At 47.5% G+C, this 115,343-nt stretch carries 105 protein-coding genes and 1 pseudogene (2 of these 106 running past the window's edge); 55 read left to right on the top strand and 51 right to left on the bottom strand.

The annotated features are described in order from the left end of the window. On the top strand, positions 1-2,212 hold the 3' portion of the coding sequence (gene hrpA, locus K9N75_RS11455) for an ATP-dependent RNA helicase HrpA (protein WP_224451620.1). It extends 1,676 nt beyond the left edge of the window; 2,212 of the gene's 3,888 nt are visible here — the last part of the coding sequence; the start codon falls outside the window, past its left edge; the stop codon is at positions 2,210-2,212. Here hrpA and K9N75_RS11460 read toward each other — a convergent pair. Both K9N75_RS11460 and ydgU read right to left on the bottom strand, forming a co-directional pair. Then, positions 2,190-3,062, bottom strand: coding sequence for a trypsin-like serine peptidase (locus K9N75_RS11460; RefSeq protein WP_020303750.1), 873 nt, complete (start codon positions 3,060-3,062; stop codon positions 2,190-2,192). The genes hrpA and K9N75_RS11460 overlap by 23 nt on opposite strands. A gap of 105 nt (positions 3,063-3,167) precedes the next feature. Beyond that, positions 3,168-3,248, bottom strand: a complete 81-nt coding sequence (gene ydgU, locus K9N75_RS22915; protein ID WP_455749055.1) for a small membrane protein YdgU — start codon at positions 3,246-3,248, stop codon at positions 3,168-3,170. 270 nt (positions 3,249-3,518) lie between these two features. Here ydgU and K9N75_RS11465 point away from each other — a divergent pair, with 270 nt between their 5' ends. Next, a complete protein-coding gene (locus tag K9N75_RS11465; protein WP_039186729.1) occupies positions 3,519-4,289 on the top strand; it encodes a class I SAM-dependent methyltransferase in 771 nt (256 codons plus the stop codon). A 432-nt stretch (positions 4,290-4,721) separates the two neighbouring features. Then, positions 4,722-5,357: a hypothetical protein gene (locus tag K9N75_RS11470; RefSeq protein ID WP_224451621.1), complete on the top strand. Its 636-nt coding sequence runs from the start codon at positions 4,722-4,724 to the stop codon at positions 5,355-5,357. Positions 5,358-5,506: 149 nt separating this feature from the next. Here the strand turns inward: K9N75_RS11470 and K9N75_RS11475 are convergent, their stop codons facing one another. The 5 genes from K9N75_RS11475 to folM all read right to left on the bottom strand — a co-directional run bounded on the left by K9N75_RS11475 (position 5,507) and on the right by folM (position 11,170). After that, complete coding sequence (locus K9N75_RS11475) at positions 5,507-6,673, bottom strand: tetratricopeptide repeat protein (RefSeq protein ID WP_224451622.1); 1,167 nt, start codon at positions 6,671-6,673, stop codon at positions 5,507-5,509. A 97-nt stretch (positions 6,674-6,770) separates the two neighbouring features. Further along, positions 6,771-8,258 (bottom strand): carboxypeptidase M32, encoded by a 1,488-nt coding sequence (locus K9N75_RS11480; RefSeq protein WP_224451623.1) that lies wholly within the window; start codon positions 8,256-8,258, stop codon positions 6,771-6,773. A gap of 50 nt (positions 8,259-8,308) precedes the next feature. After that, the gene (rstB, locus tag K9N75_RS11485) at positions 8,309-9,637 is read right to left on the bottom strand and encodes a two-component system sensor histidine kinase RstB (protein ID WP_130961535.1); all 1,329 of its coding nucleotides are present in this window, start codon (positions 9,635-9,637) and stop codon (positions 8,309-8,311) included. A 6-nt stretch (positions 9,638-9,643) separates the two neighbouring features. After that, positions 9,644-10,357, bottom strand: coding sequence for a two-component system response regulator RstA (rstA, locus tag K9N75_RS11490; RefSeq protein WP_008813478.1), 714 nt, complete (start codon positions 10,355-10,357; stop codon positions 9,644-9,646). A 90-nt stretch (positions 10,358-10,447) separates the two neighbouring features. Beyond that, the gene (gene folM / locus K9N75_RS11495) at positions 10,448-11,170 is read right to left on the bottom strand and encodes a dihydromonapterin reductase (protein WP_008813479.1); all 723 of its coding nucleotides are present in this window, start codon (positions 11,168-11,170) and stop codon (positions 10,448-10,450) included. A gap of 679 nt (positions 11,171-11,849) precedes the next feature. Here folM and K9N75_RS11500 point away from each other — a divergent pair. After that, complete coding sequence (locus tag K9N75_RS11500) at positions 11,850-12,269, top strand: hypothetical protein (RefSeq protein ID WP_020303748.1); 420 nt, start codon at positions 11,850-11,852, stop codon at positions 12,267-12,269. Positions 12,270-12,357: 88 nt separating this feature from the next. On the opposite strand, the gene K9N75_RS11505 is transcribed toward K9N75_RS11500, so the two are convergent. Both K9N75_RS11505 and ydgH read right to left on the bottom strand, forming a co-directional pair. Next, on the bottom strand, positions 12,358-13,749 hold the full coding sequence (locus K9N75_RS11505) for an amino acid permease (RefSeq protein WP_008813481.1): 1,392 nt from the start codon (positions 13,747-13,749) through the stop codon (positions 12,358-12,360). 278 nt (positions 13,750-14,027) lie between these two features. Then, positions 14,028-14,978, bottom strand: a complete 951-nt coding sequence (ydgH, locus tag K9N75_RS11510; RefSeq protein WP_008813482.1) for a DUF1471 family protein YdgH — start codon at positions 14,976-14,978, stop codon at positions 14,028-14,030. Between the two features lie 626 nt (positions 14,979-15,604). On the opposite strand from ydgH, the gene pntA reads away from it, so the two are divergent. Both pntA and pntB read left to right on the top strand, forming a co-directional pair. After that, positions 15,605-17,134 carry a Re/Si-specific NAD(P)(+) transhydrogenase subunit alpha gene (gene pntA / locus K9N75_RS11515; protein WP_061060053.1) on the top strand — a complete coding sequence of 510 codons (1,530 nt, stop codon included), beginning with the start codon at positions 15,605-15,607 and terminating at the stop codon, positions 17,132-17,134. A gap of 10 nt (positions 17,135-17,144) precedes the next feature. Beyond that, the gene (gene pntB / locus K9N75_RS11520) at positions 17,145-18,536 is read left to right on the top strand and encodes a Re/Si-specific NAD(P)(+) transhydrogenase subunit beta (protein WP_008813484.1); all 1,392 of its coding nucleotides are present in this window, start codon (positions 17,145-17,147) and stop codon (positions 18,534-18,536) included. Positions 18,537-18,585: 49 nt separating this feature from the next. On the opposite strand, the gene K9N75_RS11525 is transcribed toward pntB, so the two are convergent. Further along, positions 18,586-19,845, bottom strand: coding sequence for an MFS transporter (locus tag K9N75_RS11525; protein ID WP_371419420.1), 1,260 nt, complete (start codon positions 19,843-19,845; stop codon positions 18,586-18,588). A 193-nt stretch (positions 19,846-20,038) separates the two neighbouring features. Between K9N75_RS11525 and K9N75_RS11530 the strand changes: the two genes are divergently transcribed. The 3 genes from K9N75_RS11530 (at position 20,039) to bioD (ending at position 23,199) form a co-directional block, all read left to right on the top strand. After that, the gene (locus tag K9N75_RS11530; protein ID WP_008813486.1) at positions 20,039-20,944 is read left to right on the top strand and encodes a LysR family transcriptional regulator; all 906 of its coding nucleotides are present in this window, start codon (positions 20,039-20,041) and stop codon (positions 20,942-20,944) included. Between the two features lie 140 nt (positions 20,945-21,084). Then, positions 21,085-22,305 (top strand): sugar metabolism global transcriptional regulator Mlc, encoded by a 1,221-nt coding sequence (gene mlc / locus K9N75_RS11535; RefSeq protein ID WP_008813487.1) that lies wholly within the window; start codon positions 21,085-21,087, stop codon positions 22,303-22,305. 228 nt (positions 22,306-22,533) lie between these two features. Next, positions 22,534-23,199, top strand: a complete 666-nt coding sequence (gene bioD / locus K9N75_RS11540; protein ID WP_004089733.1) for a dethiobiotin synthase — start codon at positions 22,534-22,536, stop codon at positions 23,197-23,199. Between the two features lie 10 nt (positions 23,200-23,209). Here the strand turns inward: bioD and clcB are convergent, their stop codons facing one another. Then, positions 23,210-24,487, bottom strand: coding sequence for a voltage-gated ClC-type chloride channel ClcB (gene clcB / locus K9N75_RS11545; RefSeq protein WP_130974640.1), 1,278 nt, complete (start codon positions 24,485-24,487; stop codon positions 23,210-23,212). A gap of 147 nt (positions 24,488-24,634) precedes the next feature. After that, a complete protein-coding gene (locus tag K9N75_RS11550) occupies positions 24,635-26,023 on the bottom strand; it encodes a cytochrome-c peroxidase (RefSeq protein WP_008813498.1) in 1,389 nt (462 codons plus the stop codon). 341 nt (positions 26,024-26,364) lie between these two features. Here K9N75_RS11550 and K9N75_RS11555 point away from each other — a divergent pair, with 341 nt between their 5' ends. Further along, positions 26,365-27,855, top strand: coding sequence for an MDR family MFS transporter (locus K9N75_RS11555; protein ID WP_008813499.1), 1,491 nt, complete (start codon positions 26,365-26,367; stop codon positions 27,853-27,855). Between the two features lie 53 nt (positions 27,856-27,908). Here K9N75_RS11555 and K9N75_RS11560 read toward each other — a convergent pair whose 3' ends face one another. The 3 genes from K9N75_RS11560 to ydfG all read right to left on the bottom strand — a co-directional run bounded on the left by K9N75_RS11560 (position 27,909) and on the right by ydfG (position 29,544). Next, positions 27,909-28,181, bottom strand: a complete 273-nt coding sequence (locus K9N75_RS11560) for a DUF1161 domain-containing protein (RefSeq protein ID WP_008813500.1) — start codon at positions 28,179-28,181, stop codon at positions 27,909-27,911. Between the two features lie 43 nt (positions 28,182-28,224). Continuing rightward, the gene (locus K9N75_RS11565; RefSeq protein ID WP_048797676.1) at positions 28,225-28,557 is read right to left on the bottom strand and encodes a DUF1283 family protein; all 333 of its coding nucleotides are present in this window, start codon (positions 28,555-28,557) and stop codon (positions 28,225-28,227) included. A 240-nt stretch (positions 28,558-28,797) separates the two neighbouring features. Next, positions 28,798-29,544, bottom strand: a complete 747-nt coding sequence (ydfG, locus tag K9N75_RS11570) for a bifunctional NADP-dependent 3-hydroxy acid dehydrogenase/3-hydroxypropionate dehydrogenase YdfG (RefSeq protein ID WP_008813502.1) — start codon at positions 29,542-29,544, stop codon at positions 28,798-28,800. 90 nt (positions 29,545-29,634) lie between these two features. On the opposite strand from ydfG, the gene K9N75_RS11575 reads away from it, so the two are divergent. The 3 genes from K9N75_RS11575 (at position 29,635) to K9N75_RS11585 (ending at position 31,582) form a co-directional block, all read left to right on the top strand. Continuing rightward, positions 29,635-29,859, top strand: coding sequence for a hypothetical protein (locus tag K9N75_RS11575; RefSeq protein WP_008813503.1), 225 nt, complete (start codon positions 29,635-29,637; stop codon positions 29,857-29,859). Further along, entirely contained in the window at positions 29,849-30,811 is a 963-nt protein-coding gene (gene wzzB / locus K9N75_RS11580) for an LPS O-antigen chain length determinant protein WzzB (protein WP_130974577.1), read from the top strand. Before K9N75_RS11575 ends, wzzB begins: the two co-directional genes overlap by 11 nt. Positions 30,812-31,054: 243 nt before the next feature. Then, entirely contained in the window at positions 31,055-31,582 is a 528-nt protein-coding gene (locus K9N75_RS11585) for a GNAT family N-acetyltransferase (protein WP_130974576.1), read from the top strand. Positions 31,583-31,738: 156 nt separating this feature from the next. Here K9N75_RS11585 and K9N75_RS11590 read toward each other — a convergent pair whose 3' ends face one another. The 14 genes and pseudogenes from K9N75_RS11590 to K9N75_RS11655 form a co-directional block, all read right to left on the bottom strand. Continuing rightward, entirely contained in the window at positions 31,739-32,155 is a 417-nt protein-coding gene (locus tag K9N75_RS11590) for an RbsD/FucU domain-containing protein (RefSeq protein ID WP_130974575.1), read from the bottom strand. 55 nt (positions 32,156-32,210) lie between these two features. After that, positions 32,211-32,975 carry an SDR family NAD(P)-dependent oxidoreductase gene (locus K9N75_RS11595; RefSeq protein ID WP_008813507.1) on the bottom strand — a complete coding sequence of 255 codons (765 nt, stop codon included), beginning with the start codon at positions 32,973-32,975 and terminating at the stop codon, positions 32,211-32,213. A 17-nt stretch (positions 32,976-32,992) separates the two neighbouring features. After that, positions 32,993-34,322: pseudogene (locus K9N75_RS11600) on the bottom strand (MFS transporter). Positions 34,323-34,386: 64 nt separating this feature from the next. Next, the gene (locus K9N75_RS11605) at positions 34,387-34,956 is read right to left on the bottom strand and encodes a gluconokinase (RefSeq protein WP_130974574.1); all 570 of its coding nucleotides are present in this window, start codon (positions 34,954-34,956) and stop codon (positions 34,387-34,389) included. 98 nt (positions 34,957-35,054) lie between these two features. Continuing rightward, a complete protein-coding gene (locus K9N75_RS11610; protein ID WP_130974573.1) occupies positions 35,055-36,101 on the bottom strand; it encodes a LacI family DNA-binding transcriptional regulator in 1,047 nt (348 codons plus the stop codon). Positions 36,102-36,729: 628 nt separating this feature from the next. Further along, on the bottom strand, positions 36,730-37,680 hold the full coding sequence (locus tag K9N75_RS11615) for a hypothetical protein (protein WP_224451624.1): 951 nt from the start codon (positions 37,678-37,680) through the stop codon (positions 36,730-36,732). An 800-nt stretch (positions 37,681-38,480) separates the two neighbouring features. Further along, positions 38,481-39,131 carry a cell envelope integrity TolA family protein gene (locus K9N75_RS11620; protein WP_115348343.1) on the bottom strand — a complete coding sequence of 217 codons (651 nt, stop codon included), beginning with the start codon at positions 39,129-39,131 and terminating at the stop codon, positions 38,481-38,483. Continuing rightward, the gene (locus tag K9N75_RS11625) at positions 39,128-39,532 is read right to left on the bottom strand and encodes a hypothetical protein (RefSeq protein ID WP_115348342.1); all 405 of its coding nucleotides are present in this window, start codon (positions 39,530-39,532) and stop codon (positions 39,128-39,130) included. Before K9N75_RS11625 ends, K9N75_RS11620 begins: the two co-directional genes overlap by 4 nt. Positions 39,533-39,778: 246 nt before the next feature. Continuing rightward, positions 39,779-40,729 carry a hypothetical protein gene (locus tag K9N75_RS11630; protein ID WP_224451624.1) on the bottom strand — a complete coding sequence of 317 codons (951 nt, stop codon included), beginning with the start codon at positions 40,727-40,729 and terminating at the stop codon, positions 39,779-39,781. A gap of 800 nt (positions 40,730-41,529) precedes the next feature. Then, positions 41,530-42,180, bottom strand: a complete 651-nt coding sequence (locus tag K9N75_RS11635; protein WP_115348343.1) for a cell envelope integrity TolA family protein — start codon at positions 42,178-42,180, stop codon at positions 41,530-41,532. Next, positions 42,177-42,581: a hypothetical protein gene (locus tag K9N75_RS11640; RefSeq protein WP_115348342.1), complete on the bottom strand. Its 405-nt coding sequence runs from the start codon at positions 42,579-42,581 to the stop codon at positions 42,177-42,179. Before K9N75_RS11640 ends, K9N75_RS11635 begins: the two co-directional genes overlap by 4 nt. A gap of 445 nt (positions 42,582-43,026) precedes the next feature. Then, on the bottom strand, positions 43,027-43,659 hold the full coding sequence (locus K9N75_RS11645) for a CatB-related O-acetyltransferase (protein ID WP_064573848.1): 633 nt from the start codon (positions 43,657-43,659) through the stop codon (positions 43,027-43,029). Positions 43,660-43,962: 303 nt separating this feature from the next. Beyond that, positions 43,963-45,423, bottom strand: a complete 1,461-nt coding sequence (locus K9N75_RS11650; protein ID WP_071603099.1) for an AMP nucleosidase — start codon at positions 45,421-45,423, stop codon at positions 43,963-43,965. Positions 45,424-45,497: 74 nt separating this feature from the next. Continuing rightward, a complete protein-coding gene (locus K9N75_RS11655) occupies positions 45,498-45,989 on the bottom strand; it encodes a MarR family winged helix-turn-helix transcriptional regulator (protein WP_096080821.1) in 492 nt (163 codons plus the stop codon). A 98-nt stretch (positions 45,990-46,087) separates the two neighbouring features. On the opposite strand from K9N75_RS11655, the gene K9N75_RS11660 reads away from it, so the two are divergent. Together K9N75_RS11660 and K9N75_RS11665 are read left to right on the top strand one after the other, a co-directional pair. Beyond that, positions 46,088-46,927 carry a DMT family transporter gene (locus K9N75_RS11660; RefSeq protein WP_039186696.1) on the top strand — a complete coding sequence of 280 codons (840 nt, stop codon included), beginning with the start codon at positions 46,088-46,090 and terminating at the stop codon, positions 46,925-46,927. A 119-nt stretch (positions 46,928-47,046) separates the two neighbouring features. Next, complete coding sequence (locus tag K9N75_RS11665) at positions 47,047-47,319, top strand: hypothetical protein (RefSeq protein WP_008813525.1); 273 nt, start codon at positions 47,047-47,049, stop codon at positions 47,317-47,319. A gap of 59 nt (positions 47,320-47,378) precedes the next feature. On the opposite strand, the gene tehB is transcribed toward K9N75_RS11665, so the two are convergent. Both tehB and K9N75_RS11675 read right to left on the bottom strand, forming a co-directional pair. Beyond that, a complete protein-coding gene (gene tehB / locus K9N75_RS11670) occupies positions 47,379-47,993 on the bottom strand; it encodes a tellurite resistance methyltransferase TehB (RefSeq protein WP_008813526.1) in 615 nt (204 codons plus the stop codon). A 209-nt stretch (positions 47,994-48,202) separates the two neighbouring features. Continuing rightward, the gene (locus K9N75_RS11675) at positions 48,203-49,990 is read right to left on the bottom strand and encodes a methyl-accepting chemotaxis protein (RefSeq protein WP_008813527.1); all 1,788 of its coding nucleotides are present in this window, start codon (positions 49,988-49,990) and stop codon (positions 48,203-48,205) included. A 256-nt stretch (positions 49,991-50,246) separates the two neighbouring features. On the opposite strand from K9N75_RS11675, the gene K9N75_RS11680 reads away from it, so the two are divergent. The 3 genes from K9N75_RS11680 to K9N75_RS11690 are packed head-to-tail and all read left to right on the top strand — an operon-like array spanning position 50,247 to position 52,110. After that, positions 50,247-51,434, top strand: coding sequence for a sugar transporter (locus K9N75_RS11680; RefSeq protein WP_224451625.1), 1,188 nt, complete (start codon positions 50,247-50,249; stop codon positions 51,432-51,434). Between the two features lie 21 nt (positions 51,435-51,455). Beyond that, the gene (locus K9N75_RS11685; protein ID WP_224451626.1) at positions 51,456-51,923 is read left to right on the top strand and encodes a tetratricopeptide repeat protein; all 468 of its coding nucleotides are present in this window, start codon (positions 51,456-51,458) and stop codon (positions 51,921-51,923) included. Then, a complete protein-coding gene (locus tag K9N75_RS11690; RefSeq protein ID WP_224451628.1) occupies positions 51,916-52,110 on the top strand; it encodes a hypothetical protein in 195 nt (64 codons plus the stop codon). The genes K9N75_RS11685 and K9N75_RS11690 overlap by 8 nt, the downstream gene beginning before the upstream one ends. Positions 52,111-52,549: 439 nt before the next feature. Here K9N75_RS11690 and K9N75_RS11695 read toward each other — a convergent pair whose 3' ends face one another. Then, positions 52,550-54,553, bottom strand: a complete 2,004-nt coding sequence (locus K9N75_RS11695; protein WP_224451629.1) for a peptidase U32 family protein — start codon at positions 54,551-54,553, stop codon at positions 52,550-52,552. A gap of 621 nt (positions 54,554-55,174) precedes the next feature. Between K9N75_RS11695 and fnr the strand changes: the two genes are divergently transcribed. From fnr to tus, 3 genes are all read left to right on the top strand, one after another. Continuing rightward, positions 55,175-55,930: a fumarate/nitrate reduction transcriptional regulator Fnr gene (gene fnr, locus K9N75_RS11700; protein ID WP_224452608.1), complete on the top strand. Its 756-nt coding sequence runs from the start codon at positions 55,175-55,177 to the stop codon at positions 55,928-55,930. Positions 55,931-56,137: 207 nt separating this feature from the next. Further along, positions 56,138-57,097, top strand: coding sequence for a universal stress protein UspE (gene uspE / locus K9N75_RS11705; protein WP_130974569.1), 960 nt, complete (start codon positions 56,138-56,140; stop codon positions 57,095-57,097). Positions 57,098-57,302: 205 nt separating this feature from the next. Continuing rightward, a complete protein-coding gene (tus, locus tag K9N75_RS11710; protein WP_008813533.1) occupies positions 57,303-58,235 on the top strand; it encodes a DNA replication terminus site-binding protein in 933 nt (310 codons plus the stop codon). Positions 58,236-58,256: 21 nt separating this feature from the next. On the opposite strand, the gene fumC is transcribed toward tus, so the two are convergent. Next, positions 58,257-59,657 carry a class II fumarate hydratase gene (gene fumC, locus K9N75_RS11715; protein ID WP_130974568.1) on the bottom strand — a complete coding sequence of 467 codons (1,401 nt, stop codon included), beginning with the start codon at positions 59,655-59,657 and terminating at the stop codon, positions 58,257-58,259. 196 nt (positions 59,658-59,853) lie between these two features. Between fumC and manA the strand changes: the two genes are divergently transcribed. Together manA and K9N75_RS11725 are read left to right on the top strand one after the other, a co-directional pair. After that, positions 59,854-61,029, top strand: a complete 1,176-nt coding sequence (manA, locus tag K9N75_RS11720; protein WP_008813535.1) for a mannose-6-phosphate isomerase — start codon at positions 59,854-59,856, stop codon at positions 61,027-61,029. Between the two features lie 213 nt (positions 61,030-61,242). After that, the gene (locus K9N75_RS11725) at positions 61,243-62,739 is read left to right on the top strand and encodes a YdgA family protein (protein ID WP_008813536.1); all 1,497 of its coding nucleotides are present in this window, start codon (positions 61,243-61,245) and stop codon (positions 62,737-62,739) included. Positions 62,740-62,943: 204 nt separating this feature from the next. Here the strand turns inward: K9N75_RS11725 and malI are convergent, their stop codons facing one another. After that, entirely contained in the window at positions 62,944-63,975 is a 1,032-nt protein-coding gene (gene malI, locus K9N75_RS11730) for a Mal regulon transcriptional regulator MalI (RefSeq protein WP_020303739.1), read from the bottom strand. 281 nt (positions 63,976-64,256) lie between these two features. Between malI and malX the strand changes: the two genes are divergently transcribed. The 5 genes from malX to add all read left to right on the top strand — a co-directional run bounded on the left by malX (position 64,257) and on the right by add (position 69,328). Beyond that, positions 64,257-65,852: a maltose/glucose-specific PTS transporter subunit IIBC gene (gene malX, locus K9N75_RS11735; protein WP_096080818.1), complete on the top strand. Its 1,596-nt coding sequence runs from the start codon at positions 64,257-64,259 to the stop codon at positions 65,850-65,852. Between the two features lie 87 nt (positions 65,853-65,939). Continuing rightward, on the top strand, positions 65,940-67,115 hold the full coding sequence (locus tag K9N75_RS11740) for a MalY/PatB family protein (RefSeq protein WP_008813539.1): 1,176 nt from the start codon (positions 65,940-65,942) through the stop codon (positions 67,113-67,115). 235 nt (positions 67,116-67,350) lie between these two features. Continuing rightward, positions 67,351-67,620: a type II toxin-antitoxin system TacA family antitoxin gene (locus K9N75_RS11745; protein ID WP_061060037.1), complete on the top strand. Its 270-nt coding sequence runs from the start codon at positions 67,351-67,353 to the stop codon at positions 67,618-67,620. A gap of 3 nt (positions 67,621-67,623) precedes the next feature. Continuing rightward, a complete protein-coding gene (locus tag K9N75_RS11750) occupies positions 67,624-68,148 on the top strand; it encodes a GNAT family N-acetyltransferase (RefSeq protein WP_224451631.1) in 525 nt (174 codons plus the stop codon). Positions 68,149-68,329: 181 nt separating this feature from the next. Continuing rightward, positions 68,330-69,328 (top strand): adenosine deaminase, encoded by a 999-nt coding sequence (add, locus tag K9N75_RS11755; RefSeq protein ID WP_224451632.1) that lies wholly within the window; start codon positions 68,330-68,332, stop codon positions 69,326-69,328. A gap of 589 nt (positions 69,329-69,917) precedes the next feature. Here add and K9N75_RS11760 read toward each other — a convergent pair. From K9N75_RS11760 to K9N75_RS11790, 7 genes are all read right to left on the bottom strand, one after another. After that, positions 69,918-70,916: a bile acid:sodium symporter family protein gene (locus K9N75_RS11760; RefSeq protein ID WP_008813543.1), complete on the bottom strand. Its 999-nt coding sequence runs from the start codon at positions 70,914-70,916 to the stop codon at positions 69,918-69,920. A gap of 144 nt (positions 70,917-71,060) precedes the next feature. Next, positions 71,061-72,104 (bottom strand): oxidoreductase, encoded by a 1,044-nt coding sequence (locus tag K9N75_RS11765; protein ID WP_008813544.1) that lies wholly within the window; start codon positions 72,102-72,104, stop codon positions 71,061-71,063. 248 nt (positions 72,105-72,352) lie between these two features. Then, a complete protein-coding gene (dctP, locus tag K9N75_RS11770; RefSeq protein WP_224451634.1) occupies positions 72,353-73,393 on the bottom strand; it encodes a TRAP transporter substrate-binding protein DctP in 1,041 nt (346 codons plus the stop codon). A 35-nt stretch (positions 73,394-73,428) separates the two neighbouring features. Beyond that, positions 73,429-74,370, bottom strand: a complete 942-nt coding sequence (araC, locus tag K9N75_RS11775) for an arabinose operon transcriptional regulator AraC (RefSeq protein ID WP_008813546.1) — start codon at positions 74,368-74,370, stop codon at positions 73,429-73,431. 176 nt (positions 74,371-74,546) lie between these two features. Further along, positions 74,547-75,542 (bottom strand): L-arabinose ABC transporter permease AraH, encoded by a 996-nt coding sequence (gene araH / locus K9N75_RS11780; RefSeq protein WP_008813547.1) that lies wholly within the window; start codon positions 75,540-75,542, stop codon positions 74,547-74,549. Positions 75,543-75,564: 22 nt separating this feature from the next. Beyond that, the gene (araG, locus tag K9N75_RS11785; RefSeq protein ID WP_130974564.1) at positions 75,565-77,085 is read right to left on the bottom strand and encodes an L-arabinose ABC transporter ATP-binding protein AraG; all 1,521 of its coding nucleotides are present in this window, start codon (positions 77,083-77,085) and stop codon (positions 75,565-75,567) included. A gap of 97 nt (positions 77,086-77,182) precedes the next feature. Further along, positions 77,183-78,163: an arabinose ABC transporter substrate-binding protein gene (locus K9N75_RS11790; protein ID WP_008813549.1), complete on the bottom strand. Its 981-nt coding sequence runs from the start codon at positions 78,161-78,163 to the stop codon at positions 77,183-77,185. Between the two features lie 406 nt (positions 78,164-78,569). Between K9N75_RS11790 and K9N75_RS11795 the strand changes: the two genes are divergently transcribed. The 15 genes from K9N75_RS11795 (at position 78,570) to gstA (ending at position 95,530) form a co-directional block, all read left to right on the top strand. After that, positions 78,570-80,246, top strand: a complete 1,677-nt coding sequence (locus tag K9N75_RS11795; RefSeq protein ID WP_224451636.1) for a ribulokinase — start codon at positions 78,570-78,572, stop codon at positions 80,244-80,246. 25 nt (positions 80,247-80,271) lie between these two features. Continuing rightward, positions 80,272-81,774 (top strand): L-arabinose isomerase, encoded by a 1,503-nt coding sequence (araA, locus tag K9N75_RS11800; protein WP_185922187.1) that lies wholly within the window; start codon positions 80,272-80,274, stop codon positions 81,772-81,774. Positions 81,775-82,126: 352 nt separating this feature from the next. Beyond that, on the top strand, positions 82,127-82,342 hold the full coding sequence (gene ydgT, locus K9N75_RS11805) for a transcription modulator YdgT (RefSeq protein ID WP_008813552.1): 216 nt from the start codon (positions 82,127-82,129) through the stop codon (positions 82,340-82,342). A gap of 244 nt (positions 82,343-82,586) precedes the next feature. Next, entirely contained in the window at positions 82,587-83,474 is an 888-nt protein-coding gene (yedA, locus tag K9N75_RS11810) for a drug/metabolite exporter YedA (protein ID WP_039186658.1), read from the top strand. Between the two features lie 153 nt (positions 83,475-83,627). Next, on the top strand, positions 83,628-85,364 hold the full coding sequence (locus K9N75_RS11815; RefSeq protein WP_224451638.1) for a formate--tetrahydrofolate ligase: 1,737 nt from the start codon (positions 83,628-83,630) through the stop codon (positions 85,362-85,364). A gap of 186 nt (positions 85,365-85,550) precedes the next feature. Next, positions 85,551-85,982 carry a DUF2569 domain-containing protein gene (locus K9N75_RS11820; RefSeq protein WP_172635546.1) on the top strand — a complete coding sequence of 144 codons (432 nt, stop codon included), beginning with the start codon at positions 85,551-85,553 and terminating at the stop codon, positions 85,980-85,982. Between the two features lie 210 nt (positions 85,983-86,192). Beyond that, positions 86,193-86,774: an electron transport complex subunit RsxA gene (gene rsxA / locus K9N75_RS11825; RefSeq protein ID WP_224451643.1), complete on the top strand. Its 582-nt coding sequence runs from the start codon at positions 86,193-86,195 to the stop codon at positions 86,772-86,774. Next, on the top strand, positions 86,774-87,382 hold the full coding sequence (rsxB, locus tag K9N75_RS11830; RefSeq protein ID WP_039186654.1) for an electron transport complex subunit RsxB: 609 nt from the start codon (positions 86,774-86,776) through the stop codon (positions 87,380-87,382). Before rsxA ends, rsxB begins: the two co-directional genes overlap by 1 nt. Beyond that, on the top strand, positions 87,375-89,513 hold the full coding sequence (gene rsxC, locus K9N75_RS11835; protein ID WP_224451645.1) for an electron transport complex subunit RsxC: 2,139 nt from the start codon (positions 87,375-87,377) through the stop codon (positions 89,511-89,513). Before rsxB ends, rsxC begins: the two co-directional genes overlap by 8 nt. After that, positions 89,514-90,566: an electron transport complex subunit RsxD gene (rsxD, locus tag K9N75_RS11840; RefSeq protein ID WP_061060029.1), complete on the top strand. Its 1,053-nt coding sequence runs from the start codon at positions 89,514-89,516 to the stop codon at positions 90,564-90,566. Positions 90,567-90,575: 9 nt separating this feature from the next. Continuing rightward, the gene (rsxG, locus tag K9N75_RS11845; RefSeq protein ID WP_008813558.1) at positions 90,576-91,211 is read left to right on the top strand and encodes an electron transport complex subunit RsxG; all 636 of its coding nucleotides are present in this window, start codon (positions 90,576-90,578) and stop codon (positions 91,209-91,211) included. A 2-nt stretch (positions 91,212-91,213) separates the two neighbouring features. Then, positions 91,214-91,924: an electron transport complex subunit E gene (locus tag K9N75_RS11850; RefSeq protein WP_039186650.1), complete on the top strand. Its 711-nt coding sequence runs from the start codon at positions 91,214-91,216 to the stop codon at positions 91,922-91,924. After that, positions 91,921-92,562: an endonuclease III gene (gene nth, locus K9N75_RS11855; RefSeq protein ID WP_008813560.1), complete on the top strand. Its 642-nt coding sequence runs from the start codon at positions 91,921-91,923 to the stop codon at positions 92,560-92,562. The genes K9N75_RS11850 and nth overlap by 4 nt, the downstream gene beginning before the upstream one ends. Before the next feature lie 626 nt (positions 92,563-93,188). Beyond that, complete coding sequence (gene dtpA / locus K9N75_RS11860) at positions 93,189-94,700, top strand: dipeptide/tripeptide permease DtpA (protein WP_008813561.1); 1,512 nt, start codon at positions 93,189-93,191, stop codon at positions 94,698-94,700. Between the two features lie 224 nt (positions 94,701-94,924). After that, positions 94,925-95,530, top strand: a complete 606-nt coding sequence (gstA, locus tag K9N75_RS11865; RefSeq protein ID WP_008813562.1) for a glutathione transferase GstA — start codon at positions 94,925-94,927, stop codon at positions 95,528-95,530. 35 nt (positions 95,531-95,565) lie between these two features. Here gstA and cynR read toward each other — a convergent pair whose 3' ends face one another. Then, a complete protein-coding gene (gene cynR, locus K9N75_RS11870) occupies positions 95,566-96,462 on the bottom strand; it encodes a transcriptional regulator CynR (RefSeq protein WP_224451647.1) in 897 nt (298 codons plus the stop codon). 107 nt (positions 96,463-96,569) lie between these two features. Here cynR and K9N75_RS11875 point away from each other — a divergent pair, with 107 nt between their 5' ends. After that, positions 96,570-97,232 (top strand): carbonic anhydrase, encoded by a 663-nt coding sequence (locus tag K9N75_RS11875; RefSeq protein ID WP_224451649.1) that lies wholly within the window; start codon positions 96,570-96,572, stop codon positions 97,230-97,232. 25 nt (positions 97,233-97,257) lie between these two features. Then, entirely contained in the window at positions 97,258-97,728 is a 471-nt protein-coding gene (gene cynS, locus K9N75_RS11880) for a cyanase (RefSeq protein ID WP_224451651.1), read from the top strand. Positions 97,729-97,785: 57 nt separating this feature from the next. Here the strand turns inward: cynS and pdxY are convergent, their stop codons facing one another. The 5 genes from pdxY to anmK all read right to left on the bottom strand — a co-directional run bounded on the left by pdxY (position 97,786) and on the right by anmK (position 102,690). Further along, positions 97,786-98,646: a pyridoxal kinase PdxY gene (pdxY, locus tag K9N75_RS11885; protein WP_061060027.1), complete on the bottom strand. Its 861-nt coding sequence runs from the start codon at positions 98,644-98,646 to the stop codon at positions 97,786-97,788. A 233-nt stretch (positions 98,647-98,879) separates the two neighbouring features. Next, positions 98,880-100,154 carry a tyrosine--tRNA ligase gene (gene tyrS / locus K9N75_RS11890; protein WP_008813567.1) on the bottom strand — a complete coding sequence of 425 codons (1,275 nt, stop codon included), beginning with the start codon at positions 100,152-100,154 and terminating at the stop codon, positions 98,880-98,882. A gap of 129 nt (positions 100,155-100,283) precedes the next feature. Beyond that, positions 100,284-100,937 carry a pyridoxamine 5'-phosphate oxidase gene (gene pdxH / locus K9N75_RS11895; protein ID WP_061060026.1) on the bottom strand — a complete coding sequence of 218 codons (654 nt, stop codon included), beginning with the start codon at positions 100,935-100,937 and terminating at the stop codon, positions 100,284-100,286. Between the two features lie 298 nt (positions 100,938-101,235). Then, positions 101,236-101,547 (bottom strand): MliC family protein, encoded by a 312-nt coding sequence (locus tag K9N75_RS11900; protein WP_004095115.1) that lies wholly within the window; start codon positions 101,545-101,547, stop codon positions 101,236-101,238. A 27-nt stretch (positions 101,548-101,574) separates the two neighbouring features. Beyond that, entirely contained in the window at positions 101,575-102,690 is a 1,116-nt protein-coding gene (gene anmK / locus K9N75_RS11905; RefSeq protein ID WP_008813568.1) for an anhydro-N-acetylmuramic acid kinase, read from the bottom strand. Between the two features lie 355 nt (positions 102,691-103,045). Here anmK and K9N75_RS11910 point away from each other — a divergent pair, with 355 nt between their 5' ends. Then, complete coding sequence (locus K9N75_RS11910; protein WP_004095110.1) at positions 103,046-103,516, top strand: outer membrane lipoprotein; 471 nt, start codon at positions 103,046-103,048, stop codon at positions 103,514-103,516. Between the two features lie 88 nt (positions 103,517-103,604). On the opposite strand, the gene slyA is transcribed toward K9N75_RS11910, so the two are convergent. Then, positions 103,605-104,036: a transcriptional regulator SlyA gene (gene slyA, locus K9N75_RS11915; protein ID WP_008813569.1), complete on the bottom strand. Its 432-nt coding sequence runs from the start codon at positions 104,034-104,036 to the stop codon at positions 103,605-103,607. Positions 104,037-104,211: 175 nt separating this feature from the next. On the opposite strand from slyA, the gene K9N75_RS11920 reads away from it, so the two are divergent. From K9N75_RS11920 to K9N75_RS11930, 3 genes are read left to right on the top strand one after another with little or no spacing between them, the layout of a single operon-like run. After that, on the top strand, positions 104,212-104,448 hold the full coding sequence (locus K9N75_RS11920; RefSeq protein WP_004095095.1) for a DUF1656 domain-containing protein: 237 nt from the start codon (positions 104,212-104,214) through the stop codon (positions 104,446-104,448). Positions 104,449-104,454: 6 nt separating this feature from the next. Next, a complete protein-coding gene (locus K9N75_RS11925; protein WP_061060024.1) occupies positions 104,455-105,315 on the top strand; it encodes an efflux RND transporter periplasmic adaptor subunit in 861 nt (286 codons plus the stop codon). Between the two features lie 12 nt (positions 105,316-105,327). Continuing rightward, complete coding sequence (locus K9N75_RS11930; protein WP_008813572.1) at positions 105,328-107,355, top strand: FUSC family protein; 2,028 nt, start codon at positions 105,328-105,330, stop codon at positions 107,353-107,355. On the opposite strand, the gene K9N75_RS11935 is transcribed toward K9N75_RS11930, so the two are convergent. Continuing rightward, positions 107,352-107,591 carry a DUF1289 domain-containing protein gene (locus tag K9N75_RS11935; protein ID WP_020303736.1) on the bottom strand — a complete coding sequence of 80 codons (240 nt, stop codon included), beginning with the start codon at positions 107,589-107,591 and terminating at the stop codon, positions 107,352-107,354. The genes K9N75_RS11930 and K9N75_RS11935 overlap by 4 nt on opposite strands. Before the next feature lie 73 nt (positions 107,592-107,664). Then, positions 107,665-108,567, bottom strand: a complete 903-nt coding sequence (locus tag K9N75_RS11940; RefSeq protein ID WP_039186637.1) for a LysR substrate-binding domain-containing protein — start codon at positions 108,565-108,567, stop codon at positions 107,665-107,667. A 119-nt stretch (positions 108,568-108,686) separates the two neighbouring features. Here K9N75_RS11940 and K9N75_RS11945 point away from each other — a divergent pair, with 119 nt between their 5' ends. The 5 genes from K9N75_RS11945 (at position 108,687) to K9N75_RS11965 (ending at position 113,601) form a co-directional block, all read left to right on the top strand. Further along, entirely contained in the window at positions 108,687-109,328 is a 642-nt protein-coding gene (locus tag K9N75_RS11945; RefSeq protein ID WP_224451658.1) for an NAD(P)-dependent oxidoreductase, read from the top strand. A gap of 251 nt (positions 109,329-109,579) precedes the next feature. Continuing rightward, entirely contained in the window at positions 109,580-110,677 is a 1,098-nt protein-coding gene (locus K9N75_RS11950; RefSeq protein ID WP_130961190.1) for an alkene reductase, read from the top strand. Positions 110,678-110,871: 194 nt separating this feature from the next. Next, positions 110,872-111,279 carry a lactoylglutathione lyase gene (gene gloA, locus K9N75_RS11955; RefSeq protein WP_008813577.1) on the top strand — a complete coding sequence of 136 codons (408 nt, stop codon included), beginning with the start codon at positions 110,872-110,874 and terminating at the stop codon, positions 111,277-111,279. 174 nt (positions 111,280-111,453) lie between these two features. Continuing rightward, positions 111,454-112,110, top strand: coding sequence for a ribonuclease T (rnt, locus tag K9N75_RS11960; protein ID WP_008813578.1), 657 nt, complete (start codon positions 111,454-111,456; stop codon positions 112,108-112,110). A 168-nt stretch (positions 112,111-112,278) separates the two neighbouring features. Beyond that, positions 112,279-113,601 (top strand): Na+/H+ antiporter family protein, encoded by a 1,323-nt coding sequence (locus K9N75_RS11965; RefSeq protein ID WP_061060020.1) that lies wholly within the window; start codon positions 112,279-112,281, stop codon positions 113,599-113,601. Between the two features lie 61 nt (positions 113,602-113,662). Here the strand turns inward: K9N75_RS11965 and K9N75_RS11970 are convergent, their stop codons facing one another. Then, a complete protein-coding gene (locus K9N75_RS11970; RefSeq protein ID WP_375374061.1) occupies positions 113,663-114,004 on the bottom strand; it encodes a Grx4 family monothiol glutaredoxin in 342 nt (113 codons plus the stop codon). Positions 114,005-114,374: 370 nt separating this feature from the next. Between K9N75_RS11970 and K9N75_RS11975 the strand changes: the two genes are divergently transcribed. Next, a protein-coding gene (locus tag K9N75_RS11975; RefSeq protein ID WP_008813580.1) for a C40 family peptidase crosses the window boundary here: on the top strand, positions 114,375-115,343 show its 5' portion. The gene runs 3 nt beyond the window's last position; only the first 969 of its 972 coding nucleotides appear in the window; the start codon lies at positions 114,375-114,377; its stop codon lies off the right edge, out of view.

The raw sequence follows: 115,343 nt of genomic DNA on the forward strand, positions 1-115,343 counted from the left end.
CCTCAAAGAGCAGCAAAAAGAGCTTTCGTCGAATCAATTCCGTCGTCAATGCAAAACTGATTATCTCAACTACTTACGCGTACGTGAATGGCAGGATATCTACACTCAACTGCGTCAGGTGGTTAAAGAGTTACGTATTCCTATTAACTCTGTGCCAGGTGATTTCCGTGGGATTCACTGTTCTTTGCTGAGTGGTCTGCTATCGCACGTTGGCCAGAAGGACACTGAAAAGCAGGAGTATACCGGTGCTCGAAATGCGCGATTTGCCATTTTCCCTGGTTCCGCGCTATTTAAAAAGCCACCTAAATGGACGATGGTTGCCGAGCTGGTGGAGACGTCTCGACTGTGGGGGCGCATCGCGGCTCGCATCGATCCTGAATGGATCGAACCTTTAGCGCAGCATCTGATTAAGAAAAGCTACAGCGAACCGCATTGGGAAAAGGCGCAGGGCGCAGTGATGGCGACGGAAAAAGTCACGCTGTATGGCCTACCCATTGTGGCTGCTCGTAAAGTTAACTACGGCAGTATCGATCCACAGGTGAGCCGCGAACTGTTTATCCGTCATGCGCTGGTGGAGGGCGACTGGCAGACGCGTCATGCGTTCTTCCGTGCCAATCAGCGCTTGCGTTCCGAAGTGGAAGAGCTGGAGCACAAATCTCGTCGTCGAGATATTTTAGTTGATGATGAGGCGTTGTTCAGTTTCTACGATCAGCGCATCGGTCATGACGTGGTTTCCGCTCGCCATTTTGATAGTTGGTGGAAAAAAGCCAGCCGCAACGATCCCGAACTGCTCAATTTCGAAAAATCGATGCTGATTAAAGATGGAGCACAGGGGGTGAGCGCTCTTGATTATCCTAATTTTTGGCATCAAGGGGCGTTTAAACTTCGTCTGTCCTATCAGTTCGAACCAGGTACCGACGCTGACGGTGTCACCGTACATATCCCGCTGGCGATACTCAACCAGATTGAAGAATCAGGTTTTGACTGGCAGATCCCGGGGATTCGCCGAGAATTGGTGATTGCGCTGATTAAATCGCTGCCAAAACCTATTCGACGCAATTTTGTTCCTGCACCTAACTATGCTGAAGCCTTTTTAGGCCGAGCAACGCCGCTGGAAATGCCGTTGTTAGAGTCGATGGAACGCGAACTACGCCGCATGACTGGTGTGACAGTGTCACGCGAAGAGTGGCAGCTAGATCAGGTTGCCGATCATCTGCGCATGACGTTCCGCGTCATTGACGACAAAAAGAAAACGCTGGCTGAAGGTAAGTCGCTTGAAGCGCTGAAAACTCAGCTAAAAGGTCAGGTGCAGCAAACGCTGTCAGAAGTGGCCGACGATGGCATAGAACAGCAGGGCTTACACGTATGGAGCTTTGGCTCTCTCCCGCAGAGCTACGAGCAGAAGCGCGGCGGTTATTCGATGAAGGCATTTCCTGCTTTGGTGGATGAAAAAGATAGCGTCGCGATTCGGCTGTTTGAAACCGAGCAGGAACAGCAGCAGGCAATGTGGCAGGGTTCGCGTCGCTTATTGCTGCTCAACATTCCTTCGCCGATAAAATATTTGCACGAAAAGTTGCCGAATAAAGCCAAGCTAGGCTTGTACTTCAATCCTTATGGCAAAGTGTTGGATTTGATTGATGATTGTATCGCCTGCGGTATCGACTCATTGATTGCCAAACACGGTGGCCCCGCCTGGAGTGAAGAAGGTTTTACTCAACTTCATGAACAGGTGCGTGCAGAACTTAACGACGAAGTCGTGTCGATTGCGCGTCAGGTGGAACAAATACTCACAACGGCCAATGGCATTAATAAACGGCTCAAAGGCCGTGTTGATATGTCATTAGCGCTGGCGCTGTCAGATATCAAAAATCAGGTAGGTAATCTTATCTACCGTGGTTTTGTCACCGCTACCGGTGCATCGCGTTTGCCTGATGTGGAGCGTTATCTGCACGCCATCGAACGGCGGTTGGAGAAGGTGGCGACCGATCCTCATCGTGATCGTGCGCAAATGCTAAAGGTCGAACAGGTACAGCAGGCATGGAAGCAAATGCTCAATAAGCTACCGGCACAGCGTGCCGGAGAGCCCGAAATCAAAGAAATTCGTTGGATGATCGAAGAGCTGCGCGTGAGTTATTTCGCTCAGCAACTGGGTACACCGTACCCAATTTCAGAAAAACGTATCATGCAGGCTATTGATCAGATTTTGGCTTAGCATTTTGTTGAACTAGGCGTTTTAGGCCGTCACTGAATGCGGTGACGGCCACCGCTCTATTATCCGCTAGCGCGCGGTTTTCGGCGGCGGGTGCAGAGCTTTGAATAGCAATAAGCCGCCAGCCGTTATCCGTTGTCATCAGCAGCGGCGAACCACTGTCTCCGGGCAACGTATCGCACTGATGACTCAGAACTCCCGTTTGTGCCCATCCCATTACCAGACAATTTTCATGGCTGTATAAATCATCCAGATGGTCTTGCGGATAACCCGCCTGTGTGACTAAACGCTTGTTGGCTTTTAACTCTGCGGTAAGCTGTTTACTGTTGCCTTGCCATAACGGCAGTGGTTCGATGGGCGGCAGCCGATCGCTCTCTATTTCCACTAAGCCATAATCTTGGGGGGCGGCGGAAGAGGGCACGATCCATCCATCTCCGTCGGCTTTAAGGCGTTTGCCGAGCTTAGGATCAACCAAAGTACGCAACTGAGTTATTTCATAGCGCCATTTTTGATTATGCGAAGAGAAACGTAGGGCAATCGCAGGGTCAATCTTGCCGGGAGGCGTCAGTAAACAGTGACCTGCGGTTAGTACTAAACGCGAGGTAATCAGCGTTGCAGTGCACAAATTTCCGCTTTCTGTTTCTATTTGGCCAATCGCATTCCACGGCGATTGCGTGACGTTGGTTATTTTTATGCGATCGTCTTTGCCATAGAACAGCTGTAACTGTTGCGTCGGAGTGAGTATTTCATCATCGGCCTTGGCAGGAAGTGTGTTGATGGCACAATAAAAAACTGGAACGCACAACGTAATAGAACGCAGTAATTGCATAGAGCGGAACCCAATTGCAGTCATCCATTTACTCAGTAGTTTAACCAAATGATTGATTACTGCGAGGAATATTTGCGTTGAATAGGTGCGTTTCAGCGATGTTTTCTCGTTTGCTGCTTTCACATCCAACTACAGATAAAAGCACGCAGTAATGATCCCGCACACAATCAGCGATATAAGAAGCAGTTCAAACCCATAGCGTCGAAACATATGCCATCCTCGAACCCTTCGCAGTCACTGATTTCCATGGCTAACCGATCTTTATCGTTAACACTGGCGCGCACGGCTGAATTATTCTCAACTTCAGGAGATGATTAATCTTAGATTATCGCCACTTCAACGACTGTGAGTGATTGGTTTCGGCATGTAACGCTTTGTACTTCGTATGAAAATAATTCAATAGTGTGCTATTGAACCCCGCTAGACGCCTGACTATAGTGAGAAAATCGCTTTTTAAGTAAGCAGACATCAGGAGTATGCATGACCAATAAGCAGAGTCACCATCGCGCGGTCGATCGTCAGTTTGCCGATCAGGCAAACGCCTATCTTGGTAGCGCCGTGCACGCACAGGGCAACGATTTACAACGTTTAGCACGATTACTTGAAGGTGACGACTTTGACAGCGTTCTCGATCTCGGCTGTGGTGCTGGGCATGCTAGTTTTGCCGTCGCGGCTCAGGTTCGCGAGGTTGTTGCTTATGATCTCTCTGATAAAATGCTTGATGTGGTGCAACATGCCGCGCGCGACAGAGATATAGACAATCTTGTCGTCCAGCAGGGCGTTGCAGAATCTCTGCCATTTGATGACGAATCATTTGATGTCGTGATTAGCCGTTATTCCGCTCATCATTGGTATGATGTTGGAAAGGCACTACGCGAGGTAAAGCGGGTGTTAAAGCAGGGAGGAAGGGCTATTTTTATGGATGTTGTTTCTCCGGGGCATCCTGTTTTAGATGTCCATCTGCAAACGATTGAAATTTTGCGAGATACATCGCATGTCCGTGATTATACGCCAGGCGAGTGGCTGTCATTTTTTACAGAGGCCGGATTACGTGTCCAAACGGTAACCTCAGACCGTCTCCATTTAGAATTTAGTAGCTGGATTGCACGCATGCGCACGCCAGAGTCGCTAGTTACCGCCATCCGCGTCGTTCAAGAGAGTGCATCCGAAGAAGTGAAGCTGCACTTTGAACTTCAGCCTGATGGTTCGTTTACCAGTGATATCATGATGTTTGAGGTTGTTAAGAGTTAAAACGATCGCCGGAGCAGGTTTCCGGTGGTTTTATCTCTCTTTTTAGTTACAACATACATTGTAAGTTAAGCCATAACAGCAATCTGAAAATCCTGCATTTCTTGTAAGTAACAGGAATATGTCATGCTGCTAAAAAAGCTTATTAGGCAACAGAAGGGCGACAAACACCGTATTTATAACACCTGCGAAATAGCCATCTTTCTCAGAATAATATATTGCTAGATATCACCAGCGTACAATTTACTTTTACTGTTGCTTCAATTTAAAATTGTTATCGCTGTGAATTTCATCATAATCAATCAGTTACTTTAACTTCTGATAGGTTAATTTTGGACAAGACTGCCTGCTGTTATTCGTAATATATTCGTCACTATCGCTTCAAGTTTTGGCCTGATAAGATCACTTAGAGTAACAACTAAGGATAAACACTCCATGTCAGCCTTGCTAAAACAGCTTCACGCTATGTCAATAAATAAGGTACAGCCTCCAGATGAATTATTGGCATTATATAACTGGATAGAAGAAAATGGATTTATAGAAGAATATAATGATGGCTTTCTATATGGCAGAATTAGCCATGATTGGGAATATACGCCAGATATTACCTTTACTGCATCCTATCAAGAGAGTATTCATCATTGGTTTGATTTGCCAACAGTCACAGAGGAAATCGCATCCAGACTCGTGATTTTTGCAAGCAGCGGCATGGATGGCTCCATGCTGGGACTGTGGCTTGATGATGACAAACAGGTAAGGTTTGTGCATCTTGGGTCCGGATCTGGATCCATGCTTTGCTGTATCATCGCCGATAACGCACGCGATTTTCTTTCTTTACTCGCGATAGGCTATGCTGAAGTAGGCGATGTGTATGATTTTTCTTTACCACCGGAAGAATTAGGTGACAAACCTAAACTAAATACTTTATTTCTAGATTGGTTAAAACGGGAATTTTACATTACTCGGCCTCGTAATGCCTCGTTGATAGTGAAGAGACCAGCTGAAATAGGCAGCAAAATAGCTAAGGATCCATTTTGTCAGTGGTGCAATAAGCAGTTTAATAACACTTGATTTATGCTAGGGGGACTCTTTGATTTATTCATTCAAGAGTCCACTGTTCGAGCATTAATTGGAGGTGAAGCATTTTTTATATTACATATTTTCGATCTATTGCTAGTGACCTCAGGTGTGGCAATAGATCGGTATACGTCCTTCAGTCGTTAATTCCCGTTTACTGCAATATAAAACGCTTTTTCTTTGGCATATATTTCTTTGGCTTTTTGTAAGTCAGAAGCCGACAGTTCTTTTTCAATAGCATCTCTTTCATCTCGCGAGTCGGGAGTCGCGTCTATACCGAGCGAGCACCAAGACCAAGCGGTGATATTATCTTTGGCAACGGTGATCCCATTATGAAGATAGTAACCGGTACGATATGCCGCATAGGTATCCCCTTGTGCTGCGGCTTTTTGGTACCAAAATAAAGCGCGTTTCTGATTCAGAGGTTCCATTTCCTCATAAATTTGCCCGAGTGCCGTCTGGGCGGACATATTGCCATTTGAAGCGGCTAGCTCGAGCCATTTAACCGCTTGCTGAATGTCATGCTTATGAATCAGCGAAAGACCAACAGCCAATTGTCCTCGGGCGTAACCTTTATTGGCAGACTTCATATACCAGCTAAGCGCAGCGTCATCATTGCCTTCGTTGTCGCGAATAAAATATCCAAGCTCAAGCATGGCCTCAGCGGAACCATTGTTAGCGGCCAACGTTAGCCACTCTTTTCTTAACTCAAGCTGATTCTTCATTAACATGAAAGGGTATTCTTTGAGAATGTCGGCAACTTCTAGCTGGCTGCTAGCATCGCCAGATTTCGCCCATATAGAGAACCAGTACAGCGATTTTTCTAAGTTTTTCAGTGGCATCTGCGCATAAATACTCGCGAGGCTTCTCTGTGCGGGGCGGTATCCTTGCTCAGCAGCGCGTTCAAACCAATCTTTGGCTTTTGGCTCGCTGCGTCGTGGATAATAATTTTCATAGTCTGGATCGGCGCTAAGGATCGTGCCGAAATCGTGTTCTGATTTAGGGTCACCGCTTTTTGCTTTTTTTTCTATTTCATCGTATCGATGACGGAGTGCGGTAAGGCGTTGGCCTCCTTCTTCTGAATGACCGAGTAGCACGGCTCTGCGATAGTAAGTTAACGCTTCACCCAAATTTTGCTCAACGCCTTCAGCGTTCTCAAAATGTTTGCCAAGCTCAAGGCTGGCCTGGATATCACCTTGGCCAGCCTTAATTTGTAGCGCTTTAATATCTTGAGAGGCTGCATTTACTGAGGATGAGGCCAGTATTGCAATCAGCAGTAGGTTGTTTAGTGAAACTTTAGCTATTGCCATGATCGTTTTTCTTCCTTGAAAAATTAGATAAACAAATACGCGCCATTTTATCGAGATATCCATTACTCATCTATCAGCGCTGGCTTCAACCTTCTTTCTACCTGTCTAAATAACGCTGTTCCAAATGACGGCGGAAGAAGCTTGGATTGAGTGTTTCGCCGCTGGCATTTTTTATCAATGTATCAGTGTCGAAACGAGAACCCTGTTGCCAGATATTCTGACGCAACCAATCAGAGAGCGGTGACAAGTCTCCGCGCAAAATCTGGCTGTTCAAATCTGGCAACGCCACTTTAGCAGAGGCAAATAGCTGAGCGGCATACATCGCACCTAGCGTATAAGTCGGGAAATAGCCAAATGCACCATCGGTCCAGTGAATATCTTGCATGCAGCCATCGCGGAAATTATCTTTGGTGCTGAGTCCGAGGTAAGCCTGCATTTTCTCATCCCAAAGCTCTGGAATGTGCTGCACATCAATATCCCCCTCAATTAACGCTCGCTCGATTTCATAACGCAGAATGACATGAGCAGGGTAGCTCACTTCGTCGGCATCAATACGGATATAGCCAGCTTCCACGCGCTGATTGATGCGTTTGAAATTAGCTGGATCAAAAGCAGGCTGATCGCCAAATGCTTTTTGTACGTAAGGACGCAAAAACGTGAGGAAAGGCTCGCTACGAGCGAGCTGCATTTCAAATAGCAAACTTTGAGATTCATGAATTGCCGTCGAACGCGCCTCGCCAATCGGCTGTCCAGCCCATTGTTTTGGCAAGTTCTGTTCATATCGTGCATGTCCGGTTTCATGCACAATGCCCAGCAATGCGCTGAGAAAATCATTTTCAGTATAGCGGGTCGTAATGCGGACATCTTCAGGAACACCGCCACAGAAAGGATGTGCGCTTACATCCAGTCGGCCATGATTAAAATCAAAGCCAAGCACTTGCATAATGTCTAGACCCAGAGCGCGCTGTTTCTCAATGGCGAATGGCCCCTGCGCTGAAAGTGTTTTTTCTGCGCTTTGCTTCTCAATAATGTTTTTCAGTAATTCTGGCAGCCAGCTTTTTACATCCGCAAAGATGGCGTCTAAGCGCGCGCTGGTCATTCCTGGCTCATATAAATCAAGAAGGGCGTCATAGCGGCTAACGTTGGTTGCCTCAGCGCGGATTTGCGCTTCTTCACGGCTTAACTCAACCACCGGAGCGAAATTTTTCACAAACCCAGACCAGTCATTCTCGGGGCGCTGAGTTCGCCATGCATGCTCACATTTCATTCCCGCTAATGACTTGGCGGAAACAAACTGGTCAGGCAAGATCACTGCCTGCTGATATCGGCGTGCAATCTCGTGCAAGTTAGCTTGCTGATCGGTATCAAGAGACTCATTTTTTGCCTGTTCAATCCAATCCGCTATCTGTGGAGCAGTTAACGTTTGGTGCATGAGAACACTGAGTTCAGATAAGGCTTCGGCGCGAGCCTGACTCCCGCCGGAAGGCATTTGAGTCTGCATATCCCAGCCCGTTATAGCGGAAAGGTGTGACAAGCGAGACAGGCGTGTAAACGTATCGCGTAGCTGATCGTAGGCTGTTGTCATCGTAGACTCCCTATGCCTTGCGGCAATTAAACAAATTAAAAATGAGAAGATCAGTGGGTATGCGATTGTTCGGTTTGTGCACCGTTCGTCGTTGGCGTATTGGTCTGACGGCGTGGCCAACTGAATAGCAACGATGCTCCCCCCAACGAACTGCCGCTAGCCGAGATGGTGCCTTGATAAGCTTGCGCAATGCTGCAGACAATGGCTAAACCGAGTCCACATCCACCGGTTGCCCGATCGCGGCTTGGGTCAAGTCGGACAAAAGGCTCAAATATTCGCTCGCGTTCCTCAGGAGGAATACCAGGGCCGTCATCCTCCACCTGTAAACATGCGTTATTACCGTCAAACCATAACCCAACGCGCAGTTTTTTCTCGCTGTAGCGCAGGGCATTATTGACTAAATTATCTAGCACACGCTCCATCAAGCGCAGATCGACGGCACCAAAATCGCCTTCATGGGGAACATCCAGCGTGATTTCATGTTCTGGATGAATCATCTGAATATCCGCAATCCGTTCGGCCAGCCATTTGGGCAAATCGATGGCTTCAAGATGGGTTTCTACCTGTGGGCGGTCGAGTCGCGCATAGGTTAAGAGTTCATCAATGAGGCCTTCGAGCTGTCCAATATCTCGATTTAACGCCGTTTGTTCTGACTCAGACAGATTGTCACTCATTGCAAGGCGATAGCGTAGGCGCACCAGCGGCGTACGCAGCTCGTGAGCAATACCGTCAATCAACTGCTTTTTACTGACGATCAGCGTATTGATATTGTCGGCCATTTGATTGAAGGCCACACCTAAACGATGCAGGCTAGAGGTAGCGTCGAAATGCGTTCTTTCCTCCAGATGACCTTCACCCAAACGCTGAGCGGCGTTCTCAAGCTGCAATAAATCCTGCCAATGTGGTCGCATCCAAAGAAACACGGGCAGCGCAAGTGATAAACCGATAAACAATAGTAGCGCTAAATCTAGCAGGCGCATTTCGTGCAGATAGAAAAGATAGGGAATAGGGCCAACCGCTAATACATAGTGGCTACGCGGTATGCGCTGAATAAAGGAATATTCACTGTCTAACGCCACAATTTCGCCGTTACGCAGCTTCTTTTCAAGCTCAGGTGCTAACTGCCGCTTGCCTAGCGGTTCGATATGAAATTTGAAGGACAAATTCCAATCAAGTTTGTTGATGGTCTTATTCCAATCTCGCGGAGGGATTTCGCGCAGTTCGCTGCGGATCAGATAGAGCGAGCTCTTCATCAGGTCATCCATCGACTGGCGCCCAGCGCGCTCGGCGGTCACTTTATAAACGAGCCCTACCAGCATCGCCATAACCAAGAAGCAGACGAACAACAGAAGATAAAATTGGACAAAAAGCTTTCTCATCGAGAGTTATTCCCACGCGTTCGGTGCAAACAGATAGCCCTTATTGCGTACAGTTTTGATCCGGAACGGCTCAGTTGCGCTATCGTCTAATTTACGCCGTAGGCGTGAGATCGCCACATCGATACTGCGGTCCATACCGTCGTAGCTGACACCACGTAGCGTGAGTAACAGAGCATCGCGATCCATGATGGTGCCTGCGTGTGTCGCCAGCTCCCACAACAGATCAAAATCTGACGTTGATAGGCTGATATTTTTATCTTTCAACGTAACTTGACGGTTAACGGGGTCGATACGTAACTGGCCAAAATGGATGCCATTGCGAGTGTTAGTTGGCAACGTTTCCGTCTCAGAGGTCAAAGTCTGATGTTGACGAAGGTGCAAGCGTAGGCGCGCCAATAGCACCGCTGGCGGTGTAGTTTTCAAAATGTAATCGTTGGCGCCCATTTCCAAAGACAGAATATGGTTCATATCACTATCTAAGGAGGTCAGTAGTACGATTGGACCTTTATAAACTGGCCGTAAATCGCGGCACAGTGTCATCCCGTCTTTGCCTGGCAACATGATGTCGAGCAAAACTAAATCAGGATTAAGGCGAACAATCGTCTCCATCGCGGTATCACCGCGTGGTTCGATGGTGACATCAAGATCGTGCTTGCCGAGATAAGCGGCTATTAGCTGGCCAACCTCTGGATCATCTTCAACGAAAACAATGTTGTTCATAACGATTCTTAAGCCTTAGCGTGAAGAAAACTCATAAGAACGGTGCAATCTAAGCGAGTGACCATTCGAAATAAATATTGATGTAGCGATTTACCGTAATGGTCGGCCACCATCAACGCTAATAGTACGTCCTGTAACAAAGCGACTGTTCAACAGAAACTCAATGGTGTTCACAATTTCTTGTTCACCGGGAGCAATTTTCATCAGTGATTTGTCCAAAGCCTTCTGACGATAGTCCTCACCATCTAGGCTATTAAACATAATGAGGGCGGGCGCAATGGCGTTAACTTTCACTTCTGGCGCCAATTTAGCGGCAAAGGAGCGAGTCATATTATCTAGTGCCGCTTTGCTGGCTGCGTAGGCAATATGCTTGGCACTACCGCGTTCCACGACGTAATCCGTAATATGAATAATATCTGAGCCAGCCTCACCTTGACCAACCAGTAACGGTTCAAGTAACTGATTGAGCAAATAGGGGGTGTAGACGTGAATCTGCAACATTTTCGCCAACGTATCTTCGGGCGCGATTTCTGCAGTCTCAGCAAGCCATGCGCTAGCGTTATGGATGACCGCTCGCAGCTTCGGTGTACAGGATTTGATCTGCTCAGCAAACTGATAGATCTCTTGGGTTTGAGTAAAGTCTCCCTGAATACATATTGCCCCCGCTTGACGTAGTCCATCTAATGCGGGGTATTCGCTACGATAGGCGACAATGACAGGTGTTCCTTGTGCTAGCAATGCATGAGCTAACGCCAGCCCAATTCTGCGGGCACCTCCGGTAATCAGGATGGGGGCGTTATAGGCGTTTGTCATCTGTCGGTTTCCTATGATCGTTAGCATTGCGCTCAAGTCGAATGTTGCCGCTGATTATGCCATCTGTCGCTAGGGTTAACATAGAGAAACGTTTCAGGTTCTCAGACACGAGATTGAGGCCATAATCACTGTTTTTATAGTGTTACGTGCGATTGAAATACATTAGTAGTAGTAATATCTACGCTAAAATAAAGGCTCTACCGCAGAGTATAAAGTTTTATAAATATGAGTTTAATTAATTAAAAAATTAATTTTATCTGCTTTTATAAATCCCTTGGTTTAAAAATGATTTTATGCCCGAACGTATGATTTTTACTTTGAGTCGCTAACATGCTGCTCTGGTTACAGCACGAGGTATGTCAGGTCAGGCGGGCCGATGCGAAAGAGATAAGTGAATATTGCTGGTATTATTAAGGTAATATATTTGATGTTAATTTTGTAAAATCTAATTAACGATTAAGTTAATTTTTTAATGGGAAGATAAAATAATGCTACGTCTATGATGATATTTATATTTCTTATATTAAGTTTCATTTTCTGTGTGGTTTTCTATTTAAGAAAGTGCCATTATGAATTGGCTGAATAATTAAAAAATATCTGCAACACCTGCGCAAAACATCATTTTGATACAATTTTACCTGTGCGCTATGTCGCAATCCAAGTGAGGGAGGCTAAGGAAATGTCCGGTAATCATTCAACCGTAGAGGATAGAAAAGCACTCTGTTTTGATTACACTCGGTTTCTATCGGCTTCCTGTAACAAGCACTGGGGTTTTATTGATGCTATATATGGCGTTATGCCGCTGTTCGGCATGGTGACTCGCTCTCAATCAAAATCGATTGAGAATCTCAACGCGCAGATTCGCCAATTGGCAATGCAGGTTTTATCGACACAGGTCAGCGATGAGACCAACATCGTACGGTTGATAGAACTGGTCAAAAATCAGGGGCTCCAAGAGTTAGATATTCAGCTTCCCTATGCATTGGAAGATGAACAACTGATGACCATACAAGCTGAGTGCCGGAATGCTGTCAGCATGACCCAATACGACGAGCGTTTGCATGTCGTCATTACGGTGAAAGAACCTAAGCGTAAATAAGTCATGTGCGTTGTGTTTACAGAGACAAAATAGACAAATAAAAAAGGTGGCTGATTAAGCCACCTTTTTTGCATTTCATTCTCGGTAGTTACCCAAACATAAACCAAGCGGCGGGGAAGGTTGCAAGCAACAGTAAGAAGATCCCCATACGTTCCATGCCGCACAGATCCTTTTTCCCCTCTAGGCCTCGGCGAGCAAACATGAAGACCAACAGCCCTGGCGCGTACAGCATGACAGACATCAAAAGATGAGTGATACCGGAGGCATAAATCAGCCATAACCCGTACGCACAGGCGCCATAGGCGGCGAAGATAATGCGTTTATCCTGCTTCTGGCGAGCCACTTTCAGCAGAAATGCGCCCACTAAAAAGTAAGGTACTAGAATCATCTCGGATGCGATGGTTAGCAGATTATTGTAATTAGCGCCGGTCAGCCAAATAATAATCAGCGTGATTTGCACCGCGCCGTTGGTTAACCATAGTGATGATGCTGGCGCCTCTTTACTGTTTTGCTTACCGAAAATTTTAGGAAAAGCGCCGTGCTGAGAGGCAAGAAACGGCACTTCGGCTGCCATGATAGTCCAGCTCAAGTAGGCACCACAAACAGAGACAATCAGACCGGCAGCAATGATGATCTCACCCATTGGCCCCATCATGTTAACCATCAAACCAGCCATAGATGGGTTGCGGATTTCAGCAAGTTCAGCACGTGGCATCACCCCTAGTGACAGCAGGGTAATCAACAGATAAACCACGAGAGCAGAGATGACTGCCAACATGGTCGCTAAGCCAACGTCTTTTTTATGTTTAGCTCGAGCAGAAACCACCACTGCGCCTTCGACCCCAATAAATACCCACAGAGTGAATAGCATTGTGTCTTTAACCTGTTCCCAAACCGGAACACCGAGCTTAACGCCGGTGAAATCTAGCTTAAAGGTATCGATCTTAAATGCCAGCGCGGCCAAAATGACGAATAAACCCAGCGGCAATAACTTCGCTAAGGTCGCCGCCAAATTAATCCCAGCAGCGGTTTTTACCCCTCGCAGAATCAGGAAGTGAACCACCCATAATAAAATGGATTCGCCGACGATGGCCTGCCAAGTGTTACCATCGCCAAACACGGTGTGTCCGGCTGAATCAGTGAAGAAACTCAGCGCTGCAAAAACGATCACCAAATAGGAGACGTTGGCAATGACGGCACACAGCCAGTATCCCCAAGCAGAGCAAAAACCAATCAGCTCCCCAAAGCCTTCTTTCGCATAAGTGAATATGCCACCGTCTAAGTCTGGACGAAGGCGTGTAAGTAGCAACATGGCAAAAGCAAGGAATAAAATACCAACACCGGTGATCGTCCAACCGATCAGTAGCGCAGCTGGACTGGCTACGGCAGCCATATTTTGTGGCAGACTAAAAACCCCAGCCCCCAACATAGAGCTGAGGACAAGAGCTGTTAAAGCGGTGAGTCCGAGTTTTTTTTCCAATGCAAAATCCTGAAAGCAGCTTAATTAACTGTTTGATAACATCTGATTGGTTTAAATAGGGTTGTAGCCGTAAATAAACAAAACAATAAACCGTAAAAAGTGGCGCCGATTGTACGAGTTGAGGGATAGGGGTGCAATGGATGCCTATGCGTTTTTTGCAAAAAAATATGCAAAAAGCATGAAGATCAATCCAAGCAGGCTAATGACGAGGGAGTTCTTTGCAAAGTTGAATAAAAAAGGGCAGCCATTGGCTGCCCTTGTGACGTAATAATTTAAATTTACTTGAACAGATCAGCGCTAACCGTAAGGTTGCCACCGCTCTTGTTCTGCCACTGGCGCGTAATATGGTAATACTTAGCGCCTTTTTTAGCGGCTCGTTTAGCAACTTCGGTTGAAACGTCGGTCATGCTATTGAAGTGGCCAGTAAAGGTCACTGAGTCAAACGGAACCATCTGCGCAGCGGTTGTGTTATTCACTTCCTGAATTTCTGTTCCATCAGGTAGCGTTACGGTGTAACGCTTGCCGGTGGATGACTGGGTTTCGAAGAAGCGGCCAATACCTGCGCTTGGCGTTCCCGAAGACGCCACACCTGGAATTTCTACGTTTGCGGCTGCCGCACCGCCGGCTGCAAGTGCCGCTTTACCTGCTTCAGAATCCGCTGGAATGGCGTCGGGGCTTTGCACCTGACGCTTAGGCGCGTCAGCTTTATAGATGTAAGCGGTGATGTACTGGTTACCACCACTGTTGGCATCGATTTGACGAATGATGAAATAAGAGTCGGCGCCTTTTTTCTTCGCAGCACGGCTGATTGCGTCGGTTGCATCAGGTTGGCTACGGAAGAAACCACTCACGGTAACGGTATCGTAAGGCTGCAGTGCGTAAGCCTCTGCCTTAGGCAGCTCCTTAACGCCATTGAACACGCGATATTGGGTGGTGTCCTTAACCGTTTCGGCATCTTTCTTATAAACGTCTGCCGTTACGCGCCAGTTACCGCCGTTATTGCTGTTGTTGATATCTTGGATATAGAAGTAATCCGCACCCATGCTATCAGCGCGACGAGAGATTGCGCTCGCTGCATCATTAATCGCGTTAAAACGTCCGCTGATGGTGACTCGGTCAAATGGCTTTAGTTCGGAGGCTTTCTCTGGCGTTAGTTCTTGTGCCGCTTGAGCAGACAGCGCAGTAAGAGACAATAACGCTGATGCAATAATGGTGGTTTTCAGCTTCATAAAAAATCCTTTACGCCTTTTTTGCATTGACGAGTGTTGCAGGGAGTACCGTTTAGTCTTTCACAGTTTTTGCTGCACAATCAATCAGGGTGACAGTGTTTGTAAAAATAATGGGGCAGATTATTACATGTAATAAGTTGTCATGCCTCAGTAATTTATGCGTAGTCAGTGATATGGTAACTAAATCGCATTTTTATGCCATACGGATATAAACCGAAGAAATGCATTGGACAATCAGATTACCGCACAGGTGTTAAGTTTATGTTAATTTAAAGCTTCAATCGTCTGATTTAACTAGATGAAAGTGCAAATGTGATGAATCTCTGCCCAGATTTTTTTCGGTAAAATCAATGTCATGAGCTCGGTTTTTACAATCGTTTTACTAATAACATACACAGAACGATAATTTTTATTAAATATATCCGTCAAGTGCATGGGAATAGTGGATCATCAACTCTATTTTCAGTAGGTTATAGGTAGCTATCAGTACCTCAAATGATAGGCGTTTTGTTATAGGCAATACGCCTTGTAAAAAAAGGTTTAGCAAACATTGAGCTGTAAAGCTCTAACGGTCATCGCTCCTATAGGATGACGCTCATCTTATTGACAGGTGAAAAGGGAAGATTATGCGTATTGGTATACCCAGAGAGCGGTTGGCCAATGAAGCCCGAGTAGCAGCTACGCCGAAAACGGTAGAGCAGCTACTCAAATTGGGTTTTAGCGTGGCCATCGAAAATGGTGCCGGCAAATTAGCCAGTTTCGACGATACGGCGTTCCAGCAAGCTGGCGCTGAAATTGTCGGCTATGAAGATGTTTGGCAGTCGGACGTCATTTTAAAAGTCAACGCGCCAGAAGATGAAGAAATTGCTCTGATGAATCCGGGCAGTACATTAATCAGCTTCATCTGGCCCGCGCAAAATCAAGAGCTGCTACAAAAACTGGCAGAACGTCAGGTTACCGTGATGGCCATGGACTCAGTGCCGCGCATTTCGCGTGCCCAGTCGCTGGATGCTTTGAGCTCAATGGCCAACATCGCTGGCTATCGCGCGATCGTCGAAGCTGCACATGAGTTTGGTCGTTTCTTTACTGGGCAAATCACTGCGGCGGGTAAAGTTCCACCGGCGAAGGTGATGGTTATCGGCGCAGGCGTTGCCGGTTTGGCTGCGATTGGTGCCGCCGGAAGCCTTGGTGCAATTGTTCGTGCATTCGATACCCGTCCAGAAGTGAAAGAGCAGGTTCAGAGTATGGGCGCAGAATTCCTCGAGTTAGATTTCGAGGAAGAAGCGGGCAGCGGCGATGGCTATGCCAAAGTGATGTCTCCTGCCTTTATCAAGGCTGAGATGGAGCTGTTTGCCGCACAGGCTAAAGATGTCGATATCATTGTGACGACGGCGCTTATCCCTGGGAAACCAGCACCACGGTTGATCACCAAAGAAATGGTTGAGTCAATGAAGCCGGGTAGCGTGATTGTCGATCTGGCAGCGCAAACCGGTGGCAACTGTGAACTGACCGTTGCGGATACCGTGACTGAAACGCCAAACGGCGTGAAAATTATCGGCTATACCGACCTGCCAAGCCGTTTACCCACGCAGTCCTCTCAGCTTTATGCGACGAACTTGGTGAATTTGCTCAAGCTTCTGTGTAAAGAAAAAGACGGCACGTTGAATGTTGATTTCGACGACACCGTGATTCGCGGTGTTACCGTGGTTAAAACCGGTGAAGTTACCTGGCCAGCGCCGCCGATTCAGGTTTCAGCACAGCCTAAAGCTAAAGCGGCCGAGCCGGTTGCAGCTAAAGAACCTGAGAAACCGGCCTCTCCATACAGAAAGTACGTCATATTAGCCGTTGCTATTATCCTGTTTGGTTGGCTGGCGAATGTAGCACCAAAAGAATTCCTTTCTCACTTTACTGTCTTTGCGCTCTCTTGCGTGGTCGGGTATTACGTGGTATGGAACGTCAGCCATGCGTTGCATACACCGTTGATGTCGGTGACCAATGCGATTTCAGGGATCATTGTCGTAGGGGCCGTACTGCAAATCGGTCATGGCGGCTGGATCACTTTCTTCGCGTTTATCGCCGTGCTGATTGCCAGCATTAACATTTTTGGTGGATTCACCGTGACTCAGCGCATGCTGAAAATGTTCCGGAAGAACTAAGGGGTAACACATGTCTGGAGGATTAGTTACTGCAGCATATATTGTTGCCGCAATCCTGTTTATTTTCAGTCTGGCGGGCTTGTCAAAGCACGAGACATCCAAGCAGGGTAATATCTTCGGCGTTGTCGGGATGGCAATCGCGCTGATCGCAACTATTTTCGGCCCTGACTCTAGCAACGTAGGCTGGATTATTGTCGCCATGGTTATCGGCGGTGCTATTGGTGTTTATCTGGCAAAGAAAGTCGAAATGACCGAAATGCCAGAGCTGGTTGCCGTGCTGCACAGCTTTGTCGGTTTAGCCGCGGTGCTTGTTGGGTTTAACAGCTTTATCGAACACCAGCCGGGCTCAATGGAACACGTGATGGAGAATATCCATCTGACTGAAGTGTTCCTTGGCATCTTCATCGGTGCGGTAACCTTTACTGGTTCAATCGTGGCGTTTGGTAAACTGCGCGGCACGATTTCATCAAAACCATTGATGTTACCAAATCGTCACAAGCTCAATCTGGCGGCTTTGGTTGTCTCTTTCCTACTCATGGTTTGGTTCGTGAATACCGGAAGCACCAGCGTGCAGGTCATGTGCGTACTGCTGATGACGATCATTGCGTTAGCCTTCGGCTGGCACCTTGTCGCGTCTATCGGCGGGGCGGATATGCCGGTTGTGGTTTCAATGCTGAACTCCTACTCCGGTTGGGCAGCCGCAGCAGCGGGCTTCATGCTGAGCAACGACCTGCTCATCGTAACGGGTGCTTTGGTCGGTTCTTCAGGTGCCATTCTGTCTTACATCATGTGTAAGGCAATGAACCGTTCATTCTTCAGCGTTATTGCCGGCGGTTTTGGTACTGATGGTTCTTCTACTGGTGAAGATCAGGAGATGGGCGAATACCGTGAAACGACGGCAGAAGAAGTTGCCGAACAACTGAAAGGCTCTTCATCGGTCATCATCACCCCAGGTTACGGCATGGCGGTGGCTCAGGCTCAGTATCCTGTAGCTGAAATTACCGCTAAGCTTCGCGCCATGGGGGTAAAAGTTCGCTTTGGTATTCACCCCGTTGCAGGGCGTTTACCGGGTCACATGAACGTATTATTAGCTGAAGCCAAAGTCCCGTATGATATCGTGCTAGAAATGGATGAAATCAATGATGACTTTGCAGACACCGATACCGTTTTAGTGATCGGCGCGAACGATACCGTTAACCCAGCGGCTATGGAAGATCCACGTAGTCCAATCGCGGGTATGCCGGTATTGGAAGTATGGAAAGCGCAGAATGTTATCGTATTCAAGCGCTCGATGAACACTGGCTACGCAGGCGTTCAAAATCCACTGTTCTTTAAAGAGAACACCCAAATGTTGTTCGGCGATGCCAAAGCGAGCGTTGAAGCTATTCTGCGCGCGCTGTAATCCCCGCTCATTGTAGATACCAAGGGCCGCAGATGCGGCCCTTTTTTACTTATATACGGCTTGCTTCGGGTAACCGTTTTAGAGAACGACTGATCCAAATGGCAAGTAATAACATCACGCCGAGAAATATCACAATGCCGTTCCAACCATACTGATTCCAGAATACTCCCCCCAGCGTTCCCGCTACGCTAGAGCCTGCGTAATAACAAAATAGATAGAGAGAGGATGCCTGACCTTTAGCACGGCGAGCACGGCGACCGATCCAGCTACTTGCTACGGAGTGCGCGGCAAAAAAACCGGCGGTAAATAACATCATTCCGATAAAAATAGCCACCAATGGCGCGAATAGGGTAATAAGCAACCCGATCAGCATAATGGATATCGACACAGTGAGAACCGGACCGCGGCCAAATTTACTGGTCAGTGCGCCCGCCTTGGGAGAACTATAGGAGCCGGTGAGGTACACGACCGATAAAAGTCCCACAAAGGCTTGGCTAAGAGAATATGGCGTGCCAAGCAGACGATAGCCAATATAATTAAATAGAGTCACAAAGCTTCCCATCAGTAGGAAACCTTCGGCGAAAAGAAGTGGCAGTCCACGGTCATGCCAGTGTAAACGGAAGTTGATAAGCAACGTCCTTGGGCGAAGTGAGGTTGCGCGGAAGTGCTTAGAGGCTGGCAGGATTTTCCAGAACATAAATGCAGCCGCGAGTGCGAAAAGCCCAATGATGGCGAGAGCGATTCGCCAAGAGAAGAAATCGGTTAGTACACCGCTAACTAATCGTCCACTCATTCCGCCAATTGAATTGCCACTGATATAAAGCCCCATAGAGAAAGCTACCACAGCGGGGTCAATTTCCTCACTCAAATAGGTCATCGCCACTGCGGCAACACCACTGAGCGAAAGCCCAACCATGGCACGCATAATCAAAATCCCGTGCCAACTAGTCATCATCGAACAAATCAGTGTACAAATCGCGGCTAGCAGCAGCGAGGTGACCATCACCTGTTTGCGTCCAATGGCGTCCGAAAGTGGGCCCGTAAACATAAGCCCAACGGCAAGGAGGCCCGTGGACACAGAAAGAGAAAGGCTACTGCTGGCGGGCGAAATGCCAAAATCGTGCGATAACACAGGCAGAATAGGCTGAACGCAATACAGCAGGGCAAAGGTAGCGAGTCCGGCCGAGAAAAGCGCAAGAGTGACGCGAATAAACTGCGGCTGTCCACGTTCTATAAAGGGGAGTTTATTTAATGTACGACGCGTTGGCGCAGCAGAAGGCGTTGAGGCCGAGCCTGATTGAGGCTGAATACTTTCAGCCGAAGGGGTATCCACTCTGTATCCTTACCGAAAATATCGGGTGTAACGGTTAACCAGCTCTACTGACCTCATTAATGTGCGGTAGCTCACAACGGCTGATGTAAATTCAGCATAGGTATCTGTCATTTTATTGTCTAATATATTAATAAATTCAAATGAGACTTTAAAAGTATCAATCAATAAAATGCGTATAGAAATCAGACACCTTAAATACTTTATTGCAGTGGCAGAAGAGTGCCATTTTGGCCGTGCCGCAGAGCGGTTGAATATCTCTCAACCCCCACTAAGCCAGCAGATTCAATACCTTGAACAAGAAGTCGGGGCGCGGTTATTAGCGCGCACCAATCGCAGCGTGAGTCTGACTCAGGCTGGGGAGCTGTTTCTCAAGGAGTGCTATGAAATCGTTAATCACCTTTCACAAGCGGCTGAAACGGCGGCGCGAGCGCACCGCGGTGAGTTGGGGAGCCTGAAAATTGGTTTTACCTCTTCGGCACCGTTTATTAGTCAGGTCGCCAGCAGTTTGTTTTCTTTCCGGCAACGTTATCCCTTAGTGCATATGCAAATGCGTGAGGTAAACACTAAGCAACAAATCGAACCGTTGCTGGAGGGGAAGTTAGATCTCGGCGTCATGCGTAACACTCGTCTCCCCGATATGCTGGCGCATCAACTATTGTTACGTGAGCCGTTGGTTGCCGTTTTGCATAAAAATCATCCACTTGCGGCGGGGGAGCATAAGCCGCTTAAATTTAGCGATTTAGCCCAGCAGCCTTTTGTCTTTTTCTCACGCGAAGTTGGGACGGCATTGTATGACGAGATTTTAACCTTACTGCTCAATGCGGGGATTACGCCCTACATCACGCAAGAAGTCGGAGAGGCGATGACGATTGTTGGTCTCGTGTCGGCAGGGTTAGGGGTTTCGATTCTGCCCGCATCTTTTACTCGCATCCAAGTGGATGGCGTCTGCTATCGGCCCTTGGATGAAGACAATGCTTTCACTGAAGTTTGGTTAGTTTACAACAAGAATAGGGCATTAACCGCACAGGCAACCGCCCTAATAGCATTAATGCTTTCTCAACAGCAGATAAAATAATCGAAAACAAAGTCTGTGTAGCTGAGCTTATTTGTGCGCTAAATCACATAACGAATCAAATAGTTGACGCGTTTCCACAAAACCGACACCATAGCATTAATATTTATTTAGAAGCGTGAAAAATAAGCAGGAGTAGGTGGGTGATAGCTGAAAGCCAACCGGGTCATATTGATCAAATAAAGCAGATAAATGCAGGGGCGGTATACCGCCTAATTGATCAACATGGCCAAATTTCACGCATTGAGTTATCAAAACGCGCCCAGCTAGCCCCTGCCAGTATCACTAAGATTGTGCGCGAACTGCTTGAAGCCCATCTGGTGCAGGAAACTGAATTTCAGGATCTCGGTAGCCGTGGGCGTCCCGCAGTGGGGTTAATTCTAGATACGGTCGCTTGGCACTATCTCTGTGTACGCGTTGGACATGGCGTCATGACGCTAGCGCTGCGTGACTTAAGCAGTAAATTAGTTGCGGAAGACGATATAGATCTCCCTGCTCAGGCCGAACAGCCGCTTCTTGAACGAATCATTAATGAAATCGATCAGTTTTTTATTCGCCATCAGAATAAATTAGAACGCTTGACCGCTATCGCAATAACGCTTCCGGGGTTAATTAATTCTGCCAAAGGCATGGTACATCGCATGCCATTTTATGCAGATGTCTGTGATATGCCTCTTGGCCCCGAACTTGAGCAACATACAGGACTACCGGTATTCCTGCAGCATGATATATGTGCATGGACAATGGCCGAATCCTTATTCGGTGCGGGGGAAGGTTGCGGCAATATGCTGCAGGTCGTCATCGACCATGATGTTGGCGCGGGGGTGATTACCGATGGGCGTTTGCTCAATGGAGGACGCCATAGCGTTGTCGAAATTGGCCATACGCAGGTCGATCCATACGGCAAACAATGTTACTGCGGGAATCATGGCTGCCTAGAAACCGTCGCAGGGCTTGATCATATTCTGGATCTCGCTCAGCAACGCTTACCTCTTTCTCCCTCGTCGCTGTTACATAATGGCCCCATTACCATTGACGCTATCTGTCAGGCCGCGATGCAGGGCGATCAGCTGTCTAAAGATATCATTAGCAGCGTCGGTAATAACGTTGGCCGAATCTTGGCTATCATGGTTAACCTGTTTAACCCAGACAAGATCTTAATTGGTTCACCGCTCAATCAGGCAAGCGCAATCCTTTTTCCTTCGATTAATGCGGCGATCCAACAGCAATCTCTACCGTACTATGCGCATGGCTTGAACGTCGAGGCGACCCATTTCCGTAATAATGGCACTATGCCCGCTGCGGCTTTGGTCAAAGAGGCGCTGTATAACGGTTCGTTGCTGGTTCAGTTACTTCAAGGTTGATGTTCCGCCCCTATTTCTTCAGCTAAACGCCTTTCTATTTCATACCCCCATAGGGGTATAAATCGCGATATTTCATGAATTTGTCCGCTCGATAAACAAAATATTGAGCTAACGCAAGCTGCCGCTTTGCTGCTTCGCCTAGACTTTTCTCTATTCTTGACGGTGGAGGAGAGTTATCACTTCACCATTTTTTTGTGTTTTTGTCGGAGTTTCTCCGGAGTAATATTCATGTTAAAGCGTGTTTTCGTCACAGGAACTGACACTGAAGTAGGTAAAACCGTCGTTTCTCGTGCTTTACTGCAATCCATCCATGCTTCTGGCGCTACTGCTTTAGGCTATAAACCTATTGCCGTTGGTAGTGAAGAAACCCCGCAAGGACTGCGTAATAAAGATGCGTTAACATTGCAGGCATCCTCTTCGATCCCATTGACCTACGACGAAGTGAACCCCATAACGCTGCAGGAAGAAATTGCTAACGCATATACAGGGGAGGCACTGGACTACAGCTTGATGAGCCGCGGTTTGCAGAACCTGAGCAGCAAAGCGGAGCATTTGGTCGTTGAAGGAACCGGCGGATGGCGTGTATTAATGCAAGATTTGCGTCCGCTGTCTGAATGGGTGGTGCAAGAGCAATTGCCTGTCATTTTAGTGGTGGGGATTAAGCTGGGTTGTATTAGTCATGCGATCCTCACTGCCCAAGCGATTATCAACGATGGTCTGCCGTTTGCCGGCTGGATTGCTAACCGAATCAACCCAGGCCTATCTCATTATGCGGAAACGCTGGAAGCGCTGCGTCAAAAGCTGCCAGGGCCACAGTTAGGAGAGATTCCCTATCTGTTCCGACCTGAAGAGAAAGATCTTTCTAAATATATCGATCTCTCACCGCTGAAATAACAAACGCTTTTTATTTTCGATATACCGACCCTGCCCGCAGCCAGCGAGATAGGGTCGTTGCTAGCACACACGACAGCAGCAATCCTGGAAGCAGGGTATACTCTCCCGTCATCTCAAACACCATCAATGCAGACATCACCGGCGCATGGGTGGTTGCTGCCAACAGCGTCGCCATGCCGGTTAACGCCATCAATAACGTAATATGCTGGCCCATCTCAGGCCAAATGGCACAAACCTGTCCCACCAACGCCCCAAGTGCGGCGCCAATAAACAGCGTGGGAGTGAATACACCACCGGGAGCCCCCGATCCGCTACTGGCTAAAATTGCCACCAGCTTACAGATCAATATGGCTGCAATAAGCAATACACCGGGTGGTGCGGTTAACAGTGATTGAACCACGCTGTAGCCATTCCCCCAGACCTCTGGAAATAGAATCGATAGTCCCCCTACGATTAACCCGCCAAGCGCCAGTTGCAACGGTGGCGGCAGGCGCAAGTGATGGAAGAAATTGCTGCTGTATTGCATCAGCATTAAAAAGAGTGGTCCTGTAAAACCTGCGATAATACCCAGCGTTGCCATAAGTACGTACTGAATAGGCCACGGCGCAGTGAGGATTTGTACCTGATAGAGCGTTTCTTGACCGCCATTAAGCAAATTGCTCATTAACAACGCGCTAACGGCAGAGATCACCACGGGTCCCAGCGACGCCAACATCAGAGAACCAAACAGGATCTCAGCGATGAATAGACTACCGGCTAACGGCGCATGATAAGCGCTAGCCATGCCCGCGGCGGCACCACAGGCTACCCACAATTTCCACTCTTTAAACGGTGTGAAATAGCGTGCGAATATCGAAGCAAACAGGGCGGCTAACAGGATCATCGCACCTTCACGACCAATAGCACTGCCGCTGGAAACCACGATAAGCGAAGCAAGGCTTTTAACCAGACTCGCGGATACATCTAAACGGCCGTCGCCAGCATCAAAAGCTTCCATATAGTCGGTGGGGGCTGAAGGGCGTTGGTGCTGATATTTCTGGAATAGCCACAAAATACAACCGGCGACTAATCCCCCGAGTGCTGGCGTTAGCAAGCGCCGCCATAATGGGAGATCGGCAGCAGCGGCCACTAAACTTCCGCGGCGACTGCCGAGAAACAGCCATTCGAGCTGAAGCATCGACTGATGAAATAACCAAACGACGGTGGCGGCAGCGATACCGAGGATCATTGAGATAACCAAACGGCGTAGCATGAGTTGATAATGTTGCATATGAATCAAACGTTTCATGCGTGGTGAAGTCATATTGGCCGTGGGTTTCCATCGCAGTATGCACAGGCGATTTCGGCTGTGCTATTCAGAAAAGTGTTGCCAGTTTAAGGGTTTTATCTACAGGAAGAAACTGTGCTGCAATCATGCAGCACAGTGAGTCAGAGGCTAGTGAATGGGATAGGGGGTATAAACCCCATTTAGCGATTCAAGGAAGGCAACGATATCATTCACATCTTGCTGTGGAAGCGTTGTACCTACCTGATATTTCAGCATCAGTTTTACAGCTTCATCAAGCGTTGGAACGTCACCGCGGTGGAAATATGGTGCTGTTAATGCAACGTTACGCAGCGTCGGCACTTTCTGACGGAAACGATCGCGCTCACCTTGGGTTACGTTCAGACGACCAATATCCGCACTGGTCACATGACCGAAAGCGAAATCCTGCTTCAAGCCAAGTGGCTCAAACGCCTGGCCTCCCAAAATTTTACCCGTATGGCAGGTAGCACATTTGTTATCTTTAAATAGCTGATAACCGTGTAGCTGTTGAGCCGTTAGCGCCTTATCGTCACCGCGAAGATAGCGGTCAAATGGGCTATCCGGTGTGATTAGCGTTTTCTCAAACTCAGCAATCGCATCGGTGATGGTATCGCCAGTAAAGCCTTCAGGATAAACCGCTGTAAACTGCTGTTTTAGCGCCGCATCTTGATTAAGTTTGCCCGTAATCTCATCCCAAGACTTAGATGCCATCTCGATTGGATTCAGTGGTGGGCCTCCCGCTTGTTTCTGTAAATCAGGTGCTCGACCGTCCCAGAACTGTTCAACGTTGAAGACTGCGTTAAACACTGTTGGTGCGTTGATGGGGCCCACTTCACCGCCGACGCCAATCGAGGTTTGGCGTCCATCAACACCGCCGGCGCCTAGTTGGTGACAATGCACGCAGGCGATAGAGTTATCACCAGACAAACGCGGATCATGATATAAGCGGAAACCTAAAGCCACTTTATCAGCTTGAACAGGGATCGTACGTGGCAGTGGCTGAACGGGTTCGTTCATTAACGCGGGAGACATGTCTTTGGCAGCGTAGTATTTAATACGCTGATCTTTGACCCAGTTTAGAATGCCTTTGCGTTCTTCTTCACTGAGAGAACCAGCCCAATGCAAAGCGGTATAGCGAGTGGGTGGCATCGTATTGTGTTGCATTACCCATTCCACTTTAGCGATATCCCCCTGTGGAGGAGGAGTATCATGGATCAAGCTGTTGCGGATTGGCGTGAGATCAAACGACTTGTAGCCCAGATTTATATCGTATTCCATTAATTGCTTCGCAATCGGGAACTGTGAATAAAACGGTAACTTCGCCGATGGCGTATGGCAGTAGTCGCAGCCTTTCTCACTCAACGTTTTCAATACCGCAGCATTCTGCGCTGAGAGCGATGCTTGCTCAGGCATGGTGATGCGCTGTTTGTCATGGTAATAAACGTATCCCGCCAGACCTAGGTATCCCACAACGCCCACCGTCGCAGCAATCCCTAAAACTTTGGTTATTTTTATCATGTTAAAACTCCATTTCAGAGCATGAAATAGGAGCGCGTCTGCGATGGACGCAATCCTCAGAGGGCCAAAATTGGCCTTCCCATAGTGCGGGTTGCTACCTGCCACTTTATTGACCACTATCAATGATATGGGCAGGGGCTGCCTATCGTTAGAATAGGATTTAGCAATCAATTGAATTTAGGTATCCGTAAAACAGATGTGTGACAGTGTCACAATGTGGAGTTAAACCCGACTTATTTTGCAATCTCATTCGCATCCTTGCACCGCTCATCATCCATCTTTCATTATTCATGCTACTGTAAAAGGCTAGTTATACGTATTATTTAAGATGAGGCAGCAGTATGGTGGAACAGGTTGAACAACAACATGGACAGCGCGGTATCGTGTTAACAGCCTGCATGCTTGCCACATTTATGGCTGCGGTTGAAGTGACGATTGTATCTACTGCCATGCCAACCATCATCGGTGATTTAGGCGGCTTTTCACTATTAGGCTGGGTGTTTGCGGCGTATCTGCTGACTCAGGCGATATCCATTCCGATCTATGGGCGTCTGGCCGATCTCTACGGTCGCAAAAGCATGTTTTACATTGGCGCATCGCTGTTTTTGCTGGGGTCGGTGCTATGTGGTTTTGCCAACAACATGCTGTGGATGATTGTTTTTCGCGCGATACAGGGCATGGGGGCAGGTGCAATCACGCCAATTGCATTTACCATCGTTGCTGATATTTATTCACCAGCAGAACGACCTAAAATTCAGGGGTATCTGTCCAGCGTGTGGGGGGTATCCGCGATTGTGGGTCCGCTGATGGGCGCCTTTATCGTACAGCATTTTAACTGGGCTTTGGTTTTTTGGGTTAACGTTCCCATTGGGCTTACGGCCATGTACCTGTTGTGGCGTTACTTTCCGGAAACACTCCAGCCGCGAGTCCATCCGTTGGATATCGCGGGTACGGCGTGGTTAACCATTGCTGTGGCATCGCTTTTAGTTGCGCTGCTTCAGGCAGATATTCTGGGATACTGGGTGGTGCCATTGTTGTTGATATCCTCTATTGCATCATTTTTTCTGTTACGCCAAGAGAGAAGAGCAATCGAACCACTGTTCCCACTCGAGTTATGGCGTAATAAAGTTATTGTGGCAGGCAATATCGGTGGTTTAGTTGTGGGAGCCTCGATGATGGGGGTTGCTGCGTTTTTACCTACTTTTGTGCAAGGTGTCATGGGCGGCACACCACTGCAAGCGGGAACGACTCTGGCCATGATGTCAATTGGATGGCCGATCGCCAGTGCGCTGAGCGGCCGCATGATGCTACGTACCTCTTATCGAGCAACGGCGTTATTTGGCAGCATATTATTAATTACCGGAAGCCTTGTGTTACTGATGCAGCAGCCTGATAGCGGTCTACTGTGGGGGCGTATTGCCGCCTTTATTATCGGCTGCGGTATGGGTATGACTAACACTACATTTTTGGTTTCGGTGCAAAATATTGCGCCGCCAACCATGCGGGGTATTGCTACAGCCTCAACGGTGTTTACTCGAATGCTGGGTTCAGCGCTAGGCACCGCGGTTCTTGGTGCAACGTTAAACTTGAATCTCGACTGGCGATTGCCAGATATTCACGATCCAGTACAGAAATTAATGAGCCTACATAGAGAGGGTTTTATTACTGACCCCGCAATGCAGCATCTAACAGAACAAGTAGCCGCATCACTTCATTGGGTTTTCATGGCTGCTGCGATACTTTCACTTTTTGCGCTCATTACCGCCTGGCTTATTCCCGCAAAATTAAAACCACAAAGTGCGCCAAATGTAGAGCTGGAGAGTGAGTGTTAGATGTAAAAAAGGCTGCGATAAGCAGCCTTTTAGCATTAAGTTCTTCATCGAGATCAGTGTGCAGCAGGGGTAGCCGTGCTCTCATCTTCGTTGCCATTGATACGCTGATAAATAATCTTTTGCGTGTCATTTTCGCAATGGCCGACAACCTGTCCACCGCTAGATTCCGCCTGATCGTTTGGCACAATATCCAGCGTAAAGCCTGACTCGGGTACGCCATTATTGATAATCTTTTGGCTAATATCTGCTTTGACCGTTTCACAGGATGCTTGAGCAGCCAATGGAATCGCGCCTAACAGCATGATGCCAATCAATGATTTCTTCATGAAATTCCTCCAAGTTTCCTAAGGGTAGACTCGACTTCAACGCTTATGGATTAAGCGGGCGACCAGTATTTCTATCTAGGCAACGTTGGGTGTTGGGCTCCCAGTATGCGTTGACGTTAAGGCTTTTCTCACATGCATCCTGCAAATCAACCGCTTTATCGAATTTATCGAACTGTTTCTCAACGCGTGTATTCACCTTATTGCGCAAAGAGCGAGTATCATCCCATTGCTCTTTTTGCTGGCGCGCATCTTCCTTCGTCAGCGAGTTATCTTGACCGCCGCTTGAGCCGAATACACACGTGCTGCCTGATGCACAAGAGTCAGCCAAAGCTGATGCTTGCCAGCCGCCCATAATGAGGGCTGCAGCTAAAGGCATCCAACGAGCGACCACCTGTAATTTTTTTAGTTTCACGTAGTTATCCTCATTTTTCCATGACCGATTTTCTCGATCATCACACGCAATATAGAGCCACTATAACACCCGATCAGTTTCGCTGATAGTTTGTATCAAGGCTGGTTGCGGTGTGGTTTAGTCAAAAGAGAGAGGGCAGATAAAGCTAAACTTCAACGATTGGTAAAGGCGTTCAATGCAAAAGTTTAGCTTGTTATCTGATACTTAACCGCGGTGAACAGAGAGCGGGGCGAAGGACTGACTCACTGGCATCATTTCAATGGTGTTGATGTTGACATGTGCTGGCAGCGTCGCAACCCAATATACGGCTTCTGCAATATCTACAGCGCTTAGGGCATTGGCGTTTTCATAGGTTTTACCAACACGCTCATTGTCACCTTTGAAACGCACGTTTGAGAACTCAGTGCCGCCAACAAGACCGGGTTCAATATCGCTAACGCGCACTCGAGTTCCGTGTAAATCAGCGCGTAGACCCAAACTAAATTGTTTTACAAATGCTTTGGTGGCGCCGTAAACATTCCCTCCAGCGTAAGGCCAATTCGCTGCCGTTGAACCGATATTGATGATGTGTCCAACGTTACGCTCAACCATATCAGGTAGGATTGCCCGGGTCATATTGACTAAACCTTTAGCATTTGTGTCAATCATCGTATCCCAGTCATCAATATTTGCTTTATGCGCAGGCTCTAGCCCCAGCGCTAATCCAGCGTTATTGACCAAGACATCAATGCGACGTTTCTCGACAGGGAGGCTTTCCAGCGCTTGTTGGATGGCCGCACGATTCCGTACGTCTAACTGCAGGATTGTTAGTGCATCACCCAGTTCATCTTTGAGCTTTTCGAGGCGTTCCAAACGGCGACCGGTCGCAATGACATGATGTCCATTTTTGATAAATTTGCGCGTGATAGCTTCACCGAATCCTGCAGTAGCACCGGTTACAAATATATTCATTTCAAATTGCCTCGTTAAGTTAGCCTAAAATCCAGTCCATTCAATCTACCAGAAGCACGTTAAATTGCCATTGCAGGTAGTAGAAAAATAATGGCTACCTATACTTACAAATACGGAAAAATCTTAGATGAAATAAAGGCTCAACAGAGTTTTGTCCGATTGAGTATCGATAAGGTATTTAGTACTATCAGCGGTCATATTCGTACGCGATATATCAACCGCCAGCTATTAGCAATGGCGGTATATTATTCGGTAAAAGAACAAATATTAGCTAGAACAATTAATAATATGTATGGGAAATCCTATGAGTTTTGAGCAAAAAAACAACAGCGATGAGATTGATCTGCTCGATCTGCTGCTACAGCTATGGAATGGAAAGAAGACCATCATTGCCGCCGTATGTATTGCTATTGTTTTAGCTATCGGATACATCGTCATCGCAAAAGAGCAATGGACGTCGACAGCGATAATAACGCCTCCACAGTTAGGTCAGTTAGCCGACTACCCAACGGCGGTTGCTGTTATTGACCCTTCAAATAGCAAGGATATTAGCAATGATGTATTTGCTAATTTCGTATCACGTATGTCGGCGGAAACTTTAGCCTTTATGCCTGAAAAACCGTTAGATATTAAACCGACAAATTCGGGCAGCAAAGACTCCTTCACCGTAAGCTTCAGCGCAGAGACGCCAGAAGAAGCTCAAAAATCACTGTTAGCGGTGCTGAGCAAGGTCAATAAGGAAACATCTAGCAGTTTTTATTCTAATGCAAGTAAAGCGCTACAGGTGAGAATGGATGCCATTAACACCTCACTCGATGCCCAACTTCAAACTGCCGAAGCGAAGAAAAATCGTCGCCTGACGGCATTAACAGAAGCACTAAAAGTTGCTGAAGCGACTGATACCAAAAATGTAGCGGTTAAAGAAGTGAACGGACTGTCTGATGATATGCTATTCATGCTCGGAGAATCTGCTCTCAAGACTTTAATAAATAACGAGTCAAGCTGGCCATTATATTTAAGCGATAGCTATTACTCCAATCGTGAAACGTTGCAAGCATTGCAGAAAATTAAGCTAAGCGATACGGGCAATGATAAGTTTGAGGCATTCTCGTACTCGCAGAAGCCTTCGCTACCTATGATCAAAGATGCACCAAAGAGAGCACTCATTCTGATTCTGTCTGTTTTACTTGGCGGACTGATTGGTGCAGCGATTGTTTTGATAAAAGGCTTCTTACGTAATATGAAGGACAAGAATCAAGCGGCATAACGCCGAGCGTTTAGAGCGTTTAGAGCGTTTAAGTTGATTGGAATTTGAACGCTGGTATGTCACAGATCCACCGAGCAAGCTTTGCGTAACACGACGCGGAGATTGCCGGTGGATTTTTACTTCTAAAGTCATCAAATTGTCGCTCATAAATAGTCGATACACCCGCAAAACATCTGCCGCGTATTTTCATTATTATCCATCCTGTTATAGTTAATCCATCCTACATAAACCTGAGAGATAGAGATGTTTAGCATTACGCGTATAACAAACATGGATGAAAAACTCTATACGTTGACAGATCATCTTTATGCAAACGCATTTCCTTATCATGAAAAACGAGAGGAAAGGGCGAAACACTCGGCTTTGGCCAATCCTGCATATCACCTAGAGGCATGGGAATTCGACAACACGTTCGTCGGCTTTATCGGCTACTGGATGTTTAAGCACTATGCATACATTGAACATCTAGCAATTGATCCTAGCGTTCGTTCGCGAGGATTTGGTAAACAAATACTCGAACATTTCTTAGCTCATCACCCGCAAACGGTGTTGGAAATTGATCCTCTAACCTCGGAGATTGCTCATCGCCGACTGCGCTTTTATCAAAGCTTAGGATTTATTCAAAATGACTTTGTACATCATCATCCGAGCTATCATGCAGAAATGAGTGATCATCAATTAATCGTACTTAGCAGTAAGCAAGCATTGTCAGATGAGCAATACACTACTTTTTGCCACGACCTTCGTTTTGTGGTGATGGACAGTGTTTAGTCTTATCAATAAATATCTCAAGTAGCGATGCTCTTGGCGAAAAGTACAGAATGTTGTTGTTTTGTCTATTATGTAGTGTGATAAAGGGATGTGTGAGTTACCTTACTTCGGCTTTATACATCCCTTTGTATTATTATTTCTTCAACGCGAATAACATTATAAAACTGGGGCTATGGTAAGAAGTAGATTACCAAATCGACGTTGCTCTCCTGATGCAATCACTAATAATGTTTGATCAGATTTGACTTGATTATAGAAATCTTGACGCGGCAAGTATTCTATCGGACAGTTTTCTGGAAGTATCTGCCGATATTCAGATTCAATCGTATTTATAAAGTCAGAGGGATAAGCCATTAAAACTGCTTTTTCAACATTAATACTGGTAAGGACCTTTTCTAGAATTAATGTTGCAGGTATAACTCCCGGTGTTAGATTTAAATAAATAACCGTTGCCTGACGAGGAGCGTTCGTGATGACTGAGTAGTTGCTATCAGCAATCAGCACCTGTGTTTTATGGCCACATTTAGCGAGCGAGCATAGCAGCTCAGGGTGAATGAGTTCTGATTTAATCATAATTATTCTCGGATGAATAAAGGCAGTCGCAAATTGACGGCTGCCTGTAAGTGAATTACATACGGTAAATCCCACCGTTTATATCGATAGTCGCGCCAGAAATAAAACCATCATATTCAGCGGCAAGGAAGCTAATAACTCGAGCAACATCTTCAGGTGTTCCCGCTCTACCAAGGGGAATGGCCTGAATCGTCTGTTCTGCTGACTCTTGGGTGGTATGACGATTGTGAAAACGCGTACCGAGAATCAAACCGGGGGCGACGGCATTTACTCTAATGCCATGTTCGCCGAGTTCTGCTGCTAAAGAGCGAGTCCAAGTCAGTACAGCGCCTTTCGTCGTGGAATAAACTAGAGACCCTGAATGTCCGCCAGAACGACCAGCTAAGGAAGCCAGATTGACAATGCTAGCGCCATCAGCCGATGATTTTAAGAAAGGTAGCGCAGTTTGTGTCACATTAAGCATCGTTGTCATATTCACATCGAGAACGGTCTGCCAGAATTGATGATCAATTTCACCTAACCATTTACGGCCTACTATTCCCCCAACATTATTGATTAATATATCAATTCCTCCCAAAAATTCGGCTGCAGTGTTAACACAATGCTCGGCCTCCTCAGAATTAATCAGGTCAGCATAACCATAGGCAGCTTTTTGCCCCAATGAATGAGCTAACTCCGCCAACGCTTTAGGACCTTCTTCACCGCTATGGTAGTGGAGATAAATATCGCAGCCGGATCGAATTAATTGTTCAGCTGTAGCTCGCCCAATCCCTTGTTCTGCACCTGTAATAAAGACTTTTTTACCTGCTAGAGTTCCCATAATTGATACCTCGTGTGTTAGTTTTTTCCTGAAAAGGATTCGGATTGAATAACGCCTTCACGCTGTTTGGCGCAGTAAAAAATGCAAATGAGACCGGTAACCAATAGGCATAAAGATAAAAAGATGAGACCTGGCATGCTGCTATGAGTCATATCGTTGAGTACGCCAACCACATAGGGGGGCAACAAAACCGCCGATATTACCGATACAACTTACGACGGCTAATCCGGCTGCCGCTGCTGCGCCTGACGAAATATTGGCCGGCATAGATAAAAATGGGGGAACGGAGGTATATATTCCGATAGCGGCAATACATAGAAACGATAGTGAGACAAACACGTTGTATTTAAAGAAGATCACAGCGCCCACTAAGCCCATCGCCGCAACAACCATGCTGATACCGGCAAACACGCCGATTTTTCGAGTTTTACTTGCCAACAGGCTCCAGGGATAGACTAATAATGCTGCAAGACCATAAGGAATTAGGGCCATCAGACTGACTTTAAAGATATCGTCGCCTGAGATAGCAGTGATGATCGAGGGAAGCCACATGCCAAAACCATAAATCCCACACACCATGCCGAAATTCAGCATTGCATACAGTAGATACTTACGATTTTTAATTCCATTAAAGAAATCAGACAGCGTAATTTTTGACCCCGATTTGGAGCGCTCGGTGCTACTCATCAACCACGCCTTTTCTTCAATATCTAAATAATTTACTTCCTTTGGAGAGTTTTTGATAATAAAAGGAATTAGCAATCCAATAATAATTGGCGGAATACCTTCTATGATAAACAGTAATTGCCATGGTTCCAAACCAAACCAGCCTTGATCTATATTCAGAATAAAACCAGAAATAGGAGAGCCGATCGCATTAGAGAGAGGTTGTACAATAATAAACATACCTAAAATTCTTGTGCGATACTTTTGTGGGAAAAATACTGTAAAATAATAGACTACTGAAGGGAAAAAACCGGCCTCACAGACGCCAAGCATGAAGCGACAGATATATAATTCCATTGGTGTTCTAACAAAACCAAGCAAAGTTGCAAACACCCCCCATGAAATTAAGATCCTCGCAAACCATATACGTGGACCAAATTTTATGGTTCCTGCATTGCTTGGTATTTCAAACATAAAATAGCCAATAAAGAAAATACCTGAGGCGAATCCAAAGGCAGATGCTGTTAAACCAAGGCTGTCCTCTAATGCCATAGCAGCATAGGCCATATTATTACGGTCAAGAAAAGCTAAAAAATAGAGCAATATCATTAATGGGACAATGTGTAGTGTAAGTTTTTTTATTGCACTACGTTCAATATCCTGCGGAGTTCTTTTATTCATAATGGATATTTCCAATGGGCTAGCATTAGCAAGTTGCTAATGTATTTTTTAATTTTCGCTGCAATTAACGATTGGTTATATTTATTTGTCTAATACACTCAGAAACCACTGAATCTAATCTGTGATTAATATCAACTGTAATAATATCTTTCTCATCAACATCAGGAGTTTCTAGGGTATTAAATTGTGAGTCCAGCATTGTATCTTTAAAAAAATGTCCCTTACGCTTCAGAAGTCGTTCTTTGACAACATCCTTACTACCGCTGAGGAAAATAAAATGTATCCCCGAGTTATTTTGTCGCAGTATATCCCTGTATTTTTTCTTAAGGGCAGAGCAGACCATCAATGAATTCTGGTTCGTGCGCAACATGGCATAAGCGGCCTGATTTAACGCCTGTAGCCAAGGTAAGCGATCATCATCATCAAGCGCTTGGCCATTCGCCATTTTATCCACATTATGGCGGGGATGAAGAAAATCACCATCAAGAGATGGAATATTCAATGCAGATGATAGTCTCTGCGCAACTGCGGATTTTCCACAACCAGACACGCCCATTAATATCCATAGTTGGTGATTTTTATGTGGTTTTTCCGATATTATATGACAGTCTGATGATGTTTTTTTTGCACTCATAGTGTTGCTCCTCTAATTTTTATTAAAAGATATTTAGGCAATGAACTCATCGCTAAGAAAGAAAACTAATTTAATATATGACTACGTTATTTGGTTATTTAGCTAGTTAGCGGTCTTACCGATTTTCTATTGATGAGCATTGGAGTAAAAAGATATTCTCTGATCGGTAATGAAGGCTCGGCAATTCTATTTATCAGTCGTCCCACCATTCGCTGTGCCATTTCTGCAAGCGGGGGCATAACGGACGTTAGAGCAGGGGAGCTAAGGTTAGATAACGAAATATTATCGATGCCAACCAATGATATATCGTCTGGAATACGTATACCCGCAGCTTGCAAACCGACCATCAATCCGATTCCCAAAGCATCATTAATTGCTACAATTCCGTCAGGCAGTATAGGAAGCTTGAGGATCCTAGGTGCCAATATTAATCCCAGCTCAAACATCTCAGTATCGCCATACTCGCTGCTGGCTTTACCTTCAATAATCCGAGACTGAAACGGCAAGTTTTGCTGACGTAGCTCAGACAGAAATCCATCAATCTTATGGCTACGGCTTAGTGTCAGCGTCGTCTCTGTGGCAAAAAATATATTTTTGCAGCCGCGCTCAGCGAGATGGCGTGTGGCTAAACGACCTGCTTCAATGTTATTCATTGAAACGCTATCAAAAATATGGGCATGGTTAGATATGCCATCAGGAGAATGATTATCATAGCTGACAATAACCATTCCTTTTTCAGCGGCGCGAATAAAATGAGTCTTCCTGATGTCACTTGCTGCAACAATGATCCCGCGTACACCGTGTGAAAACATATCCTCAATGAATGCACGCTCCTCGTCCTCTTGGCGGTAAGAGTTTCCCAACAATACTCGATAACGAAATACTCTAGCGGCTAAATCCACTTCATGAGCTAATGCAGAAAAACTTGGATTAACAATAGAGGGTACCAGTAATCCAAAAATCTTATTTTTTTCATCGCCAGCCGATGGCAGGCTCCTTACTGGACGATAGTTGAGATCGCGTATTGCTTGTTCTATGCGTAACAATGTTTCTGTGCTCATTTGACTAACTCTATTATTCAGCACATTAGATACACTGCTGATAGATACTTTGGCTAGCCGAGCAACATCGCGAATATTTGCCATTAAATCTATCCTCTTATTTACTTCTTTCTGGCCATGTTCCTGATTCCCTAAACAGCAATCTATAAGGGATATATATTCCAAGCAAGCAGAAAGCGAATACATAAATAACTGAATAATACTTTTGTGAAAACTGTCATAACACTCGCGTTATGTTTACTAAACAGCAGAGGAGATTTGATGATACGTGGGTTGAGTAGGGAGAAGACATAAAGACGCCATGGAGCCAAATGATACCTTGCCGACCGTTACAGAGAACATCAGGAACCAATGATGGGCCTTTTCGGCGCGAATCAATCAAGCAAAAATCTGAGGCTACAATGTGAAAGCAGTGAATGCAGCAGTAAGACTTTAACGCGCGAAAGATAACTGGAGCCAGAATCGCTTAAGCCTGGAAGAACAAAGATGCAAAACCGACATGTCTAGTCTAGAGTTTGACGGACTGGCTAGGAGGAACGTCAGCATGGTAACCATGACTAAAAATCTGTAAATTCCATCTAATGACACCTTGGTTCGCATAATGTATTGAACATGTTAAATGGCTGCACGAAGTGCGGACATTTAGCCTTCATCCCGGAACTATCAGATGATTGTAAATCATTAATTTCTATACGTGTATTTTATAGCATCTTCATGAGCTTACAGCAATGCAGTCTATGGAAGGGTTTCTGCTTTCCCACCGACTCCTGAGCCAGTGAAGGTAGGAAACATATACTGAGGCATCGCCTTCTGTCATGTAACCATTTCGCTGGATTTTATGCGTCAGTGGATAGAATGCCACCGTTCCATAAGGGCTTTCAGTAATAATCACGTACATATTGCCATGAAGAACAACATCATATTTTATTCCGTTTTCCTTTATTGCATCCTCAGCCTCCTGTAGTAAATCTTCTCGCATCTTGTTTATTTCATGGTATTTCTCACCGGGAATCCTCATTGCAGATGCCCTCAATCCAGCTTCATGTGCATTATCAGAGGTGCTGATAAATGAAACGGTATCGGGAGAATAAATTCGCCGATGAAAATAGTCTTTATCCAGTTCATATCCTCCGGGATTATTTTTCCACAGAGCATAACCATGAAGTGCAGGGAGGTCATTGCAGAAATTCTGGAAGTCATGCCATCGTTCGCAGACCTTCACGCCTTTATAACCTTTAAAAAATGGTTTTCCTTCGCTGTTTATCGTGTAGCATCTTGCCAACATGTTATGCCAGAGAATGAATGCTCTCGTTCGCTGATGAGTTTTGACATTCTCAATAGTAGAATGTTTTCCATTGCCAATGTAACCCACATTATAATAACGAGGTTTCATTAACAATATTTGTCGTTCTTCTTCTGATGCAGGAAATACCTCATCAGAAATAGCGCCTGATTTTATATGAGAACCATAGGCTTCCTTTATAACGCCACTGTCCTTAAATTCAACGACATAATAACCACGTCTCTGGTTATCTTCCGAACGACCAAGGACGGAGCATTCCCCATCATTTTTAGTTGTAAATGTCGCTCCAGGATAAAGGGCGGAGTGTGTGTAGTTCTGATGGTAACGATTATTACGAGTTTTTCTTTTATATTTATCCACGGTAATATTTCCTGAATGATGGTAAAGGGGAAAAAGAATCAGGGCGGGTCCTCTTTTTCATTTCGCTATCTTTCAGGCAGGCTCTGGTAGTGGAGGCATGGATTAAATTTAAGAATAAATTCAAAAAATAAAAATATAAAATTTATCAGACGATGAGTTGTGACGAAAATTGTTACAGTCCGCCAGAAGACCTCTAAGGCATTACTGAGCAGGCACATGCAAACCTATCAATTAGCCCATTAATGCGTTCAGTGGGTGATGTAGCGTCATAAATGAAGCAGGAAAGGGGGCTTAAACAGTGACTGCGGCGCTATTATTTTGGCATACTCACAACTGTTTATTTATACAGTATCTGCATTTGTGAGTGCATAGTGACCAATGATTCTCTGTGCTTGCTTATGTGAGGTCCTGAATACTACCTACCCATCTGCATCGCTATTGTGGCGTTCGTGGCCTATGGGGGATTATGCGAGCTTTATTCTAATGAGGTGCCGTGTTGTATTCACCCGATAGGGTGGGTAAATAAAAAAACGAATATAATATATTTACAGAATTAAAAATCCATGATAGCATCGCCGAACGGTTTGCGGGGTTGATGTTATATATATTGTATCCTCTATTGTTTTATCTTAATCAGTCATCTGTACTATTAGGAACTTCATTTCTTTTAAATCTTTTAAGCCCTCCGCAGGAGAGCCATACGGCTTGAGTTGACAAAGAATAAATTAAAAAGAATAAATTAAAATAAAAGAGAGCCTCCACTAAAGTGAAGACTCATGTAAGTAAATTAGTAACTATTTTTAAAGATTGAAATCAATGGTTGTATTTCTAAATAATTTATACAGATTATCACTCATCGGGCTAAGCTTTATGTCTTTGGTTTTACTTAAAGCGAAAGAGCACGCGCTATTATCACCAGATTTAATTTTTGTTGATAATACCTCTCCTTTTTGAGATATCCATACATTTATTGAGCAACTCTTTCCAGTTGAATTAGGCACTCTAACCAATCTAGAGTCGAATGCGTTAGATATTTCATTGCGATATTTTTGTATTTCCTCTCTTTGCTTTATTTCATCCGTTGATGAGTTTTGTTTTATATTATTGTTGGTTTTAGATACTGGCATTCCAGCATCGCAGCCTGCGCTATATGCCTGAGCAATTTCAATGTATTCAGCTCGCTCCATTCCATGTAATGCGTTTGCCTGCGTACTGAATTTCGATTTCTTTTTTTCACAAATAGAGTTGCTTTTCTGTATTGAATCTCTGGCTCCATTAATACACATTTCATATACGACATCAGGGTTGGCTACTCTTGAGATATTTGCATGCAAATTGCATATTGCGCTAATTCTTATTTGCATCTGTGATGAGGTTATCGCCACTGATGGATTTGAAAGCAACAAGCCAAGTGCTGATATAATCAAGGGAAGGGCGGTTAACTGTTTCATTCGGCACCTCCCTGCAAAATACATTCAAGTCCCATTGCATCACCACCCCAGAGGGTTATGGTTGGCTCGCCGCCCGACACTCCCTGAGTGCTCATATCCATTGCGAGGATGTAGAAACTGTCCTTGTTAATATCAAATTCATAATTAACAAGTGGGCTGCCATTGGTCTGATAAACAGACTGTTGAATATCTTGAATGCGCTTCTGAGAAATCAGCTTGCCCCGATGGAACAGCTTTATAATGCCAGCGTCTTTTCCATAGCTCAAAAATCCACTATCAGTAAATCCCGTAACGTGTCGCTCAATACTCCAGCCATCACGACAAACAATGTTGTCTGCCAGTGCTAGCGCAGAAAAGGTCAGGCATGTAGTTGTAGCCAAAGCCAGTATTAATCGTTTCATTTAAATCAGGTCCCGAAGAAAAACAACCAGACGACCTGTAGCTCCAGTAAAAGGCCGCAAGACATTTCAACTGTTATGCGAACCAATTGCTGCAATGCCCACAGCTTAACGCACACATGTTGCTTGGTTCGCATAATGTATTGAACATGTTAAATGGCTGCACGAAGTGCGGACATTTAGCCTTCATCCCGGAACTATCAGATGATTGTAAATCATTAATTTCTATACGTGTATTTTATAGCATCTTCATGAGCTTACAGCAATGCAGTCTATGGAAGGGTTTCTGCTTTCCCACCGACTCCTGAGCCAGTGAAGGTAGGAAACATATACTGAGGCATCGCCTTCTGTCATGTAACCATTTCGCTGGATTTTATGCGTCAGTGGATAGAATGCCACCGTTCCATAAGGGCTTTCAGTAATAATCACGTACATATTGCCATGAAGAACAACATCATATTTTATTCCGTTTTCCTTTATTGCATCCTCAGCCTCCTGTAGTAAATCTTCTCGCATCTTGTTTATTTCATGGTATTTCTCACCGGGAATCCTCATTGCAGATGCCCTCAATCCAGCTTCATGTGCATTATCAGAGGTGCTGATAAATGAAACGGTATCGGGAGAATAAATTCGCCGATGAAAATAGTCTTTATCCAGTTCATATCCTCCGGGATTATTTTTCCACAGAGCATAACCATGAAGTGCAGGGAGGTCATTGCAGAAATTCTGGAAGTCATGCCATCGTTCGCAGACCTTCACGCCTTTATAACCTTTAAAAAATGGTTTTCCTTCGCTGTTTATCGTGTAGCATCTTGCCAACATGTTATGCCAGAGAATGAATGCTCTCGTTCGCTGATGAGTTTTGACATTCTCAATAGTAGAATGTTTTCCATTGCCAATGTAACCCACATTATAATAACGAGGTTTCATTAACAATATTTGTCGTTCTTCTTCTGATGCAGGAAATACCTCATCAGAAATAGCGCCTGATTTTATATGAGAACCATAGGCTTCCTTTATAACGCCACTGTCCTTAAATTCAACGACATAATAACCACGTCTCTGGTTATCTTCCGAACGACCAAGGACGGAGCATTCCCCATCATTTTTAGTTGTAAATGTCGCTCCAGGATAAAGGGCGGAGTGTGTGTAGTTCTGATGGTAACGATTATTACGAGTTTTTCTTTTATATTTATCCACGGTAATATTTCCTGAATGATGGTAAAGGGGAAAAAGAATCAGGGCGGGTCCTCTTTTTCATTTCGCTATCTTTCAGGCAGGCTCTGGTAGTGGAGGCATGGATTAAATTTAAGAATAAATTCAAAAAATAAAAATATAAAATTTATCAGACGATGAGTTGTGACGAAAATTGTTACAGTCCGCCAGAAGACCTCTAAGGCATTACTGAGCAGGCACATGCAAACCTATCAATTAGCCCATTAATGCGTTCAGTGGGTGATGTAGCGTCATAAATGAAGCAGGAAAGGGGGCTTAAACAGTGACTGCGGCGCTATTATTTTGGCATACTCACAACTGTTTATTTATACAGTATCTGCATTTGTGAGTGCATAGTGACCAATGATTCTCTGTGCTTGCTTATGTGAGGTCCTGAATACTACCTACCCATCTGCATCGCTATTGTGGCGTTCGTGGCCTATGGGGGATTATGCGAGCTTTATTCTAATGAGGTGCCGTGTTGTATTCACCCGATAGGGTGGGTAAATAAAAAAACGAATATAATATATTTACAGAATTAAAAATCCATGATAGCATCGCCGAACGGTTTGCGGGGTTGATGTTATATATATTGTATCCTCTATTGTTTTATCTTAATCAGTCATCTGTACTATTAGGAACTTCATTTCTTTTAAATCTTTTAAGCCCTCCGCAGGAGAGCCATACGGCTTGAGTTGACAAAGAATAAATTAAAAAGAATAAATTAAAATAAAAGAGAGCCTCCACTAAAGTGAAGACTCATGTAAGTAAATTAGTAACTATTTTTAAAGATTGAAATCAATGGTTGTATTTCTAAATAATTTATACAGATTATCACTCATCGGGCTAAGCTTTATGTCTTTGGTTTTACTTAAAGCGAAAGAGCACGCGCTATTATCACCAGATTTAATTTTTGTTGATAATACCTCTCCTTTTTGAGATATCCATACATTTATTGAGCAACTCTTTCCAGTTGAATTAGGCACTCTAACCAATCTAGAGTCGAATGCGTTAGATATTTCATTGCGATATTTTTGTATTTCCTCTCTTTGCTTTATTTCATCCGTTGATGAGTTTTGTTTTATATTATTGTTGGTTTTAGATACTGGCATTCCAGCATCGCAGCCTGCGCTATATGCCTGAGCAATTTCAATGTATTCAGCTCGCTCCATTCCATGTAATGCGTTTGCCTGCGTACTGAATTTCGATTTCTTTTTTTCACAAATAGAGTTGCTTTTCTGTATTGAATCTCTGGCTCCATTAATACACATTTCATATACGACATCAGGGTTGGCTACTCTTGAGATATTTGCATGCAAATTGCATATTGCGCTAATTCTTATTTGCATCTGTGATGAGGTTATCGCCACTGATGGATTTGAAAGCAACAAGCCAAGTGCTGATATAATCAAGGGAAGGGCGGTTAACTGTTTCATTCGGCACCTCCCTGCAAAATACATTCAAGTCCCATTGCATCACCACCCCAGAGGGTTATGGTTGGCTCGCCGCCCGACACTCCCTGAGTGCTCATATCCATTGCGAGGATGTAGAAACTGTCCTTGTTAATATCAAATTCATAATTAACAAGTGGGCTGCCATTGGTCTGATAAACAGACTGTTGAATATCTTGAATGCGCTTCTGAGAAATCAGCTTGCCCCGATGGAACAGCTTTATAATGCCAGCGTCTTTTCCATAGCTCAAAAATCCACTATCAGTAAATCCCGTAACGTGTCGCTCAATACTCCAGCCATCACGACAAACAATGTTGTCTGCCAGTGCTAGCGCAGAAAAGGTCAGGCATGTAGTTGTAGCCAAAGCCAGTATTAATCGTTTCATTTAAATCAGGTCCCGAAGAAAAACAACCAGACGACCTGTAGCTCCAGTAAAAGGCCGCAAGACATTTCAACTGTTATGCGAACCAATTGCTGCAATGCCCACAGCTTAACGCACACATGTTGCTTGGTTCGCATAATGTATATTATGTTAAATTAAGTCAATGGAGCGAAAACCTACGCTGAGTGCCTTTCCATCCCTTTCCCCTGTCAGTCTATCCTGAGTCATCATGCGTGATGAATGATTATGTATCGGTAACATGCCAACATCGGTAATGATATGCATTCTTTGCGTTGCGCTGTTATCACCAACGCTCGGTCACCTCTTTGTGATTGCGCTACGTGAAGTCTGAGATTTAAAACGTAGAATTTTGCCCGTCAGATTTTGTCAGAAAAGCTCGGAAAGACTCAAAGCACTCACTTATTGTCTTTTCCAAGCTTAATTGTACTTATGGGTTTGCAGACGCCCGCAGTGCAAACTCCAGCGCATCTAAATCATTCGAGCTTAGCAAGGTTCTGACGCTTTCAAGCTCGTCTTCAGATCTGTCGTAAATATTTAACGCTAGAATTCTACCAATATCGGATTCAGAGAACCGGTATTTAAGTATTTTGGCGGGATTACCCCCGACAACCGCATAGTCTGGCACATCTTTCGTCACGATACTTCCAGCCGCGATGATGGCACCCTCGCCTACGGTAACGCCAGGCATAATCATGCAACGCATTCCCAGCCAACAACCATCGTTAAGAACCGTGTCACCGCGATGACGATATGTATCCGTTATTGTCTCCATAAAGGGATAAAGACTAATAAAATCCATGCAGTGATTATGATTACCGCCCATTAAAATAACGGACTCAGCACCAATGCAAACATAATCTCCGATTCTGAGTTTATCGATCTTGCCTAGCGGCTCCCAGCTTTGGCTAATCCTATCGCCGTGTAAATATCGAACAACCGACTTCTCAAATCCATTGTCCCAGCAGTCACTGTAATAACTGTGAGTGCCGCTAACTAAAATGTTGGGATTCTTTACGGTCAGGTGTAGATATTCCAGTTTTGACCAATGCTTTTCTTTCATGACTCATCCTTCTATTAATAAGAGCCACGGAACGATTTTTCGTGGCAGTAATTACTCGTTCAGATAATTACTGCTATCAGAGATCCGGGGATGTTTCAGCAATGGCTGATATAGAAGATGCATAGGGATAAACCTGCTTTCAATGAGTATTGTTATAATATCAAGCTCGGACACGTTATAAAACCGTTCAGCATAGAGACAACGCTACGTGAAATCTGGAGTTTTAACAGTGTAGTGATACACGAGATTTTACACAGCGCGATCACAGAAAAGCCCACTTTCGTGGGCCTATCTGCTTAATACTTAACGGAACGGCGGCTCATTGAACGTACGTAGCTTACGAGAATGAAGTTTATCGCCTTCGGCTCGCAGCAAATCAATCGCGCGGATGCCAATTTGTAAGTGTTCAGAAATGGCACCTTCATAGAAATGATTTGCCTGTCCCGGCAGTTTGATCTCACCATGCAGCGGTTTATCAGAAACGCACAGTAATGTTCCGTACGGAACGCGGAACCGATATCCCTGAGCCGCAATCGTAGCGCTTTCCATATCAACCGCTACGGCGCGACTCAAGCTAAAACGCAGCGCTGATGCGGAAAAACGCAGTTCCCAGTTACGGTCGTCGGATGTAACAACGGTACCGGTACGCAAACGCTGTTTCACCTCTTCACCAGGCATCCCACTCACGGCTTTAGTAGCATCATATAGCGCGCGCTGAACTTCAGCGATGCTTGGGATTGGAATATCTGGGGGTAAAACCGCATCTAAAACATGATCATCACGGAGATAGGCATGCGCCAGTACATAATCGCCAATCGACTGACTTTCGCGCAGCCCACCACAATGTCCAATCATCAGCCAAACATGCGGTCTTAGCACCGCTAAGTGATCGCAAATTGTCTTGGCATTTGATGGACCTACACCGATGTTAACCAGTGTGATCCCCTGCCCGTTAGCCGAAATCAGATGGTACGCTGGCATCTGATGTTTCTTCCACGCTAAGTCAGACGTGGTCTTTTCTGGATCTGCCGTTTCGGCCGTAATATAGCTTCCACCGGCGCAGGAAAGTGCTTCATACGGGCTGTTAGGATCAAGAATTTGTTCACATGCCCAGCTGACAAACTCATCGACATAGCGACTATAGTTGGTGAACAAAATATAAGGCTGAATATGTTCCGCAGGCGTACCGGTATAATGTTTGAGTCGAGCGAGCGAGAAATCTGTCCGCAGCGCATCAAAATGTGAAAGTGGGAAGAAATCGCCGCCGGTCTCCAAACCATCGGTGATCCCATCACCAATTTGCGCTAAATCGGTGGTAGGGAAATGCTGCGCCAGCCCTGCGGTCATGGTTCTGTCGAGGATGAGGTCGGAACCATCAATAACAAATGGATATGGCATCTCTTGTTGTGACGGTGTCACTTCAAAGCTAGCGCCATACTCCGTTTCTAGCAGCGTTAACTGTTCTGAAAGATACTCTCTAAACAGAGCTGGACGTGCAATCGTAGTGCTGTACTGACCGGTGCGAGAAAAGCGCCCATAGGCGCGAGTTCGCAGATGATCGCGGAATTTTCCGTCCCAACTTACGCTCAGCTGTGGATAGGCAAACAACCCTTTTGCTCTTGCACCAACATCCGGCAGCTTACCATCGCTGATGTAATCACTGATGGCGGTACGCAAGGCCGCCAGCGCTGACTCATACAGTGCTTCGAGTCGATCAAGTGCTTCGGATGCCGTGAGATGCATTGTCTCTTGTGATTTATTCAAAATATCCCCTTAATGGCTCGCAAAGCTGTGGTTAAAACAGTATGGCGCATCCACCCATTTATTCAGGCTGATGTTTATTCTGCAGGCTCATTATGCAGCAACCAGCGACGCATTAGGCCTGCTAATTGTTGTCTTTCATCTGCGCTGAGGGGCTCAAGGATCTGCTTTTCATTCTGCACATGGTGCTCAAGTGCTCTATCTATCACCTTTAACCCTTCTTCGGTCAGCCCAATTTTACAGCTGCGTTTGTCATGTTCATTGGGCTGTTTGAACACGAGCCCTCGTGATTCCAGCCGCTCCAGTCGCACTGACATCGCGCCTGATGAAAGCATTACCGTCTGATAAAGATCGGTGGGAGTAATCAGTTCACCACTTCTTCGCAACGTGGCCAAAATATCAAACTCGATAGTATCCAAACCATGCTGTTCATAAACCAGGGTCACTTTGCTTGATAAAAGCTGTCCCATGCGGGCCATGCGGCCAATGATCCCCATTGGGGAACAATCGAGGTCCGGTCGTTCACGCTGCCATTGTGCAATGATTTTATCTACGTGATCTTGTTCCATCGCCACCCTCCTATATGTCTTTTTAAAAAGATACTTGTTTTATTGTACTTTTGCCACTAACTTATCTTTTACAAAAGTAACTTTTCAAAAAGATATATATGAATATACTCATCGCTTTTATGGTTCCGTTGCTCTGGGGAAGTACCTACGCCGTTGTCGGTTACTTTCTACAAGATATATCACCGGTATGGATAGCCGTCTTTAGAGCCCTACCGGCTGGCCTTTTGTTGTTGCTTATCCATCGCGCGTTGCCACCGCTGAGGTGGAACCGAATGCTGGCAATAAGCCTATGTAATATATCTTTTTTCTTTGTTCTTTTGTTTATTGCGGCACACCGCTTACCGGGATCGGTTGCGGGAACGCTAGGAGCCACATTACCGTTGATGGTGTTGTTATTGCAATGGGTGCAAGAGGGAAAAAAACCTGCATTATCAAAGCTTGGCCTTGCCTTATTAGGATTATTTGGCGTGGTGCTATTGCTAAATCCATCGGCTAACCTTGACCCTATCGGCGTAGCAGCCGCGTTGCTCGGGACTCTGCTCATGGCGCAAACCTCACTGTGGATAGCACGCTGGCCAACTCACGATCAGCTTGGACTCGCCGCTTGGCAGCTTTTTCTGGGGGGAGTCATTTTGTTGCCGTTCGCGTTTATGTTTGCGGGTGCTCCGGCGCTGCCTACGCCAAAAACGTGGGTAGGTTTAATCTGGCTGGTCGTTTGCAACACGGCATTCGCCTACTGGTGCTGGACTCGATCTGTAAGCCTGCTCGGTCCACACACCATGTCGATGATTTCGCTGTTCAATCCGGTTACCGCTGTTCTACTCGGTTCTATCTTCCTCAGCGAGAGGCTATCTATCACACAATGGAGCGGCATTGCATTAATATTTATCTCCATCCTGTTGATGAAGGTAATTAAGACGAAACCTGTTGTGCTCTAGTGCCCTTTTTCATGGCACCATAATGAAAATAGCCCTCTATTGTTACGGTTCGTCACACAAATGCCACATGGAAATGCTATACATAAAGAGTAGTCATTCATTCCTCTCTGAGGTGTTATATGAATACTTTTGGTTTGACTCGAACCTATGCAGGAATATTGATTGTCGAAAACTGTCGCTGTGCGCAGTACGATCATATTGAGGAGAACTTCCACCTAGCCGTGCAGAAATATAGCTATTTGGTGCGGCCTGGAGAGCATATCGATGGGCCAGAATGGGTGAGTCGAATTCAGCAACGAGAATCAAACCACAATATTGACCACCTTCTTACGGCTATTTTAGCCATGATGCATAGTGACCCAGAAATCGAACATGAATGTGTTTACTACTAATCTTATGTGGAGCTTTAGCTCTTATCATGCCGCGCTAAAGCTCCTCTCATTACCGCACGTTAATTCACTTTTTTAGCTAGCATGGTCGCAAAGCGCATTTTGATGCGATTACCATTGGCATCGATGCGATGTAATTCCCCCACATCTTCGTTATATTTTGCAAACTCCCAGCCCGCATAGTAATTACGCAGTTCATCCGGTTTGAACGTAAACGAGAATGGTACGCTGCACGGGTAGTCTGGGCTGTCTACAGCCGCAACAATCAGGTTGTAGCCGCCGACGCGGGTGCTAGCCTGCATGTTGTCGATAATGGCAGGAATTTGTTGCCGATCGAGAAACATAAAAACCACGGTGGAGAGGATGAAGTCATATTCTCCGCTAAAACGCTGGGTGTTGAGATCGACTTCATGGGCTGAGATATTCACCAGCCCTTCTGCCTGAATAACCTCATTCAGGCTCGCGATGCTCATCGGATTTTTATCCCATGCGGTGACGTCAAAACCTTTTGAATTTAAATACAGCGAATTACGACCGCGACCACAGCCGAGATCTAACGCTTTACCCACCGGAACAATTTTAGCGGCGTTTAACACTTCTGAATGCGTGGCTGTCAGCTGATATTTGCGAGTGTAATAATCGCCATCACGAGCGGTAGTGTTGTTATCTGAGTTCATTAGGGTATCCATATCAATTACCAGAATTAATCGGGTAATTATCCCTCATTCTGTCGATAAATGCTTCCCTGCGTAGGCAAGTTCACCATTCCATGACAACCTCACGAAAAAAAAAATTATTAACCCCGTAGCCGCAGTAAACATTAGGCCTGACTCTCGGCATGATATTTATATCTAGCACACCAATAGTCAGACCCACTACCATTTCTCTAGACGTTGAACTGGCCTACCGCCCCCACCAAATCATTCGCCTGAGACAATAACGCCCCCGAGGCTGCGGTTGACTCTTCGACCAGCGCCGCGTTCTGCTGCACCATGGTATCAAGGTGAGTGACGGCCTTGTTGATCTCATTGATGCCACGCATTTGCTCATCGGCCGCGTTGGTGATTTCAGACATAATTGCCGTCACTGCCGAAACACTGGTGACAATATCGGTCATGGTATCGCTGGTTTGGCGTACCTGCGTTGACCCCGATGACACACTGCGCACCGTTGATTCGATCAGCGTTTTAATCTCTTTCGCCGCCTGAGCACTACGCTGCGCCAAGGTACGAACCTCGCCTGCAACCACAGCGAAACCACGACCTTGCTCACCGGCTCTAGCCGCTTCCACCGCCGCGTTTAACGCCAGAATATTGGTTTGGAAAGCGATGCCGTCAATCACACCGGTGATATCACCAATTTTACCGGAGGCCGTTTCAATGGACTGCATGGTGTTGATCACCTTAGCGATCGCTTCTCCACCGCGCGAGGCATCGGCTGATGCCGATTGTACTGCGCTGTTAGCCTGCTTAGCTGCGCCAGCGGATTGAGCCACCGTAGAGGAAATTTGTTCCAGCGCGGCGGACGTCTGCTGCAGATTTGCCGCAGCGGATTCGGTTCTGCTTGAGAGATCTTGGTTCCCTGAAGCAATCTCATTGGCCGCTACACGTACAGATTCGCTGCTGTTGCGGATTGTTTTCATCACCGCACTGAGCTTATCGACAAAGCGGTTAAAGGCACCGGCGATTTGCGATACCTCATCTTTGCCGTCCGTAGGTAAGCGCTGGGTCAGATCTTCTGTACCGGAGCTGATCGCATCCATGGCATCTCGAATGCGGATAAGCGGTTTTAGCGCGCGCTGGGCAATCACGCCAATGATGACGGCAGCAATCACGATAAGCACTAACAGCGTGACTAACGAGGTTGTCAGCAGAGAGCGCATACCCGCCGTAGCCTCAGTTTTATCCATTGCTACCACGGTAAACCATGACGTTCCCGCTACAGGCTGAGCCAGTAGAAGTTTTACGCTACCGCTAATTTCTGATTCAATCGGCGTACGGGCATTCAGCAAGCGTGATAAATCCAAGGTCGGCGCAATACTTCGAAGCGACTTTTGAGTCAGGGATTCATCTGGATGCGCCATAATGTTGCCTTCGGAATCAATCAACATGCCGAAACTGCTGTCGGTTAGATGAATTGAACGAACGTTTTCGATTACGCTGTCCATCGTCACATCCCCCTCGACGACCCCTTTAAGCACCCCATTTTCAATACTAGGTGCCGCAAAGGTAACCACCATTTTCTTGGTGTTAACGTCAATATAGGGCGCGGTAATAATTGGTTTACCTGCTTTTACTGCTTGTACATACCAAGGCCGAGTTGTTGGATCATAGCCTTCGGGGACGCTGTTAGGTACCGATGAAATATCAATTTTATTCGGATAACCAATATCGATTCCCATAAAGTTACCGCCGTTGGCAACCTGTACCATCAAAGGCATCGGATCTGGAGAAGTAACGTGCGGCGTCAACGATGCTACCAGATGGCTTTTGCTAGCCACCCAATCGGCGATAGCACGGTTGTGACTGGATGAAACGGCTTCAAGGGTACTGTCTATCGCGCTGTTATTGTATTTATTCGCGATGGAATAGTTGAGATAGGTGTTAATACTGAGAGAGCAAATAACAATGGCGGTGGAGGCTGCCAGAATACGTGAACGGATAGAGTCGAACATGATTGCTTGCCCTGATTAGAAGAGAGATATGCCAGACTTATGTTTTTTATTAAAACAGCTCACTAAATAACGGCCTCAAAAATTAAAACTTGAGTTATTTACACTATAAATAAATTAAACCATATTAATCAGCAGAGTAACCGATCTCACTCATTGCTGCTTTCCCGTCGTCCTATCACCTATAAATCCTGAACATTTAGCAGTATGATGCTCACTACTGCTCTATTTTCTCCATTCTCCTAACTTAGTAAGCGCAATGAATAAAACTCCTGTTTCCCGTAAAACCGCATGGTTAAGGGTGATTACCCTTGCGGTGGCTGCCTTTATTTTCAATACCACCGAATTTGTCCCCGTTGGTTTACTGTCGGATATCGCGGCCAGTTTCTCGATGAGCACCGCGCAAGTGGGTCTGATGCTGACTATTTACGCATGGGTGGTTGCGCTGATGTCTCTCCCGTTCATGCTAATGACCAGCCAGATGGAACGGCGTGGGCTGCTAGTGAAAATATTCGTGCTGTTTATTGTCAGCCATGTGCTTTCGGTGGTGGCTTGGAATTTCTGGATTTTAGTGATTTCACGAATCGGCATTGCGCTTGCCCATGCGGTATTTTGGTCTATCACCGCCTCTCTGGCTATTCGCTTGGCCCCAGCGGGGAAAAAGGCGCAAGCGCTGAGTTTGCTGGCGACGGGTACTGCGTTAGCGATGGTTTTAGGGCTGCCACTCGGGCGAATCATCGGGCAATATTTAGGCTGGAGAACCACGTTTTTGGTCATCGGTATCTTGGCCACGATAACGCTAATCTGCGTACTCAAACTGCTGCCTAAGCTGCCAAGCGAACATTCAGGCTCGTTGAAAAGCATCCCGATTCTCGCTCGTCGCCCAGCGCTGCTGTGCTTATATGCTTTAACCGTGATTGTGGTGACGGCACACTACACGGCCTACAGCTACATCGAACCCTTCATCCAAACCGTGGCATCCATGAGCCAAGGTTTTGCCACCATGTTGCTATTGATACTCGGCGCGGCAGGGATTATCGGCAGCGTGCTGTTTAGCATGTTGGGTAATAAACACCCTACTGCACTCATCATTGGCGCCATTGTGCTGCTGGCCTTAAGCCTGTTGCTGTTGTTGCCTGCCGCCGCGAGCCCTCTGTGGATTGCCCTGCTTTGCGTCGTTTGGGGCGTGGCCATTATGACCATCGGTTTGGGAATGCAGGTAAAAGTTCTCGCGATGGCGCCGGATGCGACCGATGTTGCCATGTCGCTTTACTCGGGCATCTTTAATATCGGCATTGGCGCAGGCGCTTTGCTGGGAAATCAGATCAGTATTCATTTCAGCATGGCAAACATTGGCTATATTGGTGCAGCACTGGCGTTAGTTTCTTTCCTGTGGTGCGTGTTTATTTTCCGCCGCTATGCCGAAGTAATGGCTAAAGGCTATTAATACTGACTGGATGGGGAGCGTATGATTTTATCGGCTTTGAAGGCGCAGAACTATGCGTTAGCACTGGATACGGCAGAAGCAGAGTTAGCCATTATCACCAACTCAGCGTTGAACCACTATTATGCGGCATGGGCGTGTGATGGTTTGGGGCAAGAGAACCGGGCAATTCCTCATTATGAAAAGGCTATTGCCCTGGGATTGCCCGACGCTGATTTAAAAGAGGCTTACTTAGGGCTCGGTAGCACCTATCGAGTGACCGGCAATTACCAGCAGGCCTATGATCTTCTCACTCAGGCCGTGGCGCATTTCCCAAACGACCGTGCGCTACAGGTGTTTTATGCGCTGGCGAAATACAGCATGGGCGATGCAAAAAGTGCGCTGCGTGACACCCTGTTGCTACTCACTAGCACCACACAGGACGACACGATTCTAGCTTATCGCAAAGCGATCGATTTTTACGCACAAGATTTGGACTTTATCAGTGATTAGTGCCGTTTTGACGGGCTTCTCCCGCCATTTGCAACTGGCATTCCAACATGGCGCACTCAACCGCCTTAGCCAGTTTTTGCAAACCTTGGTCGACTTTAATGAACCTTACCTAATGAAAAAGAACAGGAATGCCAATGCTGTCATTATTCCTGTTACCCATTTCCATTTTTGGGATTTCTCAAAATAAAAAAAGACTATCTGGGATATGAAGATAAAGAACAATATTAGTCCGCCAAAAATTTTCCCATTATCACTACTACTAGTATTAAGTGAACCTTGAGGAAGCGTCGGATCCATATCGTATACAACGTCGTATTTATCTACCATAGATAAATAAATAGTTAACATGCACAGTAGATAAAAAAGAATAAATACAATCCTAATAAATTTATTCATGACGCCATGCTCCTATTACCAGACCAGTCTATTAACGTGTTGCCAATTTTTGACAACAAAATCAACATGTCACGAATCCGCTTTGGTATGGCCCCGCTTCAATTCGTTGTGCTAATAAGTCGTCTAGGTGTTGATAGCGCGTCATTGTGACCCCTTAATAGTCATGGGTATTACTCAAGCCTCTCCCGTTTGTGGAGAGGCTTGAGCCGAGCACACAGATTGGCAAGTGTCTAGCGACAAACTTTAGCTTTTGTGGCGCTGGCTGATTTGCTTGGCAACGTTTTCATCAATTCTTCAGGTGAAACTGATGCAACAACGCTGCCTGGAAGCGGCATCTTCAAAATGTGATTTTTAATTTTGCCGATCACATGCATTTCACACGGTTTACAATCAAATTTGAGCGTTAACACTTCATCCTGATGGATTAACTGCATTGGTGATGCGCGCCCTTTTACCCCCTGCACACCTTTGGCCTGTTTAGGACACAAATTAAACGCGAAACGCAGACAGTGTTTGGTAATCATCACCGGAACGTCACCTTTCTCTTGATGTGCCTCATAGGCCGCATCAATCAGTTGGACGCCGTAGCGCTGGTAAAATTCACGGGCTTTATGATTGTAAACGTTAGCTAAAAACGTCAGGTGCGTTTCGGGATAAACCGGTGCTGGTTTCGAAACTGCTTTACGATGACCGCGCTGATACGCATGTAAACGCGCCTCTGTCAGCATATCGATAGTTTCGCGCCGCAGCTGATTGAGCAAACCATTAGGCACAAAATATGCCGTAGGCAGATTGATTTCGATCCCCTGAGAAAAATAGATGCTCTGCCCGAGTTTTGCCAAACCGTCATGCAAATTGCTAAAGGCTTTTTCTGGCTGTTTGGCCACGTCGAAGTCACCTGCTAATGTTTGGGTCACGCTAACGCCGTCTGCAGCGGTTGCGGTTAACATTAGTTGGTTTTCATTACCTTCTAGACGCAGTTTGACGCCGATGCGTCGCTCACTCGACGTTTTCAGCAACGCTTGTTGCCAATTGTGGTCTAGATTGCGGTTCAGCGGATGATGAGGACGAATATTTTTCAACGCATCCAGCATTTCGTTAGGCCATACGCGGAAGCTATTGGCCGTGATTTTTTCCACTTTACTCGCACGAAAACCGACGATATCGCGCTTAATCAATACGTTCAAACCATCGCCATTAGTCAGTGGTTCGGTCACGCTGACATCGATATGATCTTTACCAACCTTCAGGATTTCACCCATCGGCAAACCCACGAATTTTGGCGAATCAAACGCGCCGATATCCATTTTGCGCTGATTGACAAAGTAATCAGTGCTGCCACGGTGAAAAGTTTTATCTGGGGACGGCACGAAGAAATGCTCGGTGCGCCCCATGGATGCCGGCGCCAACTCTGGACGTTCGTTCATAATCGCGTCGAGGTGCTGGCGATAATAAGCTGTGATATTTTTCACATAGCTCATATCTTTGTAACGCCCTTCAATCTTGAAAGAGCGAACGCCAGCATCAATCAATGCGATGAGATTTTGGCTCTGATCGTTGTCTTTCATCGACAGCAGATGTTTTTCATAGGCGACCACGCGCCCCTGATCGTCTTTCAACGTATAGGGTAAACGGCATGCCTGAGAGCAGTCGCCTCGGTTTGCGCTGCGCCCTGTCTGGGCATGAGAAATGTAGCATTGCCCTGAGTAGGCAACGCACAGCGCACCATGGATGAAAAATTCCACGGTCGCATCGATGCTATCACTAATATTTTTAATCTGACTTAGGTTAAGCTCGCGCGCTAAAACGATCTGCGAGAAGCCCACATCGGATAAAAATTTGGCCTTTTCTACGCTGCGAATATCGGTTTGCGTACTGGCATGCAGTTCAATTGGCGGGATATCCAACTCGAGGATGCCGAGATCTTGCACGATCAGTGCGTCGACGCCGGCGTCATACAGTTGATGAATTAACCGGCGTGCGGGCTCTAATTCTGCATCATGCAAAATGGTGTTGAGCGTCACAAAAATTTTTACGCCATACCGATGGGCAAAAGTGACTAACTCAGCAATATCACTCAGCGAGTTGCCTGCATTATGACGTGCGCCGAAATCCGGCCCGCCAATATAAACGGCGTCTGCGCCGTGCAAAATAGCCTCACGCGCAATAGCAACATCGCGCGCAGGGCTGAGGAGTTCAATTTTATTCTTGTGGGATACGTCGCTTCGTAGCATGGATTAACCGTCTTGGTGAAAAGGCGAAAACGTGGCTATTGTAGTCTGGAATTTTCACTTCACAAGGAAACCTCACCCACATTGAGTGATTCTTTTCAGATATTTTCCAATTCAGCTCAATAATCAAAAAACAGCCAGATATATCTCATAGGGGCTAAAATCGAGCGACCACGTTTGCTTACATTTTACTTTTGGCTTTTTTAACGTATTGCAGCGTGCCGTTGAACAAAAATAAATTTTTAAACCAATTATTAATATTGTATTTAGTGAGTGGTGAAGATATTTATTCATTTGCGACAATTTATTAACGTATTTTTTTTAAGACTGCCGCTAGGCCGCTCCAGCTATGAGTTTCACACCAGCCCGTAAAGGGGAATCCAAAAAAACGACCTCCATTTTATTTGCTATTCATTAACATGAAAAACAAGTAACACAAATAAATACAACATACACATCTCTTTGTTGTGACGTTGTCACATAAAACAAACTCAATTTCGGTCACATTTCCTAAAGTTATGTCTACTTAAACGTCAAATTATCGTTTGGATCAACAACAGGGTTTATTCTCTCCCCTAAAAGATGTTAAAATTGACCAATATCAATATTGCTTGGGCATTACCTATGATTCCGGAAAAGCGCGTCATTCGTCGTATCCAGTCTGGCGGTTGTGCGATCCATTGTCAGGATTGCAGCATTAGCCAGCTGTGCATTCCTTTTACTCTCAATGAGCACGAGCTGGATCAGCTTGACAACATCATTGAGCGTAAAAAGCCGATTCAGAAAGGTCAGGCGTTATTTAAAGCCGGTGATGAGCTGAAATCGCTGTATGCCATTCGCTCCGGAACCATTAAGAGCTACACCATCACCGAGCAAGGTGATGAACAAATTACGGCTTTCCACCTTGCAGGCGATCTGGTGGGATTTGATGCTATCGGTAATCAGCAGCATCCAAGTTTTGCTCAGGCACTCGAAACCTCAATGGTTTGCGAGATCCCGTTTGAGACTCTGGACGATCTGTCGGGCAAAATGCCAAGCCTGCGTCAGCAGATGATGCGTCTGATGAGCGGTGAGATTAAAGGTGATCAGGACATGATCCTGCTGTTATCCAAGAAAAACGCCGAAGAACGCTTGGCGGCTTTTATCTACAATCTCTCCCGCCGTTTTGCTCAACGTGGTTTCTCTCCACGTGAGTTCCGTTTGACCATGACACGTGGTGATATCGGTAACTATCTGGGACTGACTGTTGAAACCATCAGCCGTCTGCTGGGACGTTTCCAAAAAAGTGAAATTTTAAGTGTGAAAGGTAAATACATCACCATCCAAGATGTTGATGCGCTTTCGATGTTGGCTGGCAATCCCCGCTCAACCAACGAGTAATGGTTCAGATAGTTTTCTGAATGATATTAACCCGGGTCACTAATTTCTAACGGATTTTTTCCGATTAGTTGATCCGGTTCTCTTCTATTCCCTACTTTGTTTTCCCATGATGGTTTACTCTTAATCTGTAAGGCCTATTGTTGTATTTGTCCCTTGGACGATAAAACAGTGCAATGCACACATTATTTGGGTTAGCGAGGAGGCGGTATGGCGAAGTATCAGAATCTTCTGGTGGCTATTGATCCCAATCAGGATGATCAACCGGCGTTGCGCCGCGCTGTTTATCTGGTCCAGCGAAATGGCGGACGCATTACGGCATTTCTGTCTATCTACGATTTTTCCTACGAAATGACGACCTTGCTCTCGCCCGATGAGAGAATGTCGATGCGACAAGGTGTTATCAGTCAACGCTCTGCTTGGATCAAAGAGCAGTGTCGTTACTATCTGGAAGCGGGTGTGCCTATCGAAATCAAGGTGGTCTGGCATAACCGTCCATTCGAAGCCATTATTCAAGAAGTGATTAGCGGCAAATACGATTTACTGCTGAAAATGGCACATCAGCACGATCGCTTAGAATCCGTGATTTTCACCCCCACCGACTGGCATTTGCTACGTAAATGTCCTTGCCCTGTTTGGATGGTAAAAGATCAGCCTTGGCCACAGAACGGCACTGCTCTGGTGGCGGTGAATCTATCAAGCGAAGAACCCTACCACGATCCACTTAATATTAAATTAGTGAAAGAATCACTCGAACTGGCAGAGCATGTTGACCATACCTCTTTGCATTTGGTCGGTGCTTATCCTGTAACGCCAATTAACATTGCTATCGAACTACCTGACTTTGATCCGAACATTTATAATGATGCCATCCGTGGGCAGCATCTGCTCGCGATGAAAGCGCTGCGTCAGAAGTTTGGTATGAAGGAAGAATGCACTCACGTAGAGAAAGGCTTACCTGAGGAAGTGATCCCTGATGTGGCAGAGCATCTGAACGCTGGCGTTGTTGTTTTAGGTACTTTAGGCCGCACAGGCATTTCCGCGGCATTTATTGGTAATACCGCTGAACATGTTATCGATCATCTGAAATGCGACTTGTTAGCTATTAAACCGGATGGTTTCCAGTCGCCCGTAGAACTGGACGACGACGATGAACATGATGATGAATGAGTACAGATAGATCTCTATCAAAACCTCCGTTTTACGGGGGTTTTTGATTACCTACGCTTGCCTTCCCTACGCTGTTCAGCGCAGTTGATTCTTTGAGATACCATATACCGCGTTAGTTAACTATTTTCTGCGGAGTTAAAGACGATCTCTTTTTTATAGCTTACAATGTATGTTGTAACTAAATAGCGATAGAAAAAGGTGCACTATGTCTGCTAACCATGTCATTGATCGAATGAACGTTTGCTTCCACCAGCTTGAGCAAGGCCTAATTGAAATCGATGCCGTTCTTAAATCGCTCACGCCGTTGCAAGCGAACGTCTTTCAATTGCCCGATATCGAAAAAGGAAAAGAGCATGATGAAGTCACCCACATTAGCGTTATCCCTTGCTCCGGTGAAACCGCATTTGATGCAGGATTACAGCATTTTCGCCGTCTGTTCATTCACCATCATGCACAGCATATCAGCAGCAAAGCCGCTGTTCGCCTTCCCGGCGTGCTCTGCTACTCTGCCACCTATTCGCAGGTGAAATCCACCAGCGCCCTTATTAGTGAGGTTAACCAGCTAAAAAAACAGTTGGAGAAGATCATTGCCGTAGAGTCCGGTCTCCCCCCCGAGCAACGCTTTGAGTTCGTTCACGCGCACCTTAAAGGCTTAATTACACTGAGCGCCTATCGTTCGCTAACGGTATTACATAACCCAACCACCGTACGTTTTGGTTGGGCAAATAAGAGCGTCATCAAAAATATGCAGCGCGATGAGGTCATCGCTCGCTTAGAGAAAAGTTTAACCGCCAACCGTTCTGTTCCCCCCTATTCTCGCGAACAATGGGCTGAGCTGGTGAGTCAAGAATTAGAAGATGTCATGCGTTTGCCTGAAGGGGCTAAGCTGAAGATAAAGCGGCCGGTAAAAGTTCAGCCCATTGCACGCGTTTGGTATCAGGAAGAACAAAAACAGGTACAGCATCCTTGCAGTATGCCGTTGATTTCCCTAACAGATGAGTTTAGCGAGACACCGGTTCCCTTGCTGGGCGATTTAGGTGACTACGACGCGGACAATATTCAGGTAAAACATCGCCCGCGCGCGAAAAAGCTTGAGCTCCTGATACCTCGCTTGCATCTTTATCGAGAGCTGGATTAAAGTGACAACGTCACGGAGGTATCATGATCTAATGGTGCTCCCCACCATGTCTTGTGGTCTAACCCATTCGTCAAACTGAGCCGCCGTAACATAGCCCAGCATCAAGGCTGACTCTTTGAGGGTTAATCCCTCGTGGTGAGCCTTTTTAGCAATTTCAGCCGCTTTATCATAGCCAATATGGGTGTTAAGCGCGGTGACTAACATGAGAGACTCATTTAATAACTGATTGATTCGAGGCCGATTAGGTTCAATTCCGCGGGCGCAGTGTTCGTTAAAGCTTTCTATTCCATCGGCGAGCAGGCGCACGGATTGTAAAAAGTTATGAATAACCAGAGGTCGAAAAACGTTGAGTTCAAAGTTCCCCGAAGCACCTCCGATATTCACCGCGACATCATTCCCCATCACCTGAGCACAAAGCATAGTAACGGCTTCACACTGAGTCGGATTCACCTTGCCCGGCATGATGGAACTGCCTGGTTCGTTTTCAGGAATGCTGATTTCGCCGATGCCACAACGTGGCCCAGAGGCAAGCCAGCGAACATCATTGGCTATTTTCATCATCGATGCGGCTAGGCCTTTTAGCGCACCGTGAGCCTGTACCAAGCCGTCACAGCTGGCCAAAGCCTCAAACTTATTCGGTGCAGTCACAAAATCACAGCCACTCAGTTGTGCGATCGCTTTTGCCACCCGCACAGAATATTCAGGATGCGTATTAAGTCCAGTTCCAACCGCAGTCCCTCCCAAAGCCAGCTCATAAAGGTGTTCAAGTCCGTATTCAATATGCTTTTTGCTGTGTACAAGCATCGCAACCCAGCCTGAGATCTCTTGCCCGAGCGTTAATGGCGTTGCGTCCTGTAAATGCGTGCGGCCGATTTTCACGATGTGGCGAAATTGGTCTGATTTTTCCTGCAAGGTTTGTATCAATACATCCATCTGCGGCAAAAGCTGCTGGCGGATTGCCACCACCGCCGCCACGTGCATCGCGGTTGGAAATACATCATTCGAGCTCTGACTTTTATTCACGTCATCATTGGGATGAACTTTACGCTCATTGCCACGTTCTCCGCCCAATAATTCACTGGCGCGATTCGCCAGAACTTCGTTCATGTTCATATTGCTTTGCGTACCCGAACCGGTTTGCCATACCGCGAGCGGAAACTCCTGATAACGAAAACCATCAATAACTTCCTGCGCAGCCTGCATGATCGCTTCGGCTTTCTCCTCGCTTAATAAGCCAAGATCTAGATTCACCTGCGCAGCCGCTTTTTTTACCACCGCCAACGCATCAATTAACGCCTGCGGCATTTTCTCCACCGAAATACGGAAATGTTCCAATGAGCGCTGCGTTTGAGCTCCCCACAACCGCGCCTGAGGAACATCAATATCGCCCATAGAGTCTCGTTCAACGCGCATAGCTGTCATATTTTCTCCTTGGTTATAAATACCAAACTCCGGTGAATGGTTAGCTTATTTAATGAGTATAGCTTTATATCAACTGGTTAGAATGTGAGAGCTCGTCTAATTTCTTACATCAATATCCTTGCGTCAGGTGCGCTATCTCCTGTTTACTTACCACAATCACTTTATATCGCTTTAACTTCACCTTAGGTTGATACCAATGCAAAAGATGATCAATGCCGTACAAAACTATGCTTGGGGTAGTCACGACGCACTCAGCAATCTTTATGGTTTCCCAAATCCAGACAATAAACCCATGGCAGAGCTATGGATGGGCGCGCACCCGCTAAGTAGCTCCATGGTTTTAGATAAAAATGGCCATAAAGTGTCGCTACGTGACGAAATCGCCAAGGATCTGAATGGAAATTTAGGGAATGCGGTGGCAAAACGCTTTGGAGAGCTGCCATTTTTGTTCAAAGTACTCTGCGCAGCACAACCTCTCTCGATTCAAGTACATCCAAGCAAACATGCAGCCGAAGAAGGCTTTGCGCGTGAAGAGTCAGCTGGAATTGCAATTAACGCCGCAAATCGTAATTACAAAGATCCTAACCATAAGCCTGAATTGGTCTATGCCTTAACACCATTCAAAGCAATGAACGGGTTCCGCGAACTGACTGAAATCGCGCAATTGCTACAACCCGTCGCTGATGCTCACCCAGATATCGCGCAATTTATCCAGCATCCCGATGAACAGCATCTCGCCGCGTTGTTCGGGAATTTGTTGAGTATGACGGGCGAACAAAAAGCCCATGCACTTAGCGTACTTGCCGAGGCGCTGAACCATCAACAAGGTTCAGCGTGGGACGCTATCCGCAGTATCGCTCAGGTGTATCCGGACGATAGCGGACTGTTCTCGCCATTGCTGCTCAACACCATCGAGTTAACCCCTGGGCAAAGTATGTTTCTGTATGCCGAGACGCCACATGCCTACTTAAACGGCGTAGGGTTAGAGATTATGGCTAACTCCGATAACGTGTTGCGCGCAGGCCTAACGCCAAAATATATCGATGTCCCAGAACTGCTGGCCAACGTGAAATTTGTACCTAAACCGGCGAACTCACTGCTGACGACGCCTATTATCACTGGTAACGAAACGCGCTTCCCTATTCCCGTGGAAGACTTTGCCTTTGCCGTACACACGCTAACCGACGCACCACAGTCCTTAGCGCAAGAGAGTGCCGCAGTGCTGTTCTGCATCGAGGGCGAAGCAACATTAAGCAAAGGTGAGCAGCGTATTACGTTAGCACCGGGAGAGTCTTGCTATCTTCCTGCGAATGAGTCACCGGTGATCGTCCAAGGTCATGGGCAGTTGGCTCGTGTATTTAACGAACTCTGAGCACATAAGAGGATAAACGAGGCTAAAACCCTCTTTAGAAAATTCTCTTTTCTTAGCTAATTCAGATTAGTATTTGCTAATTGGCGTTGTTTACCGCCACAATAAAAACGCCTGCGGGCGTTTTTTGTTTATGCTCGCCACAAATTTTTTGATACGCCGTTGATGGGACATCTCCCTGCGGCAGCACATTCAAGGCTTAAGGAAGAACATAATATGAAAAAATCAGCTGTCGCGGTCGCGGTCATCGTGGTTTTAGGTGCCGCTTGGACCGGAGCCTCTTGGTATACCGGCAAGCTCATTGAGCAACGAATGACGACTGAGGTCGAGAACGTTAATAGCCAGCTCAACAACTATTTCCCTAAAGCAGGTTTAAAACTCAGCTACGAAGACTATAACCGTCACCTGTTCTCCACCGATGTGCGCTATATTCTGCAAAACGATCCGAGCTTCAAAGGCGAACCAAGCCTCAAAGCCGGTGAGCAGATTGTCCTGAAAGAAACCATTACTCACGGCCCCTTCCCGCTAGCACAGCTCAAGAACTTCAACTTTGTGCCGAGCATGGCGTCTGTACATACCGAATTAGAAAACACGCCTGCGGTAAAAGTGCTGTTTGATGCCACTAAGGGTAAATCGCTGGTCGATGCTGATACCCGCATCGCCTACAACGGCGATACGCAATCGAAAATTACGCTCATTCCTGTCGACTACGCGAAAGATAAAATTTCGGTGAAATTTGACGGTGCAGTAATTAACGCAGATGTAGCTAAAGATCTTTCCACGCTGAAATTCGATATGAACAGCGATAACGTCGTGATCTCTGCGCCAAATGAGATGAGCCAGCAAGAGCAAATCACTCTGCAAGGTTTCACGATGGAAAGTGATAGCCATCGCGGCAAGTTCGATCTGAATATTGGCTCACAGAAAATGAATGCCAAGCATCTGTCGGTGTCTGTCGATGGTAAAGAGTCGGCAGTGTTAGATGGCTTCAAGCTAGACGCTAACATGGGCGAGGATGATAAAAACCTCAATGGCGTTTTGAACTACACACTCGATGCACTAAAAATCAGCGGCAAAGATTTTGGTCAGGGCGCATTAACGCTGAAATTTAACGGTGTTGATGGTAAGGGATTGAAAACCTTTGCCTCACAGTACAATGATTTTATCAATCGCCAACTGGCCCAAGGCGATGACCTCGATCCTGATGTATATCAACAAGAATTAGCGGCATTGGTTGAAAAGAACATGCCAGCGCTACTCGCCGGTAATCCAACGCTGAATATACAACCACTAAGCTGGAAGACCTCTCAGGGTGAAAGCCAGTTTAGCTTGGATCTCAACTTAGTGAATCCTCAACCTCAAGCAGAAACCGCCGACGAACCACTGATGTTGCAGTCAATCAAAAAACTGGATGCAAAACTGGCTATCTCCATGCCAATGGCGACTCAGTTAGCGTCTCAAGCGGCAGAACTAGAAGGTTATAACGCTGAAGATGCAAAACGCTTAGCGGGACAGCAAGTTCAAGGCATTTCAGCTATGGGCCAAATGTTTAAACTGACAACGCAGAAAGACAACATGATTTCTAGCAGCTTCAGCTATGCGAATGGTCAGGTTGATTTGAACGGCACCAAAATGCCTCTCGCTCAGTTTGTTGGCCTGTTTGGCATTTTAGGTGGCATGCAGGATCAGGGCGAAGCCCCTGCAGGGAATTAATTTCCGTCACTGAACAACACCTACAACGTAAACGGCCCCGATTGGGGTAATGCTGATCGTTTAAGAAATCGAGATACACGGGGCTAGCACACCGCGGGGCGCTCCGGCAGCTAAAGCTGCTACGACCCCATCGGTGTACTTCCCCTAAAATCACGCTTAAGTGACCGGCATTACCCCAAAAGGGCCGTTTTTTTAACGGATATCTTACGCAGAACCTCTGGCAATAAGTTTTGGTGGCAAAATAATATGTTGGGCCTGTTCATCCGGCGCATCAATGCGCTGTAGCATACGATTTGCCGCGCTATAGCCAATTTCACGCGCAGAGCTACTGATGAACGTCAGAGGCGGATCGGTAAGCTCAGCTTCTGGCACATCGCCAAAGCCTATCAGTGCCACCTGACGGTTATAGTAGCTTTCATTTTCATCCTTACCGACGCTGTTTCCCATCCCGATTACGCCAAAATAAGCGCCCATGGCAATAGAGGCTTTATGACACAAGATGGCTGTCACCTTGGGATAATGGTTAAGCAGCGTTTGGGTGGCCTGAGCTGCGGCCTGTTGCTTGCATTCACACTCGATAATCCATTCCGATTTGAACGGTAAGCCGTACTGGATAAGCGTGCCGCAGAATCCGCCCAGCCGTTCAGCGCGCGTCAATGAGCTGCTTTCGCCCCCCAAATAAGCGATCTGACGATGACCATGTTTGATCAGATATTCTGTCGCTATCTTTGCCGCCTGCGAGTTATCAGGGCGAATGACGTCGATATCATCAAATTCGCTGGCCCGTGCAGCACATACTAGCGGTAAATGCATTTCTCGCGCTTTTTGTTTCATCTCATCACTGAGAAAACGCCCACTGCCTACGATAATGCCATCAACGCCATAGCCGCTGAGGCTATCTAAGCAACGCGCTAAATTGCGTCCGTTTTTACCGCACTGAGTAAGAAACAGCACTTTTCCCTGCGCTTCAAGTACTTCACTGATGCCAGCGGCGACTTCGGCATAAAACGGCTCGCTGATATCACTTACGATAAGACCAATCACATTCGACACGCTTCCGCGCAGCATGGCTGCCTGCTGGTTGCGCACATAACCCAATGTCTCAATGGCGTGATTGACACGGCTGCTGGTTTTATCAGAGATGCGCCCTTTCCCACTGAGGACCAAAGATACCGTGGTCACAGACACGCCAGCGTGTTGTGCAACATCGGTGATAGTGATTTTTTTCGAGTTCATGCCGTTTTTATTCACTTATGGGTAGCTTATCGCGCTCAATTGCATGGTTATTTTACCTTATTTTTTAGTAAAACATTTAATCCGATCTCGCATAATTCACATTAACACCGATTCTGAGAACTGTGATCCGGCAAATGGTTTTGTTTGGTAAAACGTTTTATCTTCTTTTACCAGAATCGCTGAATACCCGTCGATAGATTTGTAGGTCATTTTAGTTTTATACGTCATTTTAAAATTTCATTAAATTAAGAGCAGTCAAGGATCTTTCATCAGGAGTCGTCATGCCCACTCAGACCAAACAAAAAATCACGCTGTGGGAGTTTTTCCAGAGTCTAGGAAAAACCTTTATGCTACCCGTGGCACTGCTGTCTTTCTGCGGCATTATGCTGGGAATTGGTAGCTCGCTGAGCAGCCGTGATGTATTAACGTTATTACCCATGCTGGATAATGCCCCACTCCAGTTGCTGTTTACTTGGATGAGCAAAGTCGGCTCTTTCGCATTCAGCTTCCTGCCAGTGATGTTTGCAATTGCTATTCCGCTAGGTATGGCGCGGGAAAATAAAGGCGTAGCGGCATTTGCCGGTTTTGTCGGTTTTGCCGTGTTTAATCTAGCTACCAACTTTTATCTGACCACCAAAGGTATTTTACCCACCGTTGATCCTTTGGTGCTGAAGGCAAACAACATCCAAAACATCATCGGTATCCAGTCTATCGACACCGGTATTTTGGGTGCTGTGATTGTCGGGATCGTGGTTTATCTGCTGCACGAACGTTTTAACACTATTCGTCTCCCCGATGCGCTAGCCTTCTTCGGCGGTACACGCTTTGTGCCTATCATCACCACGCTGGTGCTTGGCCTATTAGGCCTGCTGGTTCCATTGATTTGGCCTTGGTTCGCGATGGGGATCAACGGACTCGGCAAGCTTATTCATAACGCTGGCGTCTTCGGCCCCATGATTTTCGGCTCCGGCGAGCGTCTCCTGCTGCCCTTTGGCCTGCATCATATTCTGGTGGCGTTGATCCGCTTCACCGAAGCTGGCGGTACCATGGACGTCTGTGGTAACAGCGTTAGCGGCGCATTGACCATTTTCCAAGCACAGCTTTCTTGCCCAACGACACACGGCTTCTCCGAGAGTGCGACACAGTTCCTTTCTCAAGGCAAAATGCCTGCATTCTTAGGTGGATTGCCAGGTGCTGCGCTGGCAATGTACCACTGTGCTCGTCCTGAGAACCGTCATAAGATTAAAGGCCTGCTGATTTCCGGCGTGGTTGCCTGTGTGGTTGGTGGTACGACTGAGCCTCTGGAATTCCTGTTCCTCTTCGTCGCACCATTCCTGTATGTGATCCATGCTATTTTGACCGGTTTGGGCTTCACCATCATGTCCATGCTGGGTGTGACTATCGGTAATACCGACGGCAACATTATTGATTTCGTGGTCTTTGGTATCCTGCATGGCTTACAAACGAAATGGTATCTGGTGCCGGTGGTTGCAGCGATTTGGTTCGTGGTCTACTACGCGATCTTCCGTTTTGCGATTACTCGTTTCAATATCAAAACGCCGGGACGCGATGTTGATAACAGCGCGACTAGCGAGAAATCGGCTAAAAATGCCTCTTCCAGCAAGTCTGGCTACGATGTGCCGGGAATTTTGACCGCCTTAGGCGGTGCAGAGAATATTGTCTCGCTCGACAACTGTATTACCCGCCTACGCCTGTCAGTTAAAGATATGTCGTTGGTTGATGATGCAACGCTAAAGAATCTCCGTGCAATTGGCGTCGTACACTTGAACGAGCACAATTTACAAGTTGTTATCGGACCACAGGTACAGTCAGTCAAAGATGAATTAGACTATCTGATAGCTCAGCCGAGTGCTTAATTTTTATCATTGATTCGGGGCGCTAAGCGCCCCGCTTTATTTATCTAATCCCTCATTCGAGCAGATATCATAAAAGGCGAATGAAATATGTTTGATTTCTCTAAGACTGTTGACCGTCACGGCACTTGGTGTACCCAGTGGGACTATATTGCCGATCGATTTGGTGCCAATGACCTGCTGCCATTCACCATCTCCGATATGGATTTTGCTACCGCTCCCTGTATTACCGAAACATTAGAAAAACGCATTGCGCACGGTGTTCTTGGTTATAGTCGCTGGCAGCACGAAGATTTCCTTGGCGCCCTACGACACTGGTATGCCAAACGCTTCAATAGCGCCATTGATACCGACACCGCGGTTTATGGCCCTTCGGTCATCTATATGGTCGCCCAGCTCATTCGACTTTGGTCTCAACCGGGCGAATGCGTGGTAACCCATACCCCCGCCTACGACGCGTTTTATAAGGTGGTACTAGGTAATCAGCGCCAACTGCTCTCCTGTCCATTGAAACAAAAAGAGGGCGAATGGTACTGCGATATGGCTCATCTGGAAGCGCTGCTGGCTCGTCCACAGACCAAGGTGCTTTTATTGTGTAGTCCGCAAAATCCAACGGGTAAAGTTTGGACGCAGGCCGAACTGCACATCATGGCCGAGCTCTGCGAACGCCATGATGTTAAAGTGATTAGTGATGAAATTCACATGGATATGACGTGGGGAGAACACCGTCATACTCCTTGGAACGAAGTGGGAAAAACACCGTGGGCATTGCTTACCTCGGCCTCTAAATCGTTCAACATTCCCGCCTTAACCGGTGCCTATGGCTTTATCAACGATCCTGCGACTCGAGATGCTTATTTCCTACAGTTGAAAAGTAAAGACGGCCTTTCCTCTCCCGCTGTACTGGCGGTGGCAGCGCATATTGCCGCCTACCGTGAGGGGCAACCGTGGCTGGATGAGTTACGCGGTTATCTTCAGGCTAATTTGGAATATGTTGCCCATGAGCTCAATGCCGCATTCCCACAGTTGAATTGGAAAATCCCACAGGCAACCTATCTGGCCTGGATTGATCTACGCGCACTCGCTGTCGATGATCAAGCGCTACAGCGCATATTAATTGACGAAGAGAAAGTCGCTATCATGCCCGGTTTTACCTACGGTGAAGAAGGACGCGGATTCGTGCGACTTAACGTAGGCTGCCCACGCAGCAAAGTTGAACTCGGGGTACAAAAGTTGATTTCAGCCTTAAACAAGTTAGTTAAATAACCCTGCCGAAAATCCCCCGCCGCGCATATCGGTGGGGGTATTCCCCTGTTCGATTCGCATCCCATTTGTTCAACAAATCGACTTACCCGTTGAAAGATGATGCGATCGCGCCTATAGTTAGCGTACGGAAAATTTCCGTACAGTATCATTCAAGTTTGGTTTCCTTTTTTGACTAAAAGAGAGCTGAAACAATAAGTCTGACAGTGACTAAACGCCCGCTGTCGAGGAGTACATTATGTCCGCCCTAAAAAAACAACGTATCGATCTCAGACTCACCGATGATGACAAAAGCAAGATCGAAGAAGCGGCCGCAATGACCAACCAAACTATCACCCAGTTTATGGTTGCTAGCGCCGCTGAACGCGCAGAGGAAGTCATTGAGCAGCATCGTCGTCTCGTTCTCAACGATGAGTCGTGGAATTTGGTGATGGACGCTATCAGCAATCCGCCAGCCCCAAACAGTCGGCTGAAACGAGCATCGAAACGTCTAGCGAGCATGGAGTAAAACATGCCAGATCTCGCTATTGAGATTTTTTCGAACGACGTCGAATATGATTTTGCTCATTTCGACTGTGGTGAAGAATCTCTCAATATATTCCTCACCAATCATCTTGCCCGCCAGCACAACGCTCGAATCTTACGGGGTTATTTGCTGGTCACCAAAGAGCCAAAACCTAAAGTCGTAGGATATTACACGTTTTCTGGCAGTTGCTTCGAGAAAGAAACGCTTCCTTCAAACACACAGAAACGGAAAGTACCTTACGCTAATGTGCCCAGCGTCACCTTGGGGCGACTGGCTATCCAAAAAGAGTTGCAGGGACAAGACTGGGGAACAACGCTGGTAACTCATGCTATGAAAGTCATCTATCACGCGTCATTGGCGGTCGGCATCCATGGTATGTTTGTCGATGCTCTTAACGAAAAAGCCAAGCGGTTCTATCTTCAACTTGGTTTTATTGCGCTTACAGGCAATAACGCAAACTCGTTGTTCTACCCAACAAAATCCATCGAAAAGCTGTTTGAAGACGAATAAGTTTCGCCTATCTTTCGTCATCACACTAAATACTGTGTTTATATACAGCACCCCGTAAAACGGAGACTTTCCGCGATTATTTGTGATAAGCGTCACATTTTTATGCAACTCACTAGTATTTTGCAGTGTATTGTTTTTATACTGTTACGCACTTTATCCAGAATAACTGAGAGTGCACATCATGATCGATACCCGCCTTCCTCTGACTGACATCCACCGTCACCTCGACGGTAACATTCGTCCACAAACTATTCTGGAACTGGGCCGCCAGTTCAATCTTGAACTGCCCGCCGAAGAGCTCGAAGCCCTGCGCCCACACGTACAGATTACGGATACGGCGCCAGACTTAGTCAGTTTTTTGCAGAAACTCGACTGGGGCGTCGCCGTGCTAGGTTCTCTCGATGCCTGTCGCCGCGTTGCCTATGAAAACGTTGAAGATGCGCTGCGTGCGGGTATCGACTATGCAGAACTTCGTTTTTCCCCTTACTACATGGCAATGAAACACCAATTACCCGTTCAAGGCGTGGTTGAAGCCGTTATTGATGGCGTGCGTTCGGGCGTGCGTGATTTTAGTGTTGAAACTCGCCTGATTGGCATCATGAGCCGTACCTTTGGTGAAGGCGCCTGCCTAAAAGAATTAGATGCCCTGCTTGCCTGTCGCGAAGGCATTACCGCACTCGATCTCGCCGGTGACGAACTCGGTTTCCCGGGTTCTCTCTTCCTGAGCCACTTTAATCGCGCCCGCGATGCGGGTTTACGTATCACGGTACACGCAGGTGAAGCCGCAGGTCCGGAAAGTATCTGGCAAGCGATCAATGAGCTGGGCGCTGAACGCATCGGACACGGTGTTAAAGCCGTTGAAGACGCAAAGCTGTTAGATTATTTGGCAGAAAAACGCATTGGCATGGAGTCATGTTTGACCTCCAATATCCAAACCAGCACCGTTGCTTCACTGGAAAGTCACCCACTGAAAACCTTCCTACGCCACGGAATTCTGGCCTCAATTAATACCGACGATCCAGCGGTTGAAGGTATCGAGCTGGCGCATGAGTACAATGTTGCCGCGCCGGCCGCAGGACTGACGCAGGAAGAGATCCGCACCGCGCAGATAAATGGCTTAGAGATGGCGTTTATTTCTGATGCGGAGAAGCAGGTATTGCGGGAGAAGAAGTTGGGGTGAGACTGTGTGTAAGGTTTCGTACGCCTAAAGCATCGAATATCACATAAGCCTTGTGCTGGCGTCCGAGTCGGGGGGCCAATCGCTGCCCCCCGACACCCCAGCTTGGCACCGTTCTTCAGCCTGCTGCGCAGGTGCCCGAATCTCGTCATTCCGGCTTTAACGGAACGAACGGCAATCGCCATCCTGGCTCCTCCGTTCTTTCGCCGACATCCCTGTCGGCGAATCCTAGCCTTCATTCCTCCCTTCGGCTGAAGAACAACGTGCCGGAAAAGGTCAACGTCAAAATCAAAAGACAAAATCAAAACGTTTTTTGGTTTTTTAGTTTAAGTCTTGGAAGGGAGAGCCGCCGATACAGGGATGTATCGGCGGAGTTTGGGGCGCCCGGGATGGGCGATACCAAACCGGAGCGAAGATGGCGTCTCAGATAAAAAGCGCGCGAGTTGAGAGCCCCCGCGCAACGGGGCTCTCATCGGCCGCCTTCGCCAGCGGTGGCATGGAAACGCATTTGCTGACAGGCGAACGAAATATTACACCGCAATCCCATAGGATTAAGATATTGCTAACCAACGCACGAAACAAAACCTCTTTTTCACCCTTCACTTTCCTCTAACACCTTCTTCGCCTTCGCCCGATTGACATATCTCTGTGCTAGCACTGCGCACACCATCAGTTGGATCTGGTGGAAGATCATCAACGGCAGCACCATCATGCCTACCGCTGACGCAGGAAACAGCACATTCGCCATCGGGATGCCGTTCGCCAAGCTTTTCTTGGAGCCGCAGAAAACAATGGTGATTTCGTCAGCGGTGTTAAAGCCTAGCCAGCGCGCTGCAAAGGTATTTATCACCAGTACAATAGCCAACAGAATGGTTGAGAACACCACAATCGACAGCAGCGACCAACCGTCAATCTGGTGCCAAATCCCTTCGATCACAGCTTCGCTAAACGCGGTATAAACCACCAGCAGAATGGAAGACCGGTCGGTAATGTTAATCAGCTTACGGTGGCGTTCGACCCACTTAGCAATCAGCGGGCGCGACAGATGACCAATAATAAACGGCACCATCAGCTGCAAAATAATCGCGCCAATGGCATGCAGGGTGTCAGTTTCCCCACCTTGGGTATGCATCAACAGCCCCACCAGTAACGGCGAAAGGAATACACCTAAAATACTTGACGCGGAAGCACTGCAAATAGCTGCGGCCACATTACCGCCCGCCATCGACGTATAGGCAATCGCTGATTGAACTGTCGCAGGCAAAGCACATAGGTAGAGGAAACCCAGGTACAACGCAGGGCTTAACAGATTTGGCACTACCACATTCAAAGCCAGCCCCAGCAGCGGGAATAATGCAAAGGTGCTGAGAAACACCACCAGATGCAGTTTCCAATGTCCCATTCCAGAAACGATTGCCTCACGCGACAGCTTGGCGCCATGCATAAAGAACAGCAACGCAATAGCCGCCGTGGTGAGATGCTCGAAGATCGTTTTATAGATCCCCTCGCACGGGAACAGCGATGCCAAAATCACCACCGTAATCAAAACTAGCAAAAACTTATCAATACGCAAACGTTGCAGCCAAGACATAACTCAACTTCCCTTACCGAAAAATGTGCGAATACATATAGTTTTATAAAAAATAAAGCCTTCTTCCCGTGTATTAACAACCCAGAGAAGAAGGCCAATACGAAAATGCGCTAGGCAATATCAGCAACAAGTATCAGCATCATCTCAAGCAGGAAGCGGCAGTGCCCTTTGCTGCAATGAGGATTCTTGTCCAAGCTCGAGCAGTTCCATGACGGTAATCGCCTCCGAAGCCGGTACCGGATTCTCACCGTCACCGTTGATTGCATCGCGAATACCCGCGTAATACGCTGGATAATTGCCAGGGATGGTCAGCAACGACTGCTCTGCCATCATGTCATCTTGAACCAAGGTTAATACGCCATCGCGCATGTCGTAGCCCCAATCCGCCTGCGGTGGACGCTCGCCAGCCTTGAGACGATCCTCCTGAGGATCTAATCCATGTTTGATGTAGCTTCCTTTCGTGCCATGAATCACATAGCGCGGTGTTTCTGCCGCAGTCACCATGCTGCCATGCAAAATAATGCGCTTGTCTGAATAGTATAAAATCGCATGGAAATAGTCGGTGGTTTGAGAATTTGGGCGCATTGCGCACAGGTCAGCGAGCAGACTTTGCGGCTTACCGAAAAGCTGTAGAGCTTGATCGAGCAGATGCGAGCCAAGATCGAACCAGATCCCACTCCCCGCGCCGACTTTTTCACGCCAGCGGTCGCGCACTTCCAGACGAAAACGATCGTAGTGAGATTCAAACTGAACCACATCGCCCAAAGCGCCTTCAGACAGCAAGGTTTTCACCGTCAGGAAATCACTGTCCCAGCGGCGGTTATGAAAAACTGACAGCAATCGCTTCTGCTGTTTGGCTAACATTTCCAGCTCGCGTGCCTCTTGCAGATTCACCGTAAATGGCTTATCCACGACCACATGTTTACCCGCTAACAGCGCCTGCTTAGCCAACGGGTAATGGGTGATATTCGGCGTTGGGATCACCACCAAATCAATAGAAGGATCGCTAAACAACTGCCCCGGTTCGCCAACGACCGTCATCCCCGGCCAGTCAGCAAGAACTTTATGCGCATCACTGCTTGAAATCGCCGCCAATTCCAGTCCAGGCGTACCGGCAATCAGCGGCGCGTGGAACGTTTTACCGGCAAAACCATAGCCGACCAGTCCTACACGAATTGAATCCGCCATACAAAACCTCGCTGCCCTAAGCAATTAGAAAGGATAAACGATGAAGTAAAACCATCTCTTCAACATATATATTGTTATCGAAATATTATGATGCTGCTATTTGATAACGTGTTTTGGTGAGATGAGCAAGAAGACTGAGTGCTGTTCTGATTGGAAGAGCAATTATTAGGCAGGTATACAGAGTGACTAATACAGCAATGAGAGTGCTGCATTAGCCTTCAAGACGCCACGCGAAAAATAGAGATCGCCTATTCTTTCATTGCGTCATTTATCATCTGGGACACTTTCATCATGGTTGCGCTTGCATCTTTAACACCGGCATTTTCTTGCTCTTTTAGCCAATTTTCCTGCACTTCGTGATATCGAGAGAGCGTTTTCCACTGCTGCAGCTTATCCGCGGATAGAAATTGTACTTTTGCGCCCTCTTGACGCATATCAGCAATCTGAGCCGTCAGGCTACTGTCCATGACCGATCCCTGCTTTTTGTAAGCAATTTCGGCAGCCCGCTGGATGGCCTCCTGATCTTGCTTTTCAAGTCCATCCCAGGTGTTTTTATTCATCACTAATAGATAGATGTGTCCTAACCATAAATTTTTAGATATCAGAATATGAGGCGATGTTTTATGCGCTTCAACGTCGTATCCGCTGTCCAGATTCACCATAATGCCATCCAATGCACCAGACTGAAGCGCTTTACGAGTTCGGTCACCCCAAGGCATCGTCACGGCCTTAGCGCCCGCGTTGGTAAGAAAATCCTGATGCCAAAAACTGGCCGAGCGCCATGTGCCGCCTTTGACATCAGCCAAAGACGTCATCGGTTTGGTACTAAAGAAAGCCAAAGGGTAACCGGTGGCAAAATACAGGTTCACAACGTTGTTCTTCTCAAGCTCTAGCGGAAAAACGGGGAGCTGGGTATAAACACGGCGAAAAAAATCCACCTGCCGATCAGCGGCTGGCCCCACCGGAAAGCTTTTGAAAATCTGATGCAACGGCAGCTGTTTTGCCGTGTACTCAGGCACGACAATCGCCATATCCGCTTTCGTTCCCTGCCCAACCAGTGCCAACGCATCATAGCCAGCACCGAGCTCTCCGCCCCAATGGGGCTCGATCTTCAGGCGTCCATGAGATTCATTTTCAATAGACGAGAAGAATACGTCATTGATGAATTGGGTACGAGCACCGCCCAATGCTTCATGATCGCTATATTTTAAGGTTTTCGCCGCCAATACCGTGTTCGGTAATAGAAATCCAGCCAGCAAAATGGGCAATAGCCTGTTAGTCAATTCCATTTGATATCTCATTCATGATTTGAAATGTGACAGTGTCACACTCGTAGTAATGTACTTTGTCGCTCACTCTGGCGACGCTCTCCCGCACTCATTGAAGAAGAGTCATTTACTTCATGATTTCGACGACGATAATCACTTGGGCTCACACCGACGCGTTTGCGGAACACGCGTGAAAAATAGAGCTGATCGTCATAACCAACAACACGCCCAATGGTGGCTATCGGTTCCTGCGTGGTCTGCAACAACAGTTTGGCACGAATAACCCGCTGATCCTCACGCCAACGTAGAATATTCACCCCAACCTGCTCACGAAACAGATGCGCCAAACGCGACGGCGATAAGCAAACATGTTTGGCAACGTCCTCAATGCGAAGTTCATCGGCTAAATTACCGGTGATGAACTGGCAGGCCTCGATCACTCTGGCATCCATGATGCGCTGCGGCGCCTGCGGATCTTCTTCCATCGCGCGTAGCAGAAGGCGTTCGAGCAAATTCATCGCTAACTCTTCCGCAAAGCGTCGACCTGATTTATGCGTCTGCTCAATATTGGCAAAGAGACGGTCAAACTCCAGCAGCGTATTTTCGGGGAGAACCATATGGCCTACGCCATTAACCTGACTGTGCCACTCTAGCCAATCGGCCCAGTACGCGCGAGGACGAAAATAGACCCAACGGTGATACCAGCAGTCACTTTCTGAAGAACGGCCATAATAATGACTCGCCTTCGGAGGAAACAGCAGTAGCTCTCCCGGCTTGCTGTCTAGCGTCTCTTCACCGTCTTTGCCGCTGAAAATGCGCCCTTGACCTTTGATCGTTAAATTCAGGATGTACCCTTTCATTCCTTCAGGACGATCGATAAAGAAGTCTAATGGACCACCGGCGATAATTGGGGTTAATCCTGCGACCAGATAAGCATTAAAGCTATACCCCGGCAAAAGCGGATTTGGCTGTGGCTCCTGCGTTAAACGTTGGTACATCGTCCCTCCCATACAATGTCTATCTCTGCTGCCAGTTTACAGAGCAGCGCGAACGCTGCTCAACATTGCTGTAAAACTGTGAAGCAGATTGATAATTACTTGTAATTAATATCGAATAATCATCATCTATACCGCTTTCATCCCGAGGAATAACAGGAGTTTTCCGTCTGTCGCTATTAAGCACGGGTCTTTTTAGCAAGCTGCTTGTAACGGTCAAAAATAACCGCGGCAAGCAAAATCACGCCACGTACCACGTATTGAGAGAACGGTGAAATATTTAGCAAATTCATCGCATTCTCGACCGTACCCAAAATCAACACGCCTGCGATAACATAAGAAATTTTACCGATTCCGCCTTTGAGCGATACGCCGCCCAGCACACAGGCAGAGATCACGATCAGCTCATAGCCGATAGACGTCATTGGCTGACCACTGGTCATGCGCGAGGCCAAAATGATCCCCGCGGCGGCTGAAACCAGCCCTGACAGCACAAAGATAATGATTTTAGTGCGAACCACAGGAACACCGGCCAGACGCGCAGCCTCTTCGTTTCCTCCAATCGCTAACGTATTGCGGCCAAACGTGGTTTTGTTCAGTAAAAAGCCGAACAGGATAAAACAGGCTACGGTGATCCAAATAGGCGCAGGCAGCCCCAACCAGTTCGCGTATCCCAGCTCAAAGAAACGCTCGTCTTCAATACCGACCGCTTTACCATCAGAAATGATGTATGCCAAACCGCGCACAATTTGCATGGTGGCAAGCGTGGTAATCAGCGCATTTATTTTCAGACGCGCAATCACAAAGCCGTTAACGAGGCCGCATAATGCCCCTAGCAACAAGCCTGCAAATATGCCGATCCACAGGCTTTCGGTCATATTAATCACTACCGCAGCAGTCACACCCGCACAGGCAATAACCGAGGCGACGGAAAGGTCAAAGTCGCCAGAGGCCAGACAAAATAGCATCCCGCAGGCCACCATTCCCGACATGGAAATGGCTAGGCCAAGCCCCTTCATGTTGATAAATGAGCCAAAGTTAGGCACAAAAATCAAACAGGCAATAAATAGCGCGGCAAATACTACCAACATGCCATAACTATCCCAAATACGACTGAGGTTTAGCCCTTTGTTTCCTGATTTTGCCGTCGCCGGCGTAGAAGTAACACTCGACATAATTCTGCTCCTAGACGTATTTTCAGGCCGCATGAGATGAGGTTGATGTGCGAGGCATTGCAAGCGCTAAGGCTTTGGCCTCGCTCGCTTCGCTGCGTAATAGTTCACCCGACACTTCGCCTTCGCGCATCACGATAACGCGGTCAGATAAACCTAACACTTCGGGCAAATCACTTGAGGCAAACAGAACGGCAATTCCCTGCTGCGCCAACTGGTAGATAACATGATAGATTTCATGCTTCGCACCGACGTCGATGCCGCGCGTCGGTTCATCGAGCAAAATGACCTTCATGTCTTCTGAAAGCCAGCGCCCTAAAATCGCCTTTTGCTGGTTACCGCCGGAAAGATTCATCATTAGCTGCTCAGGACTGGGCGTTTTGATATTGAGAGCATCAATGCGTTTGTCGGCGTTTTCCACTTCCCATTGATGATTGATGAGGCAACCTGCGGTCAGCGCGTTGCGGCGAGCACTGATATTGATATTTTCACGCACGGAGTGAACCGGAATAATGCCGTCAGCCTTGCGATCTTCAGGACACAGCATCATGCCCTGACGGATAGCATCAATAGGGCTTCCCACTCGCATATCTTGTCCGTCGAGAATGACCTGTCCCTGCGTTATCTTGGTGCCGCCAAACAACCCTTTCATCAATTCGCTACGACCCGCCCCAACCAGACCAAAGAGGCCAACAATTTCACCCTGTTTAACCTGTAACGACACCGGGTGTTTGACACCAGGAGCCACCACGTCCTTCACCTCTAAACGAATAGGTCCGTGTTCGCGCGGCTGATAACCATAAACATCGCCCAAGTCACGCCCCACCATCGCCTGTACTAATGAGTCATGGTTGACCTGCTGCATATCATCGAAGGTTTTGACGTATTTGCCGTCTTTAAAAACCGTAATCGCATCGCTTAAGGCGAAAATTTCTTCCATACGATGCGAAACATAGATAATCACCCGACCTTCAGCGCGCAGTTCACGGATCACACGAAACAGCTGTTCAATTTCACGCGAAGAGAGCGAACTGGTTGGCTCATCAAACGCAATCACTTTGGCATTACGTGCCAAGGCCTTGGCAATTTCCACCATCTGCCACTGTCCGATAGAGAGATATTTCAGCGGCGTTTGTGGATCGATATCTAAACCTAAGTGCTCTAGCTGCAAACGGCTTTCATAGTTGAGCAATGAGTTATTCACGAAGCCCTTTTTCGCAGGCAGTTGGCCTAAATAGATGTTTTCTGCCACCGTCATTTCAGGCACTAAGTACAGTTCCTGATAAATAATGGCGACACCGGCATCAAGCGCATCGGTGGTGTTGTTAAATTGAACTGGCTGGCCCTTGAGGTAGATCTCTCCCTGCGTAGGCGTGTAACTGCCGCTCAGTATTTTCAATAGTGTGGATTTACCTGCGCCGTTCTCACCCATCAAGGCGTGGATCTGTCCGGCCTGACAGCTAAAGCTGATATCATCCAGCGCCTTCACCCCAGGAAATGTTTTCCCGATATGACGGAATTCCAAATAGGGTACGTTGGAGGTCATAAACGTTCTCCTTGCCACCGATAGCTAACCTCGCGGTGGCTAAAGTCAGTAGTCAACAAAAGGTGGTTAGAGCGGCAGTGGCCGCTCTGTGCGTGGCTTACAACCCTTTCTTCTGTAGCTCTTCTTTGAAATTGTCACGCGTAATCAAGACGACGTCGGTCACTGCGGTAAACTTGGCAGGCTCCACCCCTTTGGTCACCCAGTCGTACAGCATTTGGATGCTTTTATAGCCATGAATATCCGGGCTCGGCAGCAGCGAGCCGAAGAAGCCGGTTGGGTTTGCCTTGGACAATTCGCTCACCGCATCCACGCCATTGATACCGATGCCAATCACGTTTTCAGCTTTAAAGCCCTGTCCTTCTGTTGCCCGTACGCCGCCCAATACCGTGTTGTCATTCATCCCCACGATCAGCCAGTTTTTAACTTTTGGGTATTGAACCAACATAGAATTAGCCGCATCGAAGGCGCCAGGAATGTCATTGGATTTCGTGGGTACTTTGTAGATCTGTTTCTCTGGGAAACCCGCCGCCTTCAGCGCATCCATCGAACCGGTCGTACGACGGCGAGCGGTATCTAATTCATCCGCGGTGATCGCCATAACTCCCGTTTCATCGACTTTCCAACCACGCTTATTCATTTCCTTCCACAGTTCCTGCCCTTGGCGCGCACCAATTTCACTGGCCGCCATCATTACCAATGGAACGCTTTCCATCGGTTTTCCTTTGGCATTTACAAACTGATCGTCCACGGCAATAACTTTAAGATCGTAGCTCCGCGCTTTAGCCATGATGGCAGGCCCTAACTTGGGATCGGGCGTACAGATAACAAAGCCTTTAGCACCGCTCGCTGCGAGGCTATCAATAGCGTTTAACGTTTTTTCACCGTCTGGAACAGCAATCTTGATCACGTCAAAGCCCAAATCTTTGCCAGCCTTATCGGCAAATTTCCATTCGGTTTGGAACCATGGTTCTTCCGGCTGTTTGACCAGAAAACCGAGTTTCATGCTTTCTGCGATAGCGGATTGTGACATAACGGCAGCCAGTCCAATGGCGGCCAAAACCTTAGTGAATTTATGCATATTTACAATCTCCAGTTTCGTCATTTTTATGTAGCAGATTTGTCATGCCTGTGAGGCGATACCGCATCGGATGACAAAAAGCTCTGTGTGTACGAACTCAGGGGCAATTGAGCAGCAAATACCAAATGGTGCGATATTTCACTGCAATGTAGGGACCTTATGTGAGACGAGCTAAGTTGTAGCGGCTAATGGATGAACAAATAGAGAGCAAAATCACACCAAAAAATTACAGCTATTTTATGCATATATTTAGCAAATCCGTAACAATGATAACTTTTGATGACCATCACATTCTTCGGTGTTGTAGCTGAAAAATACATACATGTAGCTAAGCCATCCTCACAGTTCCACGCCGCTATTTCCTATTTTGGTTAGCAGTGAAATCTATATAGATAGGAGAGAGGGAATGCATGCAAATCCCATAGTAATCGGGCTGGATTTTGGTAGCGACTCCGTTCGCTCACTCGCCGTAGATTGTGTAACTGGTCAAGAGTTAGATACGGAAGTGGTTTACTATCCGCGCTGGAAGCAAGGACTGTTTTGCGATGCACCTGCCAACCAGTTCCGCCATCATCCTCTCGACTATATTGAATCGCTGGAAATCGCGATTAAGGCGGTCGTTGCGAGGATGAATGAGGAGCAACGAGCAGCCGTCGTCGGTATTGGGGTTGATTCAACGGGCTCGACTCCAGCACCAATAAATGAAAAGGGTGACGTACTGGCGCTGCTGCCCGAATTTGCCAACAACCCCAACGCGATGTTCGTGCTGTGGAAAGATCACACCGCCATTGAAGAAGCCGAAGAAATTAACCGCTTATGCCGTAGCGGCGATTTTCCCGACTACACCCGCTACATCGGCGGCGTTTACTCATCGGAATGGTTTTGGGCAAAAATTCTACACGTCACACGCGAAGACCGTGCCGTACGCCAATCGGCTGTGTCTTGGGTTGAGCTCTGTGACTGGGTTCCCGCGCTACTGTGTGGTGAACAGCAGCCGCAGAATCTGAAACGCGGACGTTGCAGCACCGGACATAAAGCACTTTGGCATCCCTCATGGGGAGGCGTTGCACCGCGTGAGTTTCTCGAAGCACTCGATACCTGTCTAAGTGAAAAACTGCAGCAACCGCTGTTTACCGAAACCTACACCGCCGATTTGCCCGTAGGAAAACTCAGTGCGGAGTGGGCGCAGCGTTTAGGTCTGACGACTGACGTCGTGCTATCGGGGGGCGCATTTGATTGCCATATGGGTGCCGTTGGCGCTGGCGCTCAGCCATATACGCTGGTGAAAGTGATTGGCACTTCAACCTGCGACATTCTGATTGCCGAGCAAGAACGCATTGGTGATCGCACCATCGCGGGGATCTGCGGACAAGTCGACGGTAGCGTCGTGCCCGGTTATATCGGTTTGGAGGCGGGACAGTCAGCCTTTGGTGATATGTATGCTTGGTTCAGTCGCCTACTCACATGGCCGTTGTTGCAAACCGCTAAACAGCATCCAGAATTAGCTGCACAGCTCGAAGAATCAGCAAAAAACTTGCTGCCTGCGCTCACTGAAGCGTGGGCTAAGGATCCCCAGCTCAACCACCTCCCTGTCGTTCTGGACTGGTTCAACGGCCGCCGTACCCCTTTCGCCAATCAGCGTCTGAAAGGCGTTATCACCGACCTTAACCTAGGCACCGATGCCCCGACCCTGTTTGGTGGTTTTATCGCTGCCACCGCCTTTGGCGCTCGCGCCATTATGGAGTGCTTTGAGCATCAGGGTGTTCCGGTGGAAAACGTGTTGGCGCTTGGCGGGATTGCACGTAAATCCCCCGTGATTATGCAGGTGTGCTGCGATGTGATGAATCGCCCACTACAAATCGTCGCCTCCGATCAGTGCTGCGCGCTGGGTGCCGCAATTTTTGCAGCCGTCGCCGCAGGAACCTATCCAGACATCGCCTCCGCCCAACAAAACATGGCGAGCCAAGTCGAGCGTACTCTCCAGCCCGATCCCGAACGCGTGGTGCGTTTCCAGCAGCTTTACGAACGTTATCAACAGTGGTGTACGCACGCAGAGCCCTGCTACACGGCAGAAAAACATTAATTTATTCAGCATTCACGGAGTCATCATGCAACAGTTCAAACAAAGCGAAGTGTGGTTTGTTATTGGCAGTCAGCATCTCTATGGTCAGCGGACGCTGCAACAAGTCAAGGAGCAAGCTGAGAAAGTCGTCAGCTCTTTGAATCAGGCGGGTTTGCCGGTGAAATTAGTGCAAAAACCGCTGGCAACTACGCCGGATGAAATCACGTCTCTCTGCCGTGATGCTAACTATCAAGATAGCTGTCTTGGCCTGCTAGTGTGGTTACACACGTTCTCTCCGGCCAAAATGTGGATCAACGGTTTGCGTCGCCTTGAGAAACCCCTGCTCCAGTTCCACACTCAGTTCAATGCTCAGATCCCATGGGACACCATGGATATGGACTTTATGAACCTGAATCAAACCGCGCACGGCGGCCGCGAGTTCGGTTTTATTGGCGCACGTATGCGGCAACAGCACAGCGTGGTTGCAGGGCATTGGGAAGACCCTCAGGCGCTAGAAGGTATCGCTCGCTGGATGCGTGTTTCTGCCGCACGCCACGAAAGCCAACATCTGAAAGTCGCCCGCTTCGGTGACAATATGCGCGAAGTGGCCGTCACCGAAGGTGATAAAGTTAGCGCTCAAATTCAATTTGGCTATAGCGTCAACGGCTATGCGCTGGGCGATCTCGAACAGGTAGTGAATGAAATCAGCCACAACGACATTAATACGTTGGTTGAAGAGTATGAAGCGAGCTATATCCTAACGGATGCGGTGAAAAGCGGCGGCGCAAAACGCGAGAATTTGCTCGATGCCGCACGCCTAGAATTAGGGATTGAACGTTTCCTACAGCAAGGAGGCTTCCATGCCTTTACTACGACCTTTGAAAATTTATACGGTCTGAAGCAATTACCGGGTTTAGCTTGCCAGCGCCTAATGCAAAAGGGTTATGGTTTCGGTGCCGAAGGCGATTGGAAAACCGCCGCGCTGCTGCGCATTATGAAAGTGATGGCCAGCGGTCTGAAAGGCGGTACCTCTTTCATGGAGGATTACACCTATAACTTCCAGCCTGGCAACGATCTGGTTGTTGGCTCACACATGCTGGAAGTATGCCCCTCCATTGCCAAAGAAGAAAAACCGTTGCTTGATGTTCAGCATTTGGGCATCGGTGGCAAAGCCGATCCCGCTCGACTGCTGTTTGCAACACCCGCCGGACCTGCGCTGAATGCTAGCCTGATAGATATGGGCGATCGCTTCCGTTTACTGGTGAACTGTGTTGATACCGTAGAACAGCCACGCGATTTGCCAAAACTTCCTGTTGCTCGGGCGATCTGGAAAGCGCAACCGTCGTTGGCCACCGCTGCGGAAGCATGGATCTTGGCCGGTGGTGCACATCATACCGTATTTACTCAAGCGCTGGACGTGGAATATCTGCGGTTATATGCCGAGATGCACAATATCGAATTCCTGCTTATTGATCATGCCACCACGTTGCCAGCATTTAAAAATGAAATCCGTTGGAATGAAATGTACTACACGTTGAATCGTAAATAATCGAGTCATACAAACTAATTAAATCAAGTAGCAAAAGGCGGTCTAGTGATGATAATCACGGCCGCCTCAATGCCACTAAAATTATTTAGGATATAAATATCCAATATTTAAACAATAGACGCTAAAAGCGATATTCAAATATCCCGCACCGCATGACAGACCCTAGTTTTCATCATTCTATCAACACGTTAAGCCACGAAGCCCACAATTAATTAGCTGAGTGACTATTATTGGCAATAATCATTTTTTAGTTTATGTAACCAATATCACTATTATTGTACTAGACAGATGGATTTACCTACATATACTGGCTGCTCTTCTGAAATTCCTCTCGTTGATGAAAACATAAAAAATGACAGTAACCGACTATTTGCTAAAATTTCGCCGGGTGAGCACTCTGGAAAGCTTAGAAAAACTTTTTGACCATCTTAATTATTCACTTACTGATGATGTCGAAATTATTAATATGTACCGTGCCGCCGATCATCGCCGAGCTGAATTAGCCAGCGGTGGGCGTTTATATGATGTTGGCTGCGTCCCAAAAGAGATTTGGCACTACGTGCAATAAACCTTATTCAGTCACAAACGACCTGATATTTAGCAGGGTTGGGCTGATGACTCAACCCCTAGTAACCATTTGAATTACCGCTATGATTTTCACGCTGTGGTCCCTTGACCGCTCCCTTGCTGATTTATAGCCAAATACACTTAAAATCACCTCGTTAATAAGTAAACGGCATGAGAAAAGAGTTCTTCCGTTGCTCATTTTAGCGTTTACTGGCTGCTTATTTTTGCCAAGGAATCTGCTTAATATGCGCTCTCGTGCTGCCACTTTTCTTCCCCTGATCGGTTCATTATTTGCTTTATATATTATTTGGGGATCAACCTATTTTGTGATTCGCCTTGGCGTTGAAAGCTGGCCGCCCCTCATGATGGCAGGCGTTCGTTTCCTCTGTGCAGGCCTAGTGATGCTGACGTTCCTGCGTTTGCGCGGGCATAAAATGCCCAGCGGACGCCCGTTGCTTAACGCTGCTGTTATTGGCATTTTGCTGTTAGCGGCGGGCAATGGTGCTGTTACCGTCGCCGAACATCAGGATGTTCCATCCGGCATCGCCGCGGTGATGGTCGCCACCGTTCCCCTTTTCACCCTGTGCTTTAGCCGCATGTACGGAATGCCTACGCGCTGGCTTGAGTGGTTAGGTATTGCCATTGGCCTCTGCGGCATCATCTTACTTAACAGCGGCGGGCATCTAAGTGGAAACCCTTGGATGGCATTGCTAATCCTTGCGGGTTCCATGACGTGGGCCTTTGGCTCCGTGTGGGGTTCTCGCGTTGAACTCCCTGCTGGGCTCATGGCGGGTGCAGTCGAAATGCTGACGGCGGGTATTGTATTACTCATTGCCAGCGCGATCGCCGGTGAACGAATGACTCAAATGCCCAGCCTGCAAGGGATCCTTGCGGTAAGCTATCTGGCGATTTTCGGTTCCCTGATTGCCATCAGCGCCTATATGTACTTGATTCGCAATGTCCGCCCCGCCGTTGCCACCAGCTATGCGTATGTCAACCCCGTGGTGGCCGTGTTGCTCGGTACGGGGTTAGGCGGTGAAATGCTGTCATCGACAGAATGGCTGGCGCTGTGTGTGATCATCGTTGCCGTGCTGTTGGTTACCTTGGGCAAATACCTGCTGCCACAAAATTGATTTCTCGCAGAGTCATCGTTTGCGTGGCATGAGACACTCTACGTTTAAACATGGGTTCGGGCGGTATTCTCCATTGAGTGTGCTGTCCGATAGCCTATAATCACCGCCATCAACTTGTTTGCCTTTACCTGTTTTTGCAAGGATCACGACCCCATGACGTCCCTCTCCGAACAGATACACGCTTCTTCCGTTCCGCAATTAAAACCTATTGCCCAAATCGCACAACAGTTGGGAATAGCATCGGCATGGCTGATCCCTTATGGCCACTATGCGGCAAAAATCGATATCAAAGCCATCAAACCAGAGGCCGGAACCGGCAAGTTGGTGTTGGTCTCCAGTATCACCCCCACCCCGTTAGGAGAAGGGAAAACGGTCACCACTATAGGCTTGAGTCAGGGGCTCAACTATATTGGTCGAAAAGCGGTCGCATGTATCCGTCAGCCTAGCTTAGGTCCCGTTTTTGGCGTTAAAGGCGGCGCAGCCGGTGGCGGCGTGGCTCAGGTGTTGCCTATGGAGCAGCTCAATCTCCACCTCACCGGTGACATCCACGCCATTACCGCGGCGCACAATCTGGCCTCGGCGGCGTTGGATGCACGTCTGTTTCACGAACAGCGTCTGGGTGAGAAATTCACCGAGCATACCGGCCTACAGCGCTTAGATATTGATCCAGAGCGAATCCTGTGGAAACGCGTTATCGATCATAATGACCGCGCCCTGCGTAGTATTGATATCGGTGTCGGTGGTGGAAACAACGGCGTTCCTCGTCATGATGGATTCGATATTACCGCCGCGTCCGAGCTCATGGCAATCTTGGCTTTGTCTGAGAATTTGGCTGATATGCGTCAACGCATCGGGCAGATTATTTTGGGCTATACGTTACAGGGTCACGCTATCACCACCGAGGATTTAGAGGTTGCAGGCGCCATGGCGGTGTTGATGAAGGAGGCGATTCATCCCACGCTGATGCAAACCAGCGAAAATACGCCCGTTCTGATCCATGCAGGCCCATTTGCCAATATTGCGCACGGCAACTCGTCGGTGCTTGCCGATCGCTTAGCGTTACAGCTCGCTGATTATGTTGTTACCGAGGCCGGATTTGGCTCTGATATGGGAATGGAAAAATTCTTTAATATTAAGTGTCGCCAGTCTGGCATTAAGCCATCCTGCGTAGTGCTGGTGGCGACACTGCGTAGTCTGAAAGCCAATAGTGGTAAGTTCAACATGAAGCCTGGGCAATCGTTACCTGAAGAGGTCAAGCACCCGAATCTACCGCTGCTGACAGAAGGCGCTAGCAATTTGGGCTGGCACATCGGCAACGCGGCACGCTATGGATTACCTGTTGTGGTCGCCATTAACCGCTTCCCAGAAGATAGCGCTGAAGAGCTAGACTTCATTCGCAAATTTGCCATTGAACAGGGTGCGTTCGGCGTTGAAATCAGTGACGCATTCTCCGCGGGAGGCAAAGGCACCGCACAGCTGGCAGAATGCGTGACCGCAGCCTGCCGAGTTAGTGGTGAGGTAACCCTGCTCTATCCTAACGAGATGTCGCTGGCCGATAAGCTGCAAACCTTAGTGAAAAAGGGTTACGGCGCGCTACGTGCGGAGCTAACGCCAGAAGCTGAAGCACAGCTACAACAGCTTCAATTGGCTGGATTTGGCCACCTTCCACTGTGTATGGCAAAAACCCCGCTATCGATCAGCGCCGATCCCGCATTAAAAAATGTCCCGCAGGATTTCGTCGTCCCCGTAACCGATTTGAAAGTATCCGCGGGAGCCGGTTTTATTCGTGTTTATGCCGGTAACATTATGACGATGCCGGGGCTAAGCCCCCTACCGGCCTACCGTCATATTGATATAGACGAAAGCGGAAACATTACTGGATTGAATTAATTTCATTGCTAAACGGATGAAATATTATCATTTCGTGCATGTCGTAGCCAAATAACGCCACGGCAGCACGATATCGATGATGGTTTTGTTATTAGCCTGTATGATGCGTAACGCTAAAATAGTGCATACCCGTCATATTTGACGTTAATAGCACGGTTAAAAAGGCTAAACATGAAGGGGATCGTTATGAATACTAAACGCATCGGTGGTTGGCTGGTTGCTCCACTGGCTTATATGATTGTCTCCTTACTATCATCCAGTTTAATGATGATCATCTTTGTGATGATGGTATTGCAACCAACAAGCCGCAGCCAACTGTTCTCGCATAGCCCAGTGTTTTCCTCACAGTGGACACTATCATTTGTGATCACCATTGCGATCTGGGCATTTACGCTGTTTAACCTGTATCTATTTGGTAAGCGCTCGCGCCGTTTCCCTAAGTTTTTCGTGTTATGGCTTTTAGTCATGGTGCTGCTTGCGATCAGAACCTTTGCATTCTCGCCGGTAACCGACGCTGCGGCGGTTCGTAATATGGTGATCCCTCTACTGGCGGCGGCGGTATTTGTTCCTTATATCAAACGTTCTCGTCGCGTACGGGACACGTTTATTGAGCAATAGCGTGTTTTATCGCCGCTGAAATAGAGGTAAGTCAGCACGGAGAGTGCCCTCGTTCGAGTTAATTCGTAGGAAATCGAATAACCTTGTACTTGATCTGTTGTCGTCATGTGGCTGAGCCCCGATAATACGACGGCATTTCTTGGCACACATGATTTTGTGGTTAGGTTTTTGTTTGAAATTAGGTATAAGTTTGATGCTAGGTAGAGTCTGATGACCGATTATTTGCTGTTACTGGTCGGTACCGTTCTGGTCAATAACTTTGTGTTAGTTAAGTTTCTCGGCCTATGCCCATTTATGGGTGTGTCTAAAAAGCTGGAGACGGCCATAGGTATGGGGCTGGCAACCACGTTTGTACTGACCCTTGCTTCTGTCTGTGCATGGGCCTTTAATGAATTCATTCTGGTGCCGTTGGCGCTGGAGTATTTGCGTACCCTAACGTTTATTCTGGTGATTGCCGTTGTGGTGCAATTCACCGAATTGGTCGTACGAAAAACTAGCCCTGCGCTATATCGTCTGCTGGGCATTTTTCTTCCACTTATCACCACCAACTGCGCGGTGCTTGGCGTTGCGCTGCTCAACGTAAACCAGTCGCATAACTTTATGCAGTCGGCCGTTTACGGTTTTAGCGCTGCGGCGGGTTTCTCGTTGGTGATGGTACTGTTTGCCGCTATTCGTGAACGTCTTGCCGTGGCCGACGTTCCTGCGCCGTTCCGTGGTTCCTCCATTGCACTGATTACCGCCGGATTGATGTCGCTTGCGTTTATGGGCTTTACCGGGTTGGTGAAATTCTAATGTCGTCGTTGTGGATTGCTATTGCTGCCGTCGGTGCTATTGCGCTGGTTTCCGGCATCGTGCTCGGCTTTGCCGCGCGCCGTTTTAAAGTCGATGCTGACCCTGTTGTTGAGCAAATCGACGCTATTTTACCGCAAAGCCAGTGTGGTCAATGCGGGTATCCAGGCTGCCGTCCTTATGCAGAAGCCATTTCCGGCAGCGGCGAAAACATCAATAAATGTGCGCCGGGTGGCGAACAGGTGATGTTAAAAATCGCTGAGCTGTTGGCGGTTGATCCTCAGCCGTTAGAAGGTGATGCCGCGCAGTCTGAGCCAGTACGTCAAGTGGCTTTAATCGACGAAGAAAACTGTATCGGTTGTACCAAATGCATTCAGGCTTGTCCCGTTGACGCTATCGTCGGCGCGACGCGCGCAATGCATACCGTGGTTAGCGATCTTTGCACTGGCTGTAATTTATGTGTTGCTCCTTGTCCGACCGACTGCATCACGCTCGTGCCCGTGCCGACAACCACCGCAAACTGGAAGTGGGATCTGAACACCATTCCGGTGAGAACCATTACTGTCAATGCAATTTCTTCCCATGAATGTGAAGTAGAACACCATGTTTAATCTGTTTGCAGCGTTGAAAAAAGACAAGTTGTGGGACTTCAAAGGGGGAATTCATCCACCTGAAATGAAGCATCCGTCTAGCCATGTTCCGCTGCGCCATGTTTCGCTTCCTCCGATGTTGATTATCCCTCTTCAACAGCATATTGGGCAGGAAGGTGAGCTACTGGTGAAAGTCGGCCAACACGTGATGAAGGGCCAACCATTAACCCGCGGAGCTGGGCGGAATTTGCCGGTGCATGCCTCAACGTCCGGTGTTATCAGCGCGATCTCACCTCAGGTAACCGCGCATCCGTCAGGACTGAGCGAACCTTGCGTGACCCTGATCCCAGACAATCAAGATCGCTGGGGAGAGCTGCATCCCGTCGCGAATTTTCAGGCTGAATCCCCGCTGACGTTAACGCACCTGATCCACCAAGCCGGTATCGCTGGCTTGGGCGGCGCAGGCTTCCCAACCGGGAATAAGCTCGAGGGAGGTTACGGCAAAGTTGAAACGCTCATCATCAATGCCGCCGAATGCGAACCCTATATCACCGCCGACGATCGTCTGATGCGTGAGCACGCCGATGAAATCATTCTCGGCTGTGAAATTCTGGGCCACATTTTAACGCCCAAACGCACGTTAATTGGCATCGAAGACAATAAGCCAGAAGCAATAGCGGCACTTAAGAAAGCCCTTAAAGGGCATGACGATATCAAACTGCGCGTCATCCCAACCAAATATCCTTCCGGCGGTGCAAAACAGCTGACTAAGATCCTGACGGGTATGGAAGTTCCATTCGGTAAACACTCGGCATCTATCGGTGTCTTGATGCAAAACATAGGAACCGTGTACGCCATTAAACGCGCCATCATTAACGGTGAACCGTTGATTGAACGTGTTGTTACGTTGACCGGTGAATTGATGAAGAAACCGGGCAACGTATGGGCTCGGTTAGGTACGCCGGTTAAGCATCTGCTGCAAGCCGGTGAGTTTGAAGCACAGAATCGAACCCCAATGGTGATTATGGGCGGCCCACTGATGGGCTTTACCCTCGCCCATCTCAGCGTACCCATCGTAAAAATTAGTAACTGTATTTTGGCGCCGTCAAAGAATGAATTTGATGAAGCCGAAGAGGAACAAGCCTGCATTCGCTGTAGCCAATGCGCAGATGCCTGCCCTGCGGGTCTTCTGCCACAGCAGCTCTATTGGTTTAGCCGCGGCAAAGAGCATGAAAAGGCGCGTCAGCATCATCTGTTCGACTGTATCGAATGCGGGGCCTGTGCCTATGTCTGCCCGAGCAGCATTCCATTGGTGCAATACTACCGCCAAGAGAAAGCCGAAATTAAGTCCGCCGATCAAGAGGCCGCACGTGCGGCTCAGGCCAAAGAACGCTTCGAAGCTCGTCAAGCTCGCTTGGCGCGTGAAAAAGCGGCGAGAGAACTGCGTCATAAACAGTCTGCGGTCAACGTGAGCGAAAGCGATCAAAGCGCGGTACAAGCTGCCGTAGCTCGTGTGAAACAGCGTCAAGAACAGGCGAGCGGCATTAGCTCAATTCATCCGTTCAATAACGAACAAGAAGATAACAGCATCCGCGCCGCTCGTGAGGCCCGCAAGGCCTTGGCCCGCGAGCGTAAACAGGAAATCGCGTCGGATACGACAGCCGTTACGGCTAACACCGATGTCGATCCGCGCAAAGCGGCCGTTGCCGCCGCGCTCGCCCGCGTCAAAGCCAAAAAAGCTGCGCAGGACAGCCAGTCATCCAATATCGCAGCAGTAGCAGCAGTAAATGACGAGGCTAAAAATATCGTGGTTCCGGCTGAAGCATCATCTGATCCGAGAAAGGCTGCCGTGGCCGCTGCGATTGCTCGAGCCAAGGCGAAAAAGGCGGGCTTGCAGGATGGGGAAAATCAGCCTGAAGAGAAGGCCGATGCTCCCACCGAAGTCGATCCTCGCAAAGCCGCGGTTGCCGCCGCCATTGCGCGCGCGAAAGCCAAGAAAGCGGCTCAGGAAGCAGACACAAACACCGTGGAGCCATCAACAGAAGATGCTGCCACCGAACAAGATCCGCGCAAGGCCGCTGTTGCAGCAGCTATTGCCCGGGTAAAAGCGAAACAGGCCGCGCAAGCATCCGCTGCGGTTAATGAGGATTAAATGGCTTTTAGAATCGCCAGCTCACCCTTTACTCATAATCAACAATCCACGCAGCGTATTATGCTGTGGGTCATTTTCGCCTGTATTCCCGGTATTGCCGCACAGGCCTATTTCTTTGGCTATGGCAACCTGATCCAGTGTGCATTAGCCATTGTGACCGCGCTCCTAACCGAAGGGCTAGTGTTACGCCTGCGTCAGAAAAATATCGCTAAGACGCTGGGAGATAACTCTGCCCTGCTCACTGCATTGCTGCTAGGCATCAGCTTGCCGCCGCTTGCACCTTGGTGGATGGTGGTTCTTGGCACTGCCTTTGCGATTATTATTGCTAAACAGTTATATGGTGGTCTTGGGCAAAATCCGTTTAACCCAGCCATGATCGGCTATGTTGTATTGCTGATTTCGTTCCCCGTACAGATGACGACTTGGCTGCCGCCAGAAAGCTTGATGACCGCACCGCTGGATCTGAATGACACCCTGATGCTGATATTCAGCGGTCATACCACTGACGGAGCTGTTATTCATCAATTGATTCAAACAGCCGATGGCGTGAGCCAGGCAACACCGCTAGATAGCCTTAAAACAGGGTTACGCTCAGGTCATAGCGTGGTTGAAATCCTGCATCAACCGATATATCAAGGCGAATTTGCTGGACTAGGCTGGCAGTGGATTAACGCGGGTTTCCTGCTAGGTGGCATTATTTTGCTATTGCGGGGTGTAATCCATTGGCAGATCCCCGTCAGCTTCATCGTTGCACTGGCAGCCTGTTCGGCTCTCGGAGGCTATTTTACACCACATAACGCGGTGCCTCCGATGCTAGAGCTGTTCTCTGGTGCCACGATGCTGGGCGCTTTTTTCATTGCTACCGATCCAGTGACAGCCTCGACAACCCCGCGTGGACGTTTGATTTTCGGCGGGCTGATTGGCGCACTGGTCTGGATTATCCGTACCTACGGTGGCTACCCAGACGGCGTCGCCTTTGCCGTGCTGCTGGCTAACATTACCGTGCCACTTATTGACCATTACACCAAGCCGCGCGCTTACGGACATCGCTGAGGAGTTAGCATGCTTTCAACTATGCGCCGTCATGGCACCACGCTGGCGCTATTTGCGGTTTTAGCCACTGGCCTCACCGCCGTGGTTAATGAGTTAACGAAAGACACCATCGCCCATCAGGCCGAACTACAACAGAAGCAGCTGTTTGATCAGGTGCTGCCAGCAGAGATGTATAACAACGAGTTGCAACACGAATGTTACGTTGTCACTGATAAACGTTTAGGTTCAACAGCGCCGCACCATTTATATTTGGCGCGCAAAGACGGCGTACCGGTAGCTGCTGCGGTTGAAACTACCGCGCCTGATGGCTATTCCGGAGCCATTCAGTTGCTGGTTGCCGCCGATTTCTCAGGAAAAGTATTGGGCGTTCGTGTTCTAGAACACCATGAAACACCAGGACTGGGCGATAAAATCGATGCGCGTATCTCTGACTGGATTAACCGTTTTCGTAATCAAGTCGTTAAAGGCGACAACGACCCGCGTTGGTTTGTGAAAAAAGATGGCGGTATGTTTGATCAGTTTACCGGTGCGACCATCACGCCACGTGCGGTGGTGAATGAAGTTCGCCATACGGTTGTTTTCTTGCAACAAAATCGCGACCGTCTTGAATCGATGCCACGCTGCCCCACAAGCACGGGAGAGTAATAATGAGTGAAGCCAAAACGTTACTGGCCAATGGCCTGTGGAAAAACAACTCCGCGCTAGTTCAGTTGTTAGGGCTCTGCCCTCTACTGGCGGTTTCCTCTACCGCAACGAATGCGCTCGGGCTCGGACTTGCAACCACCTTGGTCTTGGTTTTCACCAATAGCGCCGTCTCCGCCCTGCGCCGTTGGGTACCGCACGAAATTCGTATCCCTATTTACGTCATGATCATCGCGTCGGTAGTGAGTACCGTGCAAATGCTGATTAATGCCTATGCCTATGGTCTTTATCAGTCTTTAGGCATCTTTATCCCGTTAATCGTGACTAACTGTATTGTTATCGGCCGCGCCGAGGCCTACGCCGCCAAAAATCCGGTAGGTCTTTCTGCTATCGATGGATTGGCGATGGGACTCGGAGCAACCTGCGCGCTGTTTGTGTTGGGTTCTCTGCGCGAAATCCTGGGTAACGGTACGCTGTTTAACGGCGCCGATTTGTTACTGGGATCTTGGGCGAAGTCATTACGCATTGAAGTATTCCATACCGATACCCCCTTCCTGCTTGCCATGCTGCCGCCGGGGGCTTTTTTGGGGCTGGGGTTCTTACTCGCACTAAAGTATGTTATTGATCAGAAAATGAAAGCGCGTCAGGCCTTGCGTCAAAATATGGCTGCGGCCACAACGACCCGCGTAGAACAAAATAGCGAACAAGCACTATGAATCAGGAAAAGCGCACGCTGATCCTTCAGCGGCTACAAGAGAACAATCCTCATCCTACAACCGAGTTAGCTTACAGCACCCATTTTGAGCTACTCATTGCCGTACTGCTATCCGCACAGGCGACCGACGTCAGCGTAAATAAGGCGACGGCGTTGCTCTATCCTGTTGCCAATACGCCAGCGGCGATGCTTGAACTTGGGGTCGACGGCATCAAGCAGTACATCAAAACTATCGGTCTGTATAACAGCAAAGCAGAAAATATCATTAAAACCTGTCGAATTCTGCTTGATGAACACCACGGCGAAGTACCTGAAAATCGTGCTGCGCTCGAAGCGTTGCCCGGTGTAGGGAGAAAAACCGCCAACGTGGTGTTGAATACTGCTTTTGGTTGGCCAACTATCGCCGTTGATACGCATATCTTCCGCGTCTGTAACCGTACAGGCTTTGCGCCGGGCAAAAACGTGGATGAAGTCGAAGCGAAGCTGCTGAAAGTCGTGCCGAAAGAGTTCAAGCTGGACTGCCATCATTGGCTGATTTTGCACGGTCGCTACACGTGTATCGCCCGTAAACCGCGCTGTGGCTCCTGCATTATTGAAGATTTATGCGAGTTTAAAGAAAAAGTTTACCCTGAATCCTAGCAAATAATGTTGTTATGAAGCACGGGAATCATCCCGTGCCGCCCCTTCGATAAAACCTCGTATTGCCGTCTCTCCATATCCTATCCCAGTGCAGTGCCCAATTACGTAACCGTGACATTGTTCTCTGTTTTTCTTAAAACGCACAGAAAGCAAACTCATTGGTAAATTCAAGACTTTTCGTTATCATTTTTTTGAAATAGATCACATTTGTAAAGCCACAAAAAAGCAACGTTTCCATACAAAATGTGAATTTTTTGGATAGTTATGCATATAAACTCTTATGCATTATTATAACAACGTCATTTTCCTCAATGGCAGTCGATCACGCTGCATTTTCAATTAATAGCAGAATATATAACGAAATACCTTCTGATTATGATTTAAGCAAAAGATTAATTCAAGAAACGCCAAAAACACAATGCTTCACTCTGCATAACATTTGTAACATCTGGCGGATGTTCTGCATGATGTTTATGTAACAGAATATTTCACAGGTATTGTCAGCGCCCCCCATATAGTGAACATTAACCCCCGATCTTCCAACCTATAACAATGCAAAAGGATGCTTCCCGGCATCACTTTTTGCTTCCCTGTCTTCGATAGGGTGTGAAAAATTAGAGGTACTTGTGTCAACTGCAAACAACAACAGTAATAAGGCAGACGAGAGCGTTAGTCTTAACGCCTTTAAGCAGCCTAGAGCTTTCTACCTGATTTTCTCCATCGAACTATGGGAACGTTTTGGTTACTACGGCCTTCAAGGCATTATGGCCGTTTATTTGGTCAAAATGCTGGGCATGACCGAAGCCGACTCTATCACCCTGTTCTCTTCCTTCAGCGCATTAGTCTATGGCTTTGTCGCCATCGGTGGCTGGTTAGGTGATAAGGTTCTCGGCGCTAAACGTGTCATTGTGCTGGGTGCATTGGTATTAGCGGTCGGTTACGCCTTAGTCGCATTCTCTGGCCATAATATTACGTGGGTTTATGCAGGTATGGCGACTATCGCCGTTGGTAACGGTTTGTTCAAAGCAAACCCATCCTCCCTGCTGTCTACCTGCTATGAGAAAAACGATCCGCGTTTGGACGGTGCATTTACCATGTACTATATGTCCATCAACATTGGCTCCTTCTTCTCTATGCTGGCGACCCCGTGGTTAGCCGCACAGTATGGCTGGAATATCGCGTTCTCACTGAGCGTTGTCGGCATGCTGATCACGCTGGTCAACTTCATGATGTGCCGTCGCTGGGTTAAAGACCACGGTTCTAAGCCTGACTTTGAGCCATTAGCGTTTAAAAAACTGCTGATGACGCTTGTAGGTATTGTGGTTCTGATCGGTATTTCTTACTGGCTTCTACACAACCAAGTCGTCGCTCGCTGGGCTCTGGCCATTATCTCTCTGGGTATCGTTTTGGTATTCGCTAAAGAGACATTCGCCCTGCATGGCGCTGCTCGTCGCAAAATGATTGTGGCATTCCTGTTAATGCTGGAAGCCGTAGTGTTCTTCGTACTGTACAGCCAGATGCCAACGTCGCTGAACTTCTTCGCTATTCATAACGTTGAGCACTCTATTCTCGGTATCGCATTTGAACCCGAACAGTATCAGGCTCTGAACCCATTCTGGATCATGGTCGCTAGCCCAATTTTGGCTGCGGTTTATAACAAGATGGGTGACCGTCTGCCAATGCCGCACAAATTTGCTATCGGTATGGTGCTTTGTTCTGGTGCCTTCTTGGTACTGCCATGGGGCGCAACCTTCGCCAACGAGCAAGGCATTATGTCTGTGAACTGGTTGATTCTGAGCTACGCGCTGCAGAGTATCGGTGAACTGATGATTTCTGGCTTGGGTCTGGCTATGGTTGCACAGCTGGTTCCACAACGCCTGATGGGCTTCATCATGGGCTCTTGGTTCCTGACGACCGCAGCTGCCGCGCTGATTGCAGGTAAAGTTGCTGCGCTGACCGCAGTACCTTCAGACGTACCTGATGCACATGCTTCACTGGCTATCTATAGCCATGTATTTATGCAGATTGGTATTGTTACTGCCGTTATCGCCGTACTGATGATGCTGACCGCGCCTAAACTGAATCGCATGACTCAGAGCAGCGATGAAGAAACCGCTCGCGAAGCTGCAACCGCTTAATTGCTAAAGTAATGTCCAAAAAGCACCCTTAGGGGTGCTTTTTTTATTCGTGAATTAACTGCAAATACATAAAGCAATGACTGACAAGAGAGCGATGTCGCCGTAATATGAATTTTCGGTAGTTATCGCCCTAAGTCATTCGTATGGCATGCAGCTATCAGATGTGCAGCCTGAAGTATGGCGGGTACAATCTAACTGTCTCAGGATCGTCCGAGGAGTATTTGATGAAACTGTTTTACAAAGCCGGAGCTTGTTCTCTCTCTCCGCACATCGTTTTGCGTGAGGCTGGGCTGGACTTTACGATTGAGCGCGTCGATCTTGCCACTAAAAAGACCGAGCACGGTGAAGACTTTCTGAAGATCAATCCGAAAGGCCAAGTACCTGCCCTGTTATTAGACGACGGTAGCTTACTGACCGAAGGCGTTGCCATTGTGCAATATCTGGCCGACAAAGTTCCTGATCGTAATCTCATCGCACCGTCAGGGACTCTGGCTCGCTATCACGCTATCGAATGGTTGAACTATATTGCTACCGAGTTGCATAAAGGCTTCAGCCCATTGTTCAATCCGAAGACGCCTGACGAATATAAAGCCATTGCGCGCCAGAAGCTGGAACAGCAGTTTACCTATCTAAATGGGGTGCTGAGCAACCAAAACTATCTGCTAGGTGCTCGTTTCAGCGTTGCTGATGCTTATCTGTTTACCGTTTTAGGTTGGGCTAAAGCGCTGCATTTCGATCTCCCCGCCTATCCACACATTGTGAACTATGTCGCTCGTATCGCTGCTCGTCCTGCCGTTGACGCTGCTCTGACCGCCGAAGGTCTGAAGTAATCGATGCCACATTCTGAAAAGGCCCTTTGGGCCTTTTATGTTTGTTCAAAAACCACCTGCGTAAATTCAGCATCTATCAACGCCTTAAACGCCTGACTGGCTGCATTGGTATAATGTGTTTTATGCTGCAGCAGTGCGGCTATTCGCTCTGGCAGCATAGGCATTAACTCGATGGCATGAATTTTACTCTGCTTTTCGATGATAGCCTGCGGCAATATGGAAACCAGCTCGCTATTCTTCACCAAATCCAAAATAGTGCTGATGGAATTAGCCTCAATGGCCAAATTGGGTTGCAGCTGATATTGATTAAAATAGCGATCAATATAACAGCGCGTAGCAAAGTCCTGACTTAATAACACCATGGGCGCGGTAGCAATCTCATCCTGCGTCATCATCGTTTGATGATAGAGAGAACTGTTTTCCCCCACCGCAACCGCCAGCCGTTCGGTAAACAACGGCTGATAGCGAATATGCTCAGACTCCGGAGAAACAAAAGCCACGCCAAGATCGATATCACCTTCCAGCAAATCTTTTTCTATCTGTTCCTGCGAAAGCTCACGCAGATGTAGCTTGATATGGGGATAAAGTTGATAGAAACGCTTGAACAACGGCCCAATTAAATAAGCACTGAAAGTCGGTGTAAAACCCACCCGCAAGCTTCCGCGGCTTAAATCCTGCACGTCATGAATAGCACGATAGCCCATTTCAAGTTCATTCAACGCACGGCGGGCATGATAAAGATACACTTCACCTACATCGGTGGGCCTAATGACGCGGTTCGAACGGTCGAGCAAAACGACGCCCAGTTGTTCCTCTAGCTGTTTGATTTTCTGCGATAGTGCCGGTTGAGATAAACAGACTTCTTCCGACGCTCGAGTGAAATTGCGGTGCTTAACAACGGAGAGCAAAGCCCGCAGATTACGAAGGAACATAACACCTACTATTCAAAAAAATTATACCAAGTATAAAAAATGGCGCTTAGACATTATACCTAGAAAGCCGCATTCTTGCTGCACGTTTTAGCACGCAGGAAAATATCATGCAGAACATCATTGAAGGCTTCTTAAAATTTCAACAGGAATGCTTTCCACAGCGCACCGAGCTTTTCAAAGATCTAGCCAATAAACAGAGTCCTAGCGTTCTCTTCATCACCTGCTCCGACAGCCGCGTGGTGCCGGAGTTTCTCACCCAACAAGAACCCGGCAATTTGTTTGTTATTCGTAACGCCGGCAATTTAGTGCCGTCTTATAGCCCCGAAGTCGGTGGCGTTTCCGCCAGCGTTGAATATGCGGTCGCCGCGCTTGGCGTGACCGATATTGTAATTTGTGGTCACTCCGACTGTGGCGCTATGACGGCCATTAACCAAAGTATCTGCCTTGATCATATGCCGATGGTGGCAAAGTGGTTGAAACATGCCGATGCAGCCAAGCTGGTCAATGCTTCGCGTTTTTATGCTTCCGAAGCTGAAAGCCTCAATGGCATGGTTCAAGCCAACGTCGTTGCGCAGCTTTCCAACTTGAAAACACACCCTTCCGTTGCCGTAGCCATTGAACAAGGGCGGCTTAACCTACACGGCTGGGTTTATGACATCGAAAACGGAGCGATGCTGACGCTTGAAGGCGAAAGCCAAAAATTCGTTTCACTCACAGAAAAACCCTACGCCTGCGCTTTGGCCTCACACCATACCGCTAACGCAGCCTAACTCTTTTCATTAGAAGGAAAACACCATGACTCAGACCTTAACCACCCAGACAGCACGCGTCGCCTTAACAGAAACTATCGTGATGGCAAAAATTGCGAAGAATCTTTCATGGCAGGATCTGGCTGACGGTACCGATATGAATATCGCGTTTGTCACGGCTGCATTGTTGGGCCAGCATGCTTTGCCGGAATGCGCTGCACAAAAGATTGTAAAACAGCTGGAGCTTGCACCAGAAGCGGCTCTGTTGCTGCAAGCCATCCCTATACGCGGTTCAATTCCACAGGGTATTCCGACCGATCCAACGATCTATCGTTTCTATGAAATGCTGCAGGTATACGGTACAACGCTGAAAGCGTTGGTACACGAGCAGTTTGGCGATGGGATTATCAGTGCAATAAATTTCAAGATGGATATCAAGAAGGTGGAAGATCCTGAAGGTGGCTCACGCGCGGTAATCACCTTTGATGGGAAGTATTTGCCGACCAAACCATTCTGATCTTAATGAAAGAGAAAATCCCCCTGCGTTCAGGGGGATTCTTTAATGCTACGGTATTTATAATTCGACGGCGGCAAACTGATGAACGGGCTGCGCAATGCGATCCTGAGCAGCTACTACCTGTAACTCATATTCGCCCATTTCTTTCGTGGTCAACATCACCTCATAAACAGCGGCTGTCACGTGTTCCAAGGCTTTCTTCAACGGTTCACCCTTCAGCATGTTGACCAATAACAAGCCACTGGTCAAATCGCCAACGCCAACCGGCTGGCGTTCGCCGAAATCAACCAGCGGGCGGCTGATGTGCCATGCCTCATCCGCGGTAACGAGGATCATTTCAAAGCGATCTTTATGATAGCCAGCATAGGCTAAATGCTTAACCAAAACGACTTTAGGACCGCGAGCAATCACGCTACGGGCTGAGGTTAAGGCGTCTTCTACGCTGTTAATGGTATGTCCGGTCAGTTGTTCTAATTCAAGCAGATTAGGTGCCATGATATCGCTGCTAGCGACGGCATCGCGAGCGAAAAACTCGGCGACGCCCGGAGCAACGATGCAGCCCTTTTCCGGATGCCCCATCACGGGGTCGCAGAAATACCATGCATTGGGATTCGCCGCTTTCACTTTACGTACAATATCCAAAATATGTCCGCCCTGTTCCGGCGAACCAATATACCCACTCAATACGGCATCGCAGTTTTTAAGCTGATCGATATCTGCAATTCCCTGCACAATTTCCGTCAAATGGTTGGCGGGCATCACACAACCAGTCCAGTGACCATACTGGGTATGATTTGAAAACTGAACGGTGTTCAGCGGCCAGACATTAACGCCCATACGACGCATAGGGAATACAGCGGCACTGTTTCCTGCGTGACCAAAAACCACATGAGATTGAATAGATAGGATATTTTTCATGGATGCGACCTACATCGCTGTCGCTGTCGACAGCCGTTTATTCATAATAAGGGGAAAATAAGGGGGACCTGAGTCCCAATTGGTCACTTAAGCGTGATTTTAGGGGAAGTACACCGATGGGGTCGTAGCAGCTTTAGCTGCCGGAGCGCCCCGCGGTGTGCTAGCCCCGTGTATCTCGATCTCTTAAACGATCAGCATTAGGACCTGAGTCCCCCTTTAATTGCATCCGTGGCTTACTTCCAGCAAATCAGGCAGTAATTCTTTTTACCGCGACGCAATAAAGTAAAGCGTCCGAACAGACGATCAGCATCGCTGAAGGTATATTCCGGATCAGACTGTTTTTCGCCATTGATGGTAATTGCATTAGACGCGATAGTTTTACGCGCCTGACCACGAGACGGCTGTAGTTCAGAATCCACCAGCGCCTGCTGCAAGTCTGCATCACGCTCCAGCTCAACCATAGGCATACCGTCTTGTGCCAGCTGAGCAAAGTCAGCTTCAGTCATTTCACTCAGTGCGCCAGAGAATAAGCTCTGAGTAATACGTTTTGCCGCAGCCAGGCCTTCTTCACCGTGAACCATACGGGTCACCAGCTCAGCCAGAACGTACTGTGCACGCGGCGCTTTTCCACTGTTTTTATCTTCTTCTTCCAGAGCATCAATGTCCTTCAGATCCATAAAGGTGAAGAACTTCAGGAAGCGGTACACGTCCGCATCCGCGGTGTTGATCCAGAATTGGTAGAATTTGTACGGACTGGTTTTCTTCGGATCCAGCCATACTGCGCCGCCTTCGGTCTTACCGAATTTGGTACCATCGGCTTTGGTAATCAACGGAACGGTCAAACCCCACACCTGTTTCTGATGCAGACGACGAGTCAAATCGATACCAGAAGTGATGTTGCCCCACTGATCGGAACCCCCGATTTGCAGCTCTACGCCGTGCAGCTCATTCAGGCTGGCAAAATCGTAGCCTTGCAGCAGATTGTAGGAGAACTCGGTGAACGAAATGCCCACATCGTCACGGTTCAAACGTTGTTTAACCGCTTCTTTGTTGATCATCTGATTGACAGAGAAATGCTTGCCGATGTCACGCAGGAAGGTCAGCACGTTCATGTTGCCGAACCAATCGTAGTTGTTGGCTGCGATTGCGCTGTTTTCACCGCAGTCGAAGTCCAAAAACGGTGCTACCTGATGACGGATTTTGTCTACCCACTCATGCACGGTATCCTGAGTATTCAGTTTACGTTCGGTGGCTTTAAAGCTGGGATCGCCGATCAGACCGGTTGCGCCGCCCACCAGAGCAACAGGCTTATGGCCTTCTAACTGGAAACGTTTCAGACACAGCAACGGAACCAGATGGCCCAAGTGCAAGCTGTCAGCGGTAGGATCGAAACCGCAATACAGTGCTAATGGCCCTTGCGCCAGTCGCTCTGCCAACGCTTCTTCATCCGTTACCTGGGCAATGAGGCCCCGCTCTTGCAGTTGTTTAATCAGGTTGCTGCTCGCCATTAAAGACTCCATTTGATTTTAATTTACTACCGCGCGCTCCATACGGGAGATAGCTCGTGCGGGTGATTAGCCCTATAGAATAAAGTGGTCACGCCCGTCGCGCTAGATTTAACTCGTGTTTTTCGCTGATTAAGGCGCCAACCGGTCAATTTCCCATACATCGCCATGACGTTGGTAAATAAAACGGTCATGCAAACGATTTTCTCGTCCCTGCCAAAACTCCATCGAGTTGATTTTTACGCGATATCCACCCCAGAAACTGGGTAACGGGATCTCGCCTTGTAGGAATTTTTGCTTCAGTTCGAGAAATTTTCCCTCCAGAATTCCTCTGGTCGAGATCCGCGATGACTGGCGCGATACCCAAGCGGCAATCTGGCTATCTTTAGGTCGACTATGGAAGTACTTCATCACTTCCAGCGTAGAAAGCTTTTCAACTGTCCCTAACACGCTGACCTGCCGGTCAAGCATATGCCACGGGAAATGCAGGCTGATATGAGGATTTTCTTCCAACTGCTGCGCTTTGCGACTGCCTAGGTTGGTGTAAAACACCATCCCCTGCTGATCAAAATGTTTCAGCAGCACAATACGCTGGTATGGCTGGCCATGTTTATCCACCGTCGCTACACACATAGCAGTTGGGTCGGCCAAACGCGCGTCACAGGCTTGTTTGAGCCAACGTTCGAACATCTCTAACGGATCGTCGGTAAGATCGCTCCGGCGTAATCCACCACGCACATACTCGCGACGCAGATCGGCAACATCAAACTCGTTGTTTTCACTCATATTCAGCAGTCCTTCACCCGTCAAGAGCCTTATTCTGCGCCCGTGGGATAAGAATCTCAATTCACCGATCGTTCGGAAAATAGCTCGATGCGCGATAACATCTAAAACCCGAGCACAAATCGCGTTATTTTTAGCCAAAACAGGAACGCAACAGCCTTTTATTTTATTGATTTTTATGTATTTTTATTTCAGTGAGGAATACAGAGGGACAGTACACGGTCTGTTATAGGGACAGTAGTGACAGAAAGGATAAGAGAAGGCTTAAAAATGGGGGCAGCGTATCGCTGCCCCATGTGAACTAGGATTTAAGGACACAGTTGTCGATAATGATTTGCTCATTACGTTCCACAAAAGCCGTATTCCCCTTCGACCAAAACGTATATTTGCCATCACTGTAGCGCGCACCCGACGCAGAGACCACATGCGGCAAGGTGAGCTGATTACCATCCATAATAAAGCTCACCTGATCTTTTTGGTTATCCACCGTCACCGTCAACGGTGTGGTGCCGCATTGATAACTAAACTGCTCCGGCGCCACTTCTTTTTTATGCATCGACTGACATCCAGCCAGCAACAAAATCGCAGCAGCAGCACAGGTATACTTAAACATGAGTGCTCTCCCATTTTTACGGATAAATTAGATAATGTGGTTCGCAGGATAAATCGCGCCAAGTACAGTTTCCTGCGAGGCCCCCGTAACCGACGGTAAATTACCCGGCAGCCCTGACAACGTGCGATACGCTAGCCATGCAAAGGCTAACGCTTCCATATCATCGCCGCTGACGCCATAGGCGTCCGTACTACATACTTCAGTTCCTGATAACAGGGCTGCCATACGGCTCATCAATAGCGGATTTCTCGCGCCACCACCACACACCAGCAGACGCTCACAGCCTCCCGCGAGCTGAACCTGATCGCAGATACTGATTGCGGTCAATTCGGCCAGAGTCGCCTGCACATCCACGGCGGGGAGCGCAGGTTGTAAACTCAGCTGATGCTCTAGCCAACCTAGGTTAAAAAGCTCTCGCCCCGTACTTTTCGGCGCAGGTCGTGCGAAATAGGGCTCAGCCAGCAGTTGCTGTAACAGCGCCTGATTCACCGTTCCCTGCATCGCCCACTCTGCATCTTTATCATAAGCCTTGGCATGATTGCGCCAGATCCATGCATCCATCAGCATATTGCCGGGGCCGGTATCAAAGCCGCGCACCGGTAAACCGGGGAGCAATAACGAAAGATTGGCAATACCGCCAATATTCAGCACCATGCGCCGCTCAACCGGGTGGGTAAGCAAAGCATGATGAAACGCAGGCACCAACGGTGCCCCTTGCCCGCCATAGGCCATATCACGACGACGAAAATCGCCAACGGTAGTAATTCCCGTCAGCGCGGCAACGCGGTTATTGTCGCCAATCTGCATGGTAAAAGGCTCATCACCTTCTGGTTGATGCCAGACGGTTTGTCCGTGGCAGCCAATCGCGGTGATATCCTGAGCACTTAGCGATGATTTAGCTAACAGGTGATTGATCGCCTCGGCATATAAGCTCCCCATCTGACGATCCAATTCCCCAACCTGAGCGAGCGTGACCGCCTGTCCCTGACACATCCCTAAGATCGCTTTTTTAACAGCAATCGGTATTGGATGTGAATATCGGCTCTGCTGTGCAACCATCCGCTCATCAATAGCGGCAATGACAACGTCAATCCCGTCAAGGCTGGTTCCTGACATAACGCCAATGTACCGTCCCGATCTCATTTCATCGTCCTTATTTATTATCGTAGAGTGAAATTATCCGCTTCAGGCATCAAACGAAACCGGATTTATCTAATTTCCGTGCCAATATCATAAACTTTCCTTACTTTAGTTGACGTAATATTTTCACAGCGAAAGATTTGCATGCTGACAAAATGCAGTAAAATAGTGATATTCGTTGACGATAATTTAATCCATCGCAACTTAAACGGTTGTTTATTGTTGGTTGAGTCATTCAACGGTATGCTACAGCGATACAGGCAAAGGTATATAGCCAACCCTTTAGAGTAAACACACAGCCGCAACGACAGGCAAAATCAGCCCGCGCGTAAAAGGCCAGAATGGAAGGAATATTTTTATGATTAAGCGTCTTATTGTTATCGCTCTCGCCGGTGCGACATTGGCTGGTTGTGCTAACACCAGTACGTTATCTGGTGACGTTTATACTGCCGGTCAGGCTAAAGAAGTTCAGCAAGTTACCTACGGTAGCATTGTCTCAATTCAGCCAGTTCGAATTCAAGCGGGCAACGATAGCAACGTTATCGGTTCTATCGGCGGCGCGGTTCTGGGTGGATTTTTAGGTAATACTGTCGGTGGTGGTACGGGTCGTAGCCTAGCCACAGCAGCGGGTGCTGTTGCAGGTGGCTTAGCTGGCAACAGCATTGAGGGCGCAGTAAACCGTACCGACGGTGTTCAACTCGTCATTCGTAAAGATGACGGCAAAACCATCGCAGTGGTACAGAAGAACGGCAACAAACCTTTCTCTGTTGGCCAGCGCGTTATGCTGTTGTCTAGCGGTAGCAGCGTGAGTGTTTCCGCAACGAACTAAGCCTTGTGTGGCTAAAAGAGATCACCAAACCGGAGACAATGTCTCCGGTTTTTTTGGGTTTGCTGATAGTAATAAAAAAGACTAATAATTATTTGTTTTGTAGATGAATAATATTTTGTTCCAGACGTTCTATCAAATTGGTCAGCAGTGTCACTTCTTCTGGGGAAACCCCAGATAAAATTTCACCGCGAGTTATGGTAATGACGTCATTGACTTCCTTGATAATAGGTGCGGCTTCTTCCGTTAACTTAATGCGTTTAGCGCGTCGATCGTTTGCGCAGGTATGACGGGTAATTAGCCCCTTTTCCTCAAGCTGGTCTAGCGTACGAACCAGTGAAGGTTGCTCAATGCCGATAGCTTTGGCCAGTTGGATTTGAGACTGGTCTGGCGGTAGACGATTAATGTTGTACAGAGTTACCCAATGCGTCTGCGTTAGTTCCAATGGCTTCAAACGCTGATCGATTAACGCTCTCCATACACGGACTAATCGTGCTAAATCCGACCCTAGTGTCGATTCCAATTTACTCTCCTTATAATTAGCATGCTAAGATACTCACCCAGAGTAGCTTCTAGTTTGGTTCCCAATCGTAAAAAATTCAAATGTATATCTACAACCTCCAGAAAATAATCTATGCATATGGTGAATTAACATCTATGTTACCTATAAATCTCTTAATGGATCAGGAGTGGTAAACATGGACATCATCTCCTCCTCTCAGGGCTCGCCCTTACAGGATCTCATCTTAGGCGCTTCGCTCTATTTTCCGCCTATTTTTAAAGCAGTTCTGCTCGGCATTGTTTTTTGGCTGCTAATCCACCGTATATTTCGCGATACTATTTATTCGGGCGATATTTGGCACCCAACATTGATGGATTTGTCAATTTTTGTCATTTGTGTCAGCGCCAGTCTTTGGCTATTAACCAGTTGGTAAAATAATATGAAACTGAACACATTACGCTACTTCTCAACGGTTATAGTTTGTGCAATAGCGATCACCGCAGGCTGGTGGGCCTGGAATTATTATATGCAATCACCTTGGACTCGCGACGGAAAAGTCCGGGCTGAACTTGTCAATATTACACCAGAAGTATCTGGAAAAATCATCAACGTAAATATCAATGATAACCAACAGGTAAAACAAGGCGATTTACTATTTTCATTAGACCCGACACCCTTTGAAATTGCACTTAGCAACGCCAATGCCGCCATGGCAAAAGCAGAGTCCGATCTGGCTAAGGCCACTCATGAAGCAGCTCGACGCGGCAATCTGCCCCGCAACGTGATTTCTGCGGAAGATCTCGACGAAGCAAATTTAAATGCGCAGGCAATGAAAGCTAATTATAAATCCGCGCAATCTAATTTGGAACAGGCTAAGTGGAATTTACAGCATACTAATATTTATGCGCCCGTCAGTGGTTTTATAACTAATTTACAAACTCGAGTCGGGAATTATGCCTCTATTGGCTCACCCCTTGTGGCTCTTATTGATATTAATTCGTTTTATGTTATGGGATATTTCGAAGAAACTAAGCTAAAGCATATACACATCGGAAATAACGTTGATATAACTCTATATAACGGAAATATCCCACTCCATGGGAGCGTTGAAAGTATTGGGCGCGCGATTTACGACCAAAGCGTAGACAGTAGCGATAATATGCTACTTAACGTAAAACCTAACGTTCCTTGGGTACGCCTTGCTCAACGCGTGCCGATCAGAATAAAACTGGAAAATGTTCCTAAAGACGTTTTGCTGGTGGCTGGCACCACTTGCACAATTACCGTTCGCGCTAACTAACGGGATAGAATTGTGAACATATCCTGGCTAGATTGGCGCAACACGCCATGGGCAAAGGCCAATGCGGGACAATGGCGTTATGCCTTACGCAATGCAATAGCGATGTGCCTTGCTCTGTGGGTGGCGTTTTTACTCGATCTTGATGAACCTTATTGGGCCTTTACTTCAGCCGCGGTGGTGAGTTTCCCAACCGTCGGCGGCGTGATCAGTAAGAGCATTGGTCGTATTGCCGGTAGCTTACTTGGCGCTGCGGCTTCTGTACTCATTGCGGGCCAATGTCTCAACGATCCGTGGCTATTTACGCTATTTATTGCCGCGTGGATAGCAATTTGCACCTACGTTTCCAATCATTATCAAAATAACGTCGCCTATGCTTTTGCGTTAGCGGGCTACACCGCCGCGATCATTGCCTTCTCAACCGCCGAATCAACCGACACCATGCAAATCTTTGATATTGCACAGGCGCGCGTATGCGAAGTGATCACCGGCCTGCTCTGTGGTGCTTTTATGATGATGATTCTCCCCAGCACCTCCGACGGCACTAACCTTCTGACATCGTTACGACGCATGCACCAACGTCTGTTAGAGCATGCAACTATGCTTTGGCACCCAGAAACAACGCCAGAAATGCGTGCATCGCATGAGGGGTTAATTGGTCAGATCCTCACAATGAACATTTTGCGCATTCAGGCTTTCTGGAGTAACCACCGCCTGCGTAGCCGCAACAATGTGCTTAACTTTTTACTTCACCAGCAGCTACGTCTGACCAGTGTTATCTCAAGCATTCGACGAATGCTGGTCAATTGGCCCGATCGCCCAGAATTTTTGCAGGATGTGTTGCAAGCAATCATCAAAGAGCTTCAGAACCCCGAGACCAATAAATATCGCTTGGCCAAAATCCTCAGTCGTATCTATCCACATGACCCAAGTGACTATCGTCTGCGTTCTTTTTACCTTCGCCTACGTTATTTTTGCTGGCTCTATTTGCAGGGCAGTCGTTGGATAAGACACGTTGAAAAATCATCGCCGGAAGAGACCTTCTCTCCCCCCAAAGTGCATAGTATCGCGCGTCATACCGACAGTATGGAATCAGCCTACAACGCACTACGCACCTTTATCGCGCTGGTTGTTGGCTGCGCATTTTGGATGAATACTCAGTGGGATGCGGGATCGGCGGCGCTGACTATTACCGCCATTACCTGTGTGCTGTACTCCACATCGGCGTCACCGATGACCAGCCTAACGACGCTGTTTAAAGCGATGGTGTTGCTGTCTATTGGCTGCTATCTGGCTAAATTCGGCCTAATGATTCAAATCGATGATTTCTGGGTCTTCTGTGCCTTCTTGTTACCTGTTTTGCTTACGATGCAGCTACTGAAATTACAAAACCCAAAAACAGCCGCGCTCTGGGGACAGCTCATCGTCTTTATGGGATCTTTTTTGCTGGTCACTAACCCGCCGGAATATGACTATGGAAGTTTTGTCAACGAAAACATCGCCAAGATTTGCGGTGTGCTGCTAGCTGCAGTAGCGTTTCAAATTCTGCGCCCCAGTTCTGATAAACGGAAAAGCCGCAGGATTATTCAAGCACTGCGTCGTGATTTTATCGATCAGATCAGCCGTAGACCTCAGCAAAGCGAAAGCCAGTTCGAATCACGTATTTACCATCGCATCAGTCAATTAAATCAGAGTAAAGATGAGCTATCGCGTATCTGGGTGCTACGCTGGGGGGTGGTACTGCTGAATTGTAGCCACATCGTTTGGCAACTGCGTGATTGGCAAACCCGTTCCGACCCCCTTTCCGCGGTCCGTGACGTCTGTATTCACTGTCTCAAAGGCATCATGACAGAAAAAGGTATTCAGCATGACTCTCTGGATAAGACCTTGAATGAACTATTACGTATCAGCGACGTTTTGTCTCACCATCCGGATCAGAGTGGCCGAGATTTGGCCGGACTCGTATGGCGTCTGTACTGTTCTCTTTCACAGCTGCAGCAGAAGGTGGTGACGTCAGCGTCTAACAAGTCAATAAAAAGTTAAAAGAGCGATGGTTGCTCAGGCTGATGGGATGGATCGGATTTATCATTGCGCTGTTGGCGCAACCATCGCTGTCGGCACAAGCGCAGGACATCACGCTTTTGCGGATCGCTCAGTTTTATCCAGTTAAAACGCTCGTCTCGGCTGCGCATGCAGCCGCGACAATAGCCGCGCTCGTCGGACTGACAAATACCCCGACAGGGGCTAGGGATCTCAAAGAACTCAAGTTGCTGGGCCACCGCAAACCTCCTGCTTACAGATATAAGTGAAGACGTAAACCCAGCTCAGGGCAAATTTATTATCATTTGTTATTCAACGTTGCTGATAATTTTGGAAATAATCGCGTAAGCATTGCATTGCTTGACGGCTTTTTTCCGTATGAACTCTCTCTAACGTCAACGCATGCAGCTTCAGAGGCGCGGGTCGCCACTCAGGTAACAACAACACCAAATCACCGCGCTTTAACTCATACTCAATCTCATAAAGCGGCTGTATAGAAATGCCTATCCCCTCCAACGTAAATGCACGTAATACGTTCATACTGCTACTGCCTGTAGCAATATCAGGCAGAGAAATTTTACGCGTTTCTCCGTTGTTCCTATGTAGTTCAATCGAAGCAGGAACAGCCTCATTGGTATTCACCAGCCATTGGTGTTGGCTAAGTTCATCGGGCGTTTCAGGTATCCCGCAGCGATTTAAATAGCGGGGAGAAGCGCACAGCACCATAGGCCAAACAGCTAACGGGTGGGCGATATAAGAAGCATCATCCAGTTGGCGATTAACCCGCAGAGCTATGTCCGCGCGAACCTCAATTAAATTGATAATTTCGTCGTTGGCTAAGATTCTCAGACTAAGCTTAGGATGAGCCTGTAACAAAGGGGCTAATGCCTGCGCTAATGGGGCGCCGCCGAGGCCGATCGTGGTCGCAATACGCAACTCGCCTACTAGCGTATCGCGCATTTCGGCCAATCGTTGTTCTGCCTGACTAGCTTCATGCAGCATCGCTTTGCAGCCTGGATAAAAAGCGGCTCCTGCATCGGTAAGCGTAAGTTTCCGGGTAGAGCGATGCAAGAGTGTCACCCTCAGATCTTGCTCTAAAGTGCGCATATGCTGGCTCACCGCCGATGGGCTCATCCCCAGACGCCGCCCTGCTGCGCTGAAAGAGCCTTCCGCAACCACAACGGCAAAAACGGCCATCCTGTTGAGTTTGTCCATCAATCAGCCTTGTTATCTTGAAGTTTTACTTAAAGAAGTAAGCTTGAATATGCCACTTATCAACCGAATTGTTAAGGTCTAAAGTAGCCCTATCGCAACCTAAGCAGAGGAAAATAACCATGAAACTTGCCATTATTGGAGCCACCGGTTTTGTCGGCCGTGTTGTCGTTGATGAAGCATTAGCACGTGGTCACGAAGTGACTGCTATCGCTCGCAGCCAGAAAGATTTGCCAGATGTAGACCGTTTGCATATTGCACTTGGCGACGTGACTAACGTTGATTGGCTAACACAAACGCTGAAAGGTGTCGATGCCGTTATCAGCGCATTCAACCCCGGCTGGACTGACCCCGATCTGTATACCAACTTCGTGAAAGGCAGTGATGCCATTTTGACCGCCGTGGAAAAATCGGGGGTGAAACGCTTTCTGGTGGTCGGTGGTGCGGGCAGCCTAGAAGTCGCTCCGGGCGTCGAACTCATCGATACCCCACAGTTCCCAGCAGAAATTCGTCCGGGTGCACAAGGCGCTCGTGAACTGCGCAACAAATTGCGCGCCGGCAGCGAACTGGATTGGACGGTATTATGCCCTGCAGCCATGCTTGAACCGGGCAAACGTACCGGACATTTCCGTCTTGGTACGACTTCATTGCTGATGAATGGAGATGCGCCCGCCAATATTTCAGTCCAAGATTTGGCCGTCGCGATCCTCAATGAAATTGAGCAACCACAATTTATCAAGCAGCAGTTTACTGCCGCTTACTAAACGCTAATGCCCTTCAATCTTCGCCCCACAGGCTGCAACTCCCCAGCCTGTGGGGTTTCTTCGTATTATCGCCGCTTAAAAAACCTTCGCTTTAAATAATTTCATCATAAAGTATTTGCGCGTGTATTGACTTAGACCAACCGGTCTATTAGTCTTTGCCCAAGCCTCGTTGTTTCGTATGCATCATGTCTAACGAGCTCATTTAAACTTCGTAGCGTGCGTTGACGCGTTACACCGCCACAGGATTCACTATGAAAATCGAAAAGTTATTCACGCCTGTCACCGTTGGTGATGTCACTTTGCCTAACCGAGTTTTCATGGCTCCGCTGACACGCCTACGCAGCAAAGAACCGGGCGATATTCCAACCCCATTGATGGGCGAATACTATAACCAGCGTGCAGGCGCCGGTTTAATTATCACAGAAGCAACTCAGGTTTCGTTTCAAGCAAAAGGCTATGCCGGCGCGCCCGGTTTACATACACCAGAGCAATTGGATGCGTGGAAAAAAATCGTTGCGGGAGTCCATCAACATGGCGGTCATATCGCGGTACAGCTATGGCACGTAGGCCGTATCTCTCATAACAGTCTCCAGCCGAACAATCAGCCTCCGGTTGCACCATCAGCTATCGCCGCTGATACTCGCACCACGGTTCGAGATGAAAACGGCCATTGGGTACGTGTTCCTTGCTCGGAACCTCGCGCCTTAGAAACCAGCGAAATCCCTGGCATCGTTAACGATTTCCGCCACGCCGTTGCGCTGGCGAGCAAGGCCGGTTTTGATCTGGTCGAACTGCACGCGGCACATGGCTACCTCCTGCATCAGTTTATGTCTCCTGCGTCTAACCAACGTACCGACCAATATGGCGGTTCTATTGAAAACCGTGCGCGTTTAACGCTCGAGGTGGTTGATGCTGCTATTGCCGAATCTGGCGCTGGCCGCGTAGGTATTCGCATTTCACCATTGGGGCCATTTAACGGGCTGGATAACGGTGAAGACCAGGAAGAAGCTGCGCTTTATCTCATCGGTCAGCTTAACCAGAGAAAAATTGCTTATTTGCATATCTCTGAGCCAGATTGGGCCGGTGGCAAGCCTTATTCAGAGGCGTTCCGTCAGGCGGTACGTGAAAACTTCAGCGGCATCATTATTGGTTCCGGTGGATACAACGCAGAAAAAGCGGAAACGCTGATTAATCAAGGTCTGATCGACGCCGTTGCCTTTGGACGTAACTTTATTGCCAACCCAGATTTAGTTGAACGTTTAGAGAAAAAAGCATCATTGAATACGCCACAGCCTGAGACCTTCTACGGTGGTGGCGCTGAAGGCTATACAGATTACCCAACGCTGTAATACTTCGGCATATATCCCAATGACGGGAATATATGCCAACCCTCTGGCCGCCTCCACTCAGTCAGAGGGTTTTTCCATTTCTTGTCACCACATCGCTCGCGATTAATGCCGACCTTTTATTGATCGCTGAATGTACGCTGTTACAATGTTCTATATCTTGTAAAGCAAGCCGTTTCGATTTTCAGAGGGAAATTATGCGTTTACTACACACCATGCTGCGCGTCGGTCATCTGCAACGCTCCATCGACTTCTACACCAAAGTTTTAGGCATGCGCCTGCTGCGTACCAGTGAAAACGAAGAGTATAAATACTCTCTGGCCTTCGTCGGTTATAGCGATGAAAGTACCGGCTCTGTGATTGAGCTGACCTATAACTGGGGCGTTGAAAGCTACGAGATGGGCACAGCATTTGGTCACATTGCACTGGGCGTCGATGATGTTGCAGCAACCTGCGAAAGCATTCGTCAGGCTGGCGGCAAAGTCACTCGTGAAGCGGGTCCGGTAAAAGGCGGCAACACCATTATCGCCTTTGTTGAAGATCCAGATGGTTACAAAATCGAGCTGATCGAAAACAAACAAGCTGGCGCGGGTTTAGGCAACTAATCCTAAGTACCAGAACGTATCAAACCCATGTGGTTTGAGCAAAAACCGAGCGGGCGCCTTAGCGTCCGCTTTTTTATCTGATGCATGAATGAGGCTCGTACCGCGTTTGCGGACTGCAAACTACGTAAAAATTTGCCATAATGCGCGCTGCATTCCATAGACCAGAAGTTGAACATGGCTGAAACCACCAATCTAAATACGCTGAGCGCGCGCTTTCGCGGGTTCTATCCTGTTGTCATTGATGTCGAAACCGCAGGTTTTGATGCCAACACCAACGCGCTACTTGAAATTGCGGCAGTCACATTACGTATGACTGACGATGGATGGTTAGAGCCCGACGAAACACTTCATTTTCACGTTGAGCCTTTTGTTGGCTCCGTACTGGTTCCTGAAGCTTTGGCATTCAACGGTATTGATCCGGAAAACCCATTGCGCGGTGCGGTCAGCGAATACGAAGCCTTACACGCCATCTTCAAAGCCGTACGTAAAGGCATTAAAGAACACGACTGTAATCGTGCCGTCATTGTGGCGCACAATGCCCACTTTGATCACTCGTTTGTGATGGCCGCGGCTGAGCGCGTTGGCTTAAAACGCAACCCTTTCCATCCGTTCGCCACTTTCGATACTGCCGCGCTGAGCGGGCTAGTATTAGGTCAAACCGTGCTGGCTAAGGCCTGCATTGCCGCCAATATCCCATTTGACAGCACCCAAGCACACTCCGCGCTCTACGATACAGAACAGACGGCAACGCTGTTTTGTGAATTGGTAAACCGCTGGAAACGTATGGGTGGATGGCCTCTGCCCGCCAATGCGGAAGAAAGCGCTGAATAAAGATTAATAGCTCGCTATCTAGCGGGCTTTTCCTCTAATTTAGTTGTCTATACAACCCTTGAGCTATGCCCTCCCACTCCGGCTAATTCTTGTTTTTGTCGTGTTAATGCGAAAAAAATGTTATTAAACGTGTTTTATAATTTTTAGAACTCTGGGACATTGACGTCTATGAACGCTGTTGTTGTCGCCGTCACGGTGATGCTTTTACTGAGTTTAATGCGGGTGAACGTGGTTATCGCGTTAATCTTTGCGGCTATTACCGGTGGTCTGGTTGGCGGACTCACTCTTGAAACGACCCTAACTACTTTTAGCGGTGGTCTCGGTGGTGGCGCTGAAATTGCACTAAGTTACGCGATGCTAGGGACTTTCGCCGTTGCTATCTCCCGTTCGGGTATCACCGATATATTGGCTCAGAAAGTCATTGCCCGAATGGGGCATCAGCCAAGCGCCAGTAAACTATTTTGGTTTAAGTACGGTTTGCTGCTGATTATTTCTCTCATCGCTATTTCGTCGCAAAACCTGATCCCCATTCACATCGCATTTATCCCGATCTTGATCCCCCCTTTGCTCCACGTGTTTTCACGCATGAATCTCGATCGCCGTGCGGTGGCCTGCGTGCTGACCTTTGGTTTAATAACGCCTTATATGGTATTGCCCATCGGCTTTGGCGGCATCTTCCTGAACAATATTCTGTTAAAGAATTTGAACGGCAACGGCCTAAACGTGACAGCGTCACAAGTTCCTCACGCGATGCTGCTACCGGGATTAGGCATGGTTGTTGGGCTGCTGATAGCCGTATTTTTCAGTTATCGTAAACCACGCCGCTACAGCGAGCGCAAAATTCTTGCTGCAGAACCAGAGCACAAAAGCGTAAAAACACGTCACTTGTGGGTGGCCGGTCTAGCGATACTCGCAGCATTAGGTGTTCAGTTGGCGACCAACTCCATCGTGCTCGGCGCACTGGTGGGGTTCATGGTCTTTATCGCGGGTGGCGTCATTCATTGGAAAGAAACTCAGGATGTTTTCACCCGCGGTGTACATATGATGGCGATGATTGGCTTTATTATGATCACCGCATCAGGATTCGCCGCAGTGATTAAAGCCACCGGCAGCGTTGAAACGCTGGTTGTTTCGATTGAGAGCGTGATCGGTAATAATCGCGGTTTAGCGGCCTTTTTAATGCTATTCGTCGGACTGATCATCACCATGGGGATTGGCTCTTCATTCTCGACGGTGCCAATTATCGCCGCAATTTATGTTCCATTGTGTATCGCTTTTGGTTTTTCACCGATGGCGACAATTGCCATTGTCGGCGTAGCCGGTGCACTTGGCGATGCAGGTTCCCCCGCCTCAGACTCAACGCTCGGCCCCACTTCGGGCTTAAATATGGATGGTCAGCACGATCACATTTGGGATTCGGTTGTACCTACATTCTTGCACTATAACCTACCCTTGCTAGCCTTCGGCTGGATCGCTGCAATGACGCTGTAAGCTGCACCCAAAATAACAAAGGCGCCCTAAGGCGCCTTTGTTTTATGCGACAACAATATCACTATTGCTGTTCTTCCTGAGCGGGATGCTTCGCCGCAGTTTCTTTAATCAACTGCTGCAATTCACCGGCGCGGTACATTTCGATAATGATGTCACAGCCGCCCACCAGCTCACCTTCGACCCACAATTGTGGGAAGGTTGGCCAGTTAGCATATTTTGGCAATTCGGAGCGAATATCAGGATTTTGCAAAATATCGACATAGGCAAAACGCTCGCCGCACGCAGACAATGCCTGAACGGCCTGAGCAGAAAAACCACAGCTCGGCAATTTTGGCGAACCTTTCATGTATAAAATAATTGGGTTTTCAGCTAGTTGGCGCTGAATTTTTTCAATAGTGGTCATTGTCATTTTGTTTTACTTCCTCTAACCAGTGTTATGCAGACAGCATGCAAGTGCATATCAAATTATTGTACTGGATTGTACGCAGCGACGCTCTTAGAAAAAAACGCCATCTTTTATAGGGGTATTTCTGAGGTGTTTCGATCCCTTATCGCTTAAGCTCAGTTTAATCTAAAAACGTGCTATGCTATATCCGTTTGGTTCGTGTTTAGATTTACAGCAGAATTTGTTCAAAACAGCATCCGATTTAACTCTTGTAACATTTAGTCACAAAGAGAATATAAATAGCGGAAATGAATGCTGTTCTGTTCCTGTTGTTTATTTAATACTGTTTGCCATGTTTTTTTCTTGGGACAAAGCCTGGAACCTACCAATGCGTCTATATATCGCACTCTTTGTTCTGCTGTTTACTCAGCTATTTGCTAATGCCGCCAATGCCTCTCCGGGGCATAAAGTCGTTGCCGATCAGCGAAAGTCGCACACGACCAGTAGCGAAGCCGCCGATCGTAAAAAGCGAAAGCCTGCGGCTAGCAAAAAAGAAAAAACGCCAACGACTTCTACCGCTAAAAACAAAAAGAGCAGCGATAAAACAGTCGCGAGTAAAAAACAAAACGCTAAAAAAGAGTCGGCCTCGCAGAATAGCGCTTTAGCCAGCAAATTTGCCCGCAATCGTGAAGTTGCTCGTAATAAAGCCAACAGCAAGAAAATTGATAAAGCGGTATTAGCCTCTCTATCTAAGCCAAATAAAAAATCTGCTGAGAAAAAGGCAAGCGCCAGAACCGCAACGCTTGCGCATGTCAGCAATAAAAAGAGCTATGGTCGTCAACGCGGCAAACTAAACAGCAAAAATGAATTGGCTAAGCTCGCGCTAAATCAGAATAATGTTGAGATCGTTGATGGCAAGCCAATCCGTTTGAGTCCACAGCATAAAAAGCGCTACCAGAATGCTAAACAGACCGCGATGAACAAGCTGATGAATCAGGTTGGCAAACCCTACCGCTGGGGAGGCTCATCACCTAGCACCGGGTTCGATTGCAGCGGTTTAGTCTACTATGCCTATCAAGATTTGCTGAGTATCAAAATCCCACGCACAGCTAACGAGATGTATCATCTGCGCGATGCAGCTCCGGTGAAGAAAACTGAGTTACAAAAAGGCGATTTAGTCTTCTTCCGCATTAACAACCGTGGCGCTGCCGATCATGTGGGTGTCTATATGGGTGAAGGTAAATTCATCCAGTCACCGCGCACTGGTGAACAAATTCGTATCAGCTATCTGGATAACGATTATTGGCAGGGTCACTATGTGGGTGCTCGCCGTGTCATGACGCCCAAAACAATTCGT

This window comes from Hafnia paralvei (assembly GCF_020150375.1).
Classification (GTDB): domain Bacteria; phylum Pseudomonadota; class Gammaproteobacteria; order Enterobacterales; family Enterobacteriaceae; genus Hafnia; species Hafnia paralvei.

Coding starts and splice junctions, on each gene's coding strand:
- K9N75_RS11795 (WP_224451636.1), top strand. CDS start 78,570: ATGCATGCAAATCCCATAGTAATCGGGCTGGATTTTGGTAGCGACTCC.
- K9N75_RS11665 (WP_008813525.1), top strand. CDS start 47,047: ATGAATACTTTTGGTTTGACTCGAACCTATGCAGGAATATTGATTGTC.
- pntA (WP_061060053.1), top strand. CDS start 15,605: ATGCGTATTGGTATACCCAGAGAGCGGTTGGCCAATGAAGCCCGAGTA.
- K9N75_RS11655 (WP_096080821.1), bottom strand. CDS start 45,989: ATGGAACAAGATCACGTAGATAAAATCATTGCACAATGGCAGCGTGAA.
- K9N75_RS11575 (WP_008813503.1), top strand. CDS start 29,635: ATGGCTACCTATACTTACAAATACGGAAAAATCTTAGATGAAATAAAG.
- fumC (WP_130974568.1), bottom strand. CDS start 59,657: ATGACAGCTATGCGCGTTGAACGAGACTCTATGGGCGATATTGATGTT.
- K9N75_RS11970 (WP_375374061.1), bottom strand. CDS start 114,004: ATGACCACTATTGAAAAAATTCAGCGCCAACTAGCTGAAAACCCAATT.
- uspE (WP_130974569.1), top strand. CDS start 56,138: ATGGCGAAGTATCAGAATCTTCTGGTGGCTATTGATCCCAATCAGGAT.
- rsxD (WP_061060029.1), top strand. CDS start 89,514: ATGGCTTTTAGAATCGCCAGCTCACCCTTTACTCATAATCAACAATCC.
- K9N75_RS11940 (WP_039186637.1), bottom strand. CDS start 108,567: ATGGACAAACTCAACAGGATGGCCGTTTTTGCCGTTGTGGTTGCGGAA.
- pdxH (WP_061060026.1), bottom strand. CDS start 100,937: ATGAGTGAAAACAACGAGTTTGATGTTGCCGATCTGCGTCGCGAGTAT.
- gloA (WP_008813577.1), top strand. CDS start 110,872: ATGCGTTTACTACACACCATGCTGCGCGTCGGTCATCTGCAACGCTCC.
- K9N75_RS11900 (WP_004095115.1), bottom strand. CDS start 101,547: ATGTTTAAGTATACCTGTGCTGCTGCTGCGATTTTGTTGCTGGCTGGA.
- yedA (WP_039186658.1), top strand. CDS start 82,587: ATGCGCTCTCGTGCTGCCACTTTTCTTCCCCTGATCGGTTCATTATTT.
- fnr (WP_224452608.1), top strand. CDS start 55,175: ATGATTCCGGAAAAGCGCGTCATTCGTCGTATCCAGTCTGGCGGTTGT.
- dctP (WP_224451634.1), bottom strand. CDS start 73,393: ATGGAATTGACTAACAGGCTATTGCCCATTTTGCTGGCTGGATTTCTA.
- manA (WP_008813535.1), top strand. CDS start 59,854: ATGCAAAAGATGATCAATGCCGTACAAAACTATGCTTGGGGTAGTCAC.
- cynS (WP_224451651.1), top strand. CDS start 97,258: ATGACTCAGACCTTAACCACCCAGACAGCACGCGTCGCCTTAACAGAA.
- rsxB (WP_039186654.1), top strand. CDS start 86,774: ATGTCGTCGTTGTGGATTGCTATTGCTGCCGTCGGTGCTATTGCGCTG.
- gstA (WP_008813562.1), top strand. CDS start 94,925: ATGAAACTGTTTTACAAAGCCGGAGCTTGTTCTCTCTCTCCGCACATC.
- K9N75_RS11550 (WP_008813498.1), bottom strand. CDS start 26,023: ATGATAAAAATAACCAAAGTTTTAGGGATTGCTGCGACGGTGGGCGTT.
- araH (WP_008813547.1), bottom strand. CDS start 75,542: ATGTCGAGTGTTACTTCTACGCCGGCGACGGCAAAATCAGGAAACAAA.
- tehB (WP_008813526.1), bottom strand. CDS start 47,993: ATGAACTCAGATAACAACACTACCGCTCGTGATGGCGATTATTACACT.
- K9N75_RS11965 (WP_061060020.1), top strand. CDS start 112,279: ATGAACGCTGTTGTTGTCGCCGTCACGGTGATGCTTTTACTGAGTTTA.
- tyrS (WP_008813567.1), bottom strand. CDS start 100,154: ATGGCGAGCAGCAACCTGATTAAACAACTGCAAGAGCGGGGCCTCATT.
- K9N75_RS11565 (WP_048797676.1), bottom strand. CDS start 28,557: ATGCCTTTAGCTGCAGCCCTCATTATGGGCGGCTGGCAAGCATCAGCT.
- K9N75_RS11815 (WP_224451638.1), top strand. CDS start 83,628: ATGACGTCCCTCTCCGAACAGATACACGCTTCTTCCGTTCCGCAATTA.
- K9N75_RS11685 (WP_224451626.1), top strand. CDS start 51,456: ATGATTTTATCGGCTTTGAAGGCGCAGAACTATGCGTTAGCACTGGAT.
- K9N75_RS11640 (WP_115348342.1), bottom strand. CDS start 42,581: ATGAAACGATTAATACTGGCTTTGGCTACAACTACATGCCTGACCTTT.
- ydgU (WP_455749055.1), bottom strand. CDS start 3,248: ATGTTTCGACGCTATGGGTTTGAACTGCTTCTTATATCGCTGATTGTG.
- K9N75_RS11465 (WP_039186729.1), top strand. CDS start 3,519: ATGACCAATAAGCAGAGTCACCATCGCGCGGTCGATCGTCAGTTTGCC.
- K9N75_RS11480 (WP_224451623.1), bottom strand. CDS start 8,258: ATGACAACAGCCTACGATCAGCTACGCGATACGTTTACACGCCTGTCT.
- wzzB (WP_130974577.1), top strand. CDS start 29,849: ATGAGTTTTGAGCAAAAAAACAACAGCGATGAGATTGATCTGCTCGAT.
- K9N75_RS11470 (WP_224451621.1), top strand. CDS start 4,722: ATGTCAGCCTTGCTAAAACAGCTTCACGCTATGTCAATAAATAAGGTA.
- K9N75_RS11680 (WP_224451625.1), top strand. CDS start 50,247: ATGAATAAAACTCCTGTTTCCCGTAAAACCGCATGGTTAAGGGTGATT.
- K9N75_RS11530 (WP_008813486.1), top strand. CDS start 20,039: ATGCGTATAGAAATCAGACACCTTAAATACTTTATTGCAGTGGCAGAA.
- K9N75_RS11740 (WP_008813539.1), top strand. CDS start 65,940: ATGTTTGATTTCTCTAAGACTGTTGACCGTCACGGCACTTGGTGTACC.
- K9N75_RS11620 (WP_115348343.1), bottom strand. CDS start 39,131: ATGAAACAGTTAACCGCCCTTCCCTTGATTATATCAGCACTTGGCTTG.
- nth (WP_008813560.1), top strand. CDS start 91,921: ATGAATCAGGAAAAGCGCACGCTGATCCTTCAGCGGCTACAAGAGAAC.
- K9N75_RS11910 (WP_004095110.1), top strand. CDS start 103,046: ATGATTAAGCGTCTTATTGTTATCGCTCTCGCCGGTGCGACATTGGCT.
- K9N75_RS11850 (WP_039186650.1), top strand. CDS start 91,214: ATGAGTGAAGCCAAAACGTTACTGGCCAATGGCCTGTGGAAAAACAAC.
- K9N75_RS11590 (WP_130974575.1), bottom strand. CDS start 32,155: ATGATTAAATCAGAACTCATTCACCCTGAGCTGCTATGCTCGCTCGCT.
- bioD (WP_004089733.1), top strand. CDS start 22,534: ATGTTAAAGCGTGTTTTCGTCACAGGAACTGACACTGAAGTAGGTAAA.
- araA (WP_185922187.1), top strand. CDS start 80,272: ATGCAACAGTTCAAACAAAGCGAAGTGTGGTTTGTTATTGGCAGTCAG.
- rsxG (WP_008813558.1), top strand. CDS start 90,576: ATGCTTTCAACTATGCGCCGTCATGGCACCACGCTGGCGCTATTTGCG.
- K9N75_RS11725 (WP_008813536.1), top strand. CDS start 61,243: ATGAAAAAATCAGCTGTCGCGGTCGCGGTCATCGTGGTTTTAGGTGCC.
- rsxA (WP_224451643.1), top strand. CDS start 86,193: ATGACCGATTATTTGCTGTTACTGGTCGGTACCGTTCTGGTCAATAAC.
- K9N75_RS11950 (WP_130961190.1), top strand. CDS start 109,580: ATGAAAATCGAAAAGTTATTCACGCCTGTCACCGTTGGTGATGTCACT.
- K9N75_RS11750 (WP_224451631.1), top strand. CDS start 67,624: ATGCCAGATCTCGCTATTGAGATTTTTTCGAACGACGTCGAATATGAT.
- K9N75_RS11875 (WP_224451649.1), top strand. CDS start 96,570: ATGCAGAACATCATTGAAGGCTTCTTAAAATTTCAACAGGAATGCTTT.
- K9N75_RS11475 (WP_224451622.1), bottom strand. CDS start 6,673: ATGGCAATAGCTAAAGTTTCACTAAACAACCTACTGCTGATTGCAATA.
- clcB (WP_130974640.1), bottom strand. CDS start 24,487: ATGAAACGTTTGATTCATATGCAACATTATCAACTCATGCTACGCCGT.
- K9N75_RS11645 (WP_064573848.1), bottom strand. CDS start 43,659: ATGAAAGAAAAGCATTGGTCAAAACTGGAATATCTACACCTGACCGTA.
- K9N75_RS11790 (WP_008813549.1), bottom strand. CDS start 78,163: ATGCATAAATTCACTAAGGTTTTGGCCGCCATTGGACTGGCTGCCGTT.
- rsxC (WP_224451645.1), top strand. CDS start 87,375: ATGTTTAATCTGTTTGCAGCGTTGAAAAAAGACAAGTTGTGGGACTTC.
- K9N75_RS11610 (WP_130974573.1), bottom strand. CDS start 36,101: ATGGCAAATATTCGCGATGTTGCTCGGCTAGCCAAAGTATCTATCAGC.
- K9N75_RS11695 (WP_224451629.1), bottom strand. CDS start 54,553: ATGCTACGAAGCGACGTATCCCACAAGAATAAAATTGAACTCCTCAGC.
- K9N75_RS11675 (WP_008813527.1), bottom strand. CDS start 49,990: ATGTTCGACTCTATCCGTTCACGTATTCTGGCAGCCTCCACCGCCATT.
- malI (WP_020303739.1), bottom strand. CDS start 63,975: ATGAACTCGAAAAAAATCACTATCACCGATGTTGCACAACACGCTGGC.
- K9N75_RS11605 (WP_130974574.1), bottom strand. CDS start 34,956: ATGAGTGCAAAAAAAACATCATCAGACTGTCATATAATATCGGAAAAA.
- araC (WP_008813546.1), bottom strand. CDS start 74,370: ATGTACCAACGTTTAACGCAGGAGCCACAGCCAAATCCGCTTTTGCCG.
- ydgT (WP_008813552.1), top strand. CDS start 82,127: ATGACAGTAACCGACTATTTGCTAAAATTTCGCCGGGTGAGCACTCTG.
- K9N75_RS11660 (WP_039186696.1), top strand. CDS start 46,088: ATGAATATACTCATCGCTTTTATGGTTCCGTTGCTCTGGGGAAGTACC.
- ydgH (WP_008813482.1), bottom strand. CDS start 14,978: ATGAAGCTGAAAACCACCATTATTGCATCAGCGTTATTGTCTCTTACT.
- K9N75_RS11500 (WP_020303748.1), top strand. CDS start 11,850: ATGTCCGGTAATCATTCAACCGTAGAGGATAGAAAAGCACTCTGTTTT.
- cynR (WP_224451647.1), bottom strand. CDS start 96,462: ATGTTCCTTCGTAATCTGCGGGCTTTGCTCTCCGTTGTTAAGCACCGC.
- K9N75_RS11560 (WP_008813500.1), bottom strand. CDS start 28,181: ATGAAGAAATCATTGATTGGCATCATGCTGTTAGGCGCGATTCCATTG.
- K9N75_RS11460 (WP_020303750.1), bottom strand. CDS start 3,062: ATGACTGCAATTGGGTTCCGCTCTATGCAATTACTGCGTTCTATTACG.
- K9N75_RS11595 (WP_008813507.1), bottom strand. CDS start 32,975: ATGGGAACTCTAGCAGGTAAAAAAGTCTTTATTACAGGTGCAGAACAA.
- rnt (WP_008813578.1), top strand. CDS start 111,454: ATGGCTGAAACCACCAATCTAAATACGCTGAGCGCGCGCTTTCGCGGG.
- pdxY (WP_061060027.1), bottom strand. CDS start 98,646: ATGAAAAATATCCTATCTATTCAATCTCATGTGGTTTTTGGTCACGCA.
- K9N75_RS11635 (WP_115348343.1), bottom strand. CDS start 42,180: ATGAAACAGTTAACCGCCCTTCCCTTGATTATATCAGCACTTGGCTTG.
- K9N75_RS11945 (WP_224451658.1), top strand. CDS start 108,687: ATGAAACTTGCCATTATTGGAGCCACCGGTTTTGTCGGCCGTGTTGTC.
- K9N75_RS11920 (WP_004095095.1), top strand. CDS start 104,212: ATGGACATCATCTCCTCCTCTCAGGGCTCGCCCTTACAGGATCTCATC.
- rstA (WP_008813478.1), bottom strand. CDS start 10,357: ATGAACAACATTGTTTTCGTTGAAGATGATCCAGAGGTTGGCCAGCTA.
- araG (WP_130974564.1), bottom strand. CDS start 77,085: ATGACCTCCAACGTACCCTATTTGGAATTCCGTCATATCGGGAAAACA.
- anmK (WP_008813568.1), bottom strand. CDS start 102,690: ATGAGATCGGGACGGTACATTGGCGTTATGTCAGGAACCAGCCTTGAC.
- K9N75_RS11555 (WP_008813499.1), top strand. CDS start 26,365: ATGGTGGAACAGGTTGAACAACAACATGGACAGCGCGGTATCGTGTTA.
- folM (WP_008813479.1), bottom strand. CDS start 11,170: ATGACAAACGCCTATAACGCCCCCATCCTGATTACCGGAGGTGCCCGC.
- K9N75_RS11925 (WP_061060024.1), top strand. CDS start 104,455: ATGAAACTGAACACATTACGCTACTTCTCAACGGTTATAGTTTGTGCA.
- K9N75_RS11585 (WP_130974576.1), top strand. CDS start 31,055: ATGTTTAGCATTACGCGTATAACAAACATGGATGAAAAACTCTATACG.
- add (WP_224451632.1), top strand. CDS start 68,330: ATGATCGATACCCGCCTTCCTCTGACTGACATCCACCGTCACCTCGAC.
- K9N75_RS11625 (WP_115348342.1), bottom strand. CDS start 39,532: ATGAAACGATTAATACTGGCTTTGGCTACAACTACATGCCTGACCTTT.
- K9N75_RS11765 (WP_008813544.1), bottom strand. CDS start 72,104: ATGGCGGATTCAATTCGTGTAGGACTGGTCGGCTATGGTTTTGCCGGT.
- K9N75_RS11745 (WP_061060037.1), top strand. CDS start 67,351: ATGTCCGCCCTAAAAAAACAACGTATCGATCTCAGACTCACCGATGAT.
- malX (WP_096080818.1), top strand. CDS start 64,257: ATGCCCACTCAGACCAAACAAAAAATCACGCTGTGGGAGTTTTTCCAG.
- ydfG (WP_008813502.1), bottom strand. CDS start 29,544: ATGAATATATTTGTAACCGGTGCTACTGCAGGATTCGGTGAAGCTATC.
- K9N75_RS11760 (WP_008813543.1), bottom strand. CDS start 70,916: ATGTCTTGGCTGCAACGTTTGCGTATTGATAAGTTTTTGCTAGTTTTG.
- rstB (WP_130961535.1), bottom strand. CDS start 9,637: ATGAGAAAGCTTTTTGTCCAATTTTATCTTCTGTTGTTCGTCTGCTTC.
- tus (WP_008813533.1), top strand. CDS start 57,303: ATGTCTGCTAACCATGTCATTGATCGAATGAACGTTTGCTTCCACCAG.
- pntB (WP_008813484.1), top strand. CDS start 17,145: ATGTCTGGAGGATTAGTTACTGCAGCATATATTGTTGCCGCAATCCTG.
- K9N75_RS11820 (WP_172635546.1), top strand. CDS start 85,551: ATGAATACTAAACGCATCGGTGGTTGGCTGGTTGCTCCACTGGCTTAT.